Origin of the sequence: Hufsiella ginkgonis, from assembly GCF_009834915.1 — a bacterium.
GTDB lineage: Bacteria > Bacteroidota > Bacteroidia > Sphingobacteriales > Sphingobacteriaceae > Hufsiella > Hufsiella ginkgonis.
Genome location: NZ_WVHS01000004.1, coordinates 345,209 through 460,551, shown reverse-complemented (window position 1 = coordinate 460,551; position 115,343 = coordinate 345,209). Strand labels below are relative to the sequence as shown.

Here is a 115,343-nt window from a genome sequence, read left to right as displayed (position 1 = left end):
ACAGGTAACCGCACCATCGGCTCGGCTGCAGCAGGCGGCATGCTTATCGGGACTGTTTTCGGCGTAATCATTATCCCCGGGTTGTATTACATATTCGGCAAGATCTCAGAGCGACATGTGCTTGTAAAAGAGGAAGAAGAAAATCCGTTAACCGAAGAAATTGACCATAATGTATAAGATCAATAAGATACATACGTGCATCGGCTTGCTGGGCTTATCCCTGGCCGTTGCCAGCTGCAAGGTCCCCGCGATCGTGCAGACGACTGAAAATAAACAGGTTCCCGGCGCGTATAACATCAGCCGCGATACCACCAACACCGCGAGCCTGCCCTGGCGGAGTTTCTTTACGGATCCGCACCTGGCAGCCCTGATCGACACGGCGCTTAAAAATAACCAGGAGCTGAACGTCACGCTCCAGGAAATAGAGATGGCGAAGAACGACATCCGCTTTCGTAAAGGACAGATCCTGCCCACAGTGGGCGCGAAAGTGGGTATAGGCGTCGAAAAAGTGGGCCGTTACACCAGCCAGGGCGCAGGCGACGCATCTACGGAGATCGCGCCCGGTAAAGAAACGCCCGACCCGCTGATGGATTATACCGCCGCCGTCTACGCGAACTGGGAGGTCGATATCTGGAAAAAGCTGCGTACCGCGAAGAAAGCCGCGGTAACCCGGTACCTGGCGACGGTTGAGGGCAAGAACTTCGTGCTCACCAACCTCGTTGCCGAAGTGGCCAATTCGTACTACGAGCTGCTGGCCCTCGACAACCAACTGGAGATGGTGAAGCAGAACATCGGTCTCCAGGAGAATGCCCTCGAGATCGTAAAGGTGCAAAAAGAAGCCAGCCGCGTAACGGAGCTCGCGGTGCAAAAGTTCCAGGCGGAGGTGCTCAACTCACAGAGCCTGGAGTTCGAGATTCTTCAGAATATCAAAGAGACCGAAAACAAGATCAACTTCCTGCTGGCGCGGTACCCGCAGGAGATCCCGAGAGACAAAAGCGATTTCTTTGGATTAATGCCTGCGGCGATCCACGCCGGCGTGCCATCGCAGTTGCTGGCCAACAGACCGGACCTTAAACGGGCCGAGTTGGAACTCATGGCGGCGAGGCTGGACGTAAAGGTGGCCCGCGCGGAGTTTTACCCGTCGTTCGGCATTTCGGCCGCACTGGGGTTCCAGGCGTTTAAACCTTCGTACCTGGTAAAATTTCCGGAGTCGATGCTGTATTCCCTGGCCGGCGACCTGGCGGGACCGCTGGTGAACCGCAACGCGATAAAAGCGGAGTTCTACAACGCCAATGCCCGGCAGCTGCAGGCGATGTATGACTACCAGCGGACCATCCTGAACGCCTACCTGGAGGTATCGACGCAGCTTTCCAGGATCGATAACCTGGAGAAAAGCTATGACCTGAAATCGAAACAAGTGGATGCGCTTACGAAATCGATCGACATATCGAACGACCTGTTTAAATCGGCCCGCGCCGACTACCTGGAAGTGCTGATGACCCAGCGCGATGCCCTCGAGTCGAGGCTGGAGCTGATCGAGACCAAAAAGGGGCAGCTGAATGCCATCGTAAATGTGTACAGGGACCTTGGAGGAGGGTGGAAATAGCTGAAGATATCAAACAAGCTTGTCAGGATATTAACCTGTTAAATAAACTTGCTATCACTAATTCACTAGCTTTGCCCAAACTCAACCTTTTATTATGGCGCCTTTACGCGGAATTTTCGGAAAACTGTTCATCCTGTTTTGGATGGCCGCCCTGTCGGCATCTGCACAGGACAAACACGTTAAACTGGTGAAGGTCGCCGATGCCTGGGCCAGGAACTCGGTAAACACTGTGGTTTTTCGTCATAACTCACTGGTCACGTTTAAAGGTACCCAATACACGGCGTTCTACGATGGTGACCAGCGGCTGGTGCTCGCCAAACGAAAAAGCGGCGCCGGGAAATGGGAGAGCCACATCACGCAATTCAAGGGTAACGCGATGGATGCACATCGTTCGATCAGTATTATGTTGGACGGCGACGGGTTTATTCACGTATCCTGGGACCACCACAATAACCCGCTCAACTATGCCAGAAGCGTCCGTCCCGGCTCGCTGCAGCTTACCGCGAAAATGCCGATGACCGGGATCAAGGAAAAGAACGCCACCTACCCGGAGTTCTACAGCCTGCCCGACGGCGGCCTGATGTTCCTCTACCGTGACGGGCAGTCGGGCAACGGCGACCTGATGCTGAACCGCTACAACGTAAAAGAAAAGAAATGGACGCAGGTGCAGGATGGCTGGATAAATGGTGAGGGCCGGCGCAACGCGTACTGGCAAATGACAACGGATAATCTTGGTACCATACACCTGTCGTGGGTTTGGCGTGAGACCGGCGATGTGGCCACCAACCACGATCTTTGCTATGCCCGCTCGAAAGACGGAGGAAAAACGTGGGAAAAAAGCACCGGCGAACGATACAAGCTGCCCATTACCGCCGCTACCGCCGAATATGCCGCCCGCATCCCGCAAAACAGCGAGCTGATTAACAGCACCTCCATGGCCGCGGATAACCTGGGCCGGCCCTACATTGCCACTTATTGGAGATCTCCTGACGCCAATGTCCCGCAATACCGGCTGGTATACCACGATGGAACGCAGTGGACGGTTAAGCAGATCTCTGAACGAAAAACGCCCTTCAGCCTTTCCGGCGGGGGAACAAAACGCATCCCGATAGCGCGCCCGCAGTTAGTGGTTAGCGAAAAGAATGGCGTAAAACGCGCGGCTATGATCTACCGCGATGAAGAACGTGGCGCTAAGGTGTCGATCGCTTTCTCTTCCGACCTGGAAAAGGGAGCCTGGACGACCTCGGATCTCACCAGCTTTGGCGTAGGCTCCTGGGAACCCAGCTACGATACGGAGCTTTGGAAACAAAAGAACCGGCTCGACATCTTTGTAGAAAACGTGGAGCAGGGTGATGGCGAAACGGTAAAAGAGCTTGCGCCGCAGCCTGTTTACGTGTTAAGCTGGAAGTTTTAAGCCACCCTTTGCCGGTGGACTGAACAAAAATGGTGAGTTCATTTAAATCTTTATCAGCTTTAAAGCGTATATAAGATAAAAGGCATTGAGCACCTACCCAATACCGGCAAATGAAACGGAACGGTTAAAAGCCCTTGCGGAATACCAGATCTTAAATACCCTGGCCGAAGAGGAGTTTGACCGTATTACCGAACTTGCATCACTTATTTGTGATATGCCTATTTCATTGGTATCCTTTATCGATAAAGACCGGCAATGGTTTAAGTCGAAAGTAGGGATTACGACAGATGAAACTCCGCGCGACCTCGCTTTCTGCGGACATGTGATCATGACGGATGTCCCCCTGGAGGTGAACGATGCCACCAAAGACGACCGCTTCAAAGAAAATAAGCTGGTAACGGGCGCTCCGGATATCCGTTTTTACGCCGGGTATCCCCTCATCGATCCGAACGGCTATGCACTTGGTTCCCTGTGCGTAATAGACACCAAGCCCAATAAGCTCACCGAAAAACAACGCCGGTCTATGCAGCTGCTGGCGCAGGAAGTGATGTCGCTCATCGTAGAACGGCGGCAAAAAGAAGAGCTAAAGATCTTCGAAAAGGTATTTACGTTTTCCGACGAACTGATCTGCATAGTGGAAACCGGCGGCGTTTTCAGGAAAGTGAACCCCGCTTTTAAGAAAATGCTGGGGTACGACGATGCGTTCCTGTTAAAAAACACGCTGTTCGATATTCTTCATCCGGATGATCACGCCCATACGGTGACCGCGCTGCAAAAGTTGTCGGATACACAGGAAGCGGTTAGCTTTACCCTTCGTTTTAAAACCGCCGCCGGCGAATACAAGCCCGTACACTGGGTAGCGGCGCCCGAGGCACCCACGAAGCTTATCTTTGCTATTGGTCGCGACATTACCGTCGAGCAAACCAAAGAATCGCAGCTGGCTGCCAGTGAGGCGCGTTTCAGGGCGTTCTTCGAAAACTCGCAGGGACTAATGTGCACGCATGACCTTGCAGGAAATTTTCTCTCGGTAAACACGGCCGGCGCCGCCATGCTGGGTTATACCCCCGGGGAGATCACGGCGCGGAGCCTTTTTGATATTGTCCCCCAAGAAAGACACCCGCTTTTATCGGCCTACCTTGCAGAGATACAAAAAGCGGGCAGCCTGAAAGGTCAGATGGTGACCCGCCACAAGAATGGCTCACTGCTGGTATGGATGTTCAGCAATATCCTGCAGACCACGCAGGATGGCGAACGCTACGTGATCGGTAATGCAGTAGATATCACGGAACGGCAGCAGATACAGAACGCGCTGGTAACCGAAAAGGCTCGCCTGGCCGCATTTGTGCAGCATGCCCCCGCCGCAGTGGCGATGCTGGATAAAAATATGCGGTTCGCCGCGGTAAGTAACTGCTGGATCGAAGATTATAACCTGCATGACCGCGAGCTGGCGGGCGTTTCCTATTATGACGTTTTCCCGGGGCTGCCCGAGGAAAGCAAAGCGAGGCATCAACGTATCCTGCATGGCGCCATAGAGAAACAGGACGAGTTTAAGCACATTGCCGGCAACACCGGGTCAGAAAAGTACACCAATTGGGAAATGAGGCCCTGGTACCGGTCAGACGGCGTGATTGGCGGCATCATGATCTTTACCCAGGACGTTACAGAACGCGTACGCCAGCGGGGCGAGCTGGAGGCTGCCAAACTACAGGCCGAGCAGGCTAGCGTGGCCAAATCAGAGTTCCTGGCAAATATGAGCCACGAGATCCGTACACCACTGAACGGGGTGATCGGCTTTACCGACCTGGTATTGAAAACCGGGCTCAACGAGATCCAGCAGCAATACCTCACCATCGTTAACCAATCGGCAGGCGCGTTGCTGAGTATTATTAACGACATCCTCGACTTTTCGAAGATAGAAGCAGGCAAGCTCGAGCTGGAGATCGAAAAATGCGACCTGTACGAGCTGGGATCGCAGGCAACGGATATCATTACCTACCAGATCCAGACCAAGGGACTGGAAATGCTCCTGAACATTCCCCCGGAACTGCCCCGGTTTATCTGGACAGATACGGTGCGCCTGAAACAGGTGCTGATCAACCTGCTGAGCAACGCCTCTAAATTCACCGAAAGGGGAGAGATTGAGATGAAAATAGAAGCGCTGGCCAATACCGGCGACCAGATCACGCTCCGTTTCGCCGTGCGCGATACCGGGATCGGCATTAAGCCCGAAAAACAGCGGAAGATATTCGAAGCTTTTTCGCAGGAGGACGGGTCGACCACCAAAAAGTATGGCGGAACCGGCCTCGGCCTCACCATTTCTAACAAGCTGCTGCACCTGATGGGCAGTTACCTGCAGCTGGAAAGTACACCGGGCAAAGGCAGCACCTTCTACTTCGATATTGTGCTGAAAGCCGAGCAGGGAGAACCGGAGCACTGGGAAAACCTGGAGCCGATCAGGCACGTACTGATCGTAGACGACAATGAGAACAACAGGATGATCGTGGAGCAGATGCTGCTGCTGAAAGACATCCGGAGCACGGCCGCCAAAAACGGGCTCGAAGCGCTCCATTACCTGGAAAAAGGTGAGCAGTTCGACGTGGTAATGATGGATTACCACATGCCTTATATGGACGGGCTGGAAACCATCCGGAAGATCCGGGAGAATTTTTACGGCACGCCGGAAGAGCTCCCCATCCTCCTGCTGTATAGTTCTTCTGATGATGAGAAGGTGATCCGGGCCTGTGAAGAGCTTAAAGTGAGTCACCGCCTGGTGAAACCCATCAAGATGCAGGACCTTTATACCGCACTTTCACGTCTGCACAGGAAGGAGAGCCCGGCAAATACCGGGAATGAACAGGTTCCAGGGCACGAACAATTAGTCGGCCCGATCAGTATCCTGGTGGCCGAGGATAATAACGTAAATATGCTGCTGGCCCGTACCCTCATCCAGCGGGTGGCGCCCCATGCAACGGTGATCGAGTGTAAAAATGGAGCCGAAGCCGTGAATTACTGCAGGAACCGGCTTCCCGACCTGGTGCTGATGGATGTACAAATGCCCGAAATGAACGGCTATGAAGCGACCGGCAGGATCAGAACGCTGGAGCAGGGAACGCATGTCCCTATCGTTGCGCTCACTGCCGGCAACGTGAAAAGTGAGAAGGAGAAATGCATTGAGGCAGGGATGGATGATTTCCTGGTGAAACCCATAGTAGAAGAAACGATCACACTCCTGTTGAAGAAATGGCTGCCCGATAAGAAGATCGCTGCGGCAGACAAGGCCGCACATTTTGACATTACGCAGCTTGAAAATTACATCGGTAATGACCCTGTCGTAATGGATGAAGTGCTCTCCCTCACCAGGACAGAGCTCAGGCTTACACTGTCGGCGTTAAATAACGGCATATTAACACAGCCGGTGAAGGAATTGAGAAGCATGGGACATAAGTTGTACGGAACGGCGGTGTCTACCGGCCTGCCGGCGCTATCGGTGCTTGCGGAACAGCTGGAGCACCTGGAAGAGACGGGCTACCAGGAGGATCTGGTGGCACTGGCCGGAAAGATCCGCGAAGAGATTGGCCTGGTACTCACGCTTCTGGGGTAATAATAAACTGTTTCAGCTTTTATTCCTGCCCGCGCGACAGACCGTTTTCACTTTGCTAATTCTGCCTTATTCCTCCTTTGAAGGACCAGCGCACTGATCAACGCCACGATCAGCCCCAGCGGCAATACTTCCACATACGTGATAAGCACTACAAAAAGCGGGTTCTGGTACATTTCCTTAAAGCTTTGCATCTCTCTGGTTTTGGCGGCCAGCTCTGCGGGGCTTTTTTCGGCGGCGCTTTTTAACACGTGCGGAATATATTTATCGAGGTAGTCAGGCACAAACAGGTAGTAGTAAAAGAACCACACCGCCACATACATAGTGGCGCCCGCCAGGGCGATCAGGGCGCCCGTTTTAAACGCGTTTCCGAAGGAGATCACCCCGTTCAGCTCCTTGTTGCGGTAGTTCCTGGTACCAAAAAAAATCAGGGACAATACAACGATCATGGCCGTATAGCCAACTACATCGTTAGTTTTAAAATCTGGATTATTGTAGCACAGGTTTACCATGTAAATCATGTGTACACACAGGATCGTTCCGAGAACCAATCCGAAGATCAATACATTTCGTTTCATTTTTGTGTTTTTAGGAGGTCTCAAAACTAAAAACGGCAAACAAAAAGGTACTCATACTTTAGTACCAAATTCGCTTAAGCGATGAATTCATACGAAAGTATATGTTGTTTTAAGCGGTGATCTTCAATCGTTTGGCTTTTTCGATGGCCTGTGTCCTGCTTTTTACGTCCATTTTTACAAAGAGATTGGATGCATGTGTTTTTACCGTGCTCAGCGACAGGAACAGCTGTTCCGCGATCTCCGCATTGCTGTGTCCCTTCGCCAGCAACCGCAGCACTTCGAGCTCGCGGGTACTCAGGTGGAGCTTTTTCAGCTCGGCTTCATTAATAACAGGCGAATCCTGCGGCGTTATATAAACCTCTTTTTCTACCACTACCGTTTTTATCTTCGGCTTAACCAGCTGGGTAGCCACCCAAATACCAAGCATCGTAAAAAAAAGAGCGATAAGGCCGATGTAAATATCCAGTGAATTGTCAACGATCAGGAGCTTCCACTGCAACCATTTTAGCAGGAACACCAGTACCGCCATGCAACAGGCGTACAAGGTAATATGCCGTGTCCTGAGAAAAAAGTCCTTTAAAAAGCTCATTGCCATAACCGGCGTTCCTTGCATCGCCTTATTCATTTCTTTGTAGAGATCTTTCAAGTCTCCGATTTTACATTGTACGATAAGCCTTACCCGCAAATAGATCGCTTTGCCCGCCCGTTCTTTATTTATCGGGTCTCCTGGCACCGGGGACGCTAACCTGGGCCCGCGCGCCTGTATTAAAAAAATACCAGCAGGAGGAGATAAAACGATCTGCGCATTTATTGCGGGTATCTGTTAAGTCGCTGTAATATAAGCAGGATTTTAGAATTGGCAATAGGCACCAGTTAGTGGTCAGGAGGTAAGAAAGGTGGTTACAGGCTACCGGTACAACAGTCGTTATGCAGGCCAATGTCGGGCAAAACCGCACACGCGAAGCGGGCGTGCGGGACATTACCCGCTTTCACCTGGTGCGGCGGGTTAAATACATGGCGCAAACCTGGATGATTCCCACGGCTTAATGCACAGGGATAAACAGGTATATAGTCAATTATGAGGCGGTTTTGCGAAATACCCGATTTGATTATATCCGGGCACTAAAGCCTGGCATGCTACCGTGAAGGAAAGGACGAATATATAATTCGTTTAGCCGTATCCGCTTTTACGGGAGCCGTAGACTGCCGGCCTGGCAAACCGGTACTTTTTATCCGGCGGCCCGGCTGACCGAATCGCGTGGAGGCGGTAAATAGTAATACCTGGATGCCAATTACCGAGAGCAATAACAGTTGTTTGGCCGGGTGGCCCGCCGATGAGGTCTTGTCTCTCATGATCGTTCATTTTATGATTAAGAGTAATCGGGAATACTTAAAACAATATTACGATAAATTCGTAGTATTACGAATTTATCGTAATAAAATTACACGGACATCGACCATTAGGATCACCCTGTATAAAAGAGCCGTATACAGCGGCATTATGGCACGGGATGTTAAAGGATTGATTGGCCGGCTCTGCAATAAGAACGGGCGCCGGAAATACGTCCCGTTTTGTGACCGTGAGCTGCTTGCCGCCTCTAGCGATTTATTTGCTCGTTTCGGTGTTAGAAGTGGCGGTGCTTGCCTCCTATATGTACCTCATCCATTTCTGCTTCGGATGCATGCGCTTGTAGTTCGCGTACCAGCGGCAGGCAAAATATAGCATTACCACGTTCACCGCGAAAACAGCATAAATGCACCAGAGCGGCCATTTAAACGCTGGCGGAACATCGGTAAAGGGTGCGACGTGGTACCATTCCTGCCCGGTACGGCCGCTACGGAGGAGGTTCACTACGAAAGCACTTACGTGGTGAAGCGGGATGTGGAGGATATAGTAGAAAAGCGGTACGCTGCCGATGGTGATGAGCGCTTCGGCTAATCGCCCTTTCGCCTTTTCCGCCAGGGGGATCAGCGCGATTGCCGGGCCGAGCGTCATGCACAGGTATAGCTGTGAGGCGGGATATTTGCGTTGGTTGAGCAATTTGAAAAGGAATGGCCATGTATTGGCGCTGCCGGGTTGTAAAATGGTCATCACGCTGCCCGCGGCCAGGAAAATAGTGATCGCTGTGATCCCGATCACCAGGCAGACCTGGCGGCGTTTGGCCGGCTCCATCCTGAAGACGATGCCAAAACCGTAACCCGCCGCCATGACGCCCACCCATGGGACGACGGAAAACAGCACCCAGATCCAGTCCGGGCCGTTGGATCCCGAGGGGTAAATGATCTCCCAGTACCTTGCAAACGCTCCGCGAATGGAATCCGGCGCCATGCGGGGCACGAGTTTGAATACATCCTGGAAAATGATCACTGCCAGCCCGGTGATCCCGACCGCGGCCGGCTTAAGCCGCACCAGGGCAGCCATGATGATCATGCTCCAACCCAGCATCCAGATAATTCCTGCCAGCATGAACTGGTCGAGGCGCAGGTTGAAGGTCCAGCCCAGTCGCACCACCGTAAGCTCGAGTACTACCAGCATACTGCCGCGGGTGAGCAGAAACACGGACAACTGCCGGAGATTGGTTTTGAGCCCGTGAAAATAAGCCGCCGAGCCCGCCAGGAAGGCGAATACCGGCGCGCAGAAATGCGTGACCCAGCGGGTAAAGAAGATTCCCGGCTCCGGTCCGCCGGGTGGCTGACCGGAATATACGCGTACATGATCGATCACCATGATCACCATAATAATGCCGCGCAGCAGATCTATAGAACGCAGGCGCGATGAGGGAACGGGTAATGTCATACGAAATGGGTGTGACGCTGAAGATCATGTATTTGCACCGTTCCAGAAAAATTTTTGGATATCCTGGAAGGAAACCTACACAAGCGGTATATTTTACCTGAAATCAGGAACGACGACCAGCCAAAGCTGCCGGAATTTCTGTTTTTCCTGTAGCTTTGAGTGTACAGAGCGTATCGCTATGCGTTTCATCATCAACAAAAACAATTTATTCTTCTGGCTTTTCTGGTTGCTGTACGTCGTGTATGGTATCATGGACTCCCGCGGCTGGATCATGCAGCGGGGCTTCTTATGGTCGCTGCAGCCGCTGCTGCTTTTCTATGGCATGATTGCGCTGCTACTGTATACCAATGTGCGGTTCCTGATACCTGTATTACTGGATAACCGGCGATATGCAGGGTATGTGGCAGGCCTGCTGGCCATCGTTCTCGCTTATACGTATCTCCGGAGCCTGAACCAGCAGTTTTGGGATGCGAAAGTATGGCCGAAAGACGTAATGACGATCGACTCGTATTTTTACTGGAATTCCGTGAATGCGGTATGGTTCCTGGTGATCTCCACCTTGTTATTCTACGCGCAGAAGTGGTCGGAGCAGCGCCAGCTGATGAAAAATATCCAGATCTCGCAGCTGGAAACCGAGCTAAAATACCTGCGTGCGCAGGTGAACCCGCATTTCCTGTTCAACGGGCTGAACACGATTTACGGTACCATTGAGATGGAAAATACCAGGGCCCGCGAAATGGTGGTGCAGTTTTCAGACCTGCTGCGGTATAATTTATACGAGGCTGACACGGATTTCGTAGAACTGGGCAAAGAGGCTGCCTACCTCGAAAATTACATCGCATTGCAGCGTGCACGGAGCGATACGAGCCTGGCAATCTCGCTGGATACCCGTGTAGAAAACCCAGGGTTAAAGATCGCTCCTTTGTTATTCGTGGCTTTCGTAGAAAATGCTTTTAAATACAGCACGCGTGACGACGGGCGGGAAAACCGCGTAACCGTTAGCCTGGTACAACATGGTAGCGAAGTGGTTTTCCGCTGTGTAAATTCTTACGAAACGCCCGAAGCCCGTACCGGCGGCATCGGCCTGGCAAATGTAAAACGCAGGCTGGAACTGCTTTACCCGAAACGCCACACCTTAACCATTACCGCGGAAAATGGCCTGTTCACTGTAATACTGAATTTAAACCTATGAAACGCCTGACTTGCCTGATCGTAGACGATGAACCGGTGGCGCGCAAAGTGATCCGCGAATTTGCGGGCCAGGTGCCTTTTCTTGATGTGCGCGGGCAGTGCGAAAACATCGCAAAACTGGAAACGGCATTGCAGGAAGACCCGATCGACCTCGTTTTTCTCGATATCGAGATGCCGCGACGGTCGGGGCTCGATTACCTTCGCTCCGCGGCCGGCAAGCCGCTGGTTATCCTTACCACGGCCTTTCCCAACTATGCGTTGGACGGCTACGAGCTGGATGTAGTCGATTACCTGCTTAAGCCCATCGCGCTCGGCAGGTTCCTGAAGGCGGTTCATAAAGCAAAAGATTACCATGAGCTTAGTTTCGGGCCGACGCACGATTTCTCTGCCGGTTATCTTTTCGTCCGCTCCGATAAACGGATCGAAAAAATAGAACTAAAGGATATTTTATATTTCGAAGCCCTGGGGAACTATGTGATGATCTGCACCACGGGTAAAAGGATCATTGCGTATCTTACCATGAAGGGACTTGAAGTGCAGTTGCCGCAGGTGCAGTTCTTAAAGATCCACCAGTCCTTCCTGGTGGCCATCGCGCGGATAGACGCGTTAGAAGGGAACATGATCCGCATCGGCGAACGCCAGCTTCCCATTAGCCGGAATTATCGCATGGAAGTGATCAAACGCATTGAAGAACGCATGCTTAAGCGGTAAGCAGACACCGATTTACCTTCGAAGGCGATCAAAAAACCCGCCCCGTGATTTATTACGGGACGGGTCAGGTAACAGGTTTAGGGAATTACGATTGATTTTACAGGCGTGTAATTATACTTCTTGAAACTATCATTCACGCGCACACCTACGCGGAGATAAAAAGTGGTGGCGTATTTCATCGGCTGAGATGAAGTGATGGTGAGCACCTGGTTCTCCATCGCCGCGGTAGCGGTAACTACAGATCCTACGCGGGTGTTGTCATAATTGTTATTGCCAACATACTGCGTGGTGGAGATAAATAATTGGTAATCTGCCGGTGCAGGTTGGGTAAAACCGGCAGGAGCGGCGTTACGGGTAAACTTAAAAGATACGGTGATCTTTTTATCTGCCGCTACTACGGGATCGCCTACCCATTCAACGTTCAGGTAAGGGATCACCTTAAAGTTCGCCGTGGCCGGGCCGCTGATGTCTACAAGCTGCATCTGCGTGCTATCGAGCGGGAAGAAAGGCCCCTCAACCGGGAAAACACGGTACCTGCCGCCAAATACTTTGGTGTTAATAAAGCTTCCGTCCTGTTTAACGTTCAGGTAAACCGGTACCGGGTTTTTAAAGCTTAGTTCTTCCATTTTTATTCGTGCACTGCTGGCGCCCTGTTCCAACTGGAGGCCATTTCCGGCCGCATCGCTTACCCGGCCTTGCAGCGTCTCGCCGGGCGCTTCGTAGTTATCCGTTTCGCAGGCATGCAAACCTGCACACAGGATGGCGGCTGCTATTGCGTAGCCTATTTTTTTCATCTTCATGTTATGTGAATTATGTCGGTATCTTAATTAAGTCCCGGGTTGCCATATAAACCCTTGGTGATCTCCGTTCCCGGGATCGGCTCGTAGTAGTTCCTTACCGGGAAAGTGAAAGCAGAGCCCCGCTCATCGTAGCGGCAGTCCAGCGCCCATTTCCCCTGCACGTCGTCGGCCGCCACGGCAGTCGCCCCTTTGGCAAACAAGAAAGGCATGCATACCCGCCAGATACGGGCATTTACTTCCTGGTCGAAGGTCCTCCACCGTTTCAGGTCCCAATAAGTCTTGTTTTCCATGGCGAGTTCCTTTTTGCGCTCCACGCGGATCAGCTGCTGCGCGCGATTAGGGGCGACCGCGTATCCGCCGGCGGCGAGGGTGAGCGCGGCACCCGAAGAAAGATCGGCCTTACTTGCCAGTAACTGGGCGCCGGCGCGGTTACGTACCAGGTTCATACATTCAAAAGCATCCTGCTGAAGGTCGGCCGCACCGGGTACGGTACCATTGTTCTGGAAGAGCTCCAGTGCGGCTTCCGCGCGGTTGAGCAACACTTCGGCGTACCGGAGCTCGATCCACGGCTGGGTTGACTGGTGGATGTTGGTGTTTGAGATCGCCAGGTCGGGCAGCAGGTATTTCCTGCCCTGGAAACCCGTAACTGAGGCATATCCTTTTGCCGAGCTCACGCCGTCGAGGCCGGAAGGGTAAAGCTGCACGCCGTTCGATAACTTGTAAACGGTTTGCCCTGATGCGTTCGCCTGTGCAGATTCCTTTACGTTATCCTTGTAAAAAGCGAGGGTCGAGTACGCCAGCTTTGACTCATCGGGAAAGAATTTTTGAACCGGCGTAGCAGGATCGATGGTTTCCACGAAGATGCCGCGGCGGATGTCGACTGTGGCGCCCTTGTGTTTGCTGCCCGAAAACAGCACCGATCCCCTCAGCCTTGGCTCGGCATTGCTGAACGCTTCGGCTGCTGAATTATAAACGAGATAGGCCCCGCTGGCATTGGTAGTGACCAGCTGACCTTTTGCATTCTTGTTAAGCCCATCGAACATTTCCACGAAATCCAGGGTGGGGCAGTAGCGGTCGCCGCCGCTCTGTGTCATATGTGTGGGGTTGTAGAGGTGGTCCCAGCTATGTACGGCATCCGGGAAGGAATAGCCTTTGGTGAAGATGTTTTCGGGGCTGCCGGCATCTAAAAACAGGTTGGCGAAGTTGTTGGCTGCAGCTGTCTTGTCTGTGGCCGACCAGCTTTTCATATACAGGCTGTACTTACCTTCGAGCATTTTGGCGGCGGTATAAGCTTCTTTAAAGTAGTCGTTTGCCTTGGCGGCGGGGATCCCGTTCACCATTACGCCGTTCACCGAAACGGGTATTCCGTATCGTGCCACCGATCCTGCGTAGAGCATGGCCCTCGACTTAAAAGCCGCAGCTACATATTTATTGGCCCGCCCCGGGTTTTCACTGGTTTCGCCAAGCCGGTTGATCGCCGAATCGAGGTCGGCCCGGATCAGGTCGAAGCTTTCGTCTTCGCTGCTTCTTTGCACAAACAGCTGGTCGCCGTTGCTGCCCGTATATTGCTGCATGTTTTTTACCAGCGGCACGCCGCCATACCTTTTAGCCAGCGCGAAATAGGTGTAAGCCCGCATGAAATAAGCTTCGCCTACCCACCGTTTTACGTTGGCCGGGGTGAGGGCCGGCTGTTTCGGCAATTGCTCGATGAGGTTATTGGCGTACCGGATCACCGAGTACCCGTCAGACCACCAGCCCTGCGCCGGGTTTTGAAAGCCCCCGGAATTGCGATTTGCGTTTTCGCCCGTGTTCACCGATAAGCTGTTGATGGTGTTCCAGGTGTTAAAACCACGGTAGCCGAAGGTGTTATCCGTGGCGCTGTATTTAAAATCTTCGATGGGCAGCCTGCCATACAGGGAAGCCATGTAAGCTTTGATGCCTTCCGGGGTGCTTAGCACCACTTCATCCGTAAGGATGTTAGGAGGCGCGACGTCCAGCTTTTTGCATGCGTAAGCTCCCATGACCAGGAAAGCGACCGATGCCAGTTTTATGATAGAATGTTTCATGATTTCGGGTTTTATCAATGTTATAACCGGAGACTGGCTCCAAAATTTACCGTTTTGTTCATCGGGTACATATAGCCGTAGATATCAGAAGGGTGTTCGGGATCGATGCCCAATACACCCGAAAAAGTGAACAGGTTGTACCCGTTGGCATATACCCTCAGGCTGCTTATGCCCGCCTTCTTCGTGAGCTTTGAAGGCAGCGTGTATCCCAGCTCAATGGTCTTCAGCCTTACGTAGGACGTGTTCTGGATTCCCCTGGCAGAGTTGATATCGAAGGAGGTACCCGTATAGGCCTGTTTCCCGGGAACCCATATGTTTGAAGGATCGTACGGGTCTTTCTTTGGATCCTGCGGATGCCACCGGTCCATAAAAAAGTCGAGTGCATTGGAGGTAAGTACCTGGTACATTTCGCCGTACGATGCATAAGCGCGTGCCGCACCCTGGAACAGCGCATTCATGTCGAAGCTTTTGAAATGGGCGCCAAGTGTAAGGCCGAAATTGAGCAGCGGGTAGTTTCTTTTCCCGTTGAAATCGGCTGTGGGGTTGGTTGATGTAGCGATCGGGTAGCGGTCCATGTCGTCGATGGTACCGTCGTTGTTCCAGTCTTCGTAAATGTAGTCGCCGGGTAAGGTGCCCCTGCCGGTATAGACCGGCGCATTGCGGATCTGTTCGTAAGATTGGTACTGCCCTACGTAACCGAGCCCGAACCATACGTCGTTATAGCGGTCTGTGGGGCTGTTGCGCCACCTGGCATACGAGCTGCCGTCTGCCGCACGCTCCACGTAGCGGTTCAGGGTGCGGGTAAGCGAAATATTGCCGCCGATGTCGATGCCAAGATCGGCGCCGATGGTGTTTTTATGGGTAAGCGCCAGTTCAAAGCCTTCCGTACGGTCTGAGTTCAGGTTTTCCTGCGGCAGGCTCGAGCCGAAGGAGAGGGGAAGTGACAACAGGCGGTTTCCCAGTAAACCGCTGCGGTCGCGGCGAAAAGCATCAAATGTAATACCCAATTTGCCGCGCCATAGATCGGCGTCGAGACCCAGGTTGGTCATTTTGGCGGTATACCAGGTAATGTTCGGGTTGGCTACGCTTCTAAAGCCGAGGGCCGTCGTCCATCCGTCGAACAGGTAACCCGAGCCGAGCGCCTGGCTGTTGCCGCCGCTGAACGGGTAGTCGTAACCCGTGATAAACTGGAAGGAAGACGCGCCGTCGTCACCCAGCACACCATAAGATGCCCGTGCCTTCAGGTTCGAAACGAATGACAGCGCTTCTGTTCTTTTGAAGAAGCCTTCTTCCGAGATCCGCCATCCGCCCTGGACGGAGGGGAAGAATCCCCATTGTTTGGAAGATGGGAATTTCGAAGAGCCATCATACCTGAAGCTGAGATTGAGAAGGTATTTCGAGGCGTAGTTATAATCGATGCGGCCTACCAACCCTTTATTTACGAACTGGTAAACGCTCCCGGTGCTCGCATTTCCAACCTGGTTGGCGGCATTACCGGCAAACAAGTAAGGCAGCGAGATACTAAGCTGGCGCTGCGCGAAGAACCCGTCGCCGCTGCTGCTGCTCTGTTCAACCAGTGCCAGGGCATCAACGGAGTGCTTTGCAAAAGCATGCTTATAGTTCAATGATAACTGTACCAGCTGGCTTGGATTGTTGCCGAAGTTCCTGGTCACCTGGTTGGGTACCTGGTAGTTAACCGGTGTATAGGCGTTGGTAATGGCATTGTACTCGTATTCGGCGAACGTTTTCTGGTAGTCCGTCCTGTCGGCGATAGACACATCGTAGCTGAACACTCCCCGTGCGGTTAATCCCTCTACGCGGGGCACCATGTAATCGAGCGAGAACGAGCTCTGGAAGATCTTGTTGTTAATGATGTGGTAGCCGGAATAGTCGGAGCTGGAGATCGCTCCCGGGTGATAATCCGCCTGGTTGCGGTAAATATACTGCGGATTGTCATTGGCGTAATAATAATCATCGGGACGCGACCGCCAGAGGTTTTTAAAGATCTCCCACGAATCCCGGAAAGGGCGGTCCTGCTGGTCGACTACGCCGCTGATCCTCAGCGAGGCTTTCAGCCGGTCGGAGATGGCAGCATTCAGGTTCGTCCTGAAGTTATATTTTTTATAGTTGAGGTCGTTTGTTCGCCAAAAGCCGCCCTGGTAGGCATAGCCGAGGTTAACAAAGTAGTCTACCTTGTCTGAGCCCCCGCTTACACCCAGGTTTTGCTGCGACTGCGGCGCGTTATCGCGCATCACCCGGTCATACCAATCGATATCGTCGCGTGTGCCGTCGATGTAGGGTTTAATGAGGTCGTCGGGGACGGTAATCACCGGGTTGGTAAGGCTGTGCATGGATTGTTCATTAAAGATCACTGCCCTGTCAACCGCGTTAAGTGGTCGGGGTAAGCCGCTGGGATTCTGGAATCCCGCGAGGTAGGAATACTCGATCCGCGCCTTTCCCTGCGTACCCTTCTTAGTGGTGATAAGCACCACCCCGTTTGCCGCCCGTACGCCATATACGGCAGCCGCCGCATCCTTGAGTACGGAGATGCTCTCCACATCATTGGGGTCGATCCGCTCGATATTGCCGCGCGGCACTCCGTCTACCACGATCAGGGCGTTACCGAATCCGCGGATATCGAACCTGTTATCGAAAGTGCCCGGCTCGGAGGTTCGCTGGATCACCCGCAGCCCGGGTACTTTCCCGGTGAGTGTGTTCTGGAGGTTCTGGGTTTTGGTGGTAACGATCTCCGCCCCGGTAACGGAAGCCACGGATCCGGTTACGGTAACCTTCTTTTGCTGGCCGTAACCCACCACTACTACCTCGGTAAGGTCGGTGCTCGATGAGGTGAGCCGCACATCCACGGTGGTTTGCCGCTTTACGCTAACTTCTTTGGTATCGAAGCCAACGAACGAGAACACCAGTACGGCATCTTCGCCCGCTACCGTTATTTTGAAACTGCCGTTACCGGTGGTTGCGGTAGTGTTCGTGGTTCCTTTCTCCAGTACGGTGACGCCTGGAAGCGCTTCCCCTTTGTTGTCGGTAACTTTTCCGGTAACCGTAACGGGTGCGTTAACGGGCACAAGCCGATGAGTTGTTATGCCCGGTTCCGCGCCTGAGGTACGCCCGGGGAAAGCTGCTATCGAGACCATCAGCAACACCGAAGTGAGCCGGGTAGCTGGCAGCATCTTTTGCATGCATTTTGAATACATGCTGCTACTGGTAAAATAAAAGTTCATTTGATTGGTTATTTAGATTTCTAATTGGTACGTATCAATAGTTCGGCTGCCGCTTCGGTTGCCGGACTACTGATTTCATCTTTGGTTAGGGTAAGCGTTATTGCATGGCGTGCTCCTTTCCCCGGCTAAGTAAAGAGACAGCCTTAACAAGCACTCAAATAATACATGAATGCAGCCCTAACAAGACCTTAAAAAAACCTTAACGAGAGATAATTCGCGGGGTAGCCGGGATTACCTGATCAGCCCCTTTTCAATAAATTCCATAAAAACCAGCAGAGCGCCCCAGTGGTAGCTGCCGTCAGCATTAATCACATCGCCTCCCTGGCCTGTTACGGCGTTGTAGTTTTCGTACACGCCGTTATTCAGACGCCAGTTTTTGAAAAACAATTCCCTGGATTTTTGAATGAGCTCAGCCCTTGCCGGAGCGGTTTCGTAGTTTTTTAATGACAGGTAGGTCAGGAAGTTGAGCGGCCCCCAGATCCTTCCGCGCCAGTAGTCGTTGTCTTTAAAAGCCGGGTCGTTCCTGGGCGCAGAGGGGATCATGAACCGGCCGTAAAATTCGCCGGCATTGTAAAAGTGTTCTTTGAGCATCCGTTCCGCCTGTTCGGCGGTGGGTACGCCGGCTAATAGCGGGTAGAAGTTGGTGGGTGAGAGCCGCGGGCTGAACGCTCCGTTGTCAAGCCTTTTGTTGCGGTAAATGCCCGATTTTTCGTCCCATAGCGTCACCAGTTTCTTTTTATACAGCTCTGCCCGTTGGTTGAGCTCACGGGCGTCATTGGTCATTCCAAGTTCGGAGGCGATGGCCGATAATGCCCGGCAGTCTGAGATATACAGGCTCAGCAGGCCAACGTCGGCAAGGGCGAGGGTATGAGTTACTGAATCCAGCGGCACACCGTCATACATCGGCGAATTGTCCAGGCCCGATTCATATTTCGAGAATGTTTGCGATACGCGGCCGGTAGCGCCGTCAAAAGATCCCCACGCTAAGTATCCGTCGATATTCCGGTGTTTCGGCCACCACCGGTTCCAGGTAAGCAGTTCATCGTACACTTCTTCCAGGAACCATTTATCGCGGTGCTGGCGGTAAATATTCAGGATGATGGTACTGCCGACCGGCGGTTGTGAGCGGTCGGTAGAAACACCCCTGCCAATGGATTGGAAATTAGGTACGAAACCTTCCCGTGTAATCGCTTTCGTCATTTCGACCGCGTTGGCATAGGCCAGCTTTTTGTTAAATAGTGCGAGCATGTAGCTTGCGAAATAGGTATCCCAGTTAAAAAGCACATATCCCGCGCCCCAGCGGTAGTTCCATAAACGGCTTACGGGGGTAATTACGCGTTGATTGGCGGCATCGTAGATCGTGTTCCATGCGAGAACGGATTGCATGGCCCTGAACGGTTCCGAGAGGTCGCCGTAAGCGCTCACTCTTTTTTCCTGTGCTGCGCGCCGTTGCGCAATAACCGACCGGATTTCGGCAAGCGTGCACCGGCGGCCGGTAGAGATTCCCAGCTCCGTTGTTAGCGGGAAAGTAAGGTGCGGCCCGGTGCTGCCCACATAAGCCTGCTGAACGGGTTTCTCCGTAAAGAACACCTGGATCCGCCTGGCGCCAAATTCGCCGAAGAGGCGATCTGCGGAGGCGCCAACCGCGCCCGGGGCATTCCAGAGTATCCCAGCCTCTGCGATCAAATACGCCGCCGAGGGTTTGGCTGATGTAACCAGGATATATTCTTCGCCATCCCGGGTGGCTGTCTGGATATCAAGCTCGTCGCCTTTATAGCTGAGCCGGAGGCTGGTATAGCTGCCGTCATCGGCCCTTAAGCCGAGCGTGACTTTCTCGGGCCGCTTCAATATCTCTGTTGACGGCAGCACTTCTTTAAGAAAGTCGGAACTGTTTTTATGGGCAATACAGAGGTTAATGGCAAATGACTCGGGCAGCAACGCCTGGGTGATCACGCTGTTGTTGTACCACGTGTTCCAGCCGGATGACAGTTCCTTTTGCAGTGCCCGGTATTCCGGCGTCTTTATTTGCCGGGCCACGGGTTGGGCCGAAACCGCTCCGGGCCATATGATGCCCACCAGGAGCAGACAGGATAAGCGTAGCGGTAAACCGCAGCCGTTAAGAGAGAAAGGAAATTTCATGTAGTTTGATTAGTAGGCGATCTATGCGGCACAAAGTAAACCCCGCAGGTTAACAGCGGGATAATAACGGGCTAACAGCCCATTAACAGATTAATAATGGCCCGTGCCGATGTTGAAAATCACATCATTTTAAGCAGGGAAAAAGAAAAAAGCGTAAGGTTTTGCCGGTTAAGGTTTTGTTAGGGTGCTGTTAAGCCGCCGTCTTTTTATTTGTGCATTGCCATAATTGGCTGCTAATCATCATTATTTATTATTAAACGAAATCTAACATGAAAAACCAGCACGGTCATTTGCGGCGCTTTGCGCACGTCTTCTTCCTGTCGGCGGCTTTAAGCGCCTGTACGAAAAATGAGAATCCCGGGCAGGCCGATGCCCCTGCGGCTTCCCGAAAAGAACAAAACGAGGTATCGGCGTCACCTGTAGGCGATGTTGTGGGCAAGCTGGTGGTAGGCTACCAGGGGTGGTTTGGCGGACCCGGCGATGGCTCTCCTTTTAACTCCTGGAGGCATTGGGTTGCCGGGGGTACACCCGGGCCGGGCAATCAAACGTTCGAGCTTTATCCCGACGTACGGGAATACACCACTACGTATGCCACCAATTATGCTAGCCTGGGTAATGGTCAGCCGGCAAAACTATTCTCGTCGTGGACGTCGCAAACGGTTCAGCGGCATTTTCAATGGATGCAGCAATACGGTATAGACTGTGCTGCCGTGCAGCGGTTCGGTGCACATATGTTCGCCGATAACCGGGACCGCGATTTTAAGAACAGCATCATGGCCAAAGCACGTAACCAGGCGGAGAACTACGGCAGGAAGTTTTACGTGATGTACGATATTTCGGGGTGGACGAATTTCCAGGCGGAGATTAAAACCGACTGGACCAACGCCATGAAAACCCATACTACTTCCGGCGCATACGCGAAACAGAACGGTAAGCCCGTCGTATGCATCTGGGGTATAGGCGTGCCCAACCGCCCCGGCAACGCAGCTTCGTGGCTCGAGGTGATCAACTGGTTTAAGGCGCAGGGTTGTTATGTAATTATTGGCGTGAAGCGCGATTGGCGCGGCGATGCTACGAATCTTTCCGCGTATTATGCGTCAAATATGATCTCGCCATGGTCTGTAGGTACGTTTAACAGCCTGGCCGCTGCCGATAATTATGCCAGTATCATGCAGAACGACCTCGCCATTTGCAACGGCCGGAATATCGATTACCAACCCGTGGTATTCCCCGGGTTCGCCTGGTCTAACTGGAAGCCGGGAACGCCTAAGAACGAGGTCCCCCGCCTCCACGGAGATTTTATGTGGCGGCAGTTTGCCAACATCCGCAACCAGGGGATTCCTAACGTGTACGTGGCCATGTTCGATGAATACGACGAGGCAACCGCTATTGCCAAGGCTGCCGAAAACAGTTCGATGATCCCCACCAACCAATACTTCCTTACGCTCAACGCAGATGGCGTGAACTGTTCGTCGGACTTTTACCTGAGGCTTACCGGCGACGGCGCCAGGATGGTAAAGAGCCAGACCGCCCTGGTTTGGGCGCATCCTACTTCACATCAATAACACCGAAACCATTCACTCCTGATTTTTATACCATGAAACAGCTCAAAACAGCGATTCTGTGTTTCCTTCTGGCCTTAACCGGTTGTACGAAAACGGAAGCACTTAAAGAAACGCCCGCCGTAACCACTCCGGGCAAATACACCGCCACAACAAAGGGCATAGGCGCCCTTGGAGATCCCAACATTAAGTATTTCGGGCGCTGGGATCTCGCCGATCCCGCGCAGTACTTCAGTCACTGGGGGGGAGCGTACCTCAAAGTAAAATTCACCGGTACCACCGTTAAGGTAAAGTTTGGTAATACCAGTAATTACTATGCCAGGATCGATAACGGTCCCTGGGTAAGTTACACTAACGTAACCGGGACCGTTAATTTAACGCCTTCGCCGTTGGCAAGCGGCACGCATTCGCTCAGCATCGCGCAAGGCAAAGACTACGCCTACGTGTTTAGTTTCCAGGGCTTGACGCTTGATGCGGGAGCAAGCACCGCAGCGCCGGACGTGTTTCCAAGCCTGATCGAATATATCGGGGATTCCATTACTTCGGGCTATACCTGTGCACAGGCCAATGTTTCTGATTATGCCTGGGTGTGTTCGGAGTTATTGGGCACGGAACATACCCAGATCGCATTTCCCGGGATCGCCCTGGTAAATAATTATGGGCTTAACACCAATAAAACGGGTATGGAGACGCAGTACCTTAAGCTCCAGAACTTGTCTTTCCCGGCATCGCCGAACTGGGATTTTTCAAAATACACACCTAAAGTAATTGTCGTGAATCTTGGCCAGAATGACAATGGTACCGGTGTGCCCGATGACCTGTTCCAAAGCACATATACCAACTTCCTGGCCACTATCAGGAGCAAATTCCCGGTCGCGGAGATCTTTGCGCTGCGCCCGTTTACCGGAGTAAAAGCTACACCCACGCAAGCCGCGGTAAACGCACGCATCGCTGCGGGCGATGCCAGGGTACATTATGTTAATACGACCGGCTGGATCACCCAGGGAACTGCTGACTACAATGACGGCGCTCATCCCAGCGTAAGCGGCCACATTAAAGTGGCGAACCTGCTGAAGCCGATTCTTGCGCCGTACGTTGCCTCCCCCGCCTTAGCGAACGGCACCTATAAGCTCGTGAACCGGACCAGCGGCCTGGCATTGGACGTTAAAGGGAACCTGACTGCCGACCAAACGCCTATACAGCAATGGGGCTATACCGGCGGGAACAATCAGCGGTGGACGGTTACCAATATCGGCAACGGCCAATACCGCATCCTGAGCGTTCAGAGCGGCAAGTCGTTGGATGTGGCCGGGAATGCTACTGCCGACGGTACCAGGATACAACTCTACACATCCACCAATGCCAATAACCAGCGGTGGGTGATCACGCCGGGCACAGTGGGCTATTACTTCGTGAAAAGTGTTTCGGCCAATAAAATGATGGAGGTACCGGGGCATTCCACCGCTCCGGGGGCACTTATCCAGGTTTGGACCAATACCGGCAGCAACAGCCAGCAATGGGCTTTCCAGGCGCCATAATTAACCAATCATGTAAACAAAAAAACAACGAATCAAATGAAGAAGGCCATTCTTTTCCTGTGCTTTGTCACCATGATCGTTACCGGTTGCTCTGAGAAGCCATTGGTAACTGATCCGGAAGTCCTGCTGCCAGGCAATAAAAACAAACTTACCACGCTTGCAACGGACCCGTTTGCCGCATACCTGACGAGCACGCCGGCGATATTCAGCACCATTAGTACCACCAATTCAGGTTCCGGTGCGTCTGCTATCACGGTGAAGCGCTTTACGTTTAAATCCCGCGGCGGCGTGAATACCGTGTTCGGTATTATGGCTTATCCGCAGCAGGCGGGAACCTACCCGGGGATCTTATTGCTGCACGGCGGCGGCGGTAATGCCGAAACCATGGCCGGGTATGCCCAAACATTTGCGGCCCGGGGCTATGTTACGCTGGCGGTAGACCTGCCGGGGATCTGCGGAACGGGTAATACGCCCAATTCTTCGGGGCCGTGGAAATCGAAACCGGCGGGTGAAGGGCCGCGGTTTGTGGTTACCCCTACGCCAGACGAGAGTACGCTCGCCGATGCGGAGATTGCCGGGCTGGAAGGATTTAACCTGCTGGCCGCCCAAACGACCGTGAACTCGGCCAGGATGGGGATCTACGGAATTTCGTGGGGCGGTTATTCTACCACGATGCTCTCGGGGCTGCTGGGCTCGCGGGTAACCGCGTCCTACGCCCAGTACGGTTGCGGGTTTTATGATAGGGGATCGTTCTGGACCGGGATCATCAACGGCCTGAGCCCTGCCGACCGCAATACCTGGCTAACCTATTTCGATGCGGGAAGGCGCGCCGGTAACCTCAGGGCCGCTTATTTTATCGAAGCGCCCACCAACGACACCTATTTCTGGCCGCCTGCGGTAACGGCTACGCTAAACGCCATTACGGTAACTAAGAACCAGGTTTTTACGCCAAATCTCAATCATGCAGCTACCGCTAATGCGGCCACCATGCGGAACATTTATTTTGATCATTACCTTAAAGCGGCGGGGGTGCCCTTCGGTTCGATAAAAATTACCGGCGTTACCACCCAGGCCGACGGAAGCCGTTTAGTTACCATGAACGCAACCATGCCGGCGGGCGTGAGCGTATCTTCCGCACAGCTTTATTATAGCGAGCCTACTACTACCTGGCAGAACCGGGCGTGGGTAGCGGTAAACGCATCGCTGGTGTCGGGCACCACCTACAGTGCCGTTGTCCCATCGTCGTCGGCGGCAAAAGGCTCCGATTTTTATGCCTACTGCCAGGATTCGAGGGGTGTGGTGGTTTCAAGCACGATGCAGCGTACTGCCGATCCCGTAGTGTTGCCCGATGGTATTTATAAGATCGTTAACCGTACCAGCGGCCTGGCGCTCGATGCCAAGGGGGCACTAACGGCAAACGGAACGCCCGTGCAGCAATGGACCTATAGCGGCGGCAATAACCAGCGCTGGAACGTAACCAGCCTGGGCAATGGTCAATACCGTATTGTGGGTATCCAAAGTAACCGGTCGCTGGAGGTTACCGGCCAATCGGTGGCTGACGGGGCCAAACTCCAGATTTTCGACTCCTCCGCCGGCGATAACCAGAAATGGATCATTACCCGTACCTCCGGCGGCTACTATTCCGTGAAAGGGGTTCAGAGTAATAAAATGATGGAAGTCCCCGGTCACTCGACAGTTGCCGGGGCGCTTATACAGATCTGGACCAGCACCGGCAGCAACAGCCAGCAATGGGCGTTTCAAACACCCTGAGTCATACCAGGGGCGCAGTTCATACTGCGCCTCTTTATTACATCCTTGCCCCGGCATCCGGTCGCGGGCGATCGCATTTACTCCTGGTTACAGGCTGTTGCCCGGCGCTTTTCGAATCCCGCTCTTCCTATGAGGGGAACGCCGGACCGGATATGTTAGGTTTTGTTACAATTTGTCAGGGTGTAGCCCGAGTTTTGGAAAAACATTTGTAATCTTGTTATACAATTACCAGCTAGCTAATCAATTTCATTGGCCTTAAACGGCTTCGAAAACACGGGATGCGAACGTTTCTGAAATATCTCGGCGCTTTGGCCGCTATACTTTGTTGTTTTGGCCGTAGTGCATACCCACAGTCGTATGGTTTGCAGGTGGCAGGAAGCGAAGTGGTGCAGGACGAACGAACGGGTATAGACCTGAGCCCGGGCGGCAGCCTTTGCCTGGGACAGGATTTTGAACTATCCTTCGACCTGGGGTTTGTTCCCGACCAGGTAGACTACTTCGGGTACATTGTGAGGATCATCGACTCGCGGAAGCAAAACATCGATCTTATTTACGACAAGGACGCCTCTATAAAAAGACACCTGCGGCTGGTAATGGGCGAGGTATCTGTTTCTTTCCCTTATAACATAGACAAAAGCGATTATTTTAACGGATGGCTGAAGATCAGCTTCCGCTATTCGGGGAAAAATAACCTGCTTACGTTTACCGCGGGGGGGGGAAAATACACCATTAAGCTCGGGCAGCCACTGGATGACTGTGTAAATATCTTCTTTGGAGCCAATACTTTTGCCGACTTCCAGACAACCGATGTTCCGCCGATGCGCCTCAGGGATATCGGGATCAGGAAAAACAACAAGCTGAAATACCATTGGCCGCTGGATGACGCAACCGGCACCGGGATCAAAGACCTTGTAAGCGGTTCTATGGCCATGATCAGTAACCCGCAATGGATCAGGCAAAAACACACGAAATGGAAAATGCTGGCCGATTTTACCGTGCGCGGACCGGTGAGCGTGGCGTTCGATGAAGGGAACGACCGTGTCTACATCGTGGGAACGGATTCTATGTACCGGTATTCGGTAAGGCATGATTCGCTGTCGGGAGTTTCTTATCGCTCCGGGCATCAGAACGTATTGCTTGGAAGCCAGTCGTATGTGAATGCCCGGAATGGTAAGCTGTACACGATCTATATCGACCAGGACATGGTGTCGGTATATGATCCCGCGGAGCGGCGATGGAGCAGGAACTTTTCGCTGCCCGATCCGCTTACCAATTACTGGCATTATAATAAGTTTTATTCCCCGGGAGAAGACGCCTTTTACCTGTTCGGCGGATACGGACACTTTATGTATAAGAATACCCTCCAGCGGCTTGACATGGCTACCGGTAAAAAAAGCATGGTAAAATATAGCGGCGACTTTTTTACCCCAAGGTACCTCGCCGGTTTAGGAACCACGGAAAACGGGGCTTACATCATCGGCGGGTATGGCAGTAACAAGGGCAAACAGATCTTAAAATCACGTAACCTCTATGATCTGCTTTATTATGACCGGAAGCTAAATCGTTTCAAGCGGATTTATGAGCTCAAGCCTGTACCCGAAGATTTCGTGTTCGGCAATTCGATCGTTATCGATGAAAAAGAGGGCGTTTATTATGGCCTGGTCTTTCCGAAACACAAGTTTAAATCTACCCTGCAGCTGGTTAAAGGATCGTTGTCAAAACCGGTACTGGAAAGGCTTGGGGATGAGATCCCGTTCCAGTTCCAGGATATCCGGTCGTACGCCGATCTTTTTTATAGCAAGCAATTAAACCGGTTTGTTGCGGCGTCGCTCTATCTCGATGATAACGACGTGACGCATGTCGGTATTTTCTCGCTGTCTTCGCCGGCGCTGGCCGGTGTCCCGGTGCGGGGCGCGGCCGTAAGTCAGGTCAGGCGGTTCCTTTATCCTGCAATCACCGTGCTGGTGCTGCTGGCCGCGGGATTATTTTTCTACTACACGCGAAGGAAAAAGAGCGGTCTTCAGCCACCGCGGTTAAACCATAAGCAGCCGGCCGATACGCAAATCAGTAATGATCATACGCCCGTCATCCCGGAAAACGGGCAACCTCACCATGCGAATATTGTGTATCTCTTCGGCGATTTCCAGATAGTGGACAAAGATGGGACCGATATCACCAGGCAGTTTACGCCGCTTGTTAAGGAGCTTTTCCTGATCCTCTTGCTCTATAACCTGCGATGGGAGCGCGGCATCAGTTCAGAAAAGCTTAAAGAGATGCTGTGGCCCGATAAAAGCGCCGAAAGTGCGAGCAACAACCGGTCGGTAAACATCGCAAAGCTGAAGGCGTTGTTAGACCGCATGGGTAACTGCCATATGTCGAACGATACCGGCACCTGGCGCATGCTCATTGATCATTCTTCGATATACATCGATTATTACGATTACCTGGCCATCGTAAGAGATAAGAAAGGCATTAACGAAGAAAAGATCGCAAAGCTGGCAGCCATCGGCCAGCGCGGAAACATCCTTGCCAACCTCAATTACGAATGGCTGGACACATTTAAATCGGAAACCGCCAACGAGGTGACAGACACGTTCATTCATTTTATAAACACCATAAACCTGCAGGAGCACCCCGAACTGATCATACAGGTAGCCAGCTACATCTTTAACTTCGACCCCGTAAATGAGGATGCCATGATATTAAAATGCAGAGCCCTCGTCCACCTCGGGAAGCACTCCCTGGCAAAAGCCACCTTCGAGAATTTCAGGCAGGAATACAGGGCGATATACAACGAGGAATTTAATTACGATTTCAAAAGTGTGCTCCGGTAGGAACGACCGATCTATTTCTGAAGCTCATAACACTGCTTCGCGATCTCCAGCTCCTCATTCGTAGGCACCACCAGGATCTTTACGCCCGAGGCGGCGGTATTGATTTCCCGGATCCCTTTTTCCCGGGAGCCGTTTTTCTCTTCATCCAATTGGATCCCCAGGTAATCCAGGTCGGCGCAGACCAATTTCCGGATCAGGGCGTCGTTCTCACCTACCCCGGCCGTAAAGATGACCGCATCGAGCCCGTTCAGCACGGCGGCGTAAGAACCGATGTACTTTTTAATGCGGTACGCATACAGGTCATAAGCAAGTGCCGCTTCGGCATTGCCTTCCTGCATGGCGCGGGTCACATCGCGCATATCGCTATATCCTGTGAGGCCCAGCATACCGCTGCGCTTGTTCAGGAGGTTACTCACCTGGTGGATATCGTACCCAAGCTGATCAACCAGGTAGAAGATAACGGTAGGATCGATGGCTCCTGAGCGGGTACCCATAATGAGGCCTTCGAGGGGGCCGAATCCCATCGTGGTATCCACGGCCTGCCCGTTTTTTACCGCGCTCATGCTGCATCCGTTACCGAGGTGCAGCGTGATCAGTTTGCCCGACGGCTTCTGCAGGTATTCGGCCGCCAGGGCGGAAACGTACCGGTGACTGGTACCGTGGAACCCGTACACCCGGATGTTGTGCTCATTGTAAAAGTTGTTCGGGATGGCATACCGGTAGGCTTTCGGTGGCAGCGACTGGAAGAAGGCCGTATCAAAAACCGCCACCTGCGCCGCTTTTTTAAAGATCTTTTCCGCCACTTCGATCCCGCTGTAGGCCGGGGGATTGTGCAGCGGCGCCAGGTGAAAGGTACTCTTCAGCTGCTGTTTAAGATCGGGTGTGATGCGTGTAGTGGTCTTAAAATATTCTCCGCCGTGCACCACCCGGTGACCCACCACCTGTATCTCATCCGGGTTGCTGATCACGCCGGTATCCCGGTGGGTTAATAATTGAGATACCAGTTCCAGCCCGGCCTCGTGGTCGGGGATGTCGAGCGTGTTGCTGACCGATTGCCCGGTACCGTTTACATTGGTTTTATAGGAGATGGTTGATCCCTCCAGGCCGATGCGATCGACAAGACCACTGCACACCGGTTCTGTGGCAGGCATTTTAAAGACCTGGTATTTGATAGAGCTGCTTCCGGAATTAACAACGAAGATATTCATGGGCACAAGTTTTGAATAGGAGCAAGGTTTGAATTAAGGGGCAGCTTCTGCCGAATCCTGGCATTGAATAGCGGTGATGATCACGGTATTAAACACATCGTCTACTGTACATCCGCGGCTAAGGTCGTTCACCGGTTTGTTTAATCCCTGCAGCATCGGGCCGATAGCCAGTGCGCCGGTTTCGCGCTGTACGGCTTTGTAGGTGTTGTTACCGGTATTCAGGTCAGGGAAGATGAGCACGCTTGCCTGCCCGGCCACCTCCGAGCCCGGCATTTTGCTCGAGCCTACTACCGGGTCCACTGCGGCATCGTATTGGATCGGGCCTTCCACTTTTAACCCGGGACGTTTACTTTTCACGATTTCGGTGGCACGGCGTACCTTTTCTACCTCTTCGCCTTCGCCGGAAGTGCCGGAAGAATAGGAGAGCATGGCCACCCGCGGTTCGATGCCGAAACGCTGGCTGCTCTCTGCGGAAGAGATGGCGATTTCGGCGAGTTGTTCGGCGGTAGGGTTCGGGTTCACTGCGCAATCGCCGAATACCGAGACGCGATCGGGCAGGCACATAAAGAATACGGACGACACCACGGAGATGCCTGGCTTCGTTTTTACGAATTGGAGCGCCGGCCTGATGGTATGCTGCGTAGTGTGTACGGCGCCTGAAACCATCCCGTCCGCATGTCCCTTGTATACCATCATGGTACCGAAATAGGAAACATCCGTCATCATGTCGCGCGCCATTTCCAGGTTCACGTTCTTGTTCTTTCGCAGTTCGTACAGCGTATTCACATACTCTTCGTAACGATCGGAATATGCCGGGTCGATCACCGTCACCTTGTCAAGGTCGAGGGAAATGTTGGCACGCGAAAGGATACCCGCGATCTTTTCGCGGTCGCCCAGAATAGTGAGGTCGACAATGTCCTGGCTGATGAGGCGGGCAGAGGCCTTTAGGATCCGCTCGTCGTAGCCTTCGGGCAGTACGATATGTTTCTTCCGGCTTTTCGCCCAGCTGGTGATCTGGTATTGGAACATGCGCGGCGTCATTCCCGATGCCTGGTAAGTGATGATGCGTTTGTCGAGCTCCGCGATGTCTACATTCCGGTTAAAGGTTTCGACCGCCAGCTGGATCTTCTGCATATCGCCCGCGTTGATTTTGGAACGGATAGCGCCTACCTTATTCGATGTTTCGAAGGTGCCGTTATCTACCGTGATGATCGGGAATACCGTTTCCAGGCCATCGATCAGCCGGATGATCGGCTCGTCGGGCTGGTACCCCGCGGTGAGGACGATCCCCGCCACCTTCGGGTAATTTTTAGACAGGTTCGCTTGTAAAGCGCTGATGATGATATCGCCGCGGTCGCCGGGGGTAACGATCAGTACATTGTCTTTCAGGTAGTTCAGGAAATTTGGCACCTGCATGGCGCCGGTCACGAAATGATCCACCCGGTTATTAAGCTGGTCTGTGCCAAAAAGCAATCGTCCGCCGAGCTTCTCGTGCACCTCCCGCATGGAAGGATTCTGCAGGCTTTTGTCCCAGGGTACCACCGCTTGTACAATATCTGGCGAGACCTGGTTCGCCAATAATTCCTTCACCTCTTTAACCTGCCCGGGACTTACTTTATTAGCTACGATGCCCAGCACCTGTACTTCGCGCTCGCTGAAGTTGCGAATGGCCGTAATTGCGCCGTTTACCACCTGTGCCGTGCTTTTATTTTCGCCCGACACCACTACGATCACCGGCGCCAGCAGGTTCTTGGCTATTTGTGCATTCAGCTCAAACTCGAACGCTACACCTTCGCCTGCATAGTCGGTGCCTTCGGCCACGATGAAATCGTACTGTTCTTCCAGGTTTTTATATTTCCGGATGATGGTATCGAGGATCTCGCCGGTATTGCCTTTATCCATGTGCTGCAGTACGTCGTTGCCGGTATAGGCAAATGAGTCCTCGTAGGCCACGGGAAGCTCGAAATGACTCAGGATCGTGTCGATGTGGGCATCCCTGCCTTCGCGCTGCGTGATCACCGGTTTAAAGAACCCGATCTTACGGGCCTTTCCCAGCAACATATTTACCAGGCCAATGGCTACGATGGCTTTTCCGCTGTATGGTTCGGTGCTTGTTACAAAGATGGTTTTGCTCATAATGGTATGTTAACGTGCTAAACTACGGACGGTTTAAAATTAACATTTAACGGTGAGGAGATCACATGCCATGGGTGGTTACGCAAAATTCAAGTTACTTGCCGCACACACTCACCTTTCGGTTTATGATTACGCAACAACCCCGTAACTATCTGGAGCTAATCTTCCCCCGCTTTTGCACCATCTCCCCGGGGAGATAAGATAACCTGTTTATACTGTAAAACCACAAAGCGTTTCAAAACCAGGTTTTGTTAAAGTTTTGAAGCGCTTTGTGGTTGGCTGTTTGTTTTCACCTGCTGGCGGACGGCTACAAAAGCTCGATAAGCCCGAACGCAACGAGTGAACATACTCCAATAATGAGCGCATTGCCTACGATCATGGCAATGGCTACCGGATAGTCTCCGGATACGGGCGAAGATTGCTGGATGTGTGTGATAAGGTGAGGTTTCATTGTGACAACGTGTAGTGCATAGTTATTAAATAAAAAGTGATAAGAAAAGATTGGTGTAACTTTTATGATACTTTTAAAAAACGAATAGTACGTTGCATCCGTTTCAATAAAACGTCATAATCACAATTAATTTAACAGATTTATCCGGCGACCGGTTTAATACTATGGAGGTTAACCGCCGTTTGGTTACCTTCATACAGTGAAAAACAAAGCGCAGTTTCCCGACAATTTAAAGCAGAACGCAAAATTGCCCATCCGGATCATTTCTCCCGCGTTCGGTCAACTTTCGGCCGAATCAGCCGCAGGCTATGATTTAACGCACCGTAAGTCCTACTACTTTTTTCTTTTTATGCTGGAAGGCAGCATCCGCCATGGCGTAGACCTGGAACAATTCGATATTGGCAGCCATGAGCTGCTTTTCGTGTTGCCGCACCAGGTGCACCAACTGCCGGCCACAAAACAGGGGTCCGACTATTTTAAAATAGGGTTCGACGAGCGCTGTCTTTCGCTGCTGCCCAAACAATATCCTTTTCTCGTAAACCCGTTAAATACGCAAAAGATTAGGTTCACCACGCCCGCTGCAGCCAGGCTAAAGTCCATATTCGAAATATTGATCGGATTGTTAAGCGTTATGAACACAGACCCGGAATTGATCCTGGCACACCTCAACAGCTTGCTGACGGAGATAAACTCCGCTTATTTTAGCGCAGATGAGCATCCCGCCTGCGGTAAACTCTCCAAATACATCGATTTCAAAGTCTTCGTAGAAAATAACCTGACCGATCATCCGCCTATTACCGGTATCGCGGCCGAATTGGCGCTTAACACCAATAGCCTCTACCACATCGTAAAGCGCTATTCCGGGCTTTCGCCTAAAGAGTTTATTACCAACCGGCTTATTCTCGAAGCGAGACGCCGCCTTTATTATGCAGAGAGCACCTCCATTAAGGAGCTGGCTTTTGAACTGGGCTTTAACGACCCGGAATATTTCTCCCGTTTATTCAAAAAAGTGACCGGTAAAACGATTGCCGGTTTTTCCCAGGATTTGTCAGGGCATTAATCTGTTTTGTCCGGCTCCTTGCCGGCTGTTCTCCCGAACTTTGTTCTGAAACAACTATTCGAACTATGAACAGACAACTGGGAAAAAACGGCCCGCTGGTATCGGCAATAGGCTTAGGGTGTATGGGAATGTCAGGCGCTTACGGGCAATCAGACGACAAAGAATCCATCGCGACCATTGAAAGAGCGCTCGGGCTGGGGCATAATTTTTTAGACACCGCAGATTACTACCTCGCCGGGCACAACGAAATGCTCATCGGCCAGGCCATTAAAGGTAAACGCGATAAGGCTTTTCTTTCGGTGAAGACCGGGCAGATGGTGGCTCCCGGCCCGAACGGATCCATGACCGGACGATCGGTGAACGGGCATCCGGATTACCTGCGCAATGCCGTAATGCACAGCCTCCAGCGACTCAAAACAGATTATATCGACCTGTATACGCCGGCACGGGTCGACCCCAATGTGCCGATTGAGGAAACCGTCGGCGCCCTGGCGGATCTTGCCGGTAAAGGTGTGATCCGTTACGTGGGCCTTTCTGAGGCTTCGGCCGAAACCATCCGCAGGGCTGCTGCCGTATACCCGGTCACGGCATTGCAAATAGAATATTCGCTGTGGACACGCGATATCGAAACGGAGGTGCTCCCCGTTATTCGCGAACTGGGTATCGGTCTTGTCGCTTACGCGCCGCTGAGCAGGGGATTTTTAAGCGGTGCTTTCAGCAAGCCCGAAGACCTTACGGACAACCGCATGTATATGCCCCGTTTCCAGGGCGGGAACTTCTACAAGAACCTCGAACTGGTCGAAAAGGTGAAAACATTAGCCGCCGAAAAAGGCTGCACACCGGCGCAGTTAGCCATTGCGTGGGTACTGGCACAGGGCGATGACGTTATTACGATCCCGGGGTCTAAACGAATCGGGCACCTGGAAGAGAACCTGTCATCTGAACGCGTAAGGCTAACCTTGGGAGAGTTAAACGACATCGAAAAGATCATGCCGTCAGGCATTGTTTCCGGAACACGGTACCCGGAGCGGTTCATGGAGCAGTTAGGGGGATAAGGGAGGTTGCGGATTCACTATTTTGCAGAAAGTTCCTTCTGTATTTCAATCACGAAATCGATAGTAACATTAGCCAGCGTGGCTACTTTTTCCACGGGAAAATCCGTTCCGGCTAATAGATTGGTAACAAAAGATTTGTCTCTCGAATTGTTAGCTAGCTCCGTCGCTTCTTCCCGCTCCATCCAAATAATTAATTCCTTGATTCCCATGCTCTTAATTTGTTTGTTGATCGTCTCGGTTGCCGTATCAAATTTAGCAAACTCCTCTGGTTTGCCATAATGAACGTACTTTTTAATAAAATCAAGTAACTGATCGATCTTTTGTTTCGGAAATCCCTTCCGGAACAACATCCGCACCAGTCCCGTTGTCATTCTCAGCAGGTCATCCGGCGTTTGCTTCCCGCGCTGCATCGCTACCAGTACCGCAATGATCACCACAGCAAACGGGTTGTCGCTTTTCTCCAGCGCCGCCTGGTCCTGGTGCTTCACCTTGTACGTTTTAAACCGGTAGGTGACCACGGTATCCAGGAAGGTGCTGGTATAACAGTCGGGCTCGTACCAGTCATGTTCGTCCGTGAAGATCGCGATGGCGGTCACCTCTTTCCCATACCGATCGCGGATGCGGTAAAAATACGTGAACATCCGGCTGGCAAAATGGTGATCTGCATAACCTTGTACTTCAACATGCACCAGGATCCATTCCTCTGCTCCGCTACGCGTGAACACCTTCACCAGCTTATCCACGAACAGCGGGTGTTTTAAACCCGTTCCCGGAGATAACTCCGCGATTTCCTTATCCATAAAGCCGAAGCCTTGTCGCATATCGAACAACTCATCCGCATCCGGGTAAAAGAAGCGCAGGAAATCATCGAAGAGGTCTTCTAAGATGCCTTTCCAAAGAATATCCCTATGATGGATTGCCATACACAAAGATAATGTATATTAATTAAAAATTAATATAATTTCTAATAGTGACAATTAAAGGCAAGTGAAAGATTTCCGTCGGTTTGCCTGCTTCCGAAAATAAGCCAGTCGCCTTTTATTACGCTGAAGAACATGAAGTATGGAGTGCCGGTATCGCTTTTAAAGTGGTCGCTTTTTGTCCCTTGTATAATTCTAAGGTCTGTATGCTGAGCACCTGGTCATAGATGCTTGCCCGGTCGGCAGCAATGCCGGTAATGCGGACGATAGCTAAGTATTAGGTGATTCCTTCATCATTTTGCCCGCTCCCAGCAATGCCAGTAAGGTAAGCAAAGCCGCTCCCGCAAGATAATACCCCACATAGGCAAGCCCGTAATTTTTCGCCAGCGTAGTGGCCAGATACGGCGTGAGCGATGCTCCCAGGATCCCTGCAAGCGTAAATGCCAGCGATGCGCCGGTATACCTTACCGATGCCGGGAAGATGCCGGCCAGCGCCGTACCGATCGGGCCATAGGTAAGTCCCATCAGGAACATACCCAGCGACAGGAATACACCCGTCATGGCCAGGCTTCCCCCGGTAAATAACGGCGCAAAAAACAACCCGAACACCATGATGCATGCACTGGCCGCTACCAGCATCCTGGTTCGTCCATAGCGGTCGGCCAGCAGCGCCGATAACGGGATGCCCAACCCGAAGAAAAGCATTGAGATCATTTGCACCACCAGGAAATCGCTTTTCGGGTAATGCAGCGCCGAAGTCCCCCAGCTCAAGGTAAATACCGTCATCAGGTAAAACAACAGGAAGGTGGTTACGGTCGACAGCGTACCCAGGCTGATCGCCCTGGTATGCTTCATGAATACATCGGCAACCGGCACTTTCGAACGCTCTTTGTTGTTTACCACTTTCGTGAACTCCGGCGTTTCGGAGATATTCAGCCGCACATACAAGCCCACCCAAACCAGCAGCGCGCTGGCGATAAACGGGATGCGCCAGCCGTAGCTGATAAAATCGCTTTCGTTCATCGTTTTGCTCAGGATAAAGAATGTGCCGCTAGACAACAGGAAACCGATAGGCGCCCCTAATTGCGGGAACATGCCATACCACGCCTTTTTATGGGCGGGTGCGTTCTCGGTAGCGAGCAATACGGCACCTCCCCATTCGCCGCCCAGGCCAAGGCCCTGTCCGAAACGGAATAAAGCCAGCAAGATCGGCGCGGCGATGCCTATAGTGGTATAACCGGGCAATAACCCGATCGCCACGGTAGACGGTCCCATAGTCATGAGCGCCGCAACGAGCGTAGCTTTACGTCCTTTGCGGTCGCCGAAATGCCCGAACAATGCCGCACCCAACGGCCGTGCAAAAAACGCCAGCGCAAACGTGGCCAGCGATTCCAGCGTAGCCGAAGCCGGGTCGCCCGCCGGGAAAAACAACTTCGGAAATACCAGTACCGCCGCCGTGGCGTAAATATAGAAGTCGAAAAACTCGATGGTGGTGCCGATGAGGCTTGCGGTGAGTATGCGGCGTACGGGGTTGACGGGGGTGCTCGGCTGGTTCATAGCATCAATTTCTTTTTAAATTATTCAACTGTTTTTGGTTTCCGGTCGGCCTCTCCAACCTCTCCGGTTCAGATGCAAACCAGGCAATCATCACTATTTCAACCGGTAGATCCGGCGGCACTCCCGTTCAATTTCATCCCCGGATGCGCCTTGTTGTACAAGCATGGATAGCCCGTTAAGTTTCGAGGCCTTAGGTAACGGAAGAGACTCGAGCTCAAATGCAGAAACAGCCACACTCCCGCTGATGCAACGAAAAGCGTCGTTCACGGTTTTGCTGTTTAAAAACGCGTTCAGCACTTCGGGGGCGACCTGTGTGGCAGCGGACGGGATAATCATATTCAGATGGTTTTCGACCACTACACCGCCTGTACGCTTAATAAACTCGGCAGGTAGGTAGCCGCAGATTAAGCGCTTATGCTGTTCCTTCGCCGTAGTGCGCTGCAGTAGAATGCAGGGTTGTACGGTCACTAAAACCGGATTACTTTCGGGGCGCCGGAAATAAGGCATGTGGTTTTTCTTGCCGGCTTTCCATTCGAATCGTCCATCCGGGGTAATCGATTCAGCCCAAATAACAGGTAAGCCGTTTTGAGATTGCTTTGCGGTTAATAATGACTTATTCCTGTTCCATACCAGCGGACCGGTACTTACCCGATAACCCCATGAGGTAAGATTATGGGTCATTTTAGTCATCGCTTTTATCATCATGCACTGGTTTTTACGTCGTGGCAACAGCCACACGGCCGTGAGTTCGCTGGAAAGGTTAAATTTCCCGGAATGAGTTAACTGTAGCTGCCCTTTGCCTATCGTCACCTCGTTTACGCTTACCGGTTTATTTTCCACGGCTCCATTGCGGAAAACAGAAAGCATAGTTTCCTGTAACACATCATCAAATACGCCTTTGCGATGAGATACGAAATCGACTTCCGATACCGCAGCCCGGCTCCGGATCAATTGCCGGATGTTTTTAAAGTATTCGCCTGATAAGAAACTGGTGGGCGTAAGCAGTGCTACGATCCCATTGGTTTTTACCAGGTTCAGTGAAAGATGAATAAACAAAGAATATAAGTTGGCGTGACCATATAATCCTTCACTAAAACGTTCGCGTACAGTATCGGTTAACTTCACTTTACCGTAGGGGGGATTACCGATAATTACGTCGAATCTGGCATCCCCGGTTAGGTCGACCGACAAACTGTCGCAAATTTTCACGAGTGATTTTAAACGTCTGCCTACCGGGCAGGTATATTCTTTTAGGGTAGTTTCTACGAAGATTTGTGTGAGCCATCCGCCAAAGGCATCGGTATCGAACCCTTGTACATGAGCTTCTATGTGTGTGAGTATCGTTTCCGGATCGGTTACGGGTAGTGCGGCAACAATTTCCATTACTATGGGTGCCAGGAATGCCCCGCCGCCGCATGCAGGATCAAGGAATTTTGCCGAAGCATAATCAGCTCCTGCATCTTTTACCATCGAAAGCATCCGCCGGGTAAGCGGCGGCGGCGTGTAAAAAATGCCATTGGCAGACCGTATAGCCGGCGGTAAAATTGACGTATAGAGAGTGCCCAGCTGGTAGCCTGCATCTATGACCTCTAATTGAGCAGCAGCTTTACCCACCGCCTCCGCTAATGCGATTACGCCCGAATCAAGATCACAAAATTTTATTACTGATGGCACAGCTGGTAACGAAACCTGGAGGTGGTGCGCCGACCAATAAGCGGCCATTACACGAAACATGAAACTATGTATATGCTGGATCTGGCCGGCGTCTTCGGACAGCTTCTTAAACCAGGCTACCGCCATCGTTCTCCCGCTTTCTATGGCCTTCGCGGGGTCGTTATCAAACAGAAGCTTCAATAGCTGATCGTTACCGGGTTTCGTCCGCTTCGTAAGGTTTGGTAAGTTCGGAAATTGAAATGAGGTGTTCGGGTTAGCCATCGTTTCAAAGATAAGGATGTTAGGACGAATACGGTGCCAGTATCGTCATGTTTGACGCGCGGGCGGCTGATCGTGCGGCGACAATATTCCGCAGGCAGCTTTTTAACTTATTTGTTGCATTTACATTACCATCCATCTCCTATCTTTAATGCTCAACCACGTCACCAGGCACTTCCATCATGAAACCAGCGCTGCAACTCCCCCGTTTTATCATCCTCATCTGCCTGCTTCCGGGTTATACCCTGGCGCAAAAGGCCACGCCCGACGAAATCTCCCGCTATCAATCCCGGTCCAAACAGGTCGAGATCATCCGCGACAACTACGGTGTCCCCCACATCTACGGTAAAACCGATGCCGATGCCGTTTTCGGCTTGCTCTACGCCCAATGCGAAGACGATTTTAAGCGGGTAGAGATGAACTACATCGAAAAACTCGGCCGCCTATCGGAACTGAACGGGAACAAAGACCTGTACAACGATCTCATGATCCGCCTCCTGATCGACTCCACCGAAGCCATCGCCGATTATAACAGGTCCGAGCCTTGGATGAAGAAACTGCTCAACGCTTATGCAGATGGCGTCAATTACTATCTCTATACCCACCCGCAGGTAAAGCCGGCACTCCTTACCAAATTCAAACCCTGGTACCCGTACTTATGGACTGACGGCAGCATCGGCGCCATCAGTACCGCCGACATTACGGTAAGAGAGTTACGGGACTTCTACTCCGGCGACATCAAAACCGGGGCATTGTCACCCAGGGAATACGATCAGCTCAGCGGCTCCAACGGGTTCGCTATTGCCCCGCAGAACACCGCCTCTGGCCATGCCATCTTGTGGATCAACCCGCATACCACGTTTTATTTCAGGCCCGAGGTGCAGATCAGCAGCGAAGAAGGACTCCGCGTTTACGGCGCGGTAACCTGGGGCCAGTTCTTCGTATACCAGGGATTTAACGATTATTGCGGCTGGATGCACACCTCGAACGCCGTAGATGTGGCAGACTCGTACCTCGAGAAGATCATCAAAACCGGCGATAAGTATTTCTACGAGTACGACGGGAAACAGCTCCCGGTAACGGAAAAGAAGATCGCGATCAAATATGCCGATGCCGGGCAGCTGAAGGAAAAGGTATTCCGCACTTACTTTACCCGCCATGGCCCCGTAATGGCTAAACGCGACGGTAAATGGGTAAGCCTCACCTCGTACAACCGATCGGCAAAAAGCCTTGTACAAAGTTGGTTGCGTACCAAATCGAAAGGACTGGAAGATTATACCAAAGCCATGGGCCTGCTCGCCAACACCTCGAATAATACCGTTTTCGCCGACAGTAAGGGTAACATCGCTTATTGGCATGGTAACCACATTCCGAAAAGGGACCCGGAATTCGATTGGTCAAAAGCGGTGGACGGCACCACACCGGCAACCGATTACAAAGGGCTGCACACCGTAAATGAAGGCGTGCACGTGTACAATCCTAAAAACGGCTGGCTGCAGAATTGCAATTCAACGCCGTTTACTGTTGCCGGAATAAATAGCCCGAAGAAAGCCGGTTATCCGCCGTACATGGCACCCGACGGCGAGAATTTTCGTGCGATCAATGCCGTGAAGGTGTTGAGTAGCGAACATGCGTTCACGCTCGATAAGGTGATCGCTACCGGTTACGATAGTTATCTTTCGGCTTTTGAAGTGCTGATCCCGCCACTGCTAAAAGCATACGGGCAAAAAGTCGCCGGCTACCGCGACCTGGAGGAACCCATCGCTTTGCTCGCTAAATGGGACTACCGCTCGTCTGCTTCGTCGGTGGCTACCACGTTGGCGGTAGAATGGGCACAAAAATTGTCGCCGGCCATCGCTCAGGTCTATATCGGGCAGGGCGATAAGGACCAGGTGGAAAAGACCCGCGAATTTGCTTCAACCGCCAGGCCCGAACAACTGCTCGGTCCGTTGCAAACAACCCTTAAAGACCTGCAAGCCAGGTTCGGTACCTGGCAGTTACCCTGGGGTGATGTGAACCGTTTCCAGCGGCTGACGGGCGCGATCGATGAAAAATACGACGACGACAAACCAAGCATCCCGGTAGGACGCGCATCGGCTACCTGGGGGCAATTGCCTTCATTTAACAGCCGCGTGATGCCGGGAACAAATAAACGATACGGGGTGAGCGGGAACAGCTTCATCTGTGCCGTGGAATTCGGTCCGCGGATCAGGGCGAAATCGTTGTTGGCCGGTGGAGAAAGCGGTGATCCCGATTCTCCGCATTTTTATGACCAGGCTGGAGCATATGCGGCGGGCAAGTTTAAAGACGTGCTGTTTTATAAAGAGGACGTGTTGGAACATATAGAAAAAAGGTACCGGCCGGGGCAATAAGGCACTCAATTGCTGTCGCATCTTACCCCCTAGTTTGTCGCCGGGAGGGGTTTTTTAAATACCGGGGCTCTTCTACCTTTGTTTTAAATCAAGAACAAAGACCATGACAATCCAGCTCAAACACGCTATTTACCCCTGTACCTGGTTCGACGGAAACGCAAAACAGGCCGCAGACCTCTACAGCTCGGTATTCGCCGACACAGAGATCACCTCAGAATCGCCCATGGTGGTCACCTTACGCGCAGGCAAAGAAAAATTCATGTTTCTGAACGGCGGCCCCATGTTTACCCCCAATCCTTCCATCTCTTTCTTCGTGATCTGCCAAACTGAAACGGAGGCCGACAGCATTTGGGCGGGCCTGGGTGAAGGAGGAAACGTGCTCATGCCGCTCGACACCTATCCCTGGAGCAAAAAATACGGGTGGCTGAAAGACCGCTTCGGCGTAAGCTGGCAAATTATGCTTGGCGACCTCTCGCAGGTGGGTCAGAAATATAGCCCCAGCCTGATGTTTACCCAGGCCAACGCAGGCAAGGCCGAAGAAGCGATCGATTACTATACATCGGTTTTTAGCCCGTCGAATATCGGCGGCATCTCCCGGTATGCGGAAGGCGAAGGTGATGTAGCTGGTTACATAAAACATGCGCAGTTCAGCCTGGGCGACACCGTGATGATGGCTATGGATAGCTCTGGTCCGCACCAATTCACTTTTAATGAAGGCGTTTCGCTGGTGGTGGAATGCGAAAGCCAGCAGGAGATAGATTATTACTGGGAACGCCTCACGGACGGTGGCGTGGAAAGCCAATGTGGATGGCTTAAGGATCGCTTTGGGGTGTCGTGGCAGATCATCCCGGCCGTTCTTCCTGAATTGATGAAGAACCCTGAGAAAGCGGGAAAGGTAATGCAGGTAGTGATGCAGACGAAGAAATTTGACATCGCGGCATTAGAGGAAGCGGCCGGGTAGCGCGGAAAGGTAAGCGGCGACAAGACCATCCGTACCACGGAGGCCGGTCCGGGATAGAACCAAACGTAGTTAGGCGGTAAAGAGGGCGCGCTGCCTTTATTAACCGCTATTCCCCCGCAACTAAATGACCTGTCTATATAGTCCGTATGACGCAGGCCGATCGTATGACTAATTTCGTGTGCGATCCTACTATAATAATATGATCAATAGATTTAGATAAGTCGCTTGGTTTTTGTTTAAGAAGATAATATAATCCGCACATGCTTCGTAATACGCCACCGAAGTGCCCGGGGCTGCATTGAAGTAACTTCCGATTTTTCCCTATCTTCCCGGTGCCGAAACACCTGTAAAACGATGCATACCATTCTTCCCTTTCTGCTCTTGATGATTGCCTCTGTGGTACTGTTGGAAATGTGGGCTGCCAAACTAAAAATCGCTTATCCCATTTTGCTGGTCGTTGCCGGTCTGCTGGTTAGCTTTATCCCCGGGTTGCCGGCGGTAAAGATCGATCCCGACCTGATCTTTTTCATTTTCCTGCCGCCGCTGTTGTTTGAAGCCTCGTGGAGCATCTCTTTTAAAGAGATGAAAAAATGGTGGCGCATTATCGGCAGCTTTGCTTTTTTAGTAGTGTTTTTTACTGCGTTATCTGTTGCCGTAGTCGCCAACCGGTATATCCCGGGGTTTTCGATCGCGCTGGGATTTTTACTTGGCGGGATCGTGGCTCCGCCTGATGCGGTGAGCACAGGAGCGATCACTAAGTTTGTGAAGATCCCAAAATCTACTTCCGCCATCCTGGAAGGGGAGAGCCTGCTTAACGACGCATCGTCATTGATCATTTTCCGTTTCGCGCTGGTGGCTGTGGGTACCGGCCAGTTTATTTGGCATGAGGCGGCCATGAGCTTTTTCTGGATGGTGATTGGCGGCACCGGTATCGGCTTGCTGCTGGCCTGGATCTTTGTCCAGGCGCATAAGCGGTTACCTACAGACGCATCATCAGACATCGCATTAACGCTTATAGAGCCTTATTTTATGTATTGGGTGGCCGAGCAGTTCCATTGTTCGGGGGTGCTGGCGGTGGTAAGCGGGGGCTTGTTTATGTCGGCAAAGCGACTTGTGTTTTTAAACAGTGCGAGCCGGATCCAGGGTTTTAGCGTTTGGGAAAGTTTTGTGTTCATCTTGAATGGCACTGTATTCCTGGTCATCGGTTTGGCACTTCCCGGCATCGTGGAAGGTCTCCGGGAAAAAGGAATCCCGTTGGGCACCGCTATAGGCTATGGTGTGCTGGTTACCCTGGTGCTGATCATATCCCGGGTCATTAGCGCCTATGCAGCGTTAGCCGCCACCTATATTTTTCGTCCGGCCGTGGTTCCAACCATCGCGTCCCGCCGCAGAACGATGTTGGTGCCGCTCGTGTTGGGCTGGTGCGGCATGCGGGGTGTTGTTTCGCTGGCCGCCGCATTAGCTATCCCCGCAACGTTGGCCAACGGAACGGAATTCCCGCAACGTAACCTTATCTTGTTCGTTACTTTCATCGCTATCTTGCTCACACTGGTGATCCAGGGACTTACGCTTCCGGCGCTGATCAATCGGTCGCGTGTATTTGAACAGGTCCCAGGGCAAGCATCGCACGAAACTACCAGGCAGCAAATGAAAAAGGGATTGAAGGAACACGTTTATCACTCCCTGAAACGGAAACACGAAAACGACCCGCAGGGCCATGCCGGTATGGAGAAATTCCTGAAGATATGGGAGGAGCGGGCAAAAGCCACAGACGAAACCCTGATGAGTGAAAAAACGAAAACTGTGTTTGTGGAACTACTGGCAGCCCAGCGGGAATACTTGGTGGAGCTTAACAGGGACCCGAAAATTGACGAAGAAATTATCCGGCAGCAACTCTACCAAATTGATTTGGAAGAGGAACGGTTAAAGAGAATTTGAGAAGGTATAATGCAGGTAAGGAGGTTTTTAACCGTCGTTTAAGCAGCGGACGGGCAAATCCTGTTAAACCCTTTCTCGTTAACTCCGGGATAGCGGCTCAAAGAATCAAGGTACGGGGACTTGGTGAAACCCCTTCGAAGAGATACTTCGCGGCCTGGATAAAGAGATCGAGAAAAAGCTCTATGTACTGGATGCTACCGCTGGTATCGTGCTGGAATACACGTACGCCAACCCGCTGTGATTCCGACGGCGGTTACAGCTTTAATTTGGCCATCCAAACAGTGGCTCCGCCGCAAAAAGGGTCGTCTGTTACGTGCAGCAATAGTTCGTAGCCGTTCTCTGTAAGCAGCTCACGGTATTTCCCGGCATCTAACGACGCATGAAAAATATGCTCGCCACCATTCACGGCCCATACCTCGCCGGCTTCATTACCGGAAGTGAACAGGAAGATGCCGTTAGGCGCCAGGTGTTTTTTAACGATCCGGAACATACCAGGCTGATCTTCCTGCGAAAGGTGAAAGAAACTGTGCCAGGCGATCACGGCGCCGAACTTCCTGTTAAGAGACAGGTTGCGCATATCCTGGCATATAAATTCGGCAGCAGGAAACTTGCTGGCGGCAATTTCCAGCATCCGTTGACTTGCATCGACCCCGGTCGCGGAGATTCCCTGTTGAAACAGGTAGGCCATCATCGGTTCGCCGGTTCCGCACCCCAGGTCGAGAACGGTGCCATTACCACCGGTCGCCGCGATCACCAGGTCGAGGTATGGCTGTTCCATCAGGCACTTGGAACGGTTTTCTGAAAACCATTCAGCGATGACGTCGTAAGCTTCGGCTACGTTCTTACCATGCATGCCTTATCGTTTTATGCGACCGGCCCTGAGATGGAAGGCTGTACTGCAGGTAATGTTCGAGCTGGGTGTTTTGGCCATGGTGCTGAATTTAATAACCAAATTAGCAAAAAAACGGAGAGCAGCTTTCCTGGTGAGCCTTCAGGCAGAGAAGTATCTTCTAAGCGCTGAGTTCCTTTGAGTGTACGCTTAACTTGCTTATAACGGGCAAGAGCATACTTGTAGCCCCTGCAGGACACCACAGGTTGCCAGCCGGGAGCTTGCGCCTTACTTTTAGTACGACCAATTATTACAAAAGAATTACCGGCGTTCCGTGCAGGCCGGAAGTTCGAATCCATACCGGCCGTTTAAAATTACCTTCGTCCAAACAATATGATTGTACCAAACCCTAACACCGCACGCAGGCGCCTCGTGGCCTCCGTCCTTTTATTGATCGCCATTCTCCCGGGCGCCACCGCACAGGAGAACGAGGCGCTGGTGCGCAAGATAGCCGACCAGGTGATCCGCGAAACCAAACTTGGCTTCGAGGGAGCGGACAACAAGCAGTTTTACGCATCGGCTGCGGCCATACCCGAGGGTGTAGCGGTAAAATACGCGAGCAGTTATACCGGTTGGCATTATACGCATGGCGTGCTCAATATGTCGATGGTGAACCTGGGCAATTATCTTAATGAGCCTAAATATACCAATTATGCGGCCGATCATGTCGCATTCGGTTTTGCTAATTACGAGACGTTTAAGAAGCGTTTCCCGGGCGGCCGGTCGCACGTCGGGTACCCTTACGGTGAGATGTTCACCATGGAAGAACTGGACGACTTCGGCGCCATGAGCGCCAGTATCCTTGCGCTGCCGGAGGGTAAGCGGAAGGACGAGTACCTGGCATACGTGAAGAAAGCCGCGATGCACCTTACGGAAGAGCGGCTTCGCCTGAAAGACGGAACGTTCGTACGCAAATTCCCGCACGTAAACACGTTATGGGCCGACGACCTGTATATGAGTGTGCCGTTCCTGGCAAGAATGGGAAAATTAACGGGCGAGAAGAAGTACTTCGACGATGCGATAAAGCAGGTGGTGAACTTTGATAAATATCTCTGGGATCCCCAAAACCAGCTTTACTGGCACGCCTGGTACAGCGACGTGCAACGCAACGGGGTAGCTCATTGGGGGCGCTGTAATGGGTGGATCATGATCGCACAGGTCCACCTGCTCGACCTGCTGCCCGCCAATCATCCGGCAAGGCCGAAGCTCCTTCGCCAACTGGAAAAGCAGGTCCTGGGAATCGCTCATTTTCAAAGCCCAGAAGGCCTTTGGCACCAGGTGCTCGACAGGCCCGACTCGTACCTCGAGTCCTCCGCCTCGGCGATGTTTGTTTACGGCATCGCACACGCGGTAAACCAGGGATGGATCGGCAAAAGCTATGCGTCTATTGCCAAAACAGGTTGGGACGGGTTAAAAAAATATAAGATCAACGAGCTGGGGCAATTGAAAGATATCTGCGTTGGCACCGGTATCCAGGACAATATGGTGTTTTATTATACGCGTCCGGTTGGCCTCAATGAAAAGCACGGTACCGGTCCGCTCATCGATGCCGGGGTAGAGATCCTGAAGTTTGAAAAGGCGGCAAGCAAATAACTCGGCTGATCAATTTCTTCGGTTTAAACGAAGTACCATGAGAGGGCTGATCGTAGCCACAAACCTTAACGTTAATCGTATCAAGCCAGCGGCAACTAATCTCTAAGTAAACGTTTTTAAATTAAAAGCCCCGGCCGCATTGCGCTAACCGGGGCTTTTGAGTTATTAACAGTGTTTTTTACCCGATCCTTCGCCCGGTGTTGATAACATTTACCCCGTTGAACCGGGCGGTAGGGCATCCGTGAGACACCGCACTGCTTTGGCTGGGTTGTCCTTTGCCGTCGTTAAATGTTCCGCCTAAGCGGTAATCGTTGGCGTCGCATAAGCCGGCACAGGAGTTCCAGAATTCCTGGGTATTTGCCTGGTAGGCTGCATCTTTAAACATCCCGACAATTTTTCCTTCCTTAATCTCGTAAGCCAACTGGCTGCTGAACTGGAAGTTATAACGTTGCTGGTCGATGGAGTAGGAGTTACGGCCCAGCATGTAGATGCCTTTTTCCACACCTTTGATCATTTCCGCAGCGCTCATCGGGGTTTTGCCCGGCTGCAGCGAAACGTTTGGCATGCGCTGGAACTGTACGCTGCTCCAGTCGTCGGCATAGCAGCAACCCTGCGAAGCGTTAAGGCCGAGGATGTGCGCCTGGTCGCGGATCGCCTGGTAGTTTACCAGGATACCATCCCTGATAATGTCCCATTTGCCGCACTTCACGCCCTCATCGTCATAACCTACGGCGCCGAGCGAACCCGGTTCCAGTTTGTCGCCCACGATGTTTACCAGCTTATTGCCGAAGTTGAATTTCTTCGACTCCCATTTATCCAATGTCAGGAAGCTGGTACCGGCATAGTTGGCTTCGTAGCCCAGTACGCGGTCGAGCTCGGTAGGGTGACCTACAGATTCGTGGATGGTAAGGAATAAATGTGTAGGATCGAGTACCAGGTCATACTTGCCCGGCTCGATGGATTTGGCTTTGATCTTTTCGCCGATGTGTGCGGCCGCTTCACGCATGTCTTCGAGCATATCGTACCGCTTTTTGTACAAGGTAGCCGGGCCTCCTTTAATTTTCTCCTTTTCGTCGGGAATGAGGTACTCATAACCAAGGCCCATGGGGGCGCTCAGCGAGCTGCGGCTTTCAAATGCGCCGCTTGCCCGGTCGATCTTGGTGGCGGTAAAGGTAGGCCAGATGCGGTGAACGTCCTGGTCGATATACGAGCCGTCGGTAGATGCGAAATATTTCTGTTCGTTCACAAACCCGAGCGAAGACATGATCTGTGTTGCGCCGCCCTTCATGCCTTCGGCGTTTACGGCCAGCAACAGGTCTACTTTATCTTTGATCGGCACTTCGAATGCGTTCTTTTCGAACGGCGTTTTCCAACTCACCTCACCATATCCCTTTTGCGGTGCCAGGCGTACCGGTTCGCCGGAGATCTTAGCGTTCGCTTTGGCCACCGCTACCGCGAAGCCTGCCGCTTTGGCGATCTCGTCTTTTGTCATTTTGTTGGTGGAGGCGAATCCCCAGCAGCCGTTGGCAATTACACGGATGCCCACGCCATATGATTCGGAGTTCGATACGCCCTGCACATTGCCATTGCGTGCGTTTACCGACTGGTTAAGGTACCGGCCGATACGTACGTCGGCATACGTGGCTCCCTTTGATTTAGCAGCATTGAGCGCAACGTCCGAGAGTGTTTTTTTTAGCGCAACATCTACGGGTGTAAGCATTTCCCCGATGGAAATGTCGCGCCCCAGCACTGGGATCCCCTGCAGCATGGTGGCGCCGAGGCCCATGCCGGAAAGGTACATAAAGTTTCTTCTTTTCAAAGTAGTAACGTTAAATGGTTATGCGTTGGACGTATAACGTATTACATTATACGTCCAGCCTTTTTAAACGGCGTCAGACAGCGAAGTAAACGTAAAGTCCCTGATCTTCATAGGCGGGATCACCACACGGCCCTGGCGCACAGGAGTGCCCAACGCTTCTACGTTGTTAAGTGCAATGATCGGGCTTTCGTTAAAACGGAAATTTTTGATCGGGAAGGCGATCTTGCCGTTCTCGATGTAAAAAGTACCGTCGCGGGTAAGACCGGTAACGAGGCCGGTCTGCTGATCCACCGATCGGATGTACCAGAAGCGGGTTACCAGGATGCCTTTTTCGGTCGATTTGATCAGGTCTTCGGTTGTTCCTGAGCCTCCGGCGAAGATCACGCCGCCGCCACCACCGCCACCGCGGCCGCCGCCGCCACCGGGAGTTGGTTTAACGCCTTTTTTGGCTGCCCAATAACGGGAGTAAGCGAGATTTTTCACCACCCCTTTTTCTACCCAAACAATCTTTTCGGTAGGTGTTCCTTCGCCGGTGAAGGGCGAGCCGGGCATACGTTCATCGTATGGGTCTGTATAGATCGTCACCAGTTCGCTTAAGAACTGCTCCCCGAGGCGTGTGCCTCCGCCTTTTTTACTAAGGATGCTTCGTCCTTCTTCTGCGCTGCGGGCATCAAAACCGCCGATCACGCCGGCCATGAGGTCTGCCGCCGCTAATGGCTCTAGGATCACGGTATATTTGCCCGGCTCGATGGCTTTCGCCGTTGCCGATGCGTTTGCTTTGTACGCCGCTACCTTAGTGAGGTTCAGTGCGTCCAGCATATTCACGTCGTTAAAACTCTTTTCGGCATAGCCCGACCCCGTGCCTGCCTCGTTACGCAGGGTAACGGAGAACGATACATCCGTGTTGCGGCTGTACAGGAACAATCCTTTATTGTTCATTGAAGCGCCAAACCCAGCGGAATTTTCCAGGAATCCGGCTGCTTCCAGCTTGGCATCTTTGGCCGCCTGTAAGCTTTTTGCAACCATTTCTGCCCTGGTGTCGGGAGTCATGGCAGCGGTTGCAGCGATAAATCCTTTGCCTTCTTTATAAGGTCCCTGGTCGCCGAGTGCGGGCATAAATTCCGGGTTGGGCGGCGCCAGGCGTGCCAGCTCTTCCGAACGGGCAACTACTTTTGCCAGCGAGGCGTCATCAAACTCGTTGATGCTTGCGTTACCGGTTTGTTTTCCAAAAGTCGAGCTTACGCTCAGGCTCATGGTGCTGCTCTCGCCTGCGGTTGATACCGCGTTGCGCGCATAGCGGATGTTTCCGCCCTCAGATCCCCTGAGGCTTAGTTCAACTTCGTCGGCTTTTGAATAGCTGAGTGCTTTTTTCAAGATCGCCTGTGCTTCTTCTTTGGTTAAAAGGGCCATTTTCTTGTGGTTATACGTTATACGTTTGACGTTGTACGTTTTTAAAGATTCTATTTAACTTTTTTGAGCTCTGTTCATTTATGATCGGCGGCCGGAGCCATGCGGTCTGACGTCCAACTACCCGATCTTCCTCGCCGTATTGATCACGTTCACCCCGTTTACGCGGGTGGTAGAACTGCCGTGGGATACGGAGCTCGACTGTCCCGGTTGTCCCTTTCCGTCGCTGAAGGATCCGCCAAGGCGATAATCGCTTTCGTCGCAGATAGCAGCTACCGAGTTCCAGAATTCGCGTGTGTTAGCCTGGTAGGCCATGTCTTTGATCATGCCAACGATCTGTCCGTTCCTGATCTCGTAAAAGTTCTGACCGCTGAACTGAAAGTTGTAGCGCTGCTGGTCGATGGAGTACGAACCGTCGCCGATGATATAAATGCCTTTTTCCACGTTTTTGATCATCTCGTTTACACCCAGCTTGGTTTTTCCCGGCTGGAGGGATACGTTCGGCATGCGCTGGAATTGCACGGAGCTCCAGTCATCGGCATAACAGCAGCCCTGCGAAGCGTTCAGGCCGATGATATGCGCCTGGTCGCGAATAGCCTGGTAATTCACCAGGATCCCGTCTTTTATCAGGTCCCATTTGCCGCATTTTACTCCCTCGTCGTCGTAACCGACCGCGCCCAATGATCCGGGCTGGGTTTTATCGGCGACAAAGTTAACCAGGTTATTGCCGAAATTGAATTTCTTGGATTGCCATTTATCGAGGGTAAGGAAGCTGGTACCGGCATAATTGGCTTCGTAGCCCAATACGCGGTCGAGCTCGGTGGGGTGACCAACCGATTCGTGGATCGTTAGCCACAGGTGCGAAGGGTCGAGCACCAGGTCGTATTTACCGGGCTCCACGGATTTTGCCTTCATTTTCTGATCCAGGTCTTTTACGGCGTTCTTCACATCTTCCATGATGTCGTAACGGTTTTTATACAGGGTGATCACACTCTGCACCTTGTCGGAGGGTCTGGCGTCGAGGTACTCGTATCCCATACCCATCGGCATGCTTAATGCACCGCGGTTCACGAAAACACCGGCAGTGCGGTCGGTCTTGGTAACGTTAAAGCCCGGCGAAATGCGGTGCACGTCCTGGTCGATATAAGAGCCATCCGTAGAAGCGAAATATTTTTGCTCGTTAATTGCCCCGATATTTGAATTGACAAACGAGGCGCCGCCCGCGAGCGCTGCCGCATTTACGGCAAGGATGAGGTCCAGCTTATCTTTAATCGGTACTTCGAACGCGTTGGTAACGATCGGCGTTTTCCAGCTTACCTCGCCATATCCTTTCTGCGGGGCGAGTTGTACCGGCGCGCCGGAGATCCTGGCGTTCGCTTTTGCTACCGCGACGGCTTTTTCTGCCGCCTTTGCAATGTCATCCTTCGTTACTTTGTTGGTAGCGGCAAATCCCCAGCATCCGTTTGCGATTACGCGGATCCCTACGCCAAACGATTCGCTATTGGAAACACCCAGCACCCGGTTGTCGCGTGCGGCCACTGTTTGCCGGAGATACCGGCCAATACGGATGTCGGCATAAGTTGCACCTTTCGCACGGGCGGCGTTCAGGGCTACATCGGCTAGCTGCTTCTTGAGCTTTACATCAATGCCTTCCTGGAGTGCTTCCAGCGGGTCGATTTCCCTGGCAAAAGCCGGAAGACCGGGCATTGCCATAGCGCCTGCGCCCATAGCGGATAAATAAAGAAAATCTCGTCTTTTCAAAATGGTATTCCTCCTTAAGCTGTTATTTAAGTTCACAATCTATCAAATTTTTCGCAACGGCGTCCCTTTTTTGTTTATAACAATTTTGTTTCAAGCCATAGAAAGGCGCTGCAAAGAAGAAATAGGGCGAAGAAGAGCCATTTTGGGACCGACGTTAGCGATTTTCCGGCGGTTTTAAGGCCATCAGACCCCGAATCGGGTCTTACCTGCGCAAAAAAGGTGGTATTTTTGATAGTTTCTGTCGTTTTTAGGGCTTTCCAGCTTCCGCGGGGATAAATATAGGCCCAATCCTGTATTAAGTTCCCGGACTTTAGCGGCATCCACCCGCTGTGAAGGGACCAGCTGGCAGGCGCTGTCGCGGCATCCTCCCCGGCATTGGAAAGCATGACTACGCGCTCACCCGCTACGGCAGGTGATGGCTGCAGGAACAACTCAGTAGTTTCGTCCTTCTTTGCGGCCTTCGCTACCAGCAGAGACCAAAAGCCGTCGTAAGCAGCAGTGTTCCCGGAAAGCTGCCATTTATACGAATCGCCGATGGTACTTAACGCCACCTTTCCCCTGCCGTAAAGGACACTGTTTACCCAGGTACGGTCTTTGGTGTCCGTCACCAGCGGCTGGTCTCCCGGCAGGCGATGTACGAAATAAGGATGCTCAGTTTCCAGTAACATTGCTTTTTCAGGAGGTACCCTTACCGGGTATGCTTTCAGCACCTCTGCTGACGGATATGTTTTGAATGCCCCGAAAGCCGACTTTCCGCTGCTGTCGGCCCGGATAATCAATCCCATCCCCTTGTTAACCAGGCTTTTTAATCCGGATGCGGCCGATCCTTCCAGGGCGTTCAACTCGTCGATGTCGGCAATTACCAGGCTGAAGCCTGCCAGCGATGATGCGCCCGGTAATTCGCCGCCCGGATTTTCCATGTTCAGGTATTCCGTGCCGTACTTGTTCTTGCTGATGGTGGTCCTGACGGCAATGGCATAACCGTGTTCATAAAGCCAATTTTTAAGAAACTTATTTTCGAATCCCGGGGCGGCAGCAAGGATCAATACTTTTAAAGGATCATGCTTAAGCACTTCTACAGGGACCTTTTCGGTAGAGAGGGTGTCTTTGCCATCGACCGCGTGGACCAGGTACACGGCTCTTCCCGCGTGGGAAGGTGTGTTGCGAAACACGAAATTGCTGGTAAGCCGTGGAGTGACCGTAACGGAATCGAGGTTTGTGCCTAACCCCTCGAGGATAAGTTTTACCGGTCTGTCTGATAGGTTGCGGTATTTCCCGGAGAGGATAAGATTTTCGCCAAACTGTACTTTTTGGGTCCAATGCGCTGAAATGATGCCTTGGGGAAAGCCGGGAGGCGTATAGGTAAACGTGCTCCCTTTTAATTCCCGTAACTCATCCGCCGTAAAGCCGTTGCCTGCGACCTGGAAGCTTTTGTCCCCGGCGGGCGACGGAATCATTGACGGATCTGAAATATACGTCAGTTTGCCGGGATGTTCGTTTGCGAGCTCCCGGTCGAGCGTGTAGATTGGTGTGCGTTGATAAGTCCTGTAAAGGCTGTCGATATTCGCGCCATCGGTTGCCAGTACGGGTTTCGCAGAAGCGATCATCGGGCCGCCCTGGGGGACAAGGAGGGGCACCGCCATAAAAGTGAGCGAGGCAACGGCAATGACCGATGCGGCTACCCGCCACGCCAGCCTCAGCCTGTTTACACGTACAATTTCCCGCCAAAGTACGAACGCCAGCAATGCCAGGGAAAGGATGATTATGATCACATGCCAGTTCATCAGCGATTCCCGGGTTGAAGATTCTTAAAATATTGATCGGCGAGCGAGGTGGCCGGTGCGGTTTTTTCTGCCGTAGGCAGCTTCGCGGAAGCGCCGATGATCTTCCTGAGCGCCGCCTGGGCGGTCCTTACATCTTTGATATTTACGTTTCCGGACGTGTTGGCCAGGATCCGGCGCATAGACGAAACCGCGGGGAGGTAAACGGAAGGCTGTCCCGCCGCGCGTTTATTCAACTCAAGGTTTGCTTCGCGCAGGATGGCAAGGTCTGCGGCGCCCGGGCGCGCATCGCCGGTTAGCCCGTCAAGGATAGATGCCGCGGTTTTCAACGAAATATAGGATTCTTTTTCCTGCTGCAGTTTTCGCAGGGCAAAGGGATCGGTAATTTTATCCAGTTCGCCGGTAAGCCTTTTTTCGGGCTTCAGGGCAGGGGTTTTGTAAGTGGTTTTGGCTACGTACACGCGCGATTGCTGCTGCAGTTCTTTCAGCTTGCGAAGCGCCCGGTATTCATACGGAAGCGCTTCGGCCGTGCGGAAGGTGCGCAGCCGCATTTCGGCGCCCCACATTTCGCTCAGCATATCGCGCATCTGCACTTTTTGTGCCGGATCGAGAAAAGTGGCGTCTTCAGCATTATCGTGTTTGTGGGCGTATTGGTCCATGAGTTTCGCCTCATTATTAAAATCGGCGGGATCGTCAGCCCCCTCGCCGTGTTCATCGGGAGTGCCGTCGGGTTCGTCTTCCGACTCTGCCCCAAGGAATTTGCTGTAGCGGAGCCGAAGCAGTTTCTGGTCGATGCCGATATTATTGCTGCGGTTGTTAAAAGTCTCGGCAGTGATGGCGGGCTTGTCTTTCAGCAGTTTCTCAGTGTCGATAATGATTTGCCGCTGGCTCCTGAAATATTCCGGTACCTTATTCACGCCGTTGGCGATACCTTCCATGCTCATAAGGGCGGCGGTATCCTGGATAGAAACGAGGTATACGTCGGTGCGGCTTTCCTGCCCGTGGTTGTCCATCGCTTTAACGAAAAAATAAAGCTCGTCGCCGGGCTGCATTTTTAGCTGGTCGAGGTCGATCTGTTTCTCAGGGTGGTATTGTGTGCCGTTGGTGAAGGCGGTCGCAAAAGCCATGTTCTGTTCTTTAAATGAAACGCTTTCGCCCTTCCCGCTGGCGACGGTGGCGGATATCGACGCGCTGGAAACGCCATAATCATCTGTAAGCGAGAGCCTAATATTTAGCTTATGCGATTCGCCGGGTTCTATGTAAGTGTATTGCGCCGGTGTAGTGATGCGGATCGCGGGCGGCAGGTCTTTTACCACTTCTATCTTGTACAGGTCAGAAAGCCGTCCGTCGCAGCTTACCTGGTAGAAGCCGGGGGCGGAAACCATCCTGGAAGTTACCCATTCGGTTTTATCGCCGTTAACGGGTTTCAGTTGGATCACCTGGTTCCCGTTCAGGATGAAGTGGAGGTTTTTTACCGGTCCGTTCGTGCTGATTTTCCAGGTGACCTGCGATCCTTCTTCTGCCAGCAGGGCGAATTTATCCTGCTGATGGACCGGTTTCCTGGTATAATCCGGGGGGGTGATAATGATGTCGAGCGAGGCTATTTCCGGGATGGCTGCGGCCGGTTTTGCCATTTTCGAAACCCCGGGAAGATTGAGGGCTGCGGCGGTCTCAGGCGAAATATGGTAATCTATCTTTAGCATGACCAGCGACAACAGCACCGCGCCGGCCAGGATGATAGCCGAAGCTTTAAGCAACCGGGTTAATTCCGCCGGCGCTTTCAGGCCGTCGAGCTGCCCGCCGATCTTTTTTAGCTGTAATTTCTCAAGTAGGTTTAAAGAATCACGGGGTTTAAGGAGGAGGCCGGCGCTTTCTTCCAGCCCTGGGAAAGTGCAGTTGAGCAGGCGGGAAACGTCTTTGTCCCTGATCCTCCAGGATTTTGATACCGCTACGAGGAAGCTTGCGAAGATACCAAAGAACAATATGGCGTACCAAACCGGTAATGATAAGGCGCGGTTAAAAAACACCGATAAAACCAGTGTCATGGATAACGAAATAAGCATCAACGCGGCCAGGTTATATCCCGACCATCGCTTTTTGAGCGTGGCGATGAGTTTCCGTCCCTTATTTTCCGGCATAACTAGTTTCGGTTTGCTGTTTATAAGTGATCATTCTTTCGATGGCAAAAAGCAGGAAAAGAAACAACCAAATGTAGTTGGTAAGCGGGGTGGCGTCTCCTGCGTTGATCTTACCGCCGGAAGCCGCCGTTTTCGAATTAACGGGAAGGTATTGTTCATCCGGCAGCGCGCGGTGGTCGATTTCGTGAGGAACCGGTTTGTTTTTAAACATCAGGTCCATCAAAATCATGGGAAAACTGCTGCTCCAGACCAGGTCGTTCCAGGCGGGATTGAAATGGGAGTAGAATTGATAATAGGTAGTGTTTTCCGTATTAGTCTTCACCAGGAGCGGATCTCCTGCTCCGTCTTTCCAAATTACTTCGTCTTTATTGCCGGGATCGTTGGCCGGTGTCCTTTTCAGCAACGCGATTTTCTCATGATGAGCCGCCGTGATCACCTCACTGTTTAAGGAACCCGTGGTAGTGCCCGCAGGGCTGCCATCGCCTCCGCTATATAATAACACGTTTGTCTTATTACTGCGGTGATTTTCATTGGGAATATCACTTAGGAAAAAGACCCAGTCGGTTTTATTGTTCGCCCGCGAATAAATAATTTTCCGGCCGGTATACGACTTTATGGCTTCGATAGCGGCACGAACATAGGGTCCGTCCTGTGGATATCTGTGCGAATCGATTTCGATATGCGTCGCGGCAGTGTCAACAAGGATCGAATCGGCCACGCGTGCGTTTTTTCCTTTCAGGATTATCAACGGTTGCCCGTTGATGATCGAATATCCGAATAGCGGATGATCACCGGTCGGTCGGATCGTATAATTTTTAAATGTATTTGCTGCCGGCGTACTCTTCCCCAGGGTCACGATAACGCTGTCAGATGAAGTTAAAAACGCATCTTGGAGCCAGGTTACGGTAGAATCGGCGGGGATATAAGTACGCCAGGTTACGGGAAATGAAACCGATGGCCGTTTTCCGCTGATCCTTCGCGCCTGGTTTACGGTAAACAGCGTGACGGGTTTGCGCGGCGGAAGCTTGCTTTCAAGCAGATGCAGCAGTGCCCAATAGGAGAGCCGGGCGGAATCTGCGGAGGCGGGCAGGGTATCGGCGTTTATTTCGTCTAGCTTTGCTTTGCGGAAGCCCGGTCCGAAGTAGTGGAGCTCGTGCCCGGCGTTTACCAGGGAGTCGATGCTTTTCTTAAAATGGTGATAGGTTTCCCGGGCGCCGGCCTGTTCGATCAATACCCATCCGCGGGAGGCTACCGGCTTTTCGTCGCGCCAAACCGGCTGGCAAAGCAGCAGTGCCAGGCCTGCCAGTAAGAGGCAGCGCAGGATGAGCAGCAGGAGGTCGCTGAGCTGAAGACTTTTTGCGTTCTGCCGCGAACTTTCGCCTAACAAAGCAATACTCCCGATCTTAAGCGTTTTCCCCTGTTTGATGTTCCACAGGTGAATAACAACCGGGACCGCCAGTGTAAGAAGAGAAAAAAGCCATATGGGATTAAGCAGCTGCAGCAAATCGTTCGGGGTTAGCTTTTATTTCGTTGGTTAAGAAAATCGCGAAGGGCGAGGTCGAGCGGCTGGTCCATCGAAATCATCCGGTAGTAGATATGACGGTCGAGGAGGGCAGTCCGGTAGTCTGCGAGCTGTTTTTCAAGCTTTTCCTGGTATTGTTTTTTGGCCGATACCGGGTCGATGCGGATCGTTTCGCCGGTTTCGAGGTCCTCGAGTACCGAATAGCCTTTAAAGTCGAATTCAAGCTCGTTCTTTCCCATCAGGTGAAAAACAATGATCTCATGTTTCAGCGTGTTCAGCGAATCGAGCAGGTCGAAGATCTCGTTTTGCTGCTGGTACATATCCGTGATGAACACCAGCAGCTCGCGTTTGCCGGCGCCGGCATAAATATCTTTATAATGTACAGGTGAAGTAAATTTCCCGCCCGGTTGGATGTGTTCCAGCTGGTAATACAAGCGCGTGAGATGCTGGAAGTCCTGCTTCACCGCCAGGGAAAACAGGCCGCCCTCGCGGAAAACGTACAAACCGATGGCGTCTCCCTGTAAATTAGCGAGGTACGCCAGTGCGGCGGCCAGGCTCCGGGCGTAATCGATCTTTTTAAAGCCGCCGTCTTCGTGGTTCATCGAACCGCTGGCGTCCACGAGGAAGCGCACGGCGACACTCGTTTCTACTTCCGATTCGCGGATATAATACCGGTCTGAACGGCCGTACATCTTCCAGTCGAGCCAGCGCAGGTCGTCTCCCGGCTGGTAACTGCGGTATTGGCTGAATTCGAGCCCGGGACCCTTGATGGTACTCTTGTTAATGCCTGTAAGGAAACCATCGATCACGGTTTTAGCCGACAAAGAAAGTTCTTTGATGGCCATTACCGTTTTTGGGTCGAGGAGGGGCATACGGGGAGACGTTTACGTTTTACGTGGTAAGTTGACGAGACCGGCACCACCGGTACTATTTACCGGGCTTGGGGCGGTCGATGGCCTTCAGCAACTCGGCGGTGACCATATCTGAAGTTACCCGTTCGGCTTCGGCTTTAAAGTTCATGAGGGTACGGTGGCGCAGTACCGGCGGGGCCATGGCCTGGATATCTTCCATGATCACGGCATAACGTCCTTTGAACAGCGCCCGGGCTTTGGCGGTAAGGATCAGCGCCTGGCCGGCCCGCGGGCCCGCTCCCCAGCGCACCCATTCCTTTACGTAAGGCACCGCGGTGGTGTCGGGCCGGGTAGCGCGGATTATGCCGGAAACATAATGTACCAGGTCGTCGTTGATGCTCACTTCGCGGACCAGCTTTTGCAGCTGGCGGATATCTTCGCCATTGATCACCGCGTTTACGGGCACCTTTTTGGCGCCTGTGGTGCTGCTTAAAATACCGAACTCTTCGGCGGCGGTTGGATAACCGATCTTAATATACAGGAGGAAGCGGTCGAGCTGTGCTTCGGGCAGCGGGTAAGTTCCTGCCTGCTCTATGGGGTTCTGGGTAGCGAGGATAAAGAACGGCCGGTCTAACGGGTAGGTCTGGCCGGCATAAGTCACCTCGAATTCCTGCATCGCCTCGAGCAATGCCGATTGTGTTTTCGGCGGTGTACGGTTGATCTCGTCGGCCAGGATAATGTTAGCGAACAGCGGCCCTTTGTTGAACTTGAAGAACCGTTTCCCCGTAGCATGGTCCTCTTCCAGGATCTCGGTGCCGATGATGTCTGTCGGCATCAGGTCGGGCGTAAACTGTACCCTCCTGAAGGAAAGATGCAGCGCCTGCGATAGCGTACGCACCATCAGCGTTTTCGCCAATCCTGGCACACCTTCCAATAAACAATGTCCCCCGGCCATTAATGCGATGATAATTTCCTCGAGAATATGGTCCTGACCTACGATAACTTTCTGTATTTCCTGCTTCAGCCGGGGTAATTTGGCCAATAACTCTGTTATGTTGCTTTCTGTGATCTCCAAAACGATGCTTTATTTTATTAAGGGAAAAGAATCTTCCCTCCTGAAGTCGAAAAATAGAAAGAAAATGCCTGCTTTTTAAAAAATGATTTTAAAGTAGCAGAAAAATTACAGCTAATGCAATCAAAAATATGAAATGCGATAATATTTGCAATATTTTCGAAAAATGAAAGGGGCTAAGTTTACGTTCACGCGATTAAGATACAGATCAGGAGATTGGGATACCGACCAGCGCATGCCCTCGAACATCCTCAATTCGCTGCTGGAATATACGACAATCCCCATCAATCCGCAGGAAAAGATCATTGACCTGGGAAGCGAAGATCTCTTTTCGGCGCCCTTTACGTATTTAAGCGGCCATAAGCTGGTACAGTTCGATTTGCGGGAGCGAGAGAACCTGAAAAAATACGTAAGGAACGGTGGCTTCCTGTTTGCAGACGATTGTAACCACGACATCGACGGCTTGTTTGCCAAGTCGTTCGAGACCCAGATGAGCACGCTCTTTGGCCCCCAGGCCCTTAAGAAGATCCCAAACAACCACGAGCTTTACCACTCATTTTTTAAGTTTGAAAAGGGGCCTCCAACCACCGCTTTCGAGCTGAACGGGTGGGGTGACGACCTTGTGCACGACTACCTGAAGGCCATCGAGGTGAACGGACGCATCGCTATCCTGTACAGCAATAAGGATTATGGGTGCGAGTGGGATTACGACTACCGGAACAAGCGTTTTCTTGCGGAAGATAACACCAAATTCGGCGTAAACATCGTGGCATATGCCATGGGATCCTGAAGTTTTTTACAGGCTGGCAAAACAGCGGCTGGTTCCATTCCCCCCGCACAGGCTGTAATCGGGAATGGCCAGGTACCATGGGCGCCGACGTTACAACGACAGCTTATAGTATTCTACGAAGAATTGGTTCTCCCACCTGCTTTCCTGGTAAATAAAGCTTTGTTTAAGCAATACGTTTCTCGATGCGGCATTTACCGGGTTGATGATCCCGGTAACTTCCCTGATTTCGGGAAGCGTGCGCGCCAAAGCGATCATTGCTTCGAGCATTTCTGAGGCATACCCCTTCCCCCAATACGGCGGAAGCAACCCGTATCCCGCCTCGGCGACGTCGTCGTGCAGGAAAATGAATTTCGCGATCCCGACAAAGGCCCCGGTCTCCTTCAGCCGTACGGCGTAAGAGCCGGTAAAGGGATGTGCGTCGCCCGATTCGAGGATCTTGCCGAACTTAATTTCAGCTTCTGCCGGCGCCAGCGGTTTGCCGGTAATATTTTGCATCACCTCGCCGTTGGTGTACCAGCTTAAGAAATCTGCACGGTCTTCGGCGCAAGCCTTTTTATAAACGAGCCTGCGGGAGGTTAATTGTGGATAAGTTCTTTCGTTATCATATACCAGGGTGCTAACATAATGTAATAAACCATCAGTTCTGTGTCTATTCATTGTTTAATCCTTATTTTTGCAAATTGATTACCAGGAATGAGTGCTGAAATTTTAAAACCTGCAGGGGGAGTTTATTGTAATTCGCTGACTTCTTACTCGCGGTGGCTTACCCGCGAAGTTTTTATCGGCGATATTCCCATGGGAGGGCTCAACCCGATCCGTATCCAAAGCATGACCACCACCGATACCATGGATACCATCGGTACCGTAGAGCAAAGCATCCGGATGGTAAACGCCGGTTGTGAATACGTGCGGATCACGGCGCCAAGCATCAAAGAAGCGTATAACCTGGCGGTGATTAAAAGCGAACTGCATAAAAGAGGTTATAAAGTGCCTCTTGTTGCCGATATCCACTTTACCCCGAACGCCGCTGAAGTAGCCGCCCGCATCGTGGAAAAAGTGCGTGTTAACCCGGGCAATTACGCAGATAAGAAGAAGTTCGATCAGCTGGAATATACAGATACCGAGTACCAGGCGGAGCTCGACCGCATTTACCAGAAGTTTACCCCCCTGGTAAATATCTGTAAAGAGTACGGAACAGCGATGCGGATCGGTACCAACCATGGTTCTTTGTCAGACCGTATCATGAGCCGTTACGGTGATACCCCACGCGGAATGGTGGAATCGGCCATGGAGTTTATGCGCATGTGCGAGAACCTGGGATATTATAACCTGGTGGTTTCCATGAAATCGAGTAACCCGCAGGTAATGGTACAGGCTTACCGGCTGTTGGTGGAAACCATGATCGCGGAAGGAATGAACTACCCGCTTCACCTTGGCGTAACGGAGGCAGGGGACGGTGAAGACGGGCGGATCAAGTCGGCGGTCGGCATCGGCACCTTGCTGGAAGATGGCCTGGGAGATACCGTTCGTGTGTCGTTAACGGAAGAGCCGGAGGCGGAGGCTCCCGTGGCCATCGAACTGGTGAACAGGTATACGGCAAGGGCTGAAAGCTTAAGGAAAGAGGCTGAAAGCTTGAAGTATAAAGCTGAAAGCAGTTCCGTTACTCCTGACCGGCAACCTGCTTCAAACCCGGGGTTTCCGGCTGGATACAGTCCTTATCGATACGAAAAACGCTATACTTACGAGGCAAACGCCTTTATCGGCGGACATATGGTGCCGCGTGTGGTGCTCGACCTGTCGCGCGCCAACCTCAAGGATCCCGCCGTGCTGAACGATGCCGGGTATCTTTACTCCCCGTTGCTCGACAAGTATCACATGGCCGATCAGTCGGTCGATTTCGTTTACCTGGGTGATAATCTTCCTTCGTTTAATTTCCCGGGAAACCTGAAGCAACTGTATCATTATCCCACGTGGGAGACCCTGGCCGATAAAGCAAACTGCCACCCGGTGTACGGCCTCGAAGAATATAATACGACAACCAGCCGCTGCCCTGCATTGAACCTGGTGAGATTAACGCCGGCCGACCTGGAAACGGAAGCTTTTGCCAATATCAGGTTAGATAACACGCTGGTGTTCGTATTGGAAACAGAAGCCATTCACGGTATGGCCGATCAGCGCGGTTTTTTTTTCCAACTCCTCGGGATGGGATGCGAAGTGCCGGTGATCATCAGGAGAAGCTATCAGTTATCAGCTGTCAGCTATCAGCCTGAAGAAACCACCCGCTTACAACTCTATGCTGCCACAGATCTTGGCGGTTTATTGGTAGATGGCTTTGGTGACGGAATATGGATCGATGCTCCGCATATCCCGGCGAACGTGATCACCTCCGTTTCATTTGGGATCTTGCAGGCTACCCGTTCGCGGATCTCGAAAACGGAGTACATTTCTTGCCCCAGCTGTGGCCGTACCTTGTTCGACCTGCAGGAAACTACGCAGATGATCCGCGGCAGGACGTCTCACCTGAAAGGACTGAAGATCGGTATCATGGGTTGTATCGTAAACGGGCCCGGCGAAATGGCCGATGCCGATTATGGGTATGTAGGCGCCGGGCCGGGTAAGATCACGCTTTACCGCGGCAAGGAGGTGGTCAAGAAAAATGTGAACACAGGACAGGCGCTGGATGAACTGATCGGGATCATTACCGCCGACGGGAATTGGGTAGACCCCCAATAAACGAAAAGGGCGGCCTCGCGCCGCCCTGATCTTCTCATTAACAAAAAACAAATTTATTTCCAGAGCGCCGCGGTATAGGTACCCGGGGCGCCAGGCTCGTTGAGGACCTTTGCGGTCATTGCATCTAACCGGGCACGTGTTCCTGCCTTTTTGATGTTCAGTTTCTTATTCACCGTTTCCTGGTATACCAGCCTGAGCGATTCGTCGTAGATCTTGATGGTTTGGATCTTTGGTGTTTTTACGTTGCTCTCCACCACCCAGGTGCCTTTTTCGATGGGTTTTTTATTGGCTTGCTGCCCGAAGGCGGTAACTGAGGCAAATGCGACGAGGGCGATTGTATTTAAAAGTGCTTTCATGATCTTTATATTTAATTGTTGATCCAAAAGTATAATGACCATCGTCATCAATAAAAGATAGTCGCCGCAAAGCATCCCCTGGATTTCAAACGGCTGTTCTGCTCAGCCGGGTGCTGTTGGTCGGTTTTTTTCGTGTTGCGTTGCGTGTTGTTGGTCGTTTGTCATCTCAACCACGTTGTTTGTCGACTAAGCGCATCATAACCGCTGCAAATTCGCCGATCCGGCCTAACTTTACCTGATGTATTCGAGCGGAGATATTTATATCGGTTCCTTCCGGGTCAGGCGGATCTGGCAGCACCTGCTGTTCTGGATCGCGGCGTATACCGCGATGATCATTATTTACGGCTACAGCAAAACGCATTACTACATCGCTGCGCGTAACAACCTGTTTTATACGCCGGTGCATGTTATTTATTTCTACACGATGGCCTATTGGCTGATCCCTGATTTCCTGCTAAAAAAACGAATTGCCTTATTTCTCCTGTTAATGACGGCGCTGTTTTTCGGCGCCATCTACCTTACCCGTTTCGTCGACGTTGCCTTTGTCGATCCCTTCGAGATCCGCGTAGTTGGCGCCGGGAGCGTGTGGTATCCCGCCAGCGCCAACACGTTCTGGAAAAAGGTATTCGATCCGGGGTCTTTCTTTGGCGCGCTTAAGGGCGTTAACCTGGTGGTGTGGATCGCGCTGGCTATCAAGCTTTTTAAGATGTGGCTCGAGCGACGCAATGCCGCCCTGCAGGCAGAACTGAACTTTTTGAAGGCACAGATCCACCCGCATTTCCTGTTCAATACGCTTAATAACCTGTATGCGTTGACATTGAACGGGTCGCCGCAAGCGCCGGATGTGGTGTTAAAGCTTTCGGATATGATGCGGTATATGCTCTACGAATGCAGTACCGACGACATCGAACTACAGAAAGACGTCACGATCTTAGAAGAATACATCGGCCTGGAAAAGATCCGTTACGAAGATCGCCTCGAGTTTTCATTCAGCATCACCGGGGAGATCGACCGGCAGCGCATAGCCCCGTTGCTGTTATTGCCGCTGGTGGAGAACGCTTTCAAGCACGGCACCAGCGAGGTGATCGGCGACACCTGGATAAACGTAAACCTCCAGTTAAAAGGTGACCGATTAATATTAAAAGTTTCGAACAGCAAGCCGCAGGCGGCTGCCACCAGCCAGGTGTATTCCGGGCATATCGGGCTTACCAACCTGAAGAAACGTCTCGAGCTGCTGTACGGCGATGCGTACAAACTAAAGTTTTTCGACGAAGAAGAGCTGTTCCTCGCCGTGCTGGAGATCGACCTGCAAAAACGCCTGCCGGTGTAACATTCGCGCGGAATGACGCGTCTTTTAGCTGATACTTTTGACAATTATGAAAATCAGGACCATCATCGTAGACGACGAGCCCCACGCCATTGAAGTGATCGGGAACTATCTCCGGAAATTTACCGAGATTGAGCTGGTAGCCACCTGTGGCGATGCGATCCAGGCATTCCAGCTCCTGCAGCAAAAGCAGGTAGACCTCATGTTCCTCGATATAAAGATGCCCGGGTTAACGGGTACTGAGTTACTGAGAAATCTCAAAAACCCGCCAAAGGTGATCTTCACTACCGCTTACATGGAATACGCGGTGGAAGGATTCGAGCTGGATGCGGTTGATTACCTGCTGAAACCGGTGTCGTTCGATCGTTTTATCCGCGCCATCGACAAGGTTTTTAAGCAGCACCAGATCAAGACCAACGTTTCTATCTCGGCCCAGGCGCCGCTGGCGGATAAGAACATTTTCCTTTACCTGAAGGTCGACCGGAAAATGATCAAGCTGAACGTGGAAGAGATCTTATGGGTGGAGAGCCTCAAGGATTATATCAAGGTGGTAACCCGCGACCGTACGATGCTGAGCAAACAGAAGATCAGCGTGTTGGAGGAACTGCTGCCGGCGGATAAATTCGTGCGCATTCACCGGTCGTTTATTATCCCGGTGGATAAGATAGCCAGCTATTATTCACATTGCGTGGAAATCGGCGACCGCGAGATCCCTATAGGCAGGAACTATAAAATGGACCTTCAGCGTAAGCTAACATTCAGGCAATAGCAGCTGCATGAACTTCACGATATCGGGCGCCAGCCCGGTCTCAGTTTTAAAAAAGTCTGTTTCCATCTTCGTCACCACGTTTAACGCCTTTGCCAGCAGGTCTTCCCCTTTCCGGGTGATCACCACGAAATTCGTACGCGCATCGCCGGATTGTTTTACCCGCTGAAGGAGCTTTTTGCGCTCCAGGCTGGTCATCACCCTGGAGGTCATCATCCGGTCGATCCGGGCATGCGTTGCCACCTGGTGCTGGTAAATGTTATCGTTTTTTTGTTTAAGCCATTCGGTCACCGCAAGCACAACAAACTGTGTATAAGTAAGGCCGTGAACCGCCAGTTCCTGGTTTACTTTTCGTTGCCAGCACATGGCGATCTGCCACACGAGGAACCCCGACGATTCTTCAATACGGCCATAAGGGAATACAACCGGCCGGGTGCTATCCTGATTCATGAGTATGATTTTTTGACGGTGTAACAGGAGGCTAATATGAATAAATTCCATCAACAACTAAAATAATTTATTCTAATAGGATAAATTATTGATTCATTGTTTTTGTTGTAAATTAGGGATCGCCTGGCACAGGCTAATTTATAAGCGTTCTAAATTGGCCTGTTTTACAAAGAGGTGACAGATGCCGTGAGGTAGATCGATACTTTTGTTGGGTTCAAAACTAAGATTTTAACAGGCGTTGAAATATCTAAAGGTAATAGCGTTTACGCATAAGTACATCGATTTAAAAGACTTAGGGAGGTTCGTGATCTGCAACGAAACATTGGAGAGCAGGTTAGGAAGCGTTAAGGCTAAGTTTGGCATTCCTGAAATATTTTACGTTGGTACCTGTAACCGGGTAGAATTCGTGTTTTATGCGGAGCAGCAGCTCACCCCGGATTTCGTAAAGGATTTTATTTCCTCTCTTAACTTCTGTGTTACCGGAGATAAACTGGAAGGTATTGCCAGTCGTGCTTCCGTTTACGAAGATATGGAAGCGCTGAATCACCTGCTCAGGATCTCCTGTTCGCTCGAGAGCCTGGTAGTGGGAGAGAAGGAGATCCTCGCCCAGGTACGTAAAGCATATGAACAATGCAGGGAAGCCGGCTTAACCGGCGATTATCTCCGCATGGTGATGAGCCGCGTAGTAAAAACCGCGAAAGAGGTATATACCCATACCAATATCTCCCGCAAGCCGATCTCGGTAGTTTCGCTGGCTTACCGCAAGCTTCGGGATCTTAAGATGTGCTCCAATGCACGCATCCTGATCGTGGGTGCCGGCGAAACTAACCAGAATATTTCCAAGTACCTGCGTAAGCACAAGTTTTCGAACTTTTCTGTTTTTAACCGTACCCTGGCCAAGGCCGAACATATGGCACTGGAACTGGACGGTAAAGCGTTCGGGCTGGAGGACCTTAAGCATTACAAAGGCGGTTTCGACGTGATCATTACCTGTACCGGTGCTACCGAGCCCATTATTACCAACGAGATCTACCAATCTTTGCTGTCTGGTGAGACAGATAAGAAAGTGATCGTTGACCTTGCCATCCCCAACGATACCTGTTGCAAAGTAACCGAGTCCAACGCCGTTCATTTCATTGAAGTGGGCAGCCTGCAGGAAATCGCGCAGCAGAATATGCAGGACCGTTACGAGGAGCAAATCCATGCCGAGCGCATCATCGAAAGAAATATCCAGGAGTTTAAACCTATGTTAAAGCAGCGCCGGGTTGAACTGGCTATGCGCGAAGTTCCCGAGAAGATCAAAGCCATTAGAAGTACCGCGTTGAATTCCGTTTTTGCCGACGAACTACAGGGCATGGACGAAAATTCGCGCGAAGTGCTCGAGAAAGTAATTAATTACATGGAGAAAAAGTATATTAGTGTTCCCATGGTAATGGCGAAAGAAATATTGGTGAACAACTGTTAACTTAGAATGCCCGGACTTTCTACTTTTCCTTTTCATACAAAGATTATTATTGGAACCCGCGGAAGCGATCTCGCTCTCTGGCAAGCCAATGCGGTAAAACGGCAGCTTGAAGGCATTGGCCTCGTAGCAGAGCTGAAGATCATTAAAACACAGGGTGATAGCATTTTAAACCTCCGGCTTGATAAGCTCGAAGGCAAGGGTTTTTTTACCAAGGAACTCGAGGAGGAGTTGCTGAAAGGCACGATCGACCTGGCGGTACACTCCCACAAAGATCTGCCCACGGTAAACCCGCCGGGACTAATGGTCGCGGCCGTTTCTGAACGCGAAGATCCCTCCGAATTACTCCTGATCCTGAAGGATTGCGTAGAGCTGAACCAACGGCTGTCCGTGAAATATGGAGGCAGGGTGGGTACCTCGTCCAACAGGCGGAGAGCCCAGTTACTGGCGGTCCGTCCGGACCTGGAAGTAGCCGATCTGCGCGGGAATGTTCCTACCCGCATAGAGAAGCTTGCCGACGAGGATTACGATGCCATTATTATCGCCAAGGCCGGCGTATCGAGGCTGGGCGTTAACCTCGACCAATTCTATGTTGAAGAGCTCGATCCGACAGATTTTATCCCTGCACCCGCACAGGGCGTGCTCGCTATCCAGATCCGCGAAAACGACAAGGCCCTGTTCGAAAAGCTGCAGGCGCTGCATCATGCAGACGTGGCGGAAGAGATCGGCGTAGAGCGCGGTGTGCTTAACCTGTTTGAAGGTGGATGCCATATGCCTCTTGGCTGTTACTGCCGCAAGAACGATGATAAGTTCCAGGTATGGACCTCCAAAGCCGGGGAAGAAGAAGCCATACCCGATCGCCTTTTCCTGGAAACAGACAATACCGCCGGGCTGCCCGAGCGGATCGTCGCTAAATACGCCACCGAACGCAAACTTATAGAGAGTGTTTTTATTACGCGCGACCTGCCGGAAAGCAGTTACCTCCGGCAGTGGCTTACCAAACATTCGATCCACATCGACGACCGGTCGCTGATCCGTACCTTCCCAACCATCCATAAGCTTGATTCCTATATCCTCCGGAATGTTGACTGGGTGTTTTTCAGCAGCAAGAACGCCATCGAGTATTTCTTTAAACTTGACCCGCAATTTGCGAAAAAAACCAAGTTCGGGGTGATCGGCCGCGGATCGGAAGATGCGTTGCGCCGCCTGGGTAAGAAACCTGAATTTAACGGGGAGGAAGACGGTATAGATACCGCCGATATCGCCGAAGCGTTTGCCAAAATCGCCAACGGTTCTACGGTGTTGTTCCCGGGGGCAAAAGAGTCGCTCAGAACAGTGCAGCGGGCGCTTACACCCGATACTACCGTGATAGACCTCCCGGTATACGAAACCGTGATCGAGGATAATGTAGCTCAATCGTTTGCCAAAGTCCTGGTATTTACAAGCCCTTCTAATGTAGATGCCTATTTTGCCGATAATTTGCTTGAACCCGGCCAGCAGGTGATCTGTATCGGCCGTTCTACCGGCAAGAAGTTCGATGAAATGGGGGTGAAGTATACGCTGCCGTTCTCTCCTGATGAGATCGGCCTCGCGGAAGCGATATTTGCCTTATAAAGCTTGACATCCTGATGATGCTTTATACTCCCTTTTATAAAACTATAATCTGATATTTGCGGAGAATTTTTCAAAGCAAAACAGGTTAAGGTATGTTAAGCCGTCCGAGACGAAATCGAAAAAGTGAAGCTATCCGGCAAATGGTACAGGAAACACGCCTGCATGCTTCGAACCTGATCTTCCCGTTATTTATCACCGAAGGCGATCGCCGCAAGGACGAAGTATCGTCGATGCCCGGTATTTTCCGGCATTCTGTAGACGAGCTATTGAAGGAGGTGGAAAGCTGCTTAAAACTCGGGCTAACCACTTTTGATCTTTTTCCACACCTGGAAGAGTCGGTAAAAGACAGGTACGCCACAGAGAGCTACCGCGAAAATAGCCTCTATCTGCGTGCTATCCGGCAGGTTAAAGAGGAGTTCCCGGAAGCTTGCGTGATCACCGATGTGGCGATGGACCCCTATAGCAGCGATGGTCATGATGGCATTGTGGAAAACGGTGAGATATTGAATGACGAAACCTTGGAAGTCTTAGGCAGGATGTCCCTGGCACAGGCGCATGCCGGGGCAGACATCATCGCCCCGTCTGATATGATGGACGGCCGCGTCGGGTATATCCGTGAACTGTTGGATGCGAATGGTTTCAGTCATGTGTCCATTATGTCGTATTCTGCGAAATATGCGAGTGCCTTTTATGGGCCATTTCGTGATGCATTGCAATCTGCGCCAAAGCATGGCGACAAGAAGACCTACCAGATGAATCCTGCCAACCAGCAGGAGGCGTTGATCGAGGCCTCGCTCGATACACAGGAAGGTGCAGATTTCCTGATGGTGAAGCCGGCGCTGGCTTACCTTGACGTGATCAGGCTGCTGAAAGATAACTTCGACCTCCCTATTGCGGCATATAACGTGAGCGGCGAGTACGCCATGGTAAAAGCGGCAGCAAAAAACGGCTGGCTTAATGAACAGCGCGCAGTAACAGAAATTTTAATGAGCATCCGGCGCGCAGGCGCTTCTGCCATACTTACCTATCACGCGAAAGACGTGCTGGCAAATAATTGGATCTGATCATGATCAAAGAAGACATTTCCCGCGAGAAGTCAGCGGAGCTTTACGAAAAGGCCCGGCAATATTTCCCCGGAGGCGTTAACTCGCCGGTACGTGCCTTTAAATCGGTTTTTGGTACGCCGCTGTTTATCCGGAAGGGCGACGGATGTTATTTATGGGATGCCGACGGCAACCAGTTTATCGATTTTTGCTGTTCCTGGGGCCCGCTGATCCTGGGACATAATCATCCGTCGGTACGTGAAAGTGTGGTACAGGCCATCCAGAACGGCATGAGTTTCGGCGCCCCCACTATGCTGGAGAACCAACTTGCGGAACTGATCCTTACCCATAATAAACTGGTAGAAAAGATCAGGTTCGTAAGTTCCGGTACTGAAGCCGTGATGTCGGCCATCCGGCTTGCCCGCGGTTATACGGGGCGTGACAAGATACTCAAGTTTGAAGGCTGCTACCATGGGCATGCCGACAGCCTGCTCGTGAAAGCGGGGTCGGGATTGGTAACGCTGGGCGAAACCTCTTCGGCGGGTATACCTGCGGCTTTCGCGAATGAGACCATTGTGGCGCCGCTGAACGACCGTGAGGCGGTGCAGGAAGCTTTCCACACTTTTAGCGGCCAGATCGCCGCCGTAATTATTGAAGGAATTCCTGCCAATAACGGGCTGTTGATCCAGGATAAAGACTATATCGATTTCCTCAGGGAGATCACCTCCGCTAACGGAACGCTGCTGATCTTCGACGAAGTGATCACCGGCTTCCGGCTCGGATTTGAAGGCGCCGCCGCCTACTATGACATTCGGCCCGATATTCTTACTTATGGAAAGATCATCGGCGGCGGAATGCCCGTAGGTATGTACGGCGCATCAGCGGCGATCATGAGCAGCATATCGCCGGAAGGCCCGGTTTACCAGGCCGGTACGTTATCAGGTAACCCGGTCGCCATGGCAGCGGGTCTTGCCCAGCTTTCGGAATTGCTGCAGCCGGGTTTTTACGACGAGCTTAACCGGAAAACGGCCGGTTTTACAGGGTCCATACAATCATTTTTAACCGAACGGGGTTATCCATGCAAACTGTATGTGATCGGTTCGATCTTTTGGATCGCGTTCTCTGAACTGGAAATAAAGAAAGCCGGAGACATCGATCCTGCAAGTATGGAACGTTTCAGGGTGCTGCACCGGGAACTGCTTAACCGCGGTGTTTATTTCGGCCCGTCGGGCTACGAGGTGGGATTTATTTCTGCCGCTCATACCCCCGCCGTGCTGGAAACGGCGAAACAGGCGATATTTGATAGTTTCGATGTAGTATTTTCCAGCTGACGGCCAATAACCGTTAGCCAATAGCTAAGAAAATGAGAAAACCCCTCGCCATATTTTATTTCCTGATCCTTTACGCATTTGCGGAACTGGTCTGGTGGGGATATATCCTGATCAGGGAGCAACCTCACCGGAAGGGGATGATCCTCGGGGAAGGCGCCGTATTCCTGCTGCTTTTTTTCGTGGGAGCGCATCAGCTGCATAAGTCGCTGCGGAAAGAAAGAAAGCTGCACGCGCAGCAACGCAACTTCTTATTGTCGGTTACGCACGAACTTAAATCGCCGCTGGCTTCCATCAAACTATATGTAGAAACGATCCTGAAACGCCAGCTCGAACGGGAACAGGTACATAGCTTTTTACGGAAATCGCTGAAGGATATCGAGCGGTTAGACGACCTGGTGGAAAATATGCTCATCGCTGCCAAGATCGAGAACAAATCTTACAGCTTTCCCAAGGAAGAATTCAACTTTTCGGAGCTGGTGGTCCGCATCACCGAACGTTTGCAGGTACATACCTGCAGCACACAGACGATCCGTGCCGAGATAAAGCCGGATATCCTCCTGGTGGGAGATCGTTTTGCGCTCACTTCGGTGGTGACCAACCTGGTAGAAAACGCCGTAAAATATTCTCCGCCCTGTGCCGAAGTGCTGGTTACGCTTTCCAAAAACGGTCCGACGGTATCGCTCGAAGTTGCAGATCACGGCGCTGGTATCGAGGATGCGGAAAAACTTCGCATCTTTGATAAGTTTTATCGCGTGGGAAGTGAAGATACCCGTAAAACGAAAGGAACTGGTTTGGGCCTGTTTATTGTCAAACAGGTGCTCACACATCACCAGGCGCAGATCAGGGTGCGGAACAATAAACCTGAAGGAACCATTTTTGAAGTAATATTTAATACAAATGCCAACTAAAAAACGTATTTTACTGGTGGAGGACGAAGACCATCTGCTCGAAGCGATCAAGTTGAATCTCGAACTCGAGGGCTATAAAGTCACCACCGCGACCGATGGGAAGAAGGCGCTCAAAGTATTCAAAGAAGAACGGTTCAATCTCGTGATCCTGGATGTGATGCTTCCCGAAATCGACGGGTTCCAGGTGGCGGAAACCATCCGGCTGGAAAACTCGGAAGTGCCCATCATGTTCCTTACCGCGAAAAATACCAGTGAAGACAGGGTTACAGGTTTGAAGAAAGGAGCCGACGATTACCTCGTTAAGCCTTTCAACCTGGAAGAACTGATCCTTCGCGTAGGCATTCTCGTAAAACGCAGCCTGAAAGGCGATGACCTGAAAGAGCTTAACTCTTACCATATAGGCGATAAAACCATCTATTTCAACTCCTTCGAGCTGAAAAATGACGACGGCTCGATCACGCCGCTCACAAAAAAGGAAACCATGCTGCTTAAATTGCTGATCGAGCGGAGAAACGAAGCGGTATCGCGGGAGCAGATCCTGGAAACGGTATGGAACTATGACGTTTACCCCTCAACACGTACCATCGACAACTTTATTCTCACCTTCAGGAAATACTTCGAACCCGACCAAAAGAACCCTGTTTACTTTCATTCGATCAGGGGCGTAGGCTATAAATTTACCGACAATCATTAATGGATCACCAGCACATACCCGCCCAGGACCTTAAAATGCCCCGTGTGGAGAATTCTTTATTTATACGTTCCGCATTTTCACTGCCCGTTGAACGCCCCCCTGTATGGATGATGCGGCAGGCGGGCAGGTTTATGAAAGAATACTGGGAGATCAAAAACAAGTATTCTTTCCTCGAAATGTGCAAAACCCCGGAGATTGCAGCAGACGTGACCATGCTCCCGGTGAATTTGCTTGATATTGACGCCGCTATCCTATTTTCGGATATCCTCGTCACCGGCGAGGCCATGGGTGGCGACCTGAGCTTTACCAACGGCATCGGCCCGCGTTTTGCCAACCCGGTAAGAACAAAAGCCGATGTGGATAACCTCCAAACCGGGGTGCTGGATAAGCTTCAGTATGTGGCCGATGCCATTCGCGTGATCCGGGAGCGGCTAAACGGCAAGATCCCGCTGATCGGTTTCGCCGGGGCGCCGTTCACGGTGATGAGCTACCTGGTTGAGGGCGGATCGTCTAAGGACTTTAAGCTTACCAAGCTGATGCTGCACAATGAGCCCGAACTGGCTCACCGGCTCCTCTCGAAAATCGCCGTGGTGACCGCCGATTACCTGAACCTGCAGATCGAAGCCGGCGTAAACGCGGTACAGATCTTTGACAGTTGGGCGCAGGCGCTTTCGTGGGACGACTACCGGGAGTTCTCTCATTATTACATCGAACAGATCATTTCCCGGTTAAACCGGAAAGATATTCCTGTAATCTCCTTTTGTAAGGGAAGCTCCGTATTTGCACCGATGATGGCTGAAGCCGCCCCGGACGTGATCTCCGTGGACTGGAATGCCGACCTCCTAACTATCAAGCGGCAATTGCCTGAAGGCATCGCTGTACAGGGAAACCTGGACCCCCATATCCTGTATGCCGATAAAAAGGTGATCAAAGAAAGGATCCTGCAGCTGTTCGAGCGGATGCGTGGCCAGGACGGCTTTATCTTTAACCTCGGACATGGTATAATGCCTGATATTCCTTTCGATAACGTAAAATACGCTGTGGAACTGATCAAAGAATTCAGCTACTAGCCTGATGGAATATTACGGTTATCTGAAATCTCTCCACATTATCTTCGTGGTAAGCTGGATGGCCGGTCTTCTTTACATCGTCCGGCTATTTATTTACCATACCGAAGCGAATGATCGCGCCGAGCCCGACCGGCAGATCCTTCACCATCAATTTGTTAAGATGGAGAAGCTCCTGTGGAACGTGATCGCTACGCCGGCGATGATCCTGGCTGCGCTTACCGGTGTTTATATGATGATCGTGCTGGAGTGGTACCGCCAACCGTGGATGCTCGTAAAGCTCGGCTTCGTGATCGGGTTGCTGGTTTACCATTTCATTTGCCAGGGCATCGTCACCAAATTAAAGGAAGGGAATTCTGCCTGGACTTCCACCCAATTACGTATCTGGAACGAAGTAGCCACCCTTTTCCTTGTCGCTATCGTGTTCACGGTAGTGTTAAAAAGCGCGATGAACTGGATTTATGGAACGATCGGGTTCGTGCTCTTCGGGGTGATGATCATGATAGCAGTGAAGATCTACAAGTATTACCGGACGAAAGACTGAGTTAAGCGGCAATCAATCGGAGGCCGTTTCTACGGCAGCTTTTTAATCTTTATATTCCCAAGCCGCAGCTCATGAAGTACTGCTAATAATTTTAAGTGTTTATAACTCTTATATTTGCGATCTTGCATATCGCCTCAATGAAGAAGCTCCTATTTTTTTTTTGTTTTACTGTATGCTCCCTCCGCGTTTCCGGACAGCTGAGAAATGACAGCCTGGAGTACCGCATCCGTCCCGATTATTATCGTACCGGATCTCTTTACCTCAGCGTCAATAACTTTAACTTCCTGCGCAACTACGAGTTTTATAATAAGTTCCAGGACGGGTATACACTGTACGGTACCCAGCTTTCGCCCCAATTGGCCTATTACGCGAATCCGGAACTGGTGCTTACAGCAGGCGCTTTGCTGCAGAAAGACTTCGGGTCGGAGGGGATCTCTAAAACTTATCCTTTATTTAGTGTCAAATACCAAAAGGGAAATACCGCGTTGATCGCGGGAGCGCTGGAAGCCAATGTGAATCACCGGTTGATAGAGCCACTGTATGATTTCGAGAAAACCGTTAACGACCCGGTTGAATACGGCACCCAACTGGTGATCAGCAAACCTGCATTATTCTTGGATGCGTTTATTAACTGGAAACGCATGATCTACAAACCGTCGCCGGTACAGGAGCAGATCGTGGCGGGATTATCGTCCGACGTCCGCCTTGCGGCGGGAAAGAGGATCACATTTTCCGTGCCCTTGCAGCTTACCGCGTTCCACCAGGGAGGACAGATCGATACCATGGCCCGGCCGCTGCAAACGATCGTCAACTCGGCCGCTGGTGTAAAGCTGACGTTAAAGAGCAATGGTTTCGTGGGCAGCTGGCGGACGGAAAATTATTTCGTTACCTACAACGAATTATCTCCGGTTAAGATCAGGCCCTTTTCCCGCGGTACCGGCGCTTACCTCAACCTCGGGGCCGATACGCGGCTGGGGACAGTGCTTGCCAGCTACTGGAACGGGCAGGGCTTTATCGCGATAAACGGCATGCCCATCTACCAGTCACTTTCGCAACAGATCAATCACCCCGGTTATAGTGAAAAACACCGGGAGCTGCTGTTTTTACGTTACGCTTTCCAGAAGGACCTGACGCAGAATTTCAGGCTCGACTTTCGTGTAGAACCGGTATTTGACCTTGGCCCCGGCGGGAAAGCGGAGTTTTATCATTCGCTATTTTTGGTGTACAGGCAGGACTTCAGGATGGTTAGAAGTAATCAGTGATCAGTGATCAGTGATCAGTTGTCAGTGATCAGTTGTCAGTAATCCGTGATCAGTTGTCAGTAATCAGTGTCAGTGATCAGTTGCTGCATCACGCATAACGACCGGGATAGGAACTGATCACTGACAACTGATCACTGACCACTAAATGAAATTTTGATGAAATTTTATCACAGGATGCAACCAATATCCGGATTGCTACATCTTGTATTTAAATGTATATGAATTTGGAACATAAGTTTACTATAAACGACTTGCTCGAAGGGTGCAGGCGCGGCGAGCGCAAAGCCCAGGAGCTCTTATACAAAACGCTGGCATCGCGGATGCTGGGGGTATGTATGAGATATGCCAAAGACCAATACGAAGCTGAAGATATGTTACAGTTGGGTTTTGTGAAAGTGTTTAAAAAGGTATCGGAATTCAGGGGAGACGGGTCTTTTGAAGGATGGATAAGGAGGATCATGGTGAATACGGCCATCGAGATCTACCGTAAGAATCAGCGGATGCTCAATGTGGTCGACATCGACGAAGTATATGATGAGGCCCAAACAACATTCGATATGAACGGTTTGGAGACGAAGGACCTGTTGAAGCTCATTTCGCAACTATCTACAGGCTACCGGCTGGTATTTAACATGTATGTGATCGAAGGATTTTCGCACAAGGAGATCTCAGAACAGCTGGGAATCAGTGAAGGGGCCTCAAAATCCCAGTTATCAAGAGCAAGAGCTATTTTAAGAGAAAAGATCGTAAAAATGGAGGGTTTTAATTATGCAACCAATGTCGGATAAAGAACTGGACCTGCTTTTTCAACAGAAGTTCGATGATTTCGAGCCTGAAGTTTCGCCCGGGTTATGGGCAGGGATCGCTGAACAACTGGACGCCCGGCCTGTACAACAAAAGAAAACGAAAACGCGTACCATCCCGGTGTTCTGGATGGCTGCCGCCAGCGTAACCGTTGTAGCTTTTACCGGCCTGTGGTTGTTCTACCAACCAGGGAAATCCATTAAACTGCATGGTCAGCAGCCTGCGGAGGTTGTGGCATCGGCGAAAGATCCGGTGGCGGTAACCCCGGTAACTGGGCGGCCTGCGGTAAAGCAACCGGCAGCAGACGAGCCAGTGCCCAGCCGGTCGGCATCAACCATAACTGTGGCCCGTGCAGCAACAAGACCATCGGCTAAAAAGCCTTCCCTGCAAACGGTGCCTGAAGAGCAGGAGATCAGCAGCACGCTGGTGGCATCAACCGTAACCGAGGCATCGCAGGAGCCAGCGCAACCCACAGGACAACGGGCCATCCAGCCACTGGGTTATAAACATACCATCGAAGCCACCAGCGATGTGGCGATGGCCAACAACGTAAATATGCGCGAATCGGAAATTGCCGAACCTGCGCCGAAACGCAGGATCAGGTCGATCGGCGGATTGGTGAACTACGTGGTAGGCAAGGTAGATCCGCGGGATGATAAAGTGATCGAATTCAGGGACAGCGACGAGGGTACAGAAGTATCGGGCATCAACCTAGGTTTGCTCAAGATCAAAAGCAAGAACAATAATTCAACCAATAAATAAATATCATGAAACGCTTAGTTTTAACAATAGTGCTCGCAGCGACAGCTGCCATGGGTTATGCCGCTCGCCATATCAGCGTTGATTCTCCCGTCGATACCATAAAAACCAAGAAGAAAACAGTTACTGTAACCGTTGGCGCCACCGAAAACGGGATCGGGATAGAGAGCAAGCGCGACTCGCTTAAAAACCGCTCTAAGGCACCCGGCGCATCGTTTGCCTTAACGTTCGAGCGCTTCGATATCGGTTTCTCCAAGCTGGTAGATAACGGAAGCTTCACGCTATCTCCCGCCAACCAGTTCCTGGATTATAAATCGAGCAAAACCAGCAACGTCGGATTCGATATTCTCCAGTTCGGGTACCGGTTCACCAGCTATTTCAAGATCTACGTGGCAGGTGGTTTCGACTGGACGCATATCCGCCTCGAAAAAGATATCACCATCCTCAGGGACCAGCCGGTACTGAACTACTCGGTAGATGCCGTTGAATATGAGAAGAACCGTTTCTCTTCTACTTATCTCCGTATCCCCCTTGGCTTCGATTACCGCAGCAAAAGCGACCGGAGAGGGAAACGGTTCCACCTGGTGGCCGGTCCGGAAGTTGGATTCCTGCTCGGCGGAAAGGTAAAACAGGTGAGTGATGAAAACGGTAAACAGAAGTTTAAAGACGATTACCACTTCTCCGAGTTCCGTTACGGAGCTTATGCAAGGGTCGGTTACGGAGGCGCCGGCTTATTCTACAAACAATATTTTAACGATATGTTTGAAAACAGCCCCGCACAGAAAGGTCTTAAGAATATGGCCTTCGGTGTAATGTTTGGATTTTAAAATCAGTTCTATACATTTAACCCGCCCGGAGTTTCTTCGGTCGGGTTTTTTGTTTTCCGTATCTTCGCAGCATGTCGCCTGTTCCATTCCTCGAGCTAAAACAAGTTACCCGCCAGTACATGAATAACCTCGTATCGGGGGTACGGGAAATCAGCGTCGATATAAGTCAAGGCCAGGTGATTGCCGTGGTGGGCGAAAGCGGAAGCGGGAAAAGTACCTTATTGAAGCTGATCTACGGCCTGGTATCGCCGCAAAGCGGACAAGTGCTCTTTAAAGGCGAGGTAGTAATGGGGCCGGAGGAAAAGCTTATCCCGGGACACGACCGGATGAAGATGGTAACCCAGGATTTTGACCTGAACACCTATGCCAAGGTGTACGATAACATCGCTTCCATGCTTCCCAATACCAACCTGGAGAAGAAGCGTAACCGTTCATTGGCGATGATGGAACTGCTGCACATCGGCCACCTGGCAGATAAGCGGGTAGCCGACCTGAGCGGCGGCGAAAGGCAGCGCGTGGCGATTGCCCGGGCGATGATCACTGAACCCGAGGTGCTGCTGATGGATGAGCCTTTCAGTCAGCTGGATACGTTGGTAAAGAACATTCTCCGGGCCGATATTAAACGCTTAGCGCAGGAAACGGGGGTCACTATCATCCTGGTTTCGCACGACCCGGTGGATGGGCTGATGCTGGCGGAACAGTTAATCATCCTCCGTGAAGGAGCAGTGATCGAAACCGGTACACCTTCGAACGTATACAACCAGCCGAAACATCCGTATACGGGCGAATTACTCGGAAGTGCGAACGTACTTTCACCGGGTGAGGCTACCGCCATCGGCTTAAAGGCCAAAGGGTCACAAGTGTTGTTTTACCCCGAATGGGTATCGTTAAACGCCGGCTGGACAAACAGGTCGGCCCTCATAGAAGATGTCTCTTTTAAAGGGGCCCAGGAGGAAGTCCGGTTGTTGTGTAACGGCACCAGTTTCCGCGCGTTATGCAATGATCCTGGTAAATACCAAAAAGGGATGAAGGTGCATTTCACCGTCAGGCAGGTAACAGAATTTTAGCTTGCCGTTACTCCATGCCTTTTAAAAAGTATTTCCTCGATATTCTCGATGCCGCGGCGGTAAGCATCACGCCGGCTATGAAAATATACTGACGCTCTTCCGGTTGCAGGAAGAATGAAGAAACGGCTACCGAGACCAGGGTAACCAGAAAACCCGATAAGGTAATCCAAAATACCTTCAGCTCTTTTGTCTCTCTAACCACCGATACGTTTCTTCGCAGCGCGGGACGCTGCACCATGATATAGTACTGAAGCAGCTGCAGCGAAAGCATGCTGAAAAAGACCAGGAACAGGTAAATAACGGTCGGGCTGGTAAGCGAGCGATAATGCGTAATAAGCGAGGAGCCGAATGGAAAGAGGCCGATAAAGAACAGCAACAGCAGGTTGCGGACAACCAGGCCCGTATCATAATCTTTAAGCCGGCTGAAGATCTTCAGATGGCGGAACCAGATCACACCAATAAAGGTGAAGCTGATGATGTAAGAGAGGATAATGGGGCCAACGTGTTTAAACTCATGCCACAGATCGGCGTCTGATTTGATCTCAATGCCTTCGGGCATCTTAATTTCAATGGCCATCAGCGTGATTACGATCGCAAAAACGGCATCGCTGAATAATACCATTCTCTCAAGCTGAAACTCTCTGCGGATTTCGTCGGATGTGATTTCTTTGTCTTCTTTCATAACTTACCTGGTCACGAAGATAAATTATTTGAGGAGAACAAGGGAAAGGCTTATACCAGGTATTCGAACAGTGTCTGGTCGCGGTTAAGCTCTTTGTAGTCGAACCGGTGGGCTTGCATACGCTGTACCAGGGAGGCGTAGTCGTCTGACGATTTCAGCTCGATGCCCACCAAAGCAGGTCCGCTTTCGCGTTCCGTTTTTTTGATGAACTCGAAGCGGGTAATATCGTCATGCGGCCCCAGCACATGGTTAACGAACAGCTTAAGCGCCCCGGGACGCTGCGGAAAGCGGACGATGAAATAGTGTTTCAGTCCTTCGTAAAGCAGTGAACGTTCCTTTATTTCCTGCATCCGGTCGATGTCGTTGTTGCCGCCGCTTATTACACACACTACCTTTTTGCCGGGAAGCAAGTCTTTGCAAAGATCGAGCGCGGCTACGGACATGGCGCCTGCCGGTTCGGCAACGATCGCATCCTCGTTGTAAAGCTTTAATATGGCAGAGCAGACTTTCCCTTCCGGAACGAGCAATACCTCATCCAGCACTTCTTTGGCCAGGACATAGGTGAGCGCACCTACCCGTTTCACCGCTGCGCCGTCAATAAAGCGGCTTATTTCCGGGAGCGTGACCGGTTCGCCGGCATCAAAAGCGGCCTTCATAGACGGCGCCCCTTCGGGCTCTACGCCCAATATGCTGATCGATGGATTAAAGCTTTTAAGGTAGTGGCCCACGCCGGAGGCAAGCCCGCCGCCGCCCACGGGAACGATCACGAGGTCTGCGCCCGGCAGGTCTTCGGCGATCTCCATTCCTACGGTACCCTGTCCGGCCACGATCCGGCGATCGTCGAACGGGGGGATGAACGCCATTTCGTGTGCCGCCGCATAGGCGAGGGCTTCCTGCTGGCAATCGTCGAAAGTATCGCCGGTAAGCACGATTTCTATCGAGCTGTCGCCAAACATGGCCGTTTGTTTTACTTTTTGTTTGGGCGTGATCTCCGGCATAAAGATGATCCCTTTAATGCCAAGTCGCCGGCAAGAAAAAGCCACTCCCTGTGCATGGTTGCCTGCGCTTGCGCAAACGATGCCTTTTTCCAGCTGTGCTGCGGAAAGCGAGCTGATCATGTTATAGGCGCCGCGGATCTTGTACGAACGTACGATCTGCTGGTCCTCGCGTTTCAGGTAAACTTCGCAGTTATATTTTAACGAAAGCCCGTGGTTGTAGACCAGGGGCGTCCGGTTTACGATCCCGTTTAACCGTTTTTTAGCCGACTCAAAATCCAGCACTTCTTTATCCAGCGACTCCATGTTATTTGACTAAGTTTTCGGTTACGAGGCTGCGCAGGTCGTCATCGTCGATGTCCATCTTGTGGTCTGCCAGCGCCAGGAAATTTTTGTAAGCTTCGGCCAGGGCCTCTTTATCCAGTTGATAGCCAAGTCGTTCCAGGTGAAATTTTAATGCATGCCGTCCACTGCGTGCCGTTAGCACGATCGATGCGCTTGGAAAGCCAACATCTTCGGGTTTTATGATCTCGTAGTTTTCCCTGTTTTTCAGGAAGCCGTCCTGGTGAATGCCCGAGCTGTGTGCAAACGCGTTCGCACCCACAATCGCTTTGTTCGGCTGTACCGGCATGCGCATTTGCGAACTGATCATACGGCTCATTTCGAAAAAGTTAGCCGCTTTGATATGGGTGTGCAGGTTAACGGAATGGTGCGTTTTAAGGATCATCACCACTTCCTCCATCGACGTATTCCCGGCGCGCTCGCCAATGCCGTTGATGGTGCATTCCACCTGCCGTGCGCCCGCCTGTAAGCCCGCGATGCTGTTAGCGGTAGCCAGGCCGAGGTCGTTGTGGCAATGCACAGAAATGATCGCCTGGCCGATGTTATCCACGTTGTCTTTGAGGTACTTGATCCTTGCGCCATACTGTTCGGGCAGGCAATAGCCATTGGTATCGGGAATGTTCACCACGGTAGCGCCGGCGGCAATTACGGCGCGGATCATCTGGGCAAGAAATTCGATATCGGCACGGCCGGCATCTTCGGCATAAAACTCGATATCCTCTACAAACTGCTTGGCATATTTAACGGCTTCTACGCCACGGCGAAGGATCTCTTCGCGGGTGCTGTTAAATTTATGCCTGATATGCATGTCGGAAGAGCCGATCCCGGTATGGATCCGCGGACGTTTAGCAAATTTAAGCGATTCCACCGCCGCATCGATATCACCTTTGTTGGCACGCGTTAACGCACATACCACCGGGTCTTTTACGGCTTTGGATATTTCTACCACGCTTTGGAAATCACCCGGGCTGGAGATCGGGAAACCAGCCTCGATAATATCCACGCCCAACAGTTCCAGCGACTTCGCGATCTCTACCTTTTCAGGGGTAGTCAGTTGGCAACCCGGTACCTGTTCGCCGTCGCGAAGGGTGGTGTCGAATACATAAATACGGTTTGGATCGTGTAGCATAGGGGTGTTTCTTTATAATGTTACCGCTTGACGAGTTCTACTATTTTATTGCCCATCTCGTTAGTTCCCAGGATATCGGATGGATCTGTGCCGTTACCTGCAATGTCTGAAGTACGGAATCCCAGTTTAAGCGCCTTATCCACCGCATCCGTAACTTGTTTCGCTTCTTCCTTGAGGCCAAAGGCGATCTCGAGCATCAATGCTGCTGACAGGATCGAAGCCAGCGGATTGGCTTTGTTCTGTCCTGCAATATCGTGTGCCGAGCCGTGGATCGGTTCGAAAAACCCGGTGCCGTCGCCCACAGACGCAGAGGCCAGCATCCCCATGGACCCGGCTATCTGCGAAGCCTCGTCGGTCAGGATGTCGCCAAACAGGTTCGCGGTTAGCACCACGTCGAATTTCCCGGGGTTTTTTACCAGCTGCATGGCCGCGTTATCGATAAACATGTGCTCGGTTTCTACATCCGGGTATTCTTTCGCGATCTCCTGTACCACTTCGCGCCATAAGCGTGAAGCTTCGAGTACATTCGCCTTATCTACCGAACATAGCTTTTTACGTCTTACGCGTGCCGCCTCATACGCTTTCCGCGCGATACGCTCCACCTCGTAGCGATGGTAGATCATGAGATCGGAGGCGGTGTTACGATCTTCGCTGCGGTTTTTCTCGCCAAAATATACATCGCCGGTTAGTTCGCGGAAGAAAAGAATATCCGTTCCTTTCAAGATCTCCGGTTTAAGGCTCGAGGCGCCCAGCAGTTCGTCGAATAACAGGATGGGGCGAAGGTTCGCATACAGCCCAAGCTCTTTCCTGATCTTTAGCAGGCCCTGCTCCGGGCGTACTTTTAATGTAGGATCATTGTCGTATTTGGCATGACCTACCGCTCCGAAAAGGATCGCATCGCTGCGTTTCGCTTTTTCAAGCGTTTCATCCGGCAGGGGCGTGCCTGTTGCTTCGATGGCCACGTGACCCATCAACGCCTCTTCGTACGAGAATTCGTGACCAAAATCTGCAGCGATCTGTTCAAGCACCGCCTTGCCCCAGGTAGTCACTTCCGCACCGATGCCATCCCCGGGGATGACAAGTATATTTTTAGTTATCATGTTTCGTTTGGTTGTCAGCTATCAGTGATCAGTGATCAGTTTTATCCCCGCCCATAGCGGGACCGAGGCTAACTGACCACTGACCACTGATTACTGATTACTTTCAAATTCCTCAATCAGTTCCTTATTACTCAGGATATAATCGATGTCATCATACCCGTTTATCAAACAGGCTTTTTTATAGGGATTGATCTCGAACGTTTCTTCTTTGCCGGAATGGTGGAGGAAGATCGTTTGTTTCTCGAGGTCGACTTCAACCAGGGTATGGGCATCTTTTTCGATGGCGGCAAAGATGCTTTCGAGAAAGCCATCGCTCACCTGCACCGGCAGCAAGCCGTTGTTGAGGGCATTGCCTTTAAAAATATCGGCAAAGAAGCTGCTCACTACTACGTCGAAGCCGTAATCGGCCAGCGCCCAGGCGGCATGTTCGCGGCTGCTTCCGCAACCGAAGTTCTTCCCTGCAACCAGTATCTTACCGCTATACAGCGGCTGGTTCAGCACGAAGTCCGCTTTTGGTTGCCCGTCGCTCTCATAGCGCCAGTCGCGGAAAAGGTTACTTCCGAACCCATCGCGCGTAGTGGCCTTCAGAAACCTCGCGGGAATGATCTGATCGGTATCGATGTTCTCTACCGGCAGGGGAACCGCCGGGGATTGTATGTTCTTAAATATTTTAGTTGCCATGATTCCTAAATCAGTTCCGGTTCTTCCAATAATTCGCGCACGTCGGTGATCCTGCCGGTAATTGCGGCTGCAGCTGCGGTGAGCGGGCTGGCCAGGAATGTGCGGGCGTTAGGGCCCTGGCGTCCTTCAAAGTTCCTGTTGGAGGTTGATACGCAGTATTTTCCTGCCGGGATCTTGTCTTCATTCATGCCGAGACAAGCGCTGCATCCCGGTTCTCTCAGGTGAAAACCGGACGCCTCGAACACTTTGTCGAGACCCTCACGGATCGCCTGCTGTTCTACCTGTTTCGAGCCGGGGACGATCCATGCCGTAACATGTGCCGCCTTGGTGCGGCCTTTTACAAATTCCGCCACCTGGCGAAGGTCTTCGATGCGCGAATTGGTGCAGCTGCCGATAAATACGTAATCGATGGGTTTATCGAGCAGGGTTTGTCCGTCTTCGAGGCCCATGTAGTTTAACGCTTTCTTATAAGAAGGTTGCTCGTGCACCTCTACCGCACCCGTTTCCGGGATGTGCCCGGTAATGCCGATCCCCATTCCGGGGTTGGTGCCGTAGGTGATCATCGGTTCGATATCTTCGGCCGCGAAGTACAATACTTTGTCGAACTGCGCGTCGATATCTGAATAAAGTGTCTTCCAATAAGCCAGGGCTTTATCCCATTCTTCGCCTTTGGGAGCAAATTCGCGGTCTTTTACGTAGTTGAACGTGGTATCGTCCGGGGCGATCATTCCACCACGGGCACCCATCTCGATGCTCATATTACAGATGGTCATGCGGCCTTCCATGCTCAGTGAACGGATGGTTTCCCCCGCATATTCCACGAAATAGCCCGTTCCCCCGGCTGCTGAAATTTTCGAGATGATGTACAGGATGATGTCTTTTGCGCCTACGCCGGTCGTTAGCTTGCCGTTCACTTCGATCTTCATCCTTTTGGGACGCGACTGCAGCAAACATTGGGTAGCCATTACCTGCTCTACTTGCGAAGTGCCGATACCGAATGCGATGGCGCCGAAAGCGCCGTGGGTCGACGTGTGACTATCGCCGCATACGTAAGTGTTGCCGGGTACAGTAATACCGAGCTCCGGGCCGATCACGTGTACGATTCCCTGGAAGGGATGCCCGAGCCCATAGAGCTCTACTCCAAACTCGTTGCAGTTTCTCGTCAGCGTATCTACCTGGAAACGCGAAAGCTCTTCCTTAATAGGAAGATGCTGGTCAACCGTAGGTACGTTATGATCGGCTGTGGCTACCGTTTGTCTGGGCCTGAAAACGGGGAGCCCGCGCTTGCGCAGCCCGTCGAATGCCTGCGGGCTCGTTACCTCGTGAATAAAGTGCGTGTCGATGTACAAGATATCCGGGAAACCATCTTTGCTGCTTACCACATGCGCGTCCCAGATCTTGTCGAATAGTGTTTTTCCCATGAATCTTTCGGTTGTCAGTGATCAGTAATCAGCAGTCAGTTCCCAGCCGCCGTCTTTCGCATTGGGATAGAAACTGATTACTGATTACTGATCACTGGTTACTGTTATGCTTCTACCACCTGGTTCTCAGGTCTTAAGCTTCTTACGGTCTTGCCCGACTGCCACATTTCGCTGTCGCGAAGCTCGGCAAGTTCGGCGTCTAATTTTACGCGGTAATCCGGCTGGCTGTTTGAATCGATCGAGCGCTGCGACTCCTTGCCGGTTGCAACGCTTTCGTAAAGCTCTTCGAAAACCGGCTTGGTGGCATCGCGGAACTTTTTCCACCAGTCTAACGCGCCGCGTTGTGCGGTGGTAGAGCAGTTGGCGTACATCCAGTCCATCCCGTTTTCTGCCACTAACGGCATAAGGGATTGGGTCAGCTCTTCAACGGTTTCGTTAAACGACTCGGAGGGGCTGTGCCCTTTACTGCGCAATACTTCATATTGTGCCGCGAAAATACCCTGGATACAGCCCATCAGGGTGCCGCGCTCGCCGGTAAGGTCGCTGAATACTTCTTTACGGAAGTCGGTTTCGAACAGGTAACCGCTGCCTACCGCGATACCGAGGGAAATTACACGCTCGAAAGCACGGCCGGTAGCGTCCTGGAAAATGGCGAAGCTGGAGTTGAGGCCTCGGCCTTCGAGGAACATCCTGCGCAGCGAAGTGCCCGAACCTTTTGGTGCGACCAGGAACACGTCTACGTCGGCAGGAGGGATGATGCCGGTCTGTTCTTTGAACGTGATACCAAAGCCATGCGAGAAGTAAAGGGCTTTGCCCGCAGTTAAGTGTTTTTTAACAGTTGGCCACAGCTCGATCTGGGCGGCATCACTCAGCAGGTAGCAGATCACGGTTCCTCTTTCGAGGGCTTCTTCAATTTCGAACAGCGTTTCGCCGGGTACAAAACCATCGCGAACAGCCTTATCCCATGTTTTTGAATTTTTACGCTGACCAACAATCACGTTAATGCCATTGTCTTTCTGGTTTAGCGCCTGTCCGGGGCCTTGTACGCCGTAGCCGATCACTGCTACAGTTTCATTTTTCAGGATCTCCTGTGCTTTTGATAACGGAAACTCTTCACGGGTTACTACGGTTTCTTCGGTACCCCCGAAATTTAATTTTGCCATTGCGTTTTGGTTTTACGTTGTACGTTTTACGTTGTACGTTTTGTATAGTAATTAATTATTGATATTTCAGTTTAACGGGACAGGCACGCCCAACGTCCGGCGTGAACGCCTAACCCTTATTTTACATAGTAAACACCTTCTCCCTGCTGTTCAGGAATTCATTTTCGATCACCTCCTGTCCCGGGTCGATGCGTTCAAATTCACGGATCTTGCGGTTAAAGCCGTCGCTGTGTTTAATGATGGCTACCCTGGCGCTGCGTACAAACTCGATCAGTCCATAGGGTTGTAATACCTTGATAAGGGCGTCGGTTTCTTCCCGGTGACCGGTTGTTTCAAATACGGTGTAATCTTTGCGGATCACTACGGCGCGTGCACCGTTTTCACGAAGCAGGCGCTCGACACTCGCTTTTTCGGCGATCACATCGGTGGGCACTTTGTATAGCGCCAGTTCCTGCCAGATCACTTCATCATTGGTGTTGTAGTACACTTTTAGTACTTCCACCTGTTTTTCGATCTGGCGGGAGAGCTTGCGTACCACATCCTCCGTTTCGGTGATCACGATATTGAAGCGGTGGATGCTTTCGATCTCCGAGGGGGAGGTGTTCAGGCTGTCGATATTGATCTTCCGGCGCGTAAAAATGATCGCGATCCGGTTTAACAGGCCGATCTGGTTTTCAGTGTAAACGGTTATATTAAATTCCTGCTTAAAAGGCTGATCTTGTGCTGTCATGTTTTTTTAGCTGATAGCTAATAGCTGTTGGCTGTTAGCGCGGGTACGACTCATTATTTTGTTCCTGCTCTATTTATTTAAGACGGATCTCGCTCACGCTGCATCCCTGGGGCACCATCGGGAACACGTTGTTCTCTTTCGCCACCATTACTTCGAGCAGGAAAGAGCCTTTATGGCTAAGCATTTCCTGAAGGGCGCCTGCGAGATCTGCGCGGTCGGAGATGCTCTTCCCGTCGATATAATAGCCTTTCGCCACCTGTACGAAATCTGGGCTGGTGATGTTTACAAATGAATAACGTTTTTCATGAAACAGCTGCTGCCATTGACGGACCATGCCGAGGAACCGGTTGTTCAGGATCATGATCTTTACATCAATGCCGCTCTGCATGATGGTACCGAGTTCCTGTAACGTCATCTGGAAGCCACCGTCGCCAATAATGGCGACTACCGTTTTATCCCGGGCGCCAAATTTTGCGCCGATGGCAGCAGGAAGCGCGAAGCCCATGGTGCCAAGGCCCCCGCTGGTGATGTTGCTGCGTGTGTTGTTAAACTTCGCATAGCGGCAGGCCACCATCTGGTGCTGGCCCACATCGGTTACAATGATAGCTTCCCCTTTGGTTAACTCGTTCAGCTGGTAGATCACTTCGCCCATGGTCAGTTCCCCGGATTGCGGGTGCAGTTCCTGGTTGATCACGATTTCCTGTTCCTGCTCATCGAACTCACGGAACCTGGCCAGCCACCCGGTATGTTGCTTAGGCTCAAGTAACCGGGTGAGAAGCGGCAAAGTCTCTTTGCAATCGCCCCATACAGGAACGGTTGTTTTCACGTTTTTGTCGATCTCCGCAGGGTCGATATCGAGGTGTACCACCTGTGCCTGTTTGGCATATTTATCGAGCCTCCCGGTTACACGGTCGTCGAAACGCATGCCAATGGCGATGAGTACGTCGCATTCATTGGTCATCACGTTAGGGCCGTAATTGCCGTGCATACCCAGCATCCCAACATTTTGAGGGTGGTCCGTGGGTATTGCGCCGGCGCCCATGATCGTCCATGCTGCAGGGATCCCGCTTTTTTCTACCAGGGCTTTAAATTCGCTTTCTGCACGGCCGAGCAATACACCCTGCCCCCAGATGATGAACGGCTTTTTCGCATTGTTGATCAGTGCCGCTGCCTGTTCGATATATTCTTTACGTACGATCGGTTTAGGGCGATAGCTGCGGATATGGCTGCAAGGGATGTAACCTTCATAGTCGAACTGCTGTAGCTGTGCATTCTTGGTGATATCGATCAGCACCGGGCCCGGCCTGCCGCTTTTGGCGATATAAAATGCCTTTGCCAATACCTCCGGGATCTCGGTCGCGTCGGTTACCTGGTAGTTCCATTTGGTTACCGGGGTAGTGATGTTAATCACGTCCGTTTCCTGGAACGCATCTGTTCCCAACAGGTGGGCGAACACCTGCCCGGTGATACATACCAGGGGCGTGCTATCGATCTGTGCATCGGCCAGGCCTGTTACCAGGTTGGTGGCGCCCGGTCCGCTGGTAGCGAAAACGACGCCCACTTTGCCCGACGAGCGTGCGTAACCCTGTCCTGCGTGGATGCCTCCCTGCTCGTGGCGTACCAGGATATGGGTCAGCTGTTCCGAATAATCATACAGCGCGTCATAGATAGGCATGATCGCACCTCCCGGGTATCCGAAGATCGTGTCCACTCCCTCTGCGATCAAGGCATCCAGCAATGCCACTGATCCCGAAACTTTCCTGGTTTCCTTTTTCTCGGCAGCTGGTAATTCTTGTTGTAGCGTCTCCATATTCTTGTTTGGTTTATCCGGGTTCAACGTTTGACGTTAACGTCGGACGTTTGCTTCGTGTTAATTTAAGCTTTCAATAAGCACGGGACAGGAGCGTTAACGTCGAGCGTTTAACGTCCAACCGTCAGTTACTGGTCGGTTACGCAGCCTTCAGCAGCTGTGGTAACCTGTTTCGCGTATTTATATAAGAGTCCTTTTTTTACTTTCAGTTCCGGTTGTACCCAGGCGGCGCGGCGTGCGGCGATAACGTCTTCGGGCACATCGAGGATAATAGTGCGGGTAGTGGCGTCGATCTCGATGCGGTCTTCGTCGTGCACCAGGCCTATGAGGCCGCCGTCGAATGCCTCGGGCGTAATGTGGCCTACCACGAAACCGTGGGTGCCGCCGCTGAAACGTCCGTCGGTGATGAGCGCCACGCTGGCGCCGAGCCCGGCTCCGTATATCGCCGATGTCGGCTTTAGCATTTCCGGCATACCGGGAGCGCCTTTAGGGCCAACCTGGCGGATCACTACCACATCGCCGGCACGTACACGGCCGCTGGTAATGCCGTTGATGAGGTCGAATTCTCCTTCGAACACCCGTGCAGGACCGGCGAAACGTTCTCCTTCCTTGCCGCTGATCTTGGCAACACTTCCGCCTTCGGCGAGATTTCCGTATAGGATCTGGAGATGTCCCGTAGCTTTCACCGGTTTTTCTACCGGCCAGATCACATTTTGTGTATCGAAATCGAGATCCGGAATTTCTTCCAGGTTTTCGCCGATGGTTTTCCCGGTAACGGTGAGGCAATCCAGGTGAAGCCAGCCCTGTTTGGCAAGGTATTTCATCACGGCGGGTACGCCACCGATATTATGGAGATCGGTCATCATGTATTTGCCGCTCGGCTTCATATCGGCGAGAACCGGGATGCGGTTGCTGATCGCCTGGAAATCATCCTGTGTTAGGGGCACATCCACACTTTTCGCCATGGCGATGAGGTGCAATACCGCGTTGGTCGATCCGCCGAGCACCATAATGGTCACGATCGCATTTTCGAACGCTTCGCGGGTCATGATATCTTTTGGTTTGATGTCGCGCTCAAGTAACAAGCGGATCGCTTTGCCGGCGGCGAGACATTCAGCCTTCTTTTCTTCACTTAAAGCCGGGTTTGAAGAAGAAAAAGGCAGGCTCATGCCCAATGCTTCGATCGCGGCGGCCATGGTATTGGCCGTGTAAACGCCTCCGCAGGCGCCTGCGGAAGGACAGGCATTCTTAATTACGCCTAAAAAATCTTCAGGACTGATGGTGCCGGCCATTTTCTTGCCCAGCGCTTCGAAGGCGGAAACGATATTCAGGTCTTCTCCCTTGTAGTGACCGGGCTCGATGGTTCCGCCGTAGACCATGATCGAAGGGCGGTTCAGGCGCCCCATTGCGATCACCGATCCGGGCATGTTCTTATCGCACCCGGGGAGGGTGATCAGGCCGTCGTAATATTGCCCGCCGCAAACCGCTTCGATGGAATCTGCGATCACATCGCGGCTTACCAGTGAATAGCGCATGCCGTCGGTACCGTTGCCCATCCCGTCGCTCACTCCAATGGTATTAAATATCAGGCCCACGAGGTCTTCTCTCCAGGTACCTTCTTTTACGATTTTTGCCAGGTCGTTAAGGTGCATGTTACAGGTGTTTCCATCGTAACCCATGCTTGCAATTCCCACCTGTGCTTTTTGCATATCTTCGTCCGTAAGACCTATTCCATACAGCATAGCTTGCGCTGCAGGCTGGGTGGGGTCTTGCGTAAAAGTTTTGCTGTAGCGGTTGAGTTCTACCATGTTTATTTTCAGGCTTAAATTGATAAATTCAAGGTAGGCACTTACGCCATTTTTGTCAATAGACTATCATGGAAAATTTCAATTAGAATATAATTCCGAAATATGACTTTTATCGGAATATAGTATCGATAAATTACTTGTAAGCAATACTATTAGCTGATTGATTTGTACCGAAGTTAATATTGGTATACGGTATAAAAAATGATATGGCCGGGAGAGGGGGCTATATTCTGCCTGAAAAGCGGCGGGAGCTGGGAAAAGCAGGTAAAAAAAAGCGTCCCGCTTTTGGTTAAACGGGACGCTTTGGGCAGATAAGACCGGGGTTATTGACCGATACCCTCGGCCAGTACGATGATCTTATTATTGATCACTTCCACCACTCCTCCTTTGATAAAGAGAGACTGCGATTCTTTGCCAGCGCGGATGATCACTTTGCCATCTTCCAGGGTGGAAATGATCGGTGCGTGGTGATTCAGCACTTCGAAAGAGCCGAGGGTTCCGGGCACTGTTACCGAAGTAACCTCTCCTTCGAACACGGTTTTATCTGGGGTTAATATCTCGAGTATCATATATCTTTTATGTTTACCAGGTTGGAGTTAAAGCGTGCGCCTCCGGCCTCCACCCTGGAGACTAGTTTGATTCAGCGATGATCTTTTTGCCTTTTTCGATGGCATCCTCGATGGTACCTACCAGGTTGAACGCCGCTTCAGGATATTCATCCACTTCGCCGTCCATGATCATGTTGAAGCCTTTGATGGTGTCTTTAATGTCTACGAGCACCCCTTTAAGTCCGGTAAACTGTTCTGCCACGTGGAAAGGCTGTGAAAGGAAGCGCTGTACACGACGTGCACGTGAAACTACCAGTTTATCTTCTTCAGAAAGCTCGTCCATACCAAGGATGGCGATAATATCCTGGAGCTCTTTGTAACGCTGCAGGGTTTCTTTCACGCGCTGAGCGGTGTTATAGTGCTCGTCGCCCAAAACCGTTGGGTTAAGGATGCGTGAGGTAGAGTCCAGCGGGTCCACCGCAGGGTAAATGCCAAGCTCTGCGATCTTGCGCGAAAGTACCGTAGTAGCGTCCAAGTGGGCGAAAGTAGTTGCAGGAGCCGGGTCGGTCAAGTCATCCGCAGGTACGTAAACCGCCTGTACGGAGGTGATCGAACCGCGTTTGGTTGAAGTGATGCGTTCCTGCATCAGGCCCATTTCGGTAGCCAGTGTTGGCTGGTAACCTACGGCTGAAGGCATACGCCCCAGGAGCGCTGATACTTCAGATCCCGCCTGGGTGAAACGGAAGATGTTATCTACGAAGAAAAGGATGTCTTTTCCCTGTCCTTCGCCATCACCATCTCGGAAATACTCCGCAACGGTAAGACCTGAAAGGGCCACACGTGCACGTGCACCCGGGGGCTCGTTCATCTGGCCGAACACCAATGTTGCTTTTGATTCTTTTAGTTTTTCTTTATCAACGGATTTGAGGTCCCATCCGCCTTTTTCCATGGAGTGCAGGAATTCATCGCCGTAGTTGATCACACCAGACTCGATGAATTCGCGCAGCAGGTCGTTTCCTTCGCGGGTACGCTCACCTACACCGGCAAATACCGATAAACCGGCATATGCTTTCGCGATGTTGTTTACCAGTTCCATGATCAATACCGTTTTTCCTACCCCAGCACCGCCGAACAGGCCGATCTTACCGCCCTTAGCATAAGGCTCGAGGAGGTCTATCACCTTGATCCCGGTGAAGAGCACTTCCGTTTCGGTAGAAAGCTCGTCGAATTTTGGAGGCGTATTGTGAATAGGATAGCCTGTGCTGTTATCGAGTGTGTCGATCCCGTCGATCGCCTGGCCAACTACGTTAAATAGCCTGCCCTTGATCTGGTCGCCAACCGGCATTTTGATCGAAGCGCCGGTGTCGAGCACCTGCATTCCGCGAACAAGTCCGTCGGTAGAGTCCATCGCAATGGCGCGGACGCGGTCCTCACCAAGGTGCTGCTGCACTTCGAGGATGATCTTTTGTCCGTTGTCCTTGGTGATTTCTAATGCATCATAAATTTTAGGCAGGTGCGCATCATCCGCGAAACTTACGTCAACTACCGGTCCGATGATCTGGGCTATTTTTCCAATGTTTGGCATACTATTGTTTGGTAAATTTTGTAAAAATCAAATCCGCAATCCGTTATTCCGGCATTGATTTTTGGGTCTGCAAAAATAGGTATTAATATGGAAAAAGTAAATAAGGAAGTGAAGATAGTTTTCGTAGGAGCAGTCAGCTGTCAGCAATCAGCCCGGATGTAATCATTATCAGGCCACAGACAACATTAAATAGATCAGCACCCCGGCGTTTTAAAAGCTGACTGCTGACGGCTGACAGCTGACTGCTGATGACTGACGACTGATAACTGACTGCTGATAACTGACTGCTGATAACTATCTTCGCCTATGCTTAAAATCCTCGTCACCGGCAGCAACGGCCTTCTCGGACAAAAGATCACGGAACGTTTCCTGGCGAAGCGTGATTTTGTGCTGGTGGCCACCTCGCGTGGCGGCAATCGTTTCCCGGTAAAGGATGGGTACATTTACCTGCCGATGGATATTACCGACGAGGCCGAGGTGCGGCAGGTGATCGGTTCCATCAAACCTGATGTGGTGATCAATACCGCTGCGATGGCTAACCCGGATGCGTGCGAGTCTGATCGCCTAGGGTGCGACCTGGTGAACATACACGCGGTGCAGTACCTGGCCGATAGCTGTAAGGAACTGGATATTCACCTGGTACACCTTTCCACCGATTTCGTATTTGATGGCGAAAATGGTCCGTACGACGAAAATGCGGCACCGGGTCCATTGAGCTACTACGGTAAAAGCAAGCTGGCCGGGGAGCAGGCGCTGGAGAAATCGGGGTGCAAATGGACGATCATCCGTACGATACTGGTGTATGGGGTGACGGGTAATCTTAGCCGCAGCAATGTGGTGCTTTGGGTAAAGTCTTCGCTGGAAAAACAAATTCCCATCCGGGTGGTGGATGATCAGTGGAGAATGCCTACACTTGCGGAAGACCTGGCGGAAGCCTGTATCCTGGCGGCGATGAAACGTGCGTTCGGACTGTACCATGTATCGGGAAACGAAATGATGAGCGTATTGGAGCTTGCCAGGATGGTGGCGAATTTCTGGAAATTGGACACTTCACTGATCTCGCCGGTGGCCTCCGCATCGCTGGAACAGCCCGCAAAAAGGCCTGCACGTACCGGGTTTGTGCTGGATAAGGCGGTGAAAATTTTGTCGTATCGGCCACGCTCGTTTGTTGACGGACTGGCGATAGTGGATGGGAAGCTGAATTGCTAAAGAAGGTTGCCATCGCGGGGATGACAGCTGCAGCATGCTTACATTATACTGACCTTGTTCCCGACCCGTGAGTTGATGTGGAAAAAGTATGGATTTGCTATGGACTTCGTGTGGAATAATCCCGGGAAGATGGCTATATAGACTACTATTTAATAAATTTTATTAATCACCCGTTTTTAAAATCGATATTATGGAAACCGGACAAAAAGCGCCAGATTTTACCTTATTCAGCAGCGATCTTAAACCTGTATCGTTGGACGATTATACAGGTAGGAAACTCGTAATACATTTTTTCCCCATGGCGTTCACGGGCGTTTGTACCGCACAGTTATGCACCATGCGCGACAGTTTTGGCTACTACGAGGGATTGGGCGCCGATGTGATAGGCATCTCGGTGGATTCGCCATTCACGCTGGCGAAGTTTAAAGCGGAGAATAATTACCAGTTCCCGCTGTTGTCTGATTTTAACAAAGAAGTAAGCCAGGCGTATGGCGCTTTTTATGATGAATTTGTGTTTAACCTGAAGGGAGTGTCGAGACGCGCGGCCTTCGTGGTTGACGAGAACCAGGACATTATTTACGCGGAAGTGCTCGAGTCGGCAAAAGACCTCCCGGATTTCGCAAAGATCCAGGAAGTAGTGAAAGGATAGAGGGGATGTTTTTTAAAAAAAACTTTCCATTTCCCAAAATGAACTCTATCTTTGCAGTCCGTTATAAAACGCACCTGTAGCTTAATTGGATAGAGCACCTGACTACGGATCAGGAGGTTAGGGGTTCGACTCCCTTCAGGTGCACCACTATTTATAAAGCCTTTTTTCGTTTACATCCGGAGAAGGCTTTTTTAATTTTAAACTAAATGCTGAACTTGGTTTTGTTTGGTCCCCCGGGTGCCGGTAAAGGAACTCAATCGGAGAAATTGATTAGCAAGTATAATCTTGTTCATATCTCTACCGGCGATCTTTTCCGCGCCCATGTTAAAGGACAAACGGAGCTTGGCCGCCGGGTAAGCCAGATCCTGGCAGATGGCCAGCTGGTTCCCGATAGCGTTACGATCGCGATGCTGGAGGAGGAGGTGGTTAAAAGCCCGGGCGCCAACGGATTTATATTTGATGGTTTTCCGCGTACGGTACCGCAAGCGCAGGCATTGGATAACTTTCTGATCGACAAAGGAAGCAAAATAACCGTTGTGATCGCGTTGGACGTCGACCAGGCTGAGCTGAACCAGCGTATTGCGGAACGTCACAAGATCAGCGGCCGGGTAGATGATGCGGCCGACAAGCTTCAAAAACGGGTGGATGAATATTTTAGCAAAACTATCCACGTGCTGCCTTACTATGACGAGCAGCGCAAACTGACCCGCATAAACGGCAAAGGTGAAATTGAAGAGATCTTTAAAAATCTTTGCGCCGTTATCGATAAGTATTAAATTTATTTAACCAACAAGGCAGCGGAAGAATACTTTTTCCGCTTTTTTTGTTAATAAGGAAACAATAGTATGCCCGGTTCAAACTTCGTCGATTATGTAAAGATCTGCTGCCGTTCCGGGCACGGGGGGGCAGGATCGGCGCATTTGCACCGTGATAAATTTACCGCGACAGGTGGGCCCGATGGCGGCGACGGTGGTCGTGGCGGGCATATTATCCTGAAAGGTACCACCCAGATATGGACGCTGCTGCATCTTAAATATCGTAAACATGTGATTGCGGAGGACGGTCTCCCGGGAGGAAGCTCCCTGCGAACAGGAAAGACGGGAAAAGACGAAATATTAGAGGTTCCGCTTGGGACCATTGCCAAGGATGCCGAAACAGGAGAGGTACTGTTCGAGATCACCAAAGATGGCGAGGAAAAGGTGCTCACACCTGGCGGAAGAGGCGGGCAAGGTAACTGGCATTTTAAAAGCCCGACCGTGCAAACGCCCCGTTTCGCGCAAAGCGGAGAGCCGGGCAGGGAAGAGTGGATCGTGCTGGAGCTTAAAGTGCTGGCTGATGTGGGCCTTGTAGGTTTTCCCAATGCAGGTAAATCTACCTTGTTGTCCGTAGTTTCTGCGGCAAAGCCGGAGATCGCCGACTATCCTTTTACCACTATCGTTCCCAACCTGGGGATCGTAGCCTACCGGGGCGCCAGGTCGTTCGTTATGGCCGATATCCCGGGAATCATCGAAGGCGCGTCAGGCGGCAAAGGACTCGGGTTGCGGTTTCTTCGCCATATTGAAAGAAATGCGGTGCTGCTGTTCATGGTGCCGGCAGACACCTCCCGTACCATCAGGGAAGAATACGCAATCCTGCTTAACGAGCTTGAAATTCATAATCCCGGGTTAAAATATAAGCCGCGGTTGCTGGCGGTCACCAAGTCTGATATGCTGGATGACGAACTGACACAGGAAATGAGGGCTCATCTGCCGGAAGGCATACCCTGCATTTTTATCTCGTCGGTGGCTCAAAAAGGGATCCAGGAACTGAAGGACAAGCTCTGGGAGCTCATTTACCAGGTTTCTGATTAACCGATTTGGTTCCGCGCCTTTCGCGTCCATCGCCATAAAATGACCAGGAGAACCCCGTAAATCACCGCGTCGAATAGCACGTGATGGCTGACGGGCAAGCTGATCCGGGAGTTTTGCCAATACACCGTGATTAGAGTCAGCCGGATGATGTTAAGTAGTTGCACCAGGATTGTGCCCGCTAGTATCATGAAGACTCTTGCATACCATGATTTTCCCGGCCAGGCCAGCACGAAACTCCACAAAAAGCTCGTAACGCCATATCCCAGGCAGCTGTAAGATACGGCGATGCCTCCAACCCGGGGAATCCAGAGATGCACGTGGTTGAACCCGGGCTTCCACCCCAGCCATTCTATACAACTTGCGGTACACCTGATCAGCGTTTCCCGCCACCAGGCGATATAATTTAAATGGCGGGCGACGAAATCGATGTATTTTCCGCCGGGTGCGCTCAGGCCGATCACCAGGAGGTTGGTTAAATAAAGCGCCAGGAATCCCGTCAGGAAAACTAATAGGAACTTTGTTACCCCGGAAAGGGTAGGTAAGGATATGCCTGCTTTCATAATTATAATTATATTTAATTTAAGGTTAAATATAATAATGAAGCAGCTAATATGCTATCTTAAAGTCTGATTTTTTCCACAGCTCGAATGCCTCAAGAGCTTCGTGCTGGAGAATGCGTGTAGCGGTTAACCGCCTGCCATGCATGGGGAGTGCCAGTTCCTCGTAAATAAACTGGTCGTTAAAGCCAATCGAGGCAGCGTCGCCCTGGTTATTCCCGTAGAAAACCCGGTTGATTTTTGCCCAGTAGATAGCGCCGAGGCACATAGGGCAGGGCTCGCAGCTGGTATAGATCACGCAGCCGGAGAGATCGAAAGTATTGAGTTTTTTTGCCGCCAGGCGGATGGCCGACACTTCGGCATGCGCCGTGGGATCGCAGGTGGTGGTTACCTTATTGGCGCTTTTGGCCACCAGCCTGCCATCTTTTACGATCACGGCGCCGAAAGGGCCTCCTAAGGCTTTTTTCACATTTTGTGAGGACAGACGAATGGCCATCCGCATAAATTTTTCGTGAAGTGCAGCTTCAGCTTCGGGCGTCGTGGTCATTAAAAGGGCGTTATTTTTTGTCCTTTTTGTACTGCCCGTTCAGGCCGGCGAGTACGTCTTTAGTGATATCAAGGCGTTCGTCGGCATACAGCACGGTTGGATTGCCTTTGGTATAGGTTAAAATGAACTTGTATCCTTTTTCTTTGGCGTAGGTTTTTACGTAAGTGGATACTTTTTCGTAAAGTTTCTCATTTTCTACCGCCGATTCGTTCGCGATGGCTGAGCCGGCATTCTGGTTAAGGCTCTGAAGTTCCTGTTGTTTACGTGCCAGGCGCTGTTCGGTGGATGCACGCTGGTCGGCGCTCATCGACGGTTGTTCCTGCTGGTACCTGGCCACTTCCTGCTGGAAAGCGTTGCCTTTAGCCGTAAGATCAGCTTGCGCGCGTTTCTGTTTTTCTTCTATCTGGGCCTTAATGTCGGCGAAGTATGCGTAGTTCGACTGTAGGGTATCGAGGTTAATGTAGGCAATTTCGGCTCCGTCTTTTTTATCGGATGCAGCGCCCGCAGGGCTCGCGGTTTTCGGCTGGTTTTGCGTGCATGAAGACACGGCAACCACCACCAGGAGACCGGTAAATAAAGAAAAGCCGGATGATAATATTCTCATTTTTATTCAAATTTCAGGCAAAGATAATGTTTCATTACAAGTATCCTATTTTGCCTCTCTTTTTATCCACAAAACGCGGTTTTCATGCAAAAAAACCGTATTTTTGATCTTTGTTTATCAACATACTATGAGCGAAGAACAGGAAGATAGATCAAATTATTCAGCAGATAATATACAGGTACTGGAGGGACTGGAAGCAGTTAGAAAACGCCCTTCGATGTACATCGGTGATACCGGTTTCAAGGGCCTGCATCACCTGGTTTACGAGGTGGTGGATAACTCGATCGACGAGGCGCTGGCCGGCTATTGTACCGACATTTTAGTGACCATCCACACAGATAATTCCATCACCGTGGAGGATAACGGCCGCGGGATACCTACCGGGATCAATACCAAGGAGCAGAAGTCGGCACTCGAGATCGTAATGACGGTGCTTCATGCCGGCGGAAAGTTCGACAAAGACACCTACAAAGTATCCGGCGGCTTGCACGGGGTAGGGGTGTCCTGCGTGAATGCGCTGTCGACCCACGTTAAGACGGTGGTTCACCGCGAAGGCAAGATCTTTACCCAGGAATATGAGCGCGGGAAGCCTTTGTTTCCCGTAAAGGAGATCGGCGTTTCTGAGCGTACAGGTACCATCCAGACTTTTAAGCCCGACCCGGAGATATTTACCTTAACTACCGAATATAAGTTCGATACGCTGTCTGCGCGTTTGCGCGAGCTGGCGTACCTGAACAAAGGGATCCGGTTGACGTTAACCGACGAGCGCGAAGAACAGGAAGACGGCAGCTTACGTAAGGAGGAGTATTTTTCTGAGGGTGGACTAAGTGAATTTGTCAAATACCTCGACGGAATGCGCACGCCGCTGATCCCCGACCCGATCTACGTAGAGGGGATTAAGCAGGGTATCCCGGTGGAGCTTGCCTTGCAGTACAACGAAACGTATTCGGAGAATGTGCATTCGTATGTGAACAACATCAATACGCATGAAGGCGGTACCCACGTAGCAGGATTCCGGCGCGGCTTAACCAGGACCTTAAAAGCCTATGCCGAGAAATCGGGGCTGCTGAAGAACCTGAAGATCGAGATTACTGGCGATGACTTCCGCGAAGGGCTTACCGCCGTGATCTCTGTAAAAGTACAGGAGCCGCAATTTGAAGGACAAACCAAAACCAAGCTGGGCAATAACGAAGTGATGGGTGCGGTAGATATCGCGGTGGGAGAAATCCTGGGCAACTACCTGGAGGAAAATCCAAGGGAGGCGAAACTGATCGTCAACAAAGTGATCCTTGCCGCTACCGCACGTGCGGCAGCCCGCAAAGCGAGAGAAATGGTGCAGCGCAAGAGCGTGATGGGCGGTTCCGGGTTACCGGGAAAGCTTGCCGATTGCGCGAACAGCGATCCGGTGCTGTGCGAGCTATACCTGGTGGAAGGGGACTCGGCGGGCGGTACCGCAAAACAGGGGCGCGACCGTCACACACAGGCGATCCTGCCTTTAAGGGGTAAGATCCTGAACGTGGAGAAGGCCATGGAACACAAGATCTATGAAAACGAAGAGATCAAGAACATGTTTACCGCATTGGGCGTGAGCATCGGCACCCCCGATGACGCCAAGGCGCTGAACCTGGATAAACTTCGTTATCACAAGATCGTGATCATGACGGATGCGGATGTAGACGGATCTCACATCACTACGCTGATCCTTACTTTCTTCTTCCGCTATATGAAAGAACTGGTTGAATTTGGCTACGTGTACATTGCAGCCCCACCACTTTACCTCGTAAAAAAAGGCAAAGAACAGGAATATGCATGGAACGATGAAACCCGGGATGCCGCTGTACAGCGCATTAAAGGCAGTGGAAAGGAAGACAGCGTACATATTCAGCGCTACAAAGGCTTGGGCGAAATGAACGCAGAACAGTTATGGGATACTACGATGAACCCGGCTACCCGCACCCTTCGAAAGGTGACGATTGAAAATGCTGCAGAGTGCGATCATATTTTCTCCATGCTGATGGGCGATGAAGTAGCCCCTCGCCGCGAATTTATCGAGAAGAACTCGAGATACGCCCGGATAGACGTATAATACCGATTATCTTCGGGCCGGTTTTAATAAGGCTGTGTACAAATGTACACGGCCTTATTTATTTACCCGTGTATTTGAGGTAGATCACGGCGCTGATCTGTTTGGTTGCCACGATCGAGACTTTTTGGGTGGTTACGCCATCGTCGATGGTTAGTGTGGAGGTGTTCGGTGGTACCCTTCCAAGATTTTCGGCTACCAGCACGAGCTCCTGCATGTCGGAGTTTACGTCGAATTTTAATGTTTTCAGGTAGGGAATGGTAAAGATCGCCAGTTTCTTAATGAAAGGCCGCCGGTTCTGGTATACGGAAACCGTATCATTGTCTTCTTTCTGGTAATCGTTGAGCATCAGGTGAACGGTGCGGCTGCTTACATTAATAACCACCGGTTCGGAGAGATTGGTGTTGAGAAAGCGGATAGGGCCGGTATCTGCCAGGATGGTGCGCATGGTAGCCGGTGGGACAAGGCCTTCGTTTTCTGTGTTGTAGCGGCTTAAGTAGGCTCCGCCGGCGGTACAGGGGCTGCGGTCTTCCATTTTGCCTGTCCAGTGTCCCTGCAGGATATCTTTGCCTTTACCGAGGGTGATTTTAAGATCCATATTTTTGATGCAGAGGAACTTGGTAGCGACAGGCGTTTTCGAGGAATTGATCTTTAGCTCGACCACATCCAGGCGGTCGTCTTTGATCATGCCAATAAAGTCGAGGATCCCTTCGAACTGGAACCGGCGTTCGAGTACGTATGCGCGCCCGCTTACTATGCTGCCCATCTGTTGTTTTACATGGAGCACATAATTGGTATTTAGCACAGGAACACCGGTAGTGTCTGAAACAAGTCCACCGATCCATAGTCCTTTCAGGTTTTGAGCGATCGCCGTGCCTGCCGAAGCCAGGAAAACCAGGATAAGAATTATTAGCGTAAGGTGTTTCATCATGGCGCTATGACTTAGAGTTAATATCTTTAGAAACAGGTCCGAACCTGAGGTAAATAGCTGCGCTGGTTTGTTTGGTCGACTCAATGTTCACCGCCTGTTTTCGTTTTCCGTCATCAATGACCAGGATACAGGTATTTGGCGGAATTGTTCCGAGGTTTTCTGCGTACATAATGATCTCGTTCAGCCCTGAAAGCTTATCCAGCCGAACGTTTTGCGAGTATCCTTTTTTGGTGATCTTCCTGCTCACAATTACGGGTTCGCGGTTCACGTATACTGAAATAGTATCGTTATCCTCCTTGAGATAGTCCCTGATGGTTAATTTAAGTTGCGTGCTGCTTACGTCGATGATCACCGGCCGGGAAAGTGTAGTTTGAAGAAAGGAAATGCCTGTTGATCTATCTTCGTTTATTTTTGCCAGTACCGGGGGCGGAATGTCGGGCGCTTTGGCGCCGGTCCTTGCCTTTTTAAGGAAGACCTTGCCTTCGGGGCAACTCCCGCTGGTATTGTCCCAGCTGCCGGCCAGGTATTGCATGGTGTCGTTCGCCGAGTACGTCATGTCGCAGAATTTAGTGCATAAGCCATGAAGTTCATCGGGCATTTCTTTCGACAGGATCCTCAATTCGGTGATCTTGCAGGTATTTTGCTGAACGGTTCCGATGAAGTCGAAAATGCCGTAAAAGTTATACAGGTAGTTGTTGTAAAGATATGCCTTCCCGGTGATCACGTCGCCCTCGTGCGTTTTAATGTTCACCGTATATTGTGTATTGTTCAGCAGGCCGCGGCCTGTGATCAGGCCGTGCCAGCTCCCGGTATAGGACGATTGTGCAAAACTACAGCTGCCAATCAGCAGGAAAAGAAAGAGCAGGTTGCTTCTGCAAAGATCGCTTTCCATTGGTCAGATGGTGTTAAGGCTTATACCTGAGGTATACGGCGGCCGTTTTTTGCTTATCCGATTCGATCATGATCCGGTATGACCGGGTACCGTCTATCAGGTACATTTCAGAAGTATTAGGCGGGATCCGGCCAAGGTTTACGGCATACAGCAGCAACTCATTTAGCGGCACTGTTGGGTTCATCTTAAACTTTATGCTTACGGCTTTTTTGGAGATCCAGATATTGGGCGCCAGGATCTTCCGGTTAAGGTACACCGTGATAGTATCATTGTCTACTTCCAGGTAATCGCGGAGACGCAGTTCGAGATCGAGGTGTTTAACTTCTATCTCGGTCACTTTGCTGATATTGGTATTGGCAAATGTTTTCGTAAATGAGGGCACGGGTTCGAACCCTGAAGCAGGGATCGGGGAGTGAATGCTGTCTACGAAGTACTTGATGTCTTCCTTACTGCGCGATAAGATCACGGATCCCGGGAGGCAGTCGCGGGTACGGTCTCCTTTCATTTTACCATCCCAGGTACCCTGGAGAAATTCGCGTGCGCCGACTTTCCGGTAGGCGACGGTAAAGTTCTTTACACACAGTACCCAGTCTTCCGGAAGGATCTCCTGCATGATCTTTGCCGAGTCTTCCCGCAGGTAAATGCTGTCTCCCCGTACCTTCCCGGTAAACTGCAGTTTTTCGTAGAGATTGGGGTGTTTATAGGAGTACGAAACGCCCGTGATGCCGGGGTCCTGTTTGATGTCGAATTCGAGGTCGAAGAACGTGCTGTACCCCCCGGGGATCTGTGTGACCATCCCGTACCATTTTCCTTTAATATCCTGAGCCGAAGCAGAAGAGAATAGACACGCGAAAACCACCAGGCGTAAAAGTGTTTTCATAAGATCGAAATTTTACTCAAAATAGTGATTCAGAACCAATAAACAATCAATCGCGGGAAAATTTCAGTTGCGATTTGCCATAGTCGATCACCGCGCGGTAGGTCATGAGGATATCTCCGCCAATTACCCCGATCACCGGGCCGATGCGGAGATTTGCGTAGGCCTGGTTAATGGAAGAAAGATCCAGCACCGCCGCTTCCAGTTCGTGGATACGAAACTTACCGATCCTGACCTCGGGTACGATAAGCTGGAAGCTTTCCATAGAGGTAGTGCCAAGGCCGGCCGAGAGCTTGTCGGTGGTTACCAGGATATCGTTCCCGCCCAGTAAGCCGGTAATGAGGGTTTTATCGAACACCGTACGGGAGGCCCCCGTATCGACCACGGCTTTGAAAGATGCCCCGAAAACAACCACGTCTACCAGCAGGTGAAAGCCATCGTTGTTGAGGTTAAGAATTTCCAGGGGAACGCGCATGGTGGGTGGTGATCAGTTGTCAGTAATCAGTTTCTATAAAGCGTTTACCGGAACTGACAACTGATCCCTGACAACTGATTACTACAACTACAAGAAATTTGAATCGGCAAGTACCTGGTTCATAGAACGTACCGCGTCTGCACTTTTGTTAAATGATGCTTGTTCTTCTTCAGTAAGCTTGAAATTAAGGATCTGTTCCCAGCCATTTTTGCCGAGGATCACAGGCACTACCAGGGAAATGTCTGACTGCCCGTATTCGCCGTCGAGCGCCACACCGCAGGAAATAAGCTTTTTCTCGTCGCGCACGATGCTTTCAACCATTGCGGCGGTTCCGGCACCCGGTGCGTACCAGGCAGAGGTACCGATGAGCTTGGTTAACGTTGCGCCACCCACCATGGTTGCGGCAACGATCTTATCCTGCTGCTCTTTGCTCAGTAGCTGGGTAACCGGGATGCTGTTCCAGGTAGCGTGGTTAATGAGCGGGATCATGGTGGTATCGCCATGTCCGCCGATCACTACCGCGTTGAGGTCGGCAGGTGAACAACCTAGCTCCTGGCTCAGGTAATATTTGAAACGTGCCGAATCCAGTGCGCCTCCCATGCCAAGGATCCTGTTCTTTGGCAGGCCGGAAGTTTTCAGCGTGAGGTAGTTCATGGTGTCCATGGGGTTCGATACCACGATGATAATGGTATTGGGAGAATACTTCAGGAGGTTTTCGGTCACCTGTTTTACAATGCCGGCGTTGGTGCCGATCAGCTCTTCGCGGGTCATACCCGGTTTACGCGGCAAACCGGAGGTAATGATCACCACTTCAGAATCAGCGGTGGCTGCGTAATCATTGGTAACCCCTTTAATCTTGGTGTCGAAACCCAGCAGGGCCGAGGTCTGCATCATGTCAATGGCCTTGCCTTCTGCAAAACCTTCCCTGATGTCGAGCATGATCAATTCTTCTGCAAGCTCTTTGCGGGCGATGTTGTCCACACAGGTAGCGCCTACTGCGCCTGCGCCAACTACGGTTATCTTCATGGTATTTAAGTTTTAATTGCGTTGGCCGAAATTAAGAAAAATTGGTAACGAACAAGGCGTGATATGTAATATGTATATGCATAGTTAGCCGGTGGCCGCGAGGCGTGTAAGGCCTGTTATAATGACATTCAAATAAAAATTGATCTTTTTTGATTTTTGTTTGCGGAAGTTTATCTTTAAGGAAGTTTGTCTTGCGTATTCTAAATCGCTCTCACTGTTACAGACTAATAAATCTATTATCTATTATTTATGAAACAACGCCTATTTCTGCGGTGGAGCGCCTTTTCGCTTTTTTTAATGATGTTGTTGGTAGTAAGCGCCTGTAAAAAGGAGCTCAGGTTGCGACCGGAACTGACGGTGCAATCGGTCGATTTTGTGCCACCGGGCATTAAATCCTGGTATCAAAGCAATTACCCGGCCGATTCACTGGTCACTAACCGGTTGAACGTTTATGATCCATCCGGGCAGGTAAGCGCGAAACAATACAAAAAGAAGGCCTATAAGCTTAGGTGGGACGGTGGTAAAACGTATTTCCAAGGCGATAGTACGGTTGTGGAAATTCCATTGGACGAGCCACAGCCTCAAAGATTTGACGCAAAGCAAAAAGGGGCTCCTGCAAGCATTTATCAAAACGGTTTTACCAAGCTTCTAATTATTAAAAAAGGTAACAGGACCCGTAGTGTGTTGATGACCGTCATCGCGGACGACGGTATCAAGACCAAAAATTCGTTTAGCGATGTGAGCCTGTTAAGGAAAAAAGACAATTTCAACGGTATGGTCCTTTATCACACGATGGAGGGAACGTTTTTAAACGGGTTTAAATATGTAAAGGGAAAGCCCGTAGGGCGGATCCGGGTTACGAGCGACGGAAAGACCAGGTTTAAGATTAGTGGCGTTGAGAACCGCGTGAGCCTGGCAGAACCATGCGAAACGATCTATGTAATATTCTGGCATGAAGACTGTGGCGGAGGCGGCGGTAACCAGATAGCGAATGTGAAAAGCGACTGCCCGATTGTAATTGACGAGATCTGGCAATTTGATATTTATGATTGCGGTGGTGGTGGCGGCGGCGGCGGCGGAGACAGCGGTGGCGGTGGCGGAGACGGCGGTTATGGAGGCGGCGGTTACGGGGGCGGATCGGGTGGTGATGGCGGTGGTGGCGGCGGCGGATATGGCGGTGGTAACGATGGGCCCTCGGACCCTTGTTATGGTGCCCAGGGTGTTTCTGCCGACAGGTTTTCTCAGGCGCCACCTTGTGAGAACGGGGATGGTGACAATGGCGCCGCCTACGAGCAACGGCTTAACGACCTGATGGACGAACTGGACGCTAACCCCGATTACCTGATCAAATGTGCGGTGCTGGCGGCTTTCCAGGACCTGGCATCGCTTAAGCCTCCCCAGTCGGTCCTGGACCGGATCGGAAGCCTGAATAGTAATTCAAATGATTTTACCCTGTTTTCTGATCCCTATTTTACGCATAAGATCCAGAATGCCGCCGGTTATCGCATCAATATGGATAGATTTGAGATCAATATACCACAACTACCGCAAATTAACGGCAATAATGCGAGTGCTGCACAGTTCCTTGATTATATCCGGCATAATCTAAATAGCTTTATCGACCCGTCCATCGCGCAGTTCTATCCATATAACGACCCTGGTGACCAGGTAAATGACAGTCAGCGGTGGAATTCGAACAACCCGCTTGGCAGTATCCTGCACTTGGATATGGCTGATGACGGATCCGTAATTACGGTGGAAAGCGATGCGAGTCACTGGACAGTAGCTACCATTAAAACGCCGGTAGACGGTGCACACCCGGTAAGCGGTAACCGCAGCTGGGGTTTTACCGCCAATCCGAATGGCGGGTATACGTTCTATGTTACAGGTGTCGATCGTCTTACCACCGGCCGGCATGAATTTGCGCAGTATCTTGGGGGCATCCCGTTTGCAGGAGCAGACGCGCTCTGGACAAGTTACCAGAATAAGGTGGCCCAATTCGTGAATAGCCACGGAGGAACCGCAACGGTTGGCAATGCAGTAAAAGAACGACCGAATTATAACCTGGTAAAGAACTATCTTGACGGCAAAATGACGTTACAGCAACTAAAAGCTGCAGGAGGCTGTATATGAAAAATATAACTATGGGAACACCTGCCAATAGACACTGGTATAACTTAGCTTTTACTTTTCCAGGCATTACCTTAATGGTATGCTTGGCTTCCGGCATTTTTAATTACCTGCTGGATTGCATTTTTAATTTCACCTATGCCATTACCCAGCCATTATACATCCTGATTTATACCATGGATTTTCTCGTATTCAGGATCTGGATTTTTCTTCCTTTTATTGCAGGGTATTTTTTTCTTTTCAGGAAAAAGCCGGCTTTATCTTTACTTGCGCTTAAACTGCTTTACAGCCTGGCCGTTTGCATGCTTATGAGGAACTATTTTTTTAAAGACGACTGGAGCCTTTACAATGGCGAGTACAGCAAGCTGAAGTCCGTATTGACCTATGTTTTCTTTGGGATTAGCTTCGTGCTCGCTTACGAGTTTTTTAGTAAGGCCAATCAGCCTGCTTATGGCGATCGTACCGAATAGCCTGGGCCAAACGGGAGCGTGGTGTTAATTTCTACGGTTGCCGGTACCGGAACGATCCTGTCCTGGTATCCGGTTATGTTCGGTTTGTCTGCCGGTGCAAGGCCGACGACTAGAACGGATACCCGATCGCCAGGTTAAAGATCAAATTATCTTTCCGCCAGGCTTTATCTCCGAAATTGACATCGCTAAGTACCCAGCGGTCGCCCTTCGGCAGCCATGGCTTGCGGATAGGGAAGGCAAGATCCGTACGCAGGATGAGGAAAGAGAGATCGAACCGAAGACCGAAACCAGCATCCATAGCCAGTTCGTTCAGGAAGTCCTTGCTGAATTTCACTCCCGGACGCGCCAGTGCACCGGTCTCGGCATTCTGGAGCCAGATATTTCCAGCATCAATAAAGAGCGCTCCCTTTACGATACCGGCCAGCGTGGGACGAAATTCCGTGTTCATTTCCAGCTTGATATCGCCGGACTGATCGGCGGTGACGGTGTTGGTACCTATGCTGGGATCGCGATAGGTACCCGGACCGAGAGTGCGTGCCCTGAACCCGCGTAAGCTGTTGGTCCCGCCGATAAAAAACTGTTTTACGTACGGCATAGATGTGGAGCTGGCGTACGAGTACCCGTACCCGGCAATGATCCTGCTGGCCAGCGTGGAATTTAACCCGAGCTTGCGGTAATGCCTGAAATCGCCCTCTACCCGGATGTATTTGGAGAACGGGGTCGAAATGACAGAGGTCAGTCCCGGGATATTTCCCGAGATATCTATGTTACCGTTAAAGTAAAAAGTGTTCTTTTTAAAGGTTTCGTTGGTGTTGGTGTAGTTGTAATTATAGATCGGGCCGATGGTGAATTGCTTCTCGATGGTATGCTTGAGCGTGGGGTTTACGTTCGACACGGAATCGTAATAAGGGGTAACCTTCGACGGTTGTAGATAATTCAATGCCAGCACGCTTAATTGGTGTTCTTTACGCACATTTTCTTTCCAGGTATAACCGAAGGAGGAGCGTAAGGAGGTAAGCGTGTAGCTGTCGGGCCTGTTCAGGAAATCGTAACCCAGGGAGATCTTCGTTCTCGGGATATAAGCGCTGTTAGATCTCACTTTAAATGGCACGATAAATTTCGGGATAGAAAGCGTGGCTTCCGCACCGTAGCGGTAAATATTATTAAAGCTTTTGCTGGCAGACGAAACCTGTACGTCGGTAGAAATATACGTTGAAAAGGTAAGCAGTTCCGCGCCTTTAAAGGCGTTGCGGTTCCGCCAGCTGAGGGTAAACTCGGAGCCCGTAAAGTTCGCCGAATTGGTACGCCCGGTAACTTCCGCCCTGATCGATTTTCGCTGGTAAGGGGTGAGCTGGTAGTAAACATCGAGCATCGGTTTCCCTGCGCTGTCGGCTTCCTCGAAGCGGTTCTTTACGAATTTAAAAGTCCCGAGGTTTACCAGGCGGTTCAGCGACAGGTTATGGTCTATGCGGTTATACACATCGCCTTTGCGGAAAAACATGGTGCGGCTAAAGATCTGTGGTTTAAAGGTTTTCCGCGGGTCGATCACGTAGAAATCGTCGTAAAAGGTCATGGTTTTCCGGGAGGTGGCGGTGGTATCGCGCAGCCGGTAGTTGGGGTAAATGTAGATGTTATTTATGGAGTAAATATCGCGCGCTTTCTCGGATGTGGTGCGTTTAATATTCACATACATATCTACTTTATGCTCGTTGTTGGTGCTGTCTACCTGTACGATGAGGTCTTCGGGACTAAAGAAATAGAAACCTTGTTCTTTTAAGTGGCCGTCGATGCGCTCACGTTCAGATTTAACGACATCGAGGTTGTAAGCGTCGCCAACTTTGAGGAAGCTGGCTGCCGCGGTCGCACTCACCGCTTTACCCAGGTCGGAACTGTCTGTGGTGAACTTCACGGAGTTGATCATATACTGCGGGCCAGGGAAGGCATGGTACTCGAGCTTTACCTTTTTTGCGCCTTTAAAAATGGTATCGGTGGTATCAGTGGCGCGGAAGTACCCGCGGTTTTCCAGCCTGTTTGAAACGAGCTTTTGGTTATAATCCACTTTTACGGTACTAAAGAGCACCGGCGGCTCTCCGAATTTGCGTGCAAGCCAGCTTCCCAGCCCCTTCCCTGATTTGCTGCGTAAACCGTAGATCATCAGTTTGAACCGGATCCCAAGTATGGAGCTATTAGGGCGGGGACGTAACAGCGTATTAAGGTCGGCTTCCAGTAGTTTCCGTTCCTGTTTTTTAACGTCTTTATCCTTCACTTTCACGGTTCCGCCTAAATAAAGCCGGTCGTTTTCAGGTACATACTTCGTGGTGCTGCAAGCGGAAAGTATGAGTCCCGCTACCAATAAAAGCCAGTATGCCGAGATCTTATTCATCTGTTTTGTCTTCTTTTTTTTCCTCTTTCTTGGCTTCTTTTTTTGCGTCGCGTTCGGCACGCCTGCGTCGCTTGTCTTCTTGCGTACGTTGCTGGAAGATCTCTTTAAACCGGTTATAATCCATGGTAAGCACGAAGCCGACCCCCGTTTCTATCACCTGGCCCTGGAGCGCCACCTGGTATTCGTTTTTCTGGTAGGCGCGGAGCAGGTAACGGCCATTCTTGGAAAGCTGGTATTCCACGGATACGTCGCCCGCAAGGTTACTGGTGCGCGCCCCGGGTTGTTTTGGCCCTTCGAGCTCGAAGTTGCTGCCGATATTCACCTTAAGGCGGTCATTCAGCAAACGTTTGGAGAGACCGACATTCAGATCTGTCCGGTTTGCCAGTTGGCCGGTAGTATAATCTTCGGTCGACTCGAGGTCAAAATTAAGCTCCACACCGCCGATCAGGTCGCCGGCAAGATTGTTTAATTGCTCGGAAAGCAGCTTGCTTACACTTTGCCTGGCGAGCGTGGCTGCACCGCCACCACCGCTGGCACTGCTGGCGAACGGGTTCTCGCCTACGAACCGGTTAAGGAGGAGCAGCGCAAATACTTGTTTGTTCAATTCCGAAGGCTCCTGGCGCAGCTGGGTAAGACGGTCGTTTACTGTGCCGGTCACTTCGGAAGATACGTTATAGTTCCGTTCGGGAAGCACGATATCAAAGGAGATCTCGGGCTTTAGCAGTTCTCCTTTCATGGTAAGATTTACTTCGAACGGTAGTTTCTGCTTGTAGGTATTTCGCTGCGAAGCAGGCGCATCGCCAAGCGTATTGTCCACCAGGTCGAGCGGAGATGTGTTGGCCACGTAGGTGGCGGTCAGGTTTACGTCGGCCGTGGTGGGCTCGCCCGTCCAGGTCATGGTGCTTCCTCTTTTAATCTCGAAGCGACGTTTCAGGAAGTTGAAGGAAAGCTCGTAAGCGCCTTCTTCGAGGTTATAAGTTCCGGTGAGCGTAATTTTCCCGCTGGGGTCGATACCTGCGTTGAGCTGTGCCTCGCCCCTTACTTTCAGGAAATCGCCGTTACCCTCATCGATGATGATGTTGAATTCCGCATTTTTATCCACCTCGAGGTTCATGGACACGTCCATGCCGGTGATCGTCGATTGATTGAGCGAGTCGAGTTTCGAGCTGAGGATCGCCGCGAGGTCGGGATTATCCATGTCTACGAACTCCACGATGCCTTCGCGCTCTTCAATAGCGGGGTCGGTTTGCGGCAGTACGATGGTGAACTTGGTTTTTTCATTCACTTTCAGGCTGCCGTCTACGGTAGGGGAGGTTATGGTACCGCCGATATGCAGCCGGCTGTTCAGGTATACCTGGCCGTAATAGAGTTCATTGTCTTTTGCCGTAGAGTTGATGGCCCTGAAATTATCGGCGTTCAGGTCAAGGTCGAACCGGTAGTCTGTGTAGGTTTTGGTGTAAATAGTACCCTGGAGTGAAGCGGTATTTCCGGCCGAGTCGATCACCGTGAAGTCTTTGAACCCGATACCCTCTTCGTTGAACGCCACCTGGTTGTCGCGTATGCGGAAGTCGGAGTTAAGCATCACCACCCTGAACCCGGCCTGGTTAAAGTTTACGCCGCCGCGGATTTTTGGGGCATCAGCGGTACCGGTGATCTTTAGTTTGCCATTAATGCTTCCGCGCGAATTGTTAATGGCGCCAAACGTAAACCCTTCGATACTTTTGATGTTAAGATTCGCGATATCCAGGTCCATATCGAAACTGCTGGAACCCGTGTTATAATTGCCGTTGAGCAAAAGCTGGTTCCCATTGCCGGTGATGCTTACGTTCGCCGCAAAAACATTTGGCCTTTCGTTGTTTACTTTCATGGCCACGTTTCCCAGGGTATCGCCGCGGAAGTTAAAATCGCGGACGTTCATATCTGCGGTGAAGGTAGGCGAGGCCTGCAGGTTACTGGCCAGCGCGGTCCCGTTAATGGTACCGCCCACCAGCAATGAATCTTTTTTAATGATCGACGTAAGCGTTTCTATCTTGAAATTACTGAAGTCGATCTTTAACGGGTTGTTTAAGCCAGGCGGGGTCGTATTAACGCTTAACCGCTGATTGGCGTTGGAAAGCACAAAGTTGGTAGCTTCGATGCCGTTGCCGCCAAAGCGGATCTCGTTACCCGATCCGACCGTCCAGGGCTGGTAGTTGAGCATCAGCCCGTCGGGTTGTAACGTAAAACGAAAGTCGGGGTTCGACGATGTCAGCGCACCCGCGATCCGGTAATGAAGTTTTTTGTCTTTATCCTTTACCTGTACATCGGTTGTTAATATATTATTCTGTGCTTTTCCGCTGATGGTGGTATTTAACAGCTGGAGCTGCGGCGTGGCTACTCTTGCTACGCTGGCTGAATAATTGAGCGCGTTGTTACCGGTGTTCAGCGAGAACTGCAGGTTATTCAGGTCGTTGGTGCCGTAGAGTACACGCGGAGCCGATGCGTTCACGATCAATTCTCCTGCTGCGCTGTTAAACCTGCCCGAAATATTTACGGTTGCGAGCTCTTTCAGGTCGGGAACAAATTTAGCGAGCAGTGGTCCATTTGCCAATTTTGCGTTAAATGTCATTACCTGCGGGTCGTACACGTAAGGTTTTGCCGGCGGAGCTCCGATCGCGAAATACCTGTTCACAAGGTCCTGCAAAGCGAAACCGACCTGGGTAAGCTTATACTTTCCGGCAACGTTTGCCGAAAGGATCTCAGAGCGCAGCTTCAGGGTATTGCTGTCGGCAGTGGCGGTAGAAACCACGCTTACAGAATCCAGCTGGTATCGTTCACGGCCACGGGCAATCACTGCATTGGTGAGATCGATCGTGCCGTTAAGATAATCGGGATCGGCGGTTGCGAGATCAGCTACCAGTTTACCGTGAAAGCGAAGATCATCCTTCATGAAGTGCAGTTGTTGAAGGTTTGCGCTATCCAGATCCAGCACCAGTTTCACCCGGGGGTATTTTTGCGAAAGATTGGCTGTCATATCCAGGTCGAAGTCCAGGTTCGCATCGGTCATGTTCGCGGTAGCGGCGATGTCGCCATTGCGCGCCGACCCTTTAACCACGAGATTACGGTAGCCATAGTGATTGTATTCGGCACGGATCACTTTGCCGTCAAAATTGGCAGTCAGCTTTTTAGGGTCCAGCCCCGTTCCTGCCACGTTGGCTACCATCGTTATCTTTCCGATCGTGGTATCCTGTTTGATCAGCCTGCCTGCATTAAAGTTGAAGAGCTTGATATTGGCTTTGTACTTTTCGCTGCCCTTTACTTTTGCATTGTAAAATGCCACTGTTTTGGCACTGCCGAAGCTTGAGTTGAGATCCAGATCAGTCGTGAAAGACGTTACGCCGCCTTTAAATGTACCTTTCAGCTTTATAGACTCGGGGAGCCGGATATTTGCGGGGATGGTTCCCGGAGGGGCTAACGCGAAAATGTCAGCGCTATGGGTGGTAAAATCGTTGATCTTTACATCAAAATAGGCCTTATTCATATCCGGCAGCCCCTTTATCCGCGCAGAGGCGACCACACGCGTGTTTCGGAAGCCTGATATGCGTAAACTGGGAATGTTAAGGTCCTTTACAAGCCCGTTTACTTTTCCATCAATGTTAAGTATAGCATCCGGCGAGCTCTTAAATGGGTTCATTGTCGCCATGGTTGGCATAAAGGTGAGTACATCGCGTAATCCCAGCCGGCTGCCATCCAGGTTGGCGTCGACCCGCAGCTCGCCGGGATTTTTCGTCAGCGATTCGATAGAGGGATATTCCAGCCGGATATTGTTCAGCAGGATCGACCTGGAGGTGCGGGCGTAAAGGTCGTCGAGGTACGCCGCTTTTGCTCCGTAAAAGAATTTCGTTTTCAACTCTTTTAAGCTAAACCCGCTTTTCTCGCTGAAACTGCCGGAATTAATAGTGCCCGAGATGGTATCGATCCCGTACACCAGCTTTTCCAGGCCGATACTTAACTGCTTAATATCGAGGTGTGCAAAATCCATCCCGCGTTTTTGCACGGGGAGGTTATAATTATCGAAGCGGATATTGTTATTGGTCAGCGCGATCTCATCTGCAAACACCCGCCAGTTGGCTGCCGCGGAGGAAGCTTCTTTTGCAGCCTCATTGGCCACTACTTTAGCTTGTTCTTTTTTACCGAGCACGAATAGGATGCCGGCGTTTTCGAGCGTAATGTTCCGAAGGTCGACCCGTTGGTTGCGTAGGTCAATTTTATCGGTTTCAGCTTCCATCTTTGGGATATCGATGGTCGCCTTAATAGCCGAGACATCATTCCGGTAATCTACGCTGATGCGGTTGAGGTCAATAGTCCCCAGCTGCAGGTCCATATTAAAAGGCTGTGTCGCCTCAGCGGAATCAACCGCGGCAGGCTCGGCGGCGGCAAGCGGCTTGGTTTGAAGGATCTTTGCGTTTAGCCCCGATAAACGGATCGCGGGAATCGAAAACTTCATCTTGTCAAGATCGAAGTCCTTCACGCGGGTGTCAAAATGGCCCAGATACACATCGGCGTCATTTGCGGTGATGGCATCTTTAAACCTGGCGCGGATTCGGTCGAGGTTGATCTTATCGATCGAAAACTTCATAGTAGAAGTGGTGTCTTCGGGCTTAGGCGTTTTTTTTTGCTCACCTGCGAATGCTTTCACGATGTAATCATAGTTGAAAACACTATCGGCCGTCCGGCTGATGTTCGCGGTAACGCCACGCAGATCGATCTCGTTGATCTCGAGTTTGTTGTCGAGCAATTTAAGCAGGCTGATGTCTACCTTCAGGGTATCGCCTGCAATCAGGGTATCTTTCCGCTGGTCTTCGAAATACACATCTTCGAGTACCAGTAGTTTGGGAAGATTGAGGCTGATCTTGTTGATCTCCACCTTGGTGCCGATCTTGCCTTCCAGATAATTAACGGCTTTTTTTCTTGCGAAATTCTGCACGGCTGGGACGCGGATCAGGACGAAAAGGAGTATCACCAGGAAGATGACGATTCCGATGAGCCATAGTATCACCTTTAGAGAAATAAGTCCGATTTTTTTCAAGCTGCAAAGGTATTTGCACTTATAAGTCAAAATCAGCTTAAATGTTTGTAAAAAGTTGTATTTGGCACCTTAGGAAAGGGTTATTTGCCCTCCTTAAAACTGATGAGGATAGCGCCGTTTTCACCTTTGGTGCCGTAAAGGGCTACGGCCTCTGAATTGGTGAGGACTTTTACGCTGGTAATGCTTTCGGTGGCGACTTTTGAAAGCCGGTCGTGCACATATTTTTGATCCATGGGGATGCCATTGATCACGTAAAGCGTATTGATAGAATTCCGCAGACTGTCTGGTGTTTTCTTCAGCTTACCGGCGATAAACGCACCTGTACTGCCTCCCAATGCGGCCCCGATGGTAGCGCCGATCGCGCTATTCCCGGCTTTTTTACCGATCATGGCACCGATCGCTCCCCCCGCCGCCGCGCCAAGCGCTGCCCCTTTACGGGTTTTGTCCATCGATCTGCACGATGCGAAGACCATTAAGGCCGCCGTCAGCAGACAGAATGAAAAGGACAAACAGCGTTTTATGTGCATAAGGGCTATCCAGGTTATTTATCGGTACGGTTAGTAGAATCTAAGATATGCAAGTTTTAAGGTAAAGTCAAGAGGATAACGTGATAAAACGGGATTGGTTTTTGCCTGTTATAGGATTGTTGCAGAAGGAGGCTGCAGTTATTTTTCTTTTTCGCCGTTATCGATTCGGTGCTGTTTTAAGATCAGATCGATTTTTTCAGAGGAGATACCGGTGATCTCCTGCACTAAGGTTACGGAAACACCGTTTTTTAATAACTTGTTCACTGTGTCGAGTACCCCTTGTTCAAATCCTTCCAGGTACCGCAAATCTTCTGTAAGTTGAAATGTGACCGGCATGTTTTTTTCCTCCTGTATAATTAGTTGTTGTGTTTCTTTCCCTCGCAAATTCGATAGTATTTCGAGCTGCTTTACCCGTTTTTGCAACTCAGCTTTATCGCCTTTTGAAAGTATCCGCAATTTAGTCAATATCCGGCGAATGGTGTACAACTTCTGGTCGTCATTTCCCATTAAAATTGCCATCATTACTTCTCCCGGGTCATCGGAGCCCAGGAAAAGCTCAGTATCAAATGAGCGGATATCGAGCATCCTGCAGTTGTAACGCTGTCCAAAAAATGCGAGGGTGTCTTGCATCGAGAGTTTTTCTCTTCCTACATACAAAACGATTCCCAGCACATCTTTCTCGTAGGCCTGGTATAGCAGCAGATCATAAATTGCCATCCTCAGGCTCATCTTTGGGTCGTTACTACTCTGCCATTCTATGTGAATGATGTAGTTTTTTCTTCCGGGTGAGGTTACTTCGGCGATAGTGTCCGCTTCCCTTTCAATCACTGTCTGCTGTACTCTTGGTACCAGCGGCTTAATCGTAGTTGTGCCTGACTGGAGCAGTTCCCGCAACAACCGCATCTTGGGTTCCCTGAAATTCTCCCGGAGTATCTTGTCGAAATCATTTGCCATCACACTACTTTCTTCCGCCTGCAAAAGTGAGGTTAAGAATAGTTACC

At 51.3% G+C, this 115,343-nt stretch carries 90 protein-coding genes, 1 tRNA gene and 1 pseudogene (1 of these 92 cut by a window edge); 41 read left to right on the top strand and 51 right to left on the bottom strand.

Going from position 1 to position 115,343, the window contains the following annotated elements:
* The 4 genes from GS398_RS18225 to GS398_RS18210 all read left to right on the top strand — a co-directional run.
* Window positions 1-177 carry the end of an efflux RND transporter permease subunit gene (locus GS398_RS18225; RefSeq protein WP_160908240.1) on the top strand. The gene continues 2,991 nt to the left of window position 1, outside the view, so only the last 177 of its 3,168 coding nucleotides appear in the window; the start codon falls outside the window, past its left edge; its stop codon occupies window positions 175-177.
* Entirely contained in the window at window positions 170-1,606 is a 1,437-nt protein-coding gene (locus GS398_RS18220; RefSeq protein WP_160908239.1) for a TolC family protein, read from the top strand. Before GS398_RS18225 ends, GS398_RS18220 begins: the two co-directional genes overlap by 8 nt.
* 94 nt (window positions 1,607-1,700) lie before the next feature.
* Window positions 1,701-3,020: a BNR repeat-containing protein gene (locus GS398_RS18215; protein WP_160908238.1), complete on the top strand. Its 1,320-nt coding sequence runs from the start codon at window positions 1,701-1,703 to the stop codon at window positions 3,018-3,020.
* 85 nt (window positions 3,021-3,105) lie between these two features.
* Window positions 3,106-6,621: a PAS domain S-box protein gene (locus GS398_RS18210; protein ID WP_160908237.1), complete on the top strand. Its 3,516-nt coding sequence runs from the start codon at window positions 3,106-3,108 to the stop codon at window positions 6,619-6,621.
* A 47-nt stretch (window positions 6,622-6,668) separates the two neighbouring features.
* On the opposite strand, the gene GS398_RS18205 is transcribed toward GS398_RS18210, so the two are convergent.
* From GS398_RS18205 to GS398_RS18190, 4 genes are all read right to left on the bottom strand, one after another.
* Window positions 6,669-7,196 (bottom strand): DUF4199 domain-containing protein, encoded by a 528-nt coding sequence (locus tag GS398_RS18205; protein WP_160908236.1) that lies wholly within the window; start codon window positions 7,194-7,196, stop codon window positions 6,669-6,671.
* Window positions 7,197-7,305: 109 nt separating this feature from the next.
* Window positions 7,306-7,842 carry a response regulator transcription factor gene (locus GS398_RS22710; protein ID WP_255494216.1) on the bottom strand — a complete coding sequence of 179 codons (537 nt, stop codon included), beginning with the start codon at window positions 7,840-7,842 and terminating at the stop codon, window positions 7,306-7,308.
* Between the two features lie 491 nt (window positions 7,843-8,333).
* On the bottom strand, window positions 8,334-8,549 hold the full coding sequence (locus tag GS398_RS18195) for a hypothetical protein (protein ID WP_160908235.1): 216 nt from the start codon (window positions 8,547-8,549) through the stop codon (window positions 8,334-8,336).
* A gap of 295 nt (window positions 8,550-8,844) precedes the next feature.
* A complete protein-coding gene (locus GS398_RS18190) occupies window positions 8,845-9,993 on the bottom strand; it encodes an acetyltransferase domain-containing protein (RefSeq protein ID WP_160908234.1) in 1,149 nt (382 codons plus the stop codon).
* 178 nt (window positions 9,994-10,171) lie between these two features.
* Here GS398_RS18190 and GS398_RS18185 point away from each other — a divergent pair, with 178 nt between their 5' ends.
* Both GS398_RS18185 and GS398_RS18180 read left to right on the top strand, forming a co-directional pair.
* Window positions 10,172-11,185 (top strand): sensor histidine kinase, encoded by a 1,014-nt coding sequence (locus GS398_RS18185; protein ID WP_160908233.1) that lies wholly within the window; start codon window positions 10,172-10,174, stop codon window positions 11,183-11,185.
* On the top strand, window positions 11,182-11,895 hold the full coding sequence (locus tag GS398_RS18180; protein WP_160908232.1) for a LytR/AlgR family response regulator transcription factor: 714 nt from the start codon (window positions 11,182-11,184) through the stop codon (window positions 11,893-11,895). Before GS398_RS18185 ends, GS398_RS18180 begins: the two co-directional genes overlap by 4 nt.
* Window positions 11,896-11,972: 77 nt before the next feature.
* Here GS398_RS18180 and GS398_RS18175 read toward each other — a convergent pair whose 3' ends face one another.
* From GS398_RS18175 to GS398_RS18160, 4 genes are all read right to left on the bottom strand, one after another.
* Window positions 11,973-12,695, bottom strand: coding sequence for a DUF3823 domain-containing protein (locus GS398_RS18175; RefSeq protein ID WP_160908231.1), 723 nt, complete (start codon window positions 12,693-12,695; stop codon window positions 11,973-11,975).
* A 23-nt stretch (window positions 12,696-12,718) separates the two neighbouring features.
* Entirely contained in the window at window positions 12,719-14,761 is a 2,043-nt protein-coding gene (locus tag GS398_RS18170; RefSeq protein ID WP_160908230.1) for a RagB/SusD family nutrient uptake outer membrane protein, read from the bottom strand.
* A 20-nt stretch (window positions 14,762-14,781) separates the two neighbouring features.
* Entirely contained in the window at window positions 14,782-17,973 is a 3,192-nt protein-coding gene (locus GS398_RS18165) for a SusC/RagA family TonB-linked outer membrane protein (RefSeq protein ID WP_202406123.1), read from the bottom strand.
* Between the two features lie 258 nt (window positions 17,974-18,231).
* Window positions 18,232-20,139 carry an MGH1-like glycoside hydrolase domain-containing protein gene (locus GS398_RS18160; protein WP_160908229.1) on the bottom strand — a complete coding sequence of 636 codons (1,908 nt, stop codon included), beginning with the start codon at window positions 20,137-20,139 and terminating at the stop codon, window positions 18,232-18,234.
* Between the two features lie 269 nt (window positions 20,140-20,408).
* Here GS398_RS18160 and GS398_RS18155 point away from each other — a divergent pair, with 269 nt between their 5' ends.
* The 4 genes from GS398_RS18155 (at window position 20,409) to GS398_RS18140 (ending at window position 27,843) form a co-directional block, all read left to right on the top strand.
* Window positions 20,409-21,704: a glycoside hydrolase family 99 protein gene (locus tag GS398_RS18155; RefSeq protein WP_160908228.1), complete on the top strand. Its 1,296-nt coding sequence runs from the start codon at window positions 20,409-20,411 to the stop codon at window positions 21,702-21,704.
* Between the two features lie 32 nt (window positions 21,705-21,736).
* Window positions 21,737-23,239 (top strand): RICIN domain-containing protein, encoded by a 1,503-nt coding sequence (locus GS398_RS18150; protein ID WP_160908227.1) that lies wholly within the window; start codon window positions 21,737-21,739, stop codon window positions 23,237-23,239.
* A 36-nt stretch (window positions 23,240-23,275) separates the two neighbouring features.
* The gene (locus tag GS398_RS18145) at window positions 23,276-25,009 is read left to right on the top strand and encodes an alpha/beta fold hydrolase (RefSeq protein ID WP_160908226.1); all 1,734 of its coding nucleotides are present in this window, start codon (window positions 23,276-23,278) and stop codon (window positions 25,007-25,009) included.
* Window positions 25,010-25,287: 278 nt separating this feature from the next.
* Window positions 25,288-27,843 (top strand): Kelch repeat-containing protein, encoded by a 2,556-nt coding sequence (locus GS398_RS18140; RefSeq protein WP_160908225.1) that lies wholly within the window; start codon window positions 25,288-25,290, stop codon window positions 27,841-27,843.
* Between the two features lie 11 nt (window positions 27,844-27,854).
* Here GS398_RS18140 and GS398_RS18135 read toward each other — a convergent pair whose 3' ends face one another.
* From GS398_RS18135 to GS398_RS18125, 3 genes are all read right to left on the bottom strand, one after another.
* Window positions 27,855-29,051 (bottom strand): acetate/propionate family kinase, encoded by a 1,197-nt coding sequence (locus tag GS398_RS18135; protein ID WP_160908224.1) that lies wholly within the window; start codon window positions 29,049-29,051, stop codon window positions 27,855-27,857.
* A gap of 33 nt (window positions 29,052-29,084) precedes the next feature.
* Window positions 29,085-31,187 carry a phosphate acetyltransferase gene (gene pta / locus GS398_RS18130; RefSeq protein WP_160908223.1) on the bottom strand — a complete coding sequence of 701 codons (2,103 nt, stop codon included), beginning with the start codon at window positions 31,185-31,187 and terminating at the stop codon, window positions 29,085-29,087.
* A 307-nt stretch (window positions 31,188-31,494) separates the two neighbouring features.
* Window positions 31,495-31,638: a hypothetical protein gene (locus GS398_RS18125; RefSeq protein ID WP_160908222.1), complete on the bottom strand. Its 144-nt coding sequence runs from the start codon at window positions 31,636-31,638 to the stop codon at window positions 31,495-31,497.
* A gap of 199 nt (window positions 31,639-31,837) precedes the next feature.
* Here GS398_RS18125 and GS398_RS18120 point away from each other — a divergent pair, with 199 nt between their 5' ends.
* Together GS398_RS18120 and GS398_RS18115 are read left to right on the top strand one after the other, a co-directional pair.
* Complete coding sequence (locus GS398_RS18120; RefSeq protein WP_160908221.1) at window positions 31,838-32,698, top strand: AraC family transcriptional regulator; 861 nt, start codon at window positions 31,838-31,840, stop codon at window positions 32,696-32,698.
* A 65-nt stretch (window positions 32,699-32,763) separates the two neighbouring features.
* Complete coding sequence (locus GS398_RS18115) at window positions 32,764-33,753, top strand: aldo/keto reductase (protein ID WP_160908220.1); 990 nt, start codon at window positions 32,764-32,766, stop codon at window positions 33,751-33,753.
* Between the two features lie 17 nt (window positions 33,754-33,770).
* Here GS398_RS18115 and GS398_RS18110 read toward each other — a convergent pair whose 3' ends face one another.
* From GS398_RS18110 to GS398_RS18100, 3 genes are all read right to left on the bottom strand, one after another.
* Entirely contained in the window at window positions 33,771-34,676 is a 906-nt protein-coding gene (locus GS398_RS18110; protein WP_160908219.1) for an RpnC/YadD family protein, read from the bottom strand.
* A gap of 267 nt (window positions 34,677-34,943) precedes the next feature.
* On the bottom strand, window positions 34,944-36,230 hold the full coding sequence (locus GS398_RS18105; protein WP_160908218.1) for an MFS transporter: 1,287 nt from the start codon (window positions 36,228-36,230) through the stop codon (window positions 34,944-34,946).
* A 93-nt stretch (window positions 36,231-36,323) separates the two neighbouring features.
* Window positions 36,324-38,084 carry an HsdM family class I SAM-dependent methyltransferase gene (locus tag GS398_RS18100; RefSeq protein ID WP_160908217.1) on the bottom strand — a complete coding sequence of 587 codons (1,761 nt, stop codon included), beginning with the start codon at window positions 38,082-38,084 and terminating at the stop codon, window positions 36,324-36,326.
* Between the two features lie 260 nt (window positions 38,085-38,344).
* Here GS398_RS18100 and GS398_RS18095 point away from each other — a divergent pair, with 260 nt between their 5' ends.
* Both GS398_RS18095 and GS398_RS18090 read left to right on the top strand, forming a co-directional pair.
* Window positions 38,345-40,534 carry a penicillin acylase family protein gene (locus GS398_RS18095; protein WP_160908216.1) on the top strand — a complete coding sequence of 730 codons (2,190 nt, stop codon included), beginning with the start codon at window positions 38,345-38,347 and terminating at the stop codon, window positions 40,532-40,534.
* A 103-nt stretch (window positions 40,535-40,637) separates the two neighbouring features.
* Window positions 40,638-41,495: a VOC family protein gene (locus GS398_RS18090; protein WP_160908215.1), complete on the top strand. Its 858-nt coding sequence runs from the start codon at window positions 40,638-40,640 to the stop codon at window positions 41,493-41,495.
* 98 nt (window positions 41,496-41,593) lie between these two features.
* Here GS398_RS18090 and GS398_RS22890 read toward each other — a convergent pair.
* Window positions 41,594-41,668, bottom strand: a pseudogene (locus GS398_RS22890) (M57 family metalloprotease); the annotation flags it as partial.
* 211 nt (window positions 41,669-41,879) lie between these two features.
* Between GS398_RS22890 and GS398_RS18080 the strand changes: the two are divergent.
* Window positions 41,880-43,433, top strand: coding sequence for a Na+/H+ antiporter (locus GS398_RS18080; protein ID WP_237488252.1), 1,554 nt, complete (start codon window positions 41,880-41,882; stop codon window positions 43,431-43,433).
* 253 nt (window positions 43,434-43,686) lie between these two features.
* On the opposite strand, the gene GS398_RS18075 is transcribed toward GS398_RS18080, so the two are convergent.
* A complete protein-coding gene (locus GS398_RS18075; protein WP_160908213.1) occupies window positions 43,687-44,286 on the bottom strand; it encodes a class I SAM-dependent DNA methyltransferase in 600 nt (199 codons plus the stop codon).
* Between the two features lie 369 nt (window positions 44,287-44,655).
* Here GS398_RS18075 and GS398_RS18070 point away from each other — a divergent pair, with 369 nt between their 5' ends.
* Window positions 44,656-45,915, top strand: coding sequence for a glycoside hydrolase family 88/105 protein (locus tag GS398_RS18070; protein ID WP_160908212.1), 1,260 nt, complete (start codon window positions 44,656-44,658; stop codon window positions 45,913-45,915).
* A gap of 178 nt (window positions 45,916-46,093) precedes the next feature.
* Here the strand turns inward: GS398_RS18070 and GS398_RS18065 are convergent, their stop codons facing one another.
* The 8 genes from GS398_RS18065 to GS398_RS18030 form a co-directional block, all read right to left on the bottom strand.
* A complete protein-coding gene (locus GS398_RS18065) occupies window positions 46,094-47,734 on the bottom strand; it encodes a TldD/PmbA family protein (protein ID WP_160908211.1) in 1,641 nt (546 codons plus the stop codon).
* Window positions 47,735-47,797: 63 nt separating this feature from the next.
* Window positions 47,798-49,144 (bottom strand): TldD/PmbA family protein, encoded by a 1,347-nt coding sequence (locus GS398_RS18060; RefSeq protein WP_160908210.1) that lies wholly within the window; start codon window positions 49,142-49,144, stop codon window positions 47,798-47,800.
* 117 nt (window positions 49,145-49,261) lie between these two features.
* Window positions 49,262-50,902, bottom strand: coding sequence for a TldD/PmbA family protein (locus GS398_RS18055; protein ID WP_202406122.1), 1,641 nt, complete (start codon window positions 50,900-50,902; stop codon window positions 49,262-49,264).
* A 74-nt stretch (window positions 50,903-50,976) separates the two neighbouring features.
* Complete coding sequence (locus GS398_RS18050) at window positions 50,977-52,674, bottom strand: hypothetical protein (RefSeq protein ID WP_160908209.1); 1,698 nt, start codon at window positions 52,672-52,674, stop codon at window positions 50,977-50,979.
* Between the two features lie 11 nt (window positions 52,675-52,685).
* Entirely contained in the window at window positions 52,686-54,821 is a 2,136-nt protein-coding gene (locus tag GS398_RS18045; protein WP_160908208.1) for a DUF4175 family protein, read from the bottom strand.
* Entirely contained in the window at window positions 54,808-56,325 is a 1,518-nt protein-coding gene (locus GS398_RS18040) for a BatA domain-containing protein (protein WP_160908207.1), read from the bottom strand. The genes GS398_RS18045 and GS398_RS18040 overlap by 14 nt, the downstream gene beginning before the upstream one ends.
* An 11-nt stretch (window positions 56,326-56,336) precedes the next feature.
* Window positions 56,337-57,215, bottom strand: coding sequence for a DUF58 domain-containing protein (locus GS398_RS18035; RefSeq protein ID WP_237488241.1), 879 nt, complete (start codon window positions 57,213-57,215; stop codon window positions 56,337-56,339).
* Window positions 57,216-57,270: 55 nt separating this feature from the next.
* Window positions 57,271-58,236 (bottom strand): AAA family ATPase, encoded by a 966-nt coding sequence (locus GS398_RS18030; protein ID WP_237488240.1) that lies wholly within the window; start codon window positions 58,234-58,236, stop codon window positions 57,271-57,273.
* Window positions 58,237-58,432: 196 nt separating this feature from the next.
* Here GS398_RS18030 and GS398_RS18025 point away from each other — a divergent pair, with 196 nt between their 5' ends.
* Window positions 58,433-59,056: a DUF4159 domain-containing protein gene (locus GS398_RS18025; RefSeq protein ID WP_160908205.1), complete on the top strand. Its 624-nt coding sequence runs from the start codon at window positions 58,433-58,435 to the stop codon at window positions 59,054-59,056.
* 90 nt (window positions 59,057-59,146) lie between these two features.
* Here GS398_RS18025 and GS398_RS18020 read toward each other — a convergent pair whose 3' ends face one another.
* Window positions 59,147-59,713: a GNAT family N-acetyltransferase gene (locus GS398_RS18020; RefSeq protein ID WP_160908204.1), complete on the bottom strand. Its 567-nt coding sequence runs from the start codon at window positions 59,711-59,713 to the stop codon at window positions 59,147-59,149.
* A gap of 36 nt (window positions 59,714-59,749) precedes the next feature.
* On the opposite strand from GS398_RS18020, the gene ispG reads away from it, so the two are divergent.
* Window positions 59,750-61,789: a (E)-4-hydroxy-3-methylbut-2-enyl-diphosphate synthase gene (gene ispG, locus GS398_RS18015; protein WP_160908203.1), complete on the top strand. Its 2,040-nt coding sequence runs from the start codon at window positions 59,750-59,752 to the stop codon at window positions 61,787-61,789.
* A gap of 53 nt (window positions 61,790-61,842) precedes the next feature.
* On the opposite strand, the gene GS398_RS18010 is transcribed toward ispG, so the two are convergent.
* Window positions 61,843-62,145 (bottom strand): hypothetical protein, encoded by a 303-nt coding sequence (locus GS398_RS18010; protein WP_160908202.1) that lies wholly within the window; start codon window positions 62,143-62,145, stop codon window positions 61,843-61,845.
* 238 nt (window positions 62,146-62,383) lie between these two features.
* On the opposite strand from GS398_RS18010, the gene GS398_RS18005 reads away from it, so the two are divergent.
* Together GS398_RS18005 and GS398_RS18000 are read left to right on the top strand one after the other, a co-directional pair.
* Complete coding sequence (locus tag GS398_RS18005; RefSeq protein ID WP_160908201.1) at window positions 62,384-63,475, top strand: sensor histidine kinase; 1,092 nt, start codon at window positions 62,384-62,386, stop codon at window positions 63,473-63,475.
* Window positions 63,476-63,521: 46 nt separating this feature from the next.
* The gene (locus tag GS398_RS18000) at window positions 63,522-64,241 is read left to right on the top strand and encodes a LytR/AlgR family response regulator transcription factor (protein WP_160908200.1); all 720 of its coding nucleotides are present in this window, start codon (window positions 63,522-63,524) and stop codon (window positions 64,239-64,241) included.
* Here GS398_RS18000 and GS398_RS17995 read toward each other — a convergent pair.
* Window positions 64,224-64,688: a MarR family winged helix-turn-helix transcriptional regulator gene (locus GS398_RS17995; RefSeq protein WP_160908199.1), complete on the bottom strand. Its 465-nt coding sequence runs from the start codon at window positions 64,686-64,688 to the stop codon at window positions 64,224-64,226. The two genes, GS398_RS18000 and GS398_RS17995, sit on opposite strands and share 18 nt — an antisense overlap.
* Window positions 64,689-64,926: 238 nt before the next feature.
* On the opposite strand from GS398_RS17995, the gene hemA reads away from it, so the two are divergent.
* The 13 genes from hemA to GS398_RS17930 all read left to right on the top strand — a co-directional run bounded on the left by hemA (window position 64,927) and on the right by GS398_RS17930 (window position 78,070).
* Window positions 64,927-66,153: a glutamyl-tRNA reductase gene (gene hemA / locus GS398_RS17990; protein ID WP_160908198.1), complete on the top strand. Its 1,227-nt coding sequence runs from the start codon at window positions 64,927-64,929 to the stop codon at window positions 66,151-66,153.
* 6 nt (window positions 66,154-66,159) lie between these two features.
* The gene (hemC, locus tag GS398_RS17985) at window positions 66,160-67,764 is read left to right on the top strand and encodes a hydroxymethylbilane synthase (protein WP_160908197.1); all 1,605 of its coding nucleotides are present in this window, start codon (window positions 66,160-66,162) and stop codon (window positions 67,762-67,764) included.
* 92 nt (window positions 67,765-67,856) lie between these two features.
* The gene (hemB, locus tag GS398_RS17980; RefSeq protein WP_160908196.1) at window positions 67,857-68,828 is read left to right on the top strand and encodes a porphobilinogen synthase; all 972 of its coding nucleotides are present in this window, start codon (window positions 67,857-67,859) and stop codon (window positions 68,826-68,828) included.
* A gap of 2 nt (window positions 68,829-68,830) precedes the next feature.
* On the top strand, window positions 68,831-70,138 hold the full coding sequence (hemL, locus tag GS398_RS17975) for a glutamate-1-semialdehyde 2,1-aminomutase (RefSeq protein ID WP_160908195.1): 1,308 nt from the start codon (window positions 68,831-68,833) through the stop codon (window positions 70,136-70,138).
* A gap of 32 nt (window positions 70,139-70,170) precedes the next feature.
* Window positions 70,171-71,046 (top strand): sensor histidine kinase, encoded by an 876-nt coding sequence (locus GS398_RS17970; protein WP_160908194.1) that lies wholly within the window; start codon window positions 70,171-70,173, stop codon window positions 71,044-71,046.
* Window positions 71,036-71,740, top strand: coding sequence for a response regulator transcription factor (locus tag GS398_RS17965; protein WP_160908193.1), 705 nt, complete (start codon window positions 71,036-71,038; stop codon window positions 71,738-71,740). The genes GS398_RS17970 and GS398_RS17965 overlap by 11 nt, the downstream gene beginning before the upstream one ends.
* On the top strand, window positions 71,740-72,810 hold the full coding sequence (hemE, locus tag GS398_RS17960; RefSeq protein ID WP_237488239.1) for a uroporphyrinogen decarboxylase: 1,071 nt from the start codon (window positions 71,740-71,742) through the stop codon (window positions 72,808-72,810). The genes GS398_RS17965 and hemE overlap by 1 nt, the downstream gene beginning before the upstream one ends.
* Before the next feature lie 4 nt (window positions 72,811-72,814).
* Complete coding sequence (locus GS398_RS17955; RefSeq protein WP_160908192.1) at window positions 72,815-73,351, top strand: CopD family protein; 537 nt, start codon at window positions 72,815-72,817, stop codon at window positions 73,349-73,351.
* Between the two features lie 137 nt (window positions 73,352-73,488).
* Complete coding sequence (locus GS398_RS17950; RefSeq protein ID WP_160908191.1) at window positions 73,489-74,613, top strand: lipid A deacylase; 1,125 nt, start codon at window positions 73,489-73,491, stop codon at window positions 74,611-74,613.
* Window positions 74,614-74,831: 218 nt separating this feature from the next.
* On the top strand, window positions 74,832-75,401 hold the full coding sequence (locus GS398_RS17945; RefSeq protein WP_160908190.1) for an RNA polymerase sigma factor: 570 nt from the start codon (window positions 74,832-74,834) through the stop codon (window positions 75,399-75,401).
* Window positions 75,391-76,179, top strand: a complete 789-nt coding sequence (locus tag GS398_RS17940; protein ID WP_160908189.1) for a hypothetical protein — start codon at window positions 75,391-75,393, stop codon at window positions 76,177-76,179. Before GS398_RS17945 ends, GS398_RS17940 begins: the two co-directional genes overlap by 11 nt.
* 5 nt (window positions 76,180-76,184) lie before the next feature.
* Window positions 76,185-77,003 carry an outer membrane beta-barrel protein gene (locus GS398_RS17935; RefSeq protein WP_160908188.1) on the top strand — a complete coding sequence of 273 codons (819 nt, stop codon included), beginning with the start codon at window positions 76,185-76,187 and terminating at the stop codon, window positions 77,001-77,003.
* A 71-nt stretch (window positions 77,004-77,074) separates the two neighbouring features.
* Window positions 77,075-78,070, top strand: coding sequence for an ABC transporter ATP-binding protein (locus GS398_RS17930; protein WP_160908187.1), 996 nt, complete (start codon window positions 77,075-77,077; stop codon window positions 78,068-78,070).
* Window positions 78,071-78,077: 7 nt separating this feature from the next.
* Here the strand turns inward: GS398_RS17930 and GS398_RS17925 are convergent, their stop codons facing one another.
* The 12 genes from GS398_RS17925 to atpD form a co-directional block, all read right to left on the bottom strand.
* Complete coding sequence (locus GS398_RS17925) at window positions 78,078-78,752, bottom strand: TMEM175 family protein (RefSeq protein WP_160908186.1); 675 nt, start codon at window positions 78,750-78,752, stop codon at window positions 78,078-78,080.
* A 50-nt stretch (window positions 78,753-78,802) separates the two neighbouring features.
* Entirely contained in the window at window positions 78,803-80,053 is a 1,251-nt protein-coding gene (gene ilvA, locus GS398_RS17920; protein WP_160908185.1) for a threonine ammonia-lyase IlvA, read from the bottom strand.
* Window position 80,054: 1 nt separating this feature from the next.
* Window positions 80,055-81,218 carry a 2-isopropylmalate synthase gene (locus GS398_RS17915; RefSeq protein ID WP_160908184.1) on the bottom strand — a complete coding sequence of 388 codons (1,164 nt, stop codon included), beginning with the start codon at window positions 81,216-81,218 and terminating at the stop codon, window positions 80,055-80,057.
* Window positions 81,219-81,238: 20 nt separating this feature from the next.
* The gene (leuB, locus tag GS398_RS17910; RefSeq protein WP_160908356.1) at window positions 81,239-82,315 is read right to left on the bottom strand and encodes a 3-isopropylmalate dehydrogenase; all 1,077 of its coding nucleotides are present in this window, start codon (window positions 82,313-82,315) and stop codon (window positions 81,239-81,241) included.
* Between the two features lie 93 nt (window positions 82,316-82,408).
* Entirely contained in the window at window positions 82,409-82,999 is a 591-nt protein-coding gene (gene leuD / locus GS398_RS17905; protein WP_160908183.1) for a 3-isopropylmalate dehydratase small subunit, read from the bottom strand.
* 5 nt (window positions 83,000-83,004) lie between these two features.
* Complete coding sequence (gene leuC, locus GS398_RS17900) at window positions 83,005-84,420, bottom strand: 3-isopropylmalate dehydratase large subunit (protein WP_160908182.1); 1,416 nt, start codon at window positions 84,418-84,420, stop codon at window positions 83,005-83,007.
* Window positions 84,421-84,524: 104 nt separating this feature from the next.
* Window positions 84,525-85,583 carry a ketol-acid reductoisomerase gene (gene ilvC / locus GS398_RS17895; protein ID WP_160908181.1) on the bottom strand — a complete coding sequence of 353 codons (1,059 nt, stop codon included), beginning with the start codon at window positions 85,581-85,583 and terminating at the stop codon, window positions 84,525-84,527.
* Between the two features lie 121 nt (window positions 85,584-85,704).
* The gene (gene ilvN / locus GS398_RS17890; protein WP_160908180.1) at window positions 85,705-86,313 is read right to left on the bottom strand and encodes an acetolactate synthase small subunit; all 609 of its coding nucleotides are present in this window, start codon (window positions 86,311-86,313) and stop codon (window positions 85,705-85,707) included.
* A gap of 73 nt (window positions 86,314-86,386) precedes the next feature.
* Complete coding sequence (gene ilvB / locus GS398_RS17885) at window positions 86,387-88,123, bottom strand: biosynthetic-type acetolactate synthase large subunit (protein WP_160908179.1); 1,737 nt, start codon at window positions 88,121-88,123, stop codon at window positions 86,387-86,389.
* Between the two features lie 128 nt (window positions 88,124-88,251).
* Window positions 88,252-89,931, bottom strand: a complete 1,680-nt coding sequence (gene ilvD, locus GS398_RS17880) for a dihydroxy-acid dehydratase (protein WP_160908178.1) — start codon at window positions 89,929-89,931, stop codon at window positions 88,252-88,254.
* A 323-nt stretch (window positions 89,932-90,254) separates the two neighbouring features.
* Window positions 90,255-90,500: an ATP synthase F1 subunit epsilon gene (atpC, locus tag GS398_RS17875; RefSeq protein ID WP_160908177.1), complete on the bottom strand. Its 246-nt coding sequence runs from the start codon at window positions 90,498-90,500 to the stop codon at window positions 90,255-90,257.
* 61 nt (window positions 90,501-90,561) lie between these two features.
* Window positions 90,562-92,064, bottom strand: coding sequence for a F0F1 ATP synthase subunit beta (gene atpD / locus GS398_RS17870; protein WP_160908176.1), 1,503 nt, complete (start codon window positions 92,062-92,064; stop codon window positions 90,562-90,564).
* A 306-nt stretch (window positions 92,065-92,370) separates the two neighbouring features.
* On the opposite strand from atpD, the gene rfbD reads away from it, so the two are divergent.
* From rfbD to obgE, 5 genes are all read left to right on the top strand, one after another.
* On the top strand, window positions 92,371-93,273 hold the full coding sequence (gene rfbD / locus GS398_RS17865) for a dTDP-4-dehydrorhamnose reductase (protein ID WP_160908175.1): 903 nt from the start codon (window positions 92,371-92,373) through the stop codon (window positions 93,271-93,273).
* Window positions 93,274-93,463: 190 nt separating this feature from the next.
* The gene (locus GS398_RS17860; RefSeq protein WP_160908174.1) at window positions 93,464-93,922 is read left to right on the top strand and encodes a redoxin domain-containing protein; all 459 of its coding nucleotides are present in this window, start codon (window positions 93,464-93,466) and stop codon (window positions 93,920-93,922) included.
* A gap of 70 nt (window positions 93,923-93,992) precedes the next feature.
* Window positions 93,993-94,069: transfer RNA gene (locus tag GS398_RS17855), tRNA-Arg, on the top strand.
* Between the two features lie 59 nt (window positions 94,070-94,128).
* A complete protein-coding gene (locus GS398_RS17850; RefSeq protein ID WP_160908173.1) occupies window positions 94,129-94,698 on the top strand; it encodes an adenylate kinase in 570 nt (189 codons plus the stop codon).
* A gap of 69 nt (window positions 94,699-94,767) precedes the next feature.
* On the top strand, window positions 94,768-95,772 hold the full coding sequence (gene obgE / locus GS398_RS17845) for a GTPase ObgE (RefSeq protein WP_160908172.1): 1,005 nt from the start codon (window positions 94,768-94,770) through the stop codon (window positions 95,770-95,772).
* Here the strand turns inward: obgE and GS398_RS17840 are convergent.
* The 3 genes from GS398_RS17840 to GS398_RS17830 are packed head-to-tail and all read right to left on the bottom strand — an operon-like array spanning window position 95,769 to window position 97,480.
* Window positions 95,769-96,332: an exosortase/archaeosortase family protein gene (locus GS398_RS17840; RefSeq protein ID WP_160908171.1), complete on the bottom strand. Its 564-nt coding sequence runs from the start codon at window positions 96,330-96,332 to the stop codon at window positions 95,769-95,771. The genes obgE and GS398_RS17840 overlap by 4 nt on opposite strands.
* Window positions 96,333-96,378: 46 nt before the next feature.
* A complete protein-coding gene (locus GS398_RS17835) occupies window positions 96,379-96,876 on the bottom strand; it encodes a nucleoside deaminase (protein ID WP_160908170.1) in 498 nt (165 codons plus the stop codon).
* 10 nt (window positions 96,877-96,886) lie between these two features.
* Window positions 96,887-97,480, bottom strand: a complete 594-nt coding sequence (locus tag GS398_RS17830; RefSeq protein WP_160908169.1) for an OmpH/Skp family outer membrane protein — start codon at window positions 97,478-97,480, stop codon at window positions 96,887-96,889.
* Window positions 97,481-97,607: 127 nt separating this feature from the next.
* Here GS398_RS17830 and gyrB point away from each other — a divergent pair, with 127 nt between their 5' ends.
* Entirely contained in the window at window positions 97,608-99,566 is a 1,959-nt protein-coding gene (gene gyrB, locus GS398_RS17825) for a DNA topoisomerase (ATP-hydrolyzing) subunit B (protein WP_160908168.1), read from the top strand.
* A gap of 58 nt (window positions 99,567-99,624) precedes the next feature.
* On the opposite strand, the gene GS398_RS17820 is transcribed toward gyrB, so the two are convergent.
* The 5 genes from GS398_RS17820 to mdh form a co-directional block, all read right to left on the bottom strand.
* Window positions 99,625-100,494 carry a hypothetical protein gene (locus tag GS398_RS17820; protein ID WP_160908167.1) on the bottom strand — a complete coding sequence of 290 codons (870 nt, stop codon included), beginning with the start codon at window positions 100,492-100,494 and terminating at the stop codon, window positions 99,625-99,627.
* A 4-nt stretch (window positions 100,495-100,498) separates the two neighbouring features.
* On the bottom strand, window positions 100,499-101,386 hold the full coding sequence (locus tag GS398_RS17815; RefSeq protein WP_160908166.1) for a hypothetical protein: 888 nt from the start codon (window positions 101,384-101,386) through the stop codon (window positions 100,499-100,501).
* Between the two features lie 13 nt (window positions 101,387-101,399).
* A complete protein-coding gene (locus GS398_RS17810; protein WP_160908165.1) occupies window positions 101,400-102,266 on the bottom strand; it encodes a hypothetical protein in 867 nt (288 codons plus the stop codon).
* 46 nt (window positions 102,267-102,312) lie between these two features.
* On the bottom strand, window positions 102,313-102,738 hold the full coding sequence (locus GS398_RS17805; protein ID WP_160908164.1) for an aspartyl protease family protein: 426 nt from the start codon (window positions 102,736-102,738) through the stop codon (window positions 102,313-102,315).
* 87 nt (window positions 102,739-102,825) lie between these two features.
* Window positions 102,826-103,764, bottom strand: coding sequence for a malate dehydrogenase (gene mdh / locus GS398_RS17800; protein WP_160908163.1), 939 nt, complete (start codon window positions 103,762-103,764; stop codon window positions 102,826-102,828).
* Between the two features lie 249 nt (window positions 103,765-104,013).
* On the opposite strand from mdh, the gene GS398_RS22335 reads away from it, so the two are divergent.
* Entirely contained in the window at window positions 104,014-105,897 is a 1,884-nt protein-coding gene (locus tag GS398_RS22335; protein WP_202406120.1) for a hypothetical protein, read from the top strand.
* Window positions 105,894-106,364 carry a hypothetical protein gene (locus tag GS398_RS17795; protein WP_160908162.1) on the top strand — a complete coding sequence of 157 codons (471 nt, stop codon included), beginning with the start codon at window positions 105,894-105,896 and terminating at the stop codon, window positions 106,362-106,364. The genes GS398_RS22335 and GS398_RS17795 overlap by 4 nt, the downstream gene beginning before the upstream one ends.
* Window positions 106,365-106,473: 109 nt before the next feature.
* On the opposite strand, the gene tamL is transcribed toward GS398_RS17795, so the two are convergent.
* The 4 genes from tamL to GS398_RS17775 all read right to left on the bottom strand — a co-directional run bounded on the left by tamL (window position 106,474) and on the right by GS398_RS17775 (window position 115,320).
* Window positions 106,474-108,747 (bottom strand): translocation and assembly module lipoprotein TamL, encoded by a 2,274-nt coding sequence (tamL, locus tag GS398_RS17790; protein ID WP_160908161.1) that lies wholly within the window; start codon window positions 108,745-108,747, stop codon window positions 106,474-106,476.
* Window positions 108,740-113,815 (bottom strand): translocation/assembly module TamB domain-containing protein, encoded by a 5,076-nt coding sequence (locus tag GS398_RS17785; RefSeq protein WP_160908160.1) that lies wholly within the window; start codon window positions 113,813-113,815, stop codon window positions 108,740-108,742. The genes tamL and GS398_RS17785 overlap by 8 nt, the downstream gene beginning before the upstream one ends.
* Window positions 113,816-113,895: 80 nt before the next feature.
* The gene (locus tag GS398_RS17780) at window positions 113,896-114,342 is read right to left on the bottom strand and encodes a YMGG-like glycine zipper-containing protein (RefSeq protein ID WP_160908159.1); all 447 of its coding nucleotides are present in this window, start codon (window positions 114,340-114,342) and stop codon (window positions 113,896-113,898) included.
* A gap of 138 nt (window positions 114,343-114,480) precedes the next feature.
* The gene (locus GS398_RS17775) at window positions 114,481-115,320 is read right to left on the bottom strand and encodes an RpnC/YadD family protein (RefSeq protein WP_160908158.1); all 840 of its coding nucleotides are present in this window, start codon (window positions 115,318-115,320) and stop codon (window positions 114,481-114,483) included.
* Window positions 115,321-115,343: the final 23 nt, after the last annotated feature.

Excerpts from the sequence above, each read along its gene's own strand:
- GS398_RS18220 (WP_160908239.1), top strand. The coding sequence starts at position 170 with ATGTATAAGATCAATAAGATACATACGTGCATCGGCTTGCTGGGCTTA.
- GS398_RS18215 (WP_160908238.1), top strand. The coding sequence starts at position 1,701 with ATGGCGCCTTTACGCGGAATTTTCGGAAAACTGTTCATCCTGTTTTGG.
- GS398_RS18205 (WP_160908236.1), bottom strand. The coding sequence starts at position 7,196 with ATGAAACGAAATGTATTGATCTTCGGATTGGTTCTCGGAACGATCCTG.
- GS398_RS18195 (WP_160908235.1), bottom strand. The coding sequence starts at position 8,549 with ATGAGAGACAAGACCTCATCGGCGGGCCACCCGGCCAAACAACTGTTA.
- GS398_RS18190 (WP_160908234.1), bottom strand. The coding sequence starts at position 9,993 with ATGACATTACCCGTTCCCTCATCGCGCCTGCGTTCTATAGATCTGCTG.
- GS398_RS18185 (WP_160908233.1), top strand. The coding sequence starts at position 10,172 with ATGCGTTTCATCATCAACAAAAACAATTTATTCTTCTGGCTTTTCTGG.
- GS398_RS18180 (WP_160908232.1), top strand. The coding sequence starts at position 11,182 with ATGAAACGCCTGACTTGCCTGATCGTAGACGATGAACCGGTGGCGCGC.
- GS398_RS18175 (WP_160908231.1), bottom strand. The coding sequence starts at position 12,695 with ATGAAGATGAAAAAAATAGGCTACGCAATAGCAGCCGCCATCCTGTGT.
- GS398_RS18170 (WP_160908230.1), bottom strand. The coding sequence starts at position 14,761 with ATGAAACATTCTATCATAAAACTGGCATCGGTCGCTTTCCTGGTCATG.
- GS398_RS18165 (WP_202406123.1), bottom strand. The coding sequence starts at position 17,973 with ATGTATTCAAAATGCATGCAAAAGATGCTGCCAGCTACCCGGCTCACT.
- GS398_RS18160 (WP_160908229.1), bottom strand. The coding sequence starts at position 20,139 with ATGAAATTTCCTTTCTCTCTTAACGGCTGCGGTTTACCGCTACGCTTA.
- GS398_RS18155 (WP_160908228.1), top strand. The coding sequence starts at position 20,409 with ATGAAAAACCAGCACGGTCATTTGCGGCGCTTTGCGCACGTCTTCTTC.
- GS398_RS18150 (WP_160908227.1), top strand. The coding sequence starts at position 21,737 with ATGAAACAGCTCAAAACAGCGATTCTGTGTTTCCTTCTGGCCTTAACC.
- GS398_RS18145 (WP_160908226.1), top strand. The coding sequence starts at position 23,276 with ATGAAGAAGGCCATTCTTTTCCTGTGCTTTGTCACCATGATCGTTACC.
- GS398_RS18140 (WP_160908225.1), top strand. The coding sequence starts at position 25,288 with ATGCGAACGTTTCTGAAATATCTCGGCGCTTTGGCCGCTATACTTTGT.
- GS398_RS18135 (WP_160908224.1), bottom strand. The coding sequence starts at position 29,051 with ATGAATATCTTCGTTGTTAATTCCGGAAGCAGCTCTATCAAATACCAG.
- pta (WP_160908223.1), bottom strand. The coding sequence starts at position 31,187 with ATGAGCAAAACCATCTTTGTAACAAGCACCGAACCATACAGCGGAAAA.
- GS398_RS18125 (WP_160908222.1), bottom strand. The coding sequence starts at position 31,638 with ATGAAACCTCACCTTATCACACACATCCAGCAATCTTCGCCCGTATCC.
- GS398_RS18115 (WP_160908220.1), top strand. The coding sequence starts at position 32,764 with ATGAACAGACAACTGGGAAAAAACGGCCCGCTGGTATCGGCAATAGGC.
- GS398_RS18110 (WP_160908219.1), bottom strand. The coding sequence starts at position 34,676 with ATGGCAATCCATCATAGGGATATTCTTTGGAAAGGCATCTTAGAAGAC.
- GS398_RS18105 (WP_160908218.1), bottom strand. The coding sequence starts at position 36,230 with ATGAACCAGCCGAGCACCCCCGTCAACCCCGTACGCCGCATACTCACC.
- GS398_RS18095 (WP_160908216.1), top strand. The coding sequence starts at position 38,345 with ATGAAACCAGCGCTGCAACTCCCCCGTTTTATCATCCTCATCTGCCTG.
- GS398_RS18090 (WP_160908215.1), top strand. The coding sequence starts at position 40,638 with ATGACAATCCAGCTCAAACACGCTATTTACCCCTGTACCTGGTTCGAC.
- GS398_RS18080 (WP_237488252.1), top strand. The coding sequence starts at position 41,880 with ATGATTGCCTCTGTGGTACTGTTGGAAATGTGGGCTGCCAAACTAAAA.
- GS398_RS18075 (WP_160908213.1), bottom strand. The coding sequence starts at position 44,286 with ATGCATGGTAAGAACGTAGCCGAAGCTTACGACGTCATCGCTGAATGG.
- GS398_RS18070 (WP_160908212.1), top strand. The coding sequence starts at position 44,656 with ATGATTGTACCAAACCCTAACACCGCACGCAGGCGCCTCGTGGCCTCC.
- GS398_RS18060 (WP_160908210.1), bottom strand. The coding sequence starts at position 49,144 with ATGGCCCTTTTAACCAAAGAAGAAGCACAGGCGATCTTGAAAAAAGCA.
- GS398_RS18045 (WP_160908208.1), bottom strand. The coding sequence starts at position 54,821 with ATGCCGGAAAATAAGGGACGGAAACTCATCGCCACGCTCAAAAAGCGA.
- GS398_RS18035 (WP_237488241.1), bottom strand. The coding sequence starts at position 57,215 with ATGCCCCTCCTCGACCCAAAAACGGTAATGGCCATCAAAGAACTTTCT.
- GS398_RS18025 (WP_160908205.1), top strand. The coding sequence starts at position 58,433 with ATGAAAGGGGCTAAGTTTACGTTCACGCGATTAAGATACAGATCAGGA.
- GS398_RS18020 (WP_160908204.1), bottom strand. The coding sequence starts at position 59,713 with ATGAATAGACACAGAACTGATGGTTTATTACATTATGTTAGCACCCTG.
- ispG (WP_160908203.1), top strand. The coding sequence starts at position 59,750 with ATGAGTGCTGAAATTTTAAAACCTGCAGGGGGAGTTTATTGTAATTCG.
- GS398_RS18010 (WP_160908202.1), bottom strand. The coding sequence starts at position 62,145 with ATGAAAGCACTTTTAAATACAATCGCCCTCGTCGCATTTGCCTCAGTT.
- GS398_RS18005 (WP_160908201.1), top strand. The coding sequence starts at position 62,384 with ATGTATTCGAGCGGAGATATTTATATCGGTTCCTTCCGGGTCAGGCGG.
- GS398_RS18000 (WP_160908200.1), top strand. The coding sequence starts at position 63,522 with ATGAAAATCAGGACCATCATCGTAGACGACGAGCCCCACGCCATTGAA.
- GS398_RS17995 (WP_160908199.1), bottom strand. The coding sequence starts at position 64,688 with ATGAATCAGGATAGCACCCGGCCGGTTGTATTCCCTTATGGCCGTATT.
- hemC (WP_160908197.1), top strand. The coding sequence starts at position 66,160 with ATGCCCGGACTTTCTACTTTTCCTTTTCATACAAAGATTATTATTGGA.
- hemB (WP_160908196.1), top strand. The coding sequence starts at position 67,857 with ATGTTAAGCCGTCCGAGACGAAATCGAAAAAGTGAAGCTATCCGGCAA.
- hemL (WP_160908195.1), top strand. The coding sequence starts at position 68,831 with ATGATCAAAGAAGACATTTCCCGCGAGAAGTCAGCGGAGCTTTACGAA.
- GS398_RS17970 (WP_160908194.1), top strand. The coding sequence starts at position 70,171 with ATGAGAAAACCCCTCGCCATATTTTATTTCCTGATCCTTTACGCATTT.
- GS398_RS17965 (WP_160908193.1), top strand. The coding sequence starts at position 71,036 with ATGCCAACTAAAAAACGTATTTTACTGGTGGAGGACGAAGACCATCTG.
- hemE (WP_237488239.1), top strand. The coding sequence starts at position 71,740 with ATGGATCACCAGCACATACCCGCCCAGGACCTTAAAATGCCCCGTGTG.
- GS398_RS17955 (WP_160908192.1), top strand. The coding sequence starts at position 72,815 with ATGGAATATTACGGTTATCTGAAATCTCTCCACATTATCTTCGTGGTA.
- GS398_RS17950 (WP_160908191.1), top strand. The coding sequence starts at position 73,489 with ATGAAGAAGCTCCTATTTTTTTTTTGTTTTACTGTATGCTCCCTCCGC.
- GS398_RS17945 (WP_160908190.1), top strand. The coding sequence starts at position 74,832 with ATGAATTTGGAACATAAGTTTACTATAAACGACTTGCTCGAAGGGTGC.
- GS398_RS17940 (WP_160908189.1), top strand. The coding sequence starts at position 75,391 with ATGTCGGATAAAGAACTGGACCTGCTTTTTCAACAGAAGTTCGATGAT.
- GS398_RS17935 (WP_160908188.1), top strand. The coding sequence starts at position 76,185 with ATGAAACGCTTAGTTTTAACAATAGTGCTCGCAGCGACAGCTGCCATG.
- GS398_RS17930 (WP_160908187.1), top strand. The coding sequence starts at position 77,075 with ATGTCGCCTGTTCCATTCCTCGAGCTAAAACAAGTTACCCGCCAGTAC.
- GS398_RS17925 (WP_160908186.1), bottom strand. The coding sequence starts at position 78,752 with ATGAAAGAAGACAAAGAAATCACATCCGACGAAATCCGCAGAGAGTTT.
- ilvA (WP_160908185.1), bottom strand. The coding sequence starts at position 80,053 with ATGGAGTCGCTGGATAAAGAAGTGCTGGATTTTGAGTCGGCTAAAAAA.
- GS398_RS17915 (WP_160908184.1), bottom strand. The coding sequence starts at position 81,218 with ATGCTACACGATCCAAACCGTATTTATGTATTCGACACCACCCTTCGC.
- leuD (WP_160908183.1), bottom strand. The coding sequence starts at position 82,999 with ATGGCAACTAAAATATTTAAGAACATACAATCCCCGGCGGTTCCCCTG.
- leuC (WP_160908182.1), bottom strand. The coding sequence starts at position 84,420 with ATGGGAAAAACACTATTCGACAAGATCTGGGACGCGCATGTGGTAAGC.
- ilvC (WP_160908181.1), bottom strand. The coding sequence starts at position 85,583 with ATGGCAAAATTAAATTTCGGGGGTACCGAAGAAACCGTAGTAACCCGT.
- ilvN (WP_160908180.1), bottom strand. The coding sequence starts at position 86,313 with ATGACAGCACAAGATCAGCCTTTTAAGCAGGAATTTAATATAACCGTT.
- ilvB (WP_160908179.1), bottom strand. The coding sequence starts at position 88,123 with ATGGAGACGCTACAACAAGAATTACCAGCTGCCGAGAAAAAGGAAACC.
- ilvD (WP_160908178.1), bottom strand. The coding sequence starts at position 89,931 with ATGGTAGAACTCAACCGCTACAGCAAAACTTTTACGCAAGACCCCACC.
- atpC (WP_160908177.1), bottom strand. The coding sequence starts at position 90,500 with ATGATACTCGAGATATTAACCCCAGATAAAACCGTGTTCGAAGGAGAG.
- atpD (WP_160908176.1), bottom strand. The coding sequence starts at position 92,064 with ATGCCAAACATTGGAAAAATAGCCCAGATCATCGGACCGGTAGTTGAC.
- rfbD (WP_160908175.1), top strand. The coding sequence starts at position 92,371 with ATGCTTAAAATCCTCGTCACCGGCAGCAACGGCCTTCTCGGACAAAAG.
- GS398_RS17860 (WP_160908174.1), top strand. The coding sequence starts at position 93,464 with ATGGAAACCGGACAAAAAGCGCCAGATTTTACCTTATTCAGCAGCGAT.
- GS398_RS17850 (WP_160908173.1), top strand. The coding sequence starts at position 94,129 with ATGCTGAACTTGGTTTTGTTTGGTCCCCCGGGTGCCGGTAAAGGAACT.
- obgE (WP_160908172.1), top strand. The coding sequence starts at position 94,768 with ATGCCCGGTTCAAACTTCGTCGATTATGTAAAGATCTGCTGCCGTTCC.
- GS398_RS17840 (WP_160908171.1), bottom strand. The coding sequence starts at position 96,332 with ATGAAAGCAGGCATATCCTTACCTACCCTTTCCGGGGTAACAAAGTTC.
- GS398_RS17835 (WP_160908170.1), bottom strand. The coding sequence starts at position 96,876 with ATGACCACGACGCCCGAAGCTGAAGCTGCACTTCACGAAAAATTTATG.
- GS398_RS17830 (WP_160908169.1), bottom strand. The coding sequence starts at position 97,480 with ATGAGAATATTATCATCCGGCTTTTCTTTATTTACCGGTCTCCTGGTG.
- gyrB (WP_160908168.1), top strand. The coding sequence starts at position 97,608 with ATGAGCGAAGAACAGGAAGATAGATCAAATTATTCAGCAGATAATATA.
- GS398_RS17820 (WP_160908167.1), bottom strand. The coding sequence starts at position 100,494 with ATGATGAAACACCTTACGCTAATAATTCTTATCCTGGTTTTCCTGGCT.
- GS398_RS17815 (WP_160908166.1), bottom strand. The coding sequence starts at position 101,386 with ATGGAAAGCGATCTTTGCAGAAGCAACCTGCTCTTTCTTTTCCTGCTG.
- GS398_RS17810 (WP_160908165.1), bottom strand. The coding sequence starts at position 102,266 with ATGAAAACACTTTTACGCCTGGTGGTTTTCGCGTGTCTATTCTCTTCT.
- GS398_RS17805 (WP_160908164.1), bottom strand. The coding sequence starts at position 102,738 with ATGCGCGTTCCCCTGGAAATTCTTAACCTCAACAACGATGGCTTTCAC.
- mdh (WP_160908163.1), bottom strand. The coding sequence starts at position 103,764 with ATGAAGATAACCGTAGTTGGCGCAGGCGCAGTAGGCGCTACCTGTGTG.
- GS398_RS22335 (WP_202406120.1), top strand. The coding sequence starts at position 104,014 with ATGAAACAACGCCTATTTCTGCGGTGGAGCGCCTTTTCGCTTTTTTTA.
- GS398_RS17795 (WP_160908162.1), top strand. The coding sequence starts at position 105,894 with ATGAAAAATATAACTATGGGAACACCTGCCAATAGACACTGGTATAAC.
- tamL (WP_160908161.1), bottom strand. The coding sequence starts at position 108,747 with ATGAATAAGATCTCGGCATACTGGCTTTTATTGGTAGCGGGACTCATA.
- GS398_RS17780 (WP_160908159.1), bottom strand. The coding sequence starts at position 114,342 with ATGCACATAAAACGCTGTTTGTCCTTTTCATTCTGTCTGCTGACGGCG.